The sequence below is a fragment of the Ruminococcus sp. genome, from assembly GCF_016283395.1.
The window spans coordinates 1-115,343 of record NZ_JAEEMU010000036.1 but is presented as its reverse complement, the minus strand read 5'-3'; the positions used below and the strand labels follow the sequence as shown (position 1 = coordinate 115,343).

The following is a 115,343-nucleotide window of genomic DNA, read 5'->3' as shown; positions in this document are numbered from 1 at the left end:
GACGCAACTCCCGAGACCTTTAATTACCTCAGCAACGACAAGATAATGCAGCTCGTTTCCGATTATTACGAAGCAATGACCTGCAAGCGAAATAAATACATAGATATGGAGATCACAGACGGCAGATATGTTATACTTCATTACGTTGACAAGCCGTACTATCTCGATCAGATGTCTGTAATACCTTTCTATCGCATTGACCGCCTGACAGGCGAATGTACTGACGAAAACGGTGATATAATTGATCTGTATAACCCTGTTATGATAGAGTCGGAACACTTCGCAAAAGGTCTCTGGAGATGTGACGACCTGAGCGGTACGGGTTCTGACGGTTATTTCTGGTTCAGCGGAAACAATGATACAGCTGTATACTATGACGCAAAGTTCGGAACAGACTTAGAGTTCAGCTACCGTTTTGCCGACGGCTATGGTATTGCATATATCAATGGCGGAAAGGTATTCTTCACTGCCGAAGAAGCAGAAGGCGGCATAATGCTTTCATGGGCAGATGATGACGGCTGCGGTCATACATTAAAGCTGACTTATATCAAAAATACTGAAAAGAACAGTGTAAAGTTCTATTCATACGATCAGCTCGAAGAAATGGTTTTGAATGATTTCATCAAGAAAAACGGTGAGGGCAATTACAGAGCATTTGCAGGATCAGATTTTAACGGAAATGTCTGCGTCTCTATCCGCGATGAAGATGCAGGAGAATTCGTTGAAACATACACTGTCGACCCTATGGACGGAACAGGTCACACCGAGAACGGTGAATACGTTGACTTTGTACAGACAAAAACCACTTCCGTATGCGATATGATACTGAATTACTTTATCAACAGTCTCATATACTGGCTCGATATCATCAACAGCCTTTTCTAAGGCGATAGAATAGGTGGGTTCACAAAAAAGGACGGCAATTGCCGTCCTTTTTTTATTAAAAGTAAGTTGCTTTTTTCGTGCGGTAAGATGCATTTTCAAAGGTGTAAGTTGCATTGACACACAGTCAAAAAACGTGATATCATAAATATGAAAAGCAGCCTGTATCTCTACAGACTGCTTTAAGGTATTTATCTGACTATATTATACTGCTTTATCAGCCGCGGTCAAGCCTGTTAAGGAGAGTAGATGCACTCATGGAATAATACTGACTGCCTGCAGATGTAGGTGTAGCGTCTGAATAGAAGCAGACTGTAGTTGCATTTGAGAGTAATGTTCTCAATGAGCTGCAATGTCCTATGATATCTCTGCCGCCGCAGCGGAAGAATGCTTCAAACTTTTTGCTGCCTGAGCCTCTTAACCAGTCAGGATCGCCGATGCCTGCATTCTTGCCTGTGTAGATATAAATTGTATTACCTACACGCTTATAGGCGTTGAACCTGTTATCAAGGAATCTTTCACGGACAACTCCCTTAAGCTGTGTTTCAAAGCCTGGACAGCTGATAAGCCCCTGATATATATTACAGTATCCAAGATAATCTTTGTATGGAACAGATATAGTTTTCTTTGAAATTCCGCCAACCTTGATGTACTCCTTTACACCTGTGGACTGATCTCCGTTACAGGTGAGCTTTAAGTCCTTAAGGAACTCAAAAGTACCTGACCCCGATGTAGAACCCGATCTTCCCAGATAGATAGTCGGAGTAGGAACGGGATTGCTTATATGGAATGTTATCCTTGTACGGAATCCTTTTCCGTTGGGATTCTCTTCAAGAACAGGCTCATCAAATGTTGTATAGATGTCTGAGCTTGAAAGTCTCATGCCTGCAACATAATAATCATTAAGGTAAATATTGCCTGTATAGCCGCCATTGTACTTTATATTGCTATAGGTTATATTCTCTGGATGATCTATATAGAAGTTATTCAGGATATTCTGTAAATAAGTACCTTCAAGCATTCTAAGTCCGTAATCACAAGCCTTTTCGTTAACTTTAATGCTTGGACGCCTGCGGTGGCTATCGGTCTTTGAAACATCTGAATACTCCATTACCAATGCGTAGTAATTTCCTGCTTTGGTCTTTACAGAAAGATTATCCACATAGGGACGGGCATTATTGATCTTTGAAGTTGTCGCAACTTCAAGTGGGAGAAGTGCAAACATATCGCAGTTGCCGTATTCATTACATCTTGTGTCAGTAGTTGCATAGTAAGTGTACTTGCCTTTAGCTTCCAGAATGGTCTTTGTCAGCACAGGAATGTCTTTCTGAATCGACTCATATTGCCATTGCTGACCTCTTCCTGCTGAGAAGTCATAGTTTATCAGCGGATTGCTGAAAGACTTTCCTGTGTCCACAAGATAAGCAGATGCTGTCATATTTGCAGGGATAGCGAGAATTGTTGCAGCAGATATAGCTGCGATAGCTTTTGCCAGTTTTTTCATAGTGTTTTTCCTCCATTTGTATTGATATATTTTTTCACGTTCCAGGAAACTTTGTGTTCCCTGTCTGTGATCATAGTTTATCATACCCCACGGAATAACTCAATATTTTCGGGATAAGACGTTGATTTCCGCGACAAAAAGCATAATTCGGCGACGAAATGTACAAAATCAAAACTAAGCTGCCAACCATTTGACAAGCTGACAATATATGCAGTTCGTCACTCAAAATGTACACTTCGTCATTAAATACTGCTTCTTATACATTATATACTTATCTTTCTACTACAAAAACACAAAGGAGGGCGTTTTTATGCCAGCAGACAAATCAATAGCTGTAATATTTTCAGACTTCAAAAACGATCACAATGACGGTTTTATCATCGGTATCCAAAATCAGGCTAACGCCTGCGGATACCGCACATTTACGTTCTCTATGCCTCAAACCAGTGAACTGTATACCCACAATGAGGAATGGATATACAGCCTTATCGACTATGACAGATACGACGGCGTTATTTTTGTGGAGCACACTTTTTCAACTCATAAGAACCTTATACCGCCTATTGAAAGATCACTGCGTGAAAACTGCCGGTGTCCTGTAGTTGTTATAGGTCAGTCAAATCTGCTGCCAAATGTCATCGGTATGGAGAATAAAAAAAACTTTGAAAAAGTAGTTGAGCATCTCATTACAGAACACGATTGCAAGTCTGTATACTGTCTCGGCGGCGAAAAGAGTATCGCCGATGAACGTATCGACGGATTTGTTGAAGTTATGAACAGGTACGGACTGCCCTGCGGCGAGGAAAATCTCCTTTACGGCGGATACTGGATATCAGGTGCGGAAGCTCTTGCAAAGGATATCGCATACGGCACTGTAGAAAAGCCTGATGCTATCGTCTGTCTCAACGATGAGATAGCTTACGCCCTCATAAAACAGCTCTTCTTCGTTGGACTCCGCGTTCCCGAGGATATACTCGTTACGGGATTTGACGATTCTCCGTATGCTTCAAACTCTGCCGTATCTATAACTACTCTTACAGCCGATACTCATTTCTGCGGTCAGAGAGCTGTGGCACTGCTCCATTCCCTTATAACAGGTGAGGAAACGGAACAACTCAAACCCAAGAAGCACTGCATCATTACGGGTGAGAGCTGCGGCTGCGGCAGAAAAAGCAAGCTGAATGTCCGCGCAAAGTTTGATGAACTGCATAAACAGGAGATAGCTGATATGGAGTTCAGAAACAGCTGCTTCGAGGAAAAGCTTTACAAAGTCCGCTCGCAGGAAGAGCTTTCACACTTTATCAAAAACCACAAGTACCTTATCCGCAATCAGATAAGCGTCAGCGTTAATCTTATGGAAAACGGCGATGAAAATGCAAAATGTATCTATCTGAAGGACTATCTTATAAACGGTGAGACCGCAGAGTTCCGCGCTGAGAACATATATCCCGATATGTTCTCATTCGGAGCTATACAGAATGTCCACGTCATGCCGCTGACTTTTGATAAACGTGTATACGGCTTCATGACCATAGGCTACGCCGAGCCTAACGTTTATACGCTTCATGCAAAGCAGTTTGCAAACAGGATAGCCATAGGAGCTGAAATGCTCCGTGTACGTCAGCAGTGTACGGACTACGCTCAGAATACACAGACCGACACAAAAACGGATATTATCCGCAATGATTTAGAGGCAAAAAAGCTGGCTGCTGCGGTAATGGTAGTGAATAAAGGCTCGATAACTAAAGTGCCGCTGGAAAATATACTGTACTTTGAAACAGGCGAAAAGAAGGTGTTTGCAGCTCTGAAAAGCGGCAAATACGAAATAAAGCAGCGTTTGTTCGAGCTGGAGGAGATGCTTTCGGAAAAGGATTTCTTCCGCATTTCCCGTTCCACACTTATAAATATGAAACGTACAGTCGGGTACAAAAACGGCTTCAACCGCACACTTCTTGCTGTTCTTTCTACCAAAGAGGAGCTCCATGTATCAAGAATGTACGGCGAGAGCTTCAAAAAAAGGCTTGCGGAATCATGACTTTTATCCGTTATTCTCCATATGTAAGTTGCGTTTTTTCGGGGGTAAGTTGCATTGACAGCTGCTTTTGATATGTGTTATCATATATATGGTTTGAAATAAGCTGTGTGAATGATTGAATTTTGTCATCTTTTATGATAAAATCATATCAACGATACAGCAAAGGAGCTTGCTTATGAATGAAAAAATCAATATCACATGGTACGGTACAGCTTCCGTAAGAATTACTGCGGGCAGCTCACAGCTCCTGATAGATCCTTTTTTTCCGTTTCCCGACAGCAGGATAAAGGTAGCTGCAAATGCCTATGATGATTGCAGCCATATCCTTATTTCTCATGGACATTTTGACCATATCAGCAGTATCAGTGATATCGTAAAAAAAGATACCGTTGTTTACTGCACGAAAGCACCGTACCATACCCTTTGCAAAAAGGGCGTAAAAAAAGAAAATCTTAAACTTATAACAGCAGGCTCTTCCTTTAGAGTGGGTGATTTTCATATTACTGCCTACAAAGGCAAACATATCAGGTTAAATGCGTGGGATGTTCTGAAAGCTGTATGCAGCAGCCGTGTCATACGTAACCTGAAAGGCATTACGGGAAAGCTTAAAAAGATAACCTCATGCCTTGAAAAAAAGGAGACACTGTGCTATGTTGTTGAAGTATACGGCAAGCGTATCCTTATACTCGGCAGCCTTGCTCTTGCAGATGATATAGATTACCCGAAAGGTGTCGATCTCGCATTTTTCCCGTATCAGGGCGCAAAGAATATATGTGAGCTTGCATCGGATATCTGCGGCAAGCTTGCTCCGAAAGCCGTTCTGCTCACACATTTCGATGACACTTTCCCACCGTTCAGTTCTGAAATTGATACATCAGATTTTGAGGAGCACATGAAAAAACGTGCGAAAGTCTATAAACTCCCGCACGGATGCTCACTTGAGATCTGACGGATATTTTACAATACTGTCCCAGCACTATAAATACTAATAAAGCGGAGGCCGATCATGAAAATTATAATCGAATCCCCTCAGCCGGACGAAGAGGACGTTGTTATAGTAAGGTGCGCGTCACCCGATCAGCGTCTTATTTCCATGCTGCTTTCTTTCAAGACTGTCAATACAGAACTCACAGGATATCTGAATGACAAGATAGCACGTCTGAACTATCAGGACGTTTACTATTTTGAATCCAATGAGAACCGAGTTTTTGCATATTGCCGTTCAGATGTCTACGAGGTAAAATATAAGCTTTATGAGCTTGAGGAGCTTTTCAAGCCGCTGGATTTCGTACGCTGTTCAAAGTCCATGATAGTAAATATGGAAAAGATAGAGTTTCTTTCTCCCCTTTTCAGCGGAAAGCTTGAAGCACATCTGAAAAACGGTGAGAAGATCCTTATCTCAAGGCAATATGTACATAGTCTGAAGGCAAAGCTCGGAATTGAGGAGGTTGAATGATGATAAAGGAATTTTTTATCTCATTATTACATTATTTTGTGGACATAACTACAGCTGTAATAATAGCTGCGGCTGTATATCTGACATTCTCGGGACAGCAAATGGAAAACGTCATACTATGGCAGATACTTTTCAGCGGTTTTATCACAGCTCTGCCAACAGCCATACTACTTTGCTTTGATCCTAAAAGTGTCAAGGTCTCGGTGGTACTGTGGGGCATTCATTTCCTGCTGATATTCTTCATTACAGTGATGCTGCTGAAAATGTTCGGTTGGTGCAGGATAACTCCGCTTTCTGTATTCCTGACTTTTATCGCAGTTGTATTTATATACTTCTTTACCTGCAGTGTTCATTATCTTGTTGCAAGAAAGCATACAGCATGGATGAATCAGCAGCTTAAAAACCGTTATTCTAAGGAAGAACAGGACAAAAAAGAAAACGCATGATAAATATCATGCGCCGATCAGCTCGATATATTTTATGCTGAGGTGACTGAAATGAAATTTAAGATCAGACACGAAACAAGAGCTTTCCTGTACGGTATCATTATCCCATGGGGAGTTGCCGCTGTTACATTATTACTGTTTGTGTTTTTCGGATTTACGGTATTTGACGAGCTGCCTGCAAAGATATTCTTAGGAATACTTATCCTTTGCGGCGCGGTAGAGATAATATCAATATTGTTGTATATAGCCGAGAAAATATTCGGTGCAAAAATAATCATCGAAAGCGACCATATCAAAGTACGAATGTTTCTAAGGCGCAGGAATATCCGCTTTGATGATATTGCTGATGCCAAGTACAGGCATTATTATGACAGAACGGAAGAAAAGAACAACCCTTATTCGATATTGACTCAACGTGCTGATGCGAACTATCCGACTGCTCCGATAATCCGTTCACAGATCATTTTTTATCTGCTCTCAGGCAAGGTGTTCAGACTCAACGATGTTGCCACAAACTATAAATGGAAACGCAACCTCTGGATAACTAATCCCGAAATTGATCCTGACGGAGACGTTAAACTGTATCAGGCATATCTGTGCTACCGATCTGCATGGCATAAATATTATAACACAGGCGAAAACGCACTGAAATATGACATAAATTAAATAACGAATCATAAGTTATATGCTTATATAAAAGTTTGGGGTGATTGTAAGGGACGCCTTCTCTTACAAGGCGACCCTAATCGGGTCCGGCCCCCTCTGTCCTACGGACATCTCCCTGCACAGCAGGGAGTCACCCTCTTCAAAAACAGTCCACCGGACTGTTTTTTTATCCCCCCCTTGCGATGCGCCTTCGTATTATTTCGCTGTTCTCTGAAAACTTGGAACAGCGACCAAAGGCTCTGCCTCTGGACTCTGCCAAAGGAACACAGTCCCTTTGGAATCCCATTCCTGATTTCATCACATATAATGCGTTAAAAGACAATTCACCTTAGCGAACATTATCCTCACAAGCATAAAAAAGCCCCTTTTGAAAAGGGGCTTTTTTCTTACTGATATTTAGCCTTATCCATTTCACGGATAGCAGCACGGCGGATCTTTCCGCTGCCCACTGTCTTAGGCAATTCTTCAACGAATTCGATAACACGAGGGTACTTGTAAGGTGCGGTACGGCTCTTGACGTACTCCTTTATCTCCTTGACAAGCTCCTCAGAACCTGTAGTGCCCTTGGTCAGCACGATAGTTGCCTTTACTACCTGTCCGCGGACTTCATCGGGAACACCTGTAACAGCACATTCAAGCACATACGGGAGCTCCATGAGAACGCTCTCGATCTCGAATGGTCCGATACGGTAGCCCGAGGACTTGATAACATCATCAACACGTCCGACATACCAGAAGTATCCGTCCTCGTCTACCCATGCAGTATCGCCTGTATGATAGTAGCCCTCACGCCATGTCTCGGCTGTGTTTTCCTCGTCACCGTAGTAGCACAGTGCAAGACCGGGAACGCCGTAACCTTTAGCATTTGCGTCCTTGAGTTTTACACAGATCTCGCCTGTTTCACCAACACCTGCAGGAGTGCCGTCAGGGAGAAGCACCTGTACATCGTACTGCGGATTAGGCTTACCCATGCTTCCGGGCTTAGGCTCCATACCGACAACGTTTGCGATAGTAAGTGTTGTTTCAGTCTGACCGAAACCTTCCATGAGCTTGATACCTGTTGCCTTGTAGAACTGGTGGAATACCTCAGGGTTGAGAGCTTCACCTGCGATACAAGCATATTTAAGTGATGAAAGATCGTATTTTGAAAGGTCTTCCTTGATGAAGAAACGGTACATTGTAGGAGGTGCGCAGAATGAAGTTACGTTGTACTTCTTGAACATAGGAAGTATATCATCTGCGTGGAAACGATCGAAGTCATATACGAATACAGCAGCCTCGCACATCCACTGACCGTAGAGTTTGCCCCAGAGTGCCTTGCCCCAGCCTGTATCAGAGATAGTGAAGTGCAGACCGTTAGGATCGGCATTCTGCCAGTAACGGGCAGTAACATAGTGACCAAGGGGGTACTGATAGCTGTGGAGAACCAGCTTAGGATTGCCCGATGTACCCGAGCTGAAGAAGATGAGCATAGGATCAGTTCCGCATGGAGTCTCGGCAGTACGCTCAAAGTGAGTGCTGTATGCAGAAAGCTCTGCGTTGAAATCGTGCCAGCCCTCACGCTGACCGTTAACGATGATCTTGGTTTTGAGTGTTGGAGAAACAGCACAGGCTTTATCGACTTCGCTTGTGATATCGCCGTCAGCCGAGCAGACGATAGCAGATACCTCTGCTGAATTGAAACGGTATTCAAAATCGTGCTCCTTGAGCATATTCGATGCAGGGATAACAAGAGCACCGATGCGGTGAAGTGCGATTATTGAGAACCAGAACTGGTAATGACGCTTTAATACCAGCATTACGCGGTCGCCCTTCTTGATGCCCAGTGATTTGAAATAGTTGGCTGTCTGACATGAGTATTTCTTGATATCCTTGAATGTAAATCTGCGCTCGTTGTGGTTAACATCAACATATATCAATGCTGTCTTATCGGGACATTTTTCAGCCATTGCATCAACGATATCATATGCAAAGTTGAACTTATCCTGATTTTCAAAATTAACAGCGCTGAGTGTGCCGTCCTCATTGGTCTCGCACTTAACAAACTTCTCGGCAACAGGGTGAAGCAGACCTGCTTTGTCCACATTTGTAAGGTGATGCTCAGCAACGTGCTCGCGGTACTCAGTCATGCCTGTTGTGCCGTGAGGAGCCATTACAAATGCATAGATCTCGCAGTCCTCGCCGCCGAGAGCAACTTCATCATGTGGCATAGAGCTGTCATAGTATATGCAGTCTCCCTCGTGGAGTATCTCGGTATGTGAGCCAACAGTCATACGAAGTGTGCCCTTGAGAACTATATCCATTTCCTGACCTGCATGGCTTGCCATGTGGAGAGGCTCGGAAAGTGCTTCTTCCGAATAAGGGATAACAACATGGAAAGGTTCAACAGTCTTGTTCTTGAACTTTGATGCAAGGCGGTTGTAAGCAAAGCCCTTTCTGCGGACGATCGGAACTCCCTCACCCTTTCTTGTAACGGTGTAGCCGCTCAGCTCAGGGCTGCTGCCCTCCATGAGATCTGTGATCTCTACATTGAATTTATTTGCGCATTTATATATGAAAGTAAAGCTGAAGTCCTGTTCGCCGGACTCAAGCTTTTTATATTCTTCTACGGAGTAATCAGTTATTTCTGCCATTTCCTCAACGGAAATACCGAGGTCTTCACGCAGGTGTGAAATACGTTCAGCGACCTCCTTGATCCTTATTTCTGCATTCTGCAAGTTTGTCGTTTCGCTCATAATAATCGCTCCTTTTTTAATAAAATAAAAACTCGTCTCAAAGATTTTTCTTTGAGACGAGTATCAATACTTGATTACCCGCGGTACCACTCAAATTGTGCCGCTATTGCGTAACACCACTTCAGACTCTAACAAGCCCTATTCATTGACGCAGACTCACGGGAACGCTTACTGAAAAATTTCAGCATTCCGGCTCAGAAGGGATACACAGCACTGCTTATCACCGACTCGCACCACCCGTCGGCTCTCTGTAGACATTGGCAATACTTTGCTTGTCTTCCTCATAGCTTATGTTTGGATTATATCACATAAAAAATCATTTGTCAATACCTATCCTGAAATTTTTTTGAATATTACCTGAAAAGCTTGTTTTTCGGGCTTAATTATGGTATATTTTATAAAGAGAAAAAAATATATCTCTGCTGCTTAAAAGTCCTGCGGAGAAACCGGTAAGGAGATAATTATGGGAAATGAAAAAGTAATTTCGGAAAAAACAAAAGGGAGAAAACGTTTTCGCATCGTCTTTTTCCTGATCGTTATCGCAGCCTTGCTTGCTGCTGTTTATTTCCGTGTAAATCCTAAATGGAAGGCTGCAAAGCTTACCATAGAGCCTGCAAACAGGATCTCAGATATACAGTGCATCGAACCCTCGGGTACAACGCTTGAAACAAGGATACTTCCGCCCGAAGGCTATGAACGTGTTCCTGCAAAGGAAGGAAGCTTCACCGAGTATCTGCGTAAATATCCGCTTCTTCCCGACAATACGAAACTCCCAGTATATGACGGAACGACAATGGATTACTCATACGTTGCCGCGATATTTGATATAAGTCTCGGCGATGAAGGATATCAGCAGTGCGCTGACAGTATAATAAGACTTTACAGCGATTATTTTTATGAGAACAAGCAGTATGACAAGATATCATTTCAGTTTTCAAACGGTGATGTCTGCGATTATAACCGCTGGCGCAAAGGAAAGAGAATGTTTGTATTAGGCGATTTCTCCTGTGAGATACCTGCCGCACTTCCCGATAACAGCGAACAGCAGTACAGGAACTACCTCAAGGAGGTAATGAATTATGCAGGTACGCTCTCTCTGCAAAAAGAATCGGAAGTGATATCACCCGATGATATCCGTGTCGGAGATATCATATGCGATGATACTCATGTCGTCCTGATAGTCGATGAAGCGGTAAATGAGAAAGGTGAAAAATGCTATCTCATAGGAGAGAGTTTTATCCCTGCCGTATGCTTCCATATACTGACAAGGACAGAGGGCAGAGAGGAGACTCCATGGTTTACGCAGGAATATCTGAAAAAGGATCTATTTGTAACAGGGGCATTTCCGTTCAGCAAAGACGAGATACGCCGCTGGAAAGACGGATTTTAATAATATTAGCATTTACTGAAAGAAGCCCCTTTAAAAGGGGCTTCTTTCATATTTTTTTAAGAAGATCGAGGTTATCTGAACTCGATATAATCTGAAGAATACTCGCCGCTGTTAGTGTATATCTTCATGGCGTTTATTGCATTTTCGATTATCTCGCTATTGCCAGGTTCGTCCTTGATATAAAGTGCAACATCGTTGTAGCCGATCTCTGCCAGTACCTTTTCACCTGTAATTACAGGAACTGCTATATCAAAGAGTGCTTCGATGGCTTTTTTATCCTCTATCTCAATATGCTTATCGTTATACCCCATACTGCCTGATCGCCTTCTGGTGTTAAGACTGAGTATGGAGTCAAGCTTATAATACTTTCCTAAATAGTTTTTTACGTAATTGGCATCATTGTCCGTGTACAGATCATAATAATTCTCATAGTTCGCACCTTTTATCAGCACTATAGGGAAAACATACTCGATATTTCTTGTTATCATGAGATAATTGGAATAAGTATCTATTTCTTCTGCCAGTTCCTCAGAAGTCTTTTTGTATTTGACATTATGATCTTCAAAGAACTTAACAGTATTTACGCAGGCAGAATTGATAGTCTGTCCTTCAAGCTCGCAATAAAACTCTGAGTTTTTAAGCTCCTCAACACTCATCGAAGCCATGTCCTTACGCAGAGCCTCAGCAAGTTCTTTTCCCTCTTCCAATGAAAACTGTTTGGACTGTGAAGCTCCAAGCTTGTCTCTGAAATAGAATAAGCAATATTCTGCATCTTCGGGATTTTCCATATAATCAAAATTATTTGAATAAGATCTCAGACTATTGCGGAATATCTCTCCCGATACCTGCTTGGCGTACTCTTCACTTGTATACATATCACAGTATAATTCCGTGAGCATCTCTGTCGGGATAGTATACTGTCTGATGATCGCAGAACCGCTTCTTGTATAATATGTCATTCTTATTGTGACCTCGTCAAAACGGTACATGGGATCCTTTGAATTGCCGATAGTGGACGCTGCTGCTACATCTTCCCAATAGTTTGATACGTTAAGCCCTGACATTTCATACTCATACTTATCGGGTTCAAAATGACGGTCAACAAGCTCCTTATTGAGCTTCATCACATCTTTTATCAGCTTTTCGTCATGGAATGTTCTGTTCTCTCTTAATGCATCGCTGTCTCCCCATATATCTATCTCTACATCAATGACAGATGACTTCGAAGGTATCACCTTTGCTCTGCCCAGTCCGTCGGTCAGGTCGATCACCTTGATAATACACATAACTGCCGCACTTGCTGCCGCAAAGCTTACAACAGCAGTCCAGAAGCGTTTGAAGCCTCTTCTGCTGATGACTTCCATAACGAACCAGATTATGCCGCTTATGACAATGGCTGCAATAAATCCGCCTGAAATGTTCATCATATTTATCATTGAGAAAACGCAGTAAACTGCAACGGACATTATAATGTAATAAAATGCCTTGTAAACATAGGGCTTTGAAACGTCCTCTGCCTTGCGGTGCTTATATAAAAGAAATGTCACTAAAACAAGCACAGCCATGAACAAAAGTGCCCTTACCATAAAATTCAGATACATGGAATTTACCAGTGTATCGGTAAACGAAGAACTGTCACCTCGTCCGGCAAAAATGCCCTTGTCATCGGCATATATTATATACCCAAAAACGCCTATGGGACTTGTTGTAAAGAAAGTATAGTTCCTTGTGATAGAATTGCCGTTGAGTCCGAAATGTGCGGCATTTACAATGTTCATCCATGTAAAGTAAATAAATGTGGGTATCATTATATTTACGGCTGCGATACTGAAAATAGCTTCAAACGTACTGCCTGCAAAGGTTATTGCGAATACCGACAGGGTATAAAGCATTATCATTCCTGCGACCACAATCGATCCCAGCTGTGTTGCCGTGCAGATCAAATCAGACAGTTCCTTTATTTCAACGAAACATGAGCCTATGAGCAGTTCTGCTCCTGCTATGATAACTCCGATACAAACAGGGATTATATATGTTGCAAGTCCTGCAAAGAAATCCGCAAAGAAACGCTGACGGTTGCTGAGTGGCAGTGAATAGTTCATGTCAACAAGGGATTTGTTGTAAAGATATCGGAAATTCATCATAGGTATCACAATTCCCATTGCGACACTCAGGCACAACGCGATGGCGGCTATCATTATAAACAGTGCTAATACCGAATCATCACCGTCAATTTTATTGTTTTCAAAATACAGCTCTCTCAGAAAGACTCCCACAACAACAGGGAGACATAGAAGCTGAAATACAAGGTTTGTGATAAACAGCTTCATATCCTCAGAGAACTTGCTTTTGAAGCGCAGAGCGAACATTCCTTTCTTTTTATTCGCCGTCGTTGTTGTCGCTGCTGTCATAGCCGAGCACCTCCAGTTCATAGATAAATATTTCTTCAAGTGTGAGCGGTATGACCTCTGTGAGCATCGGGTGCTTTGAAAGCAGAGATGCCTTTATAGCATCAATGTCACCCTTTGCGATTATGAAGCATATACTCTGGCTCTGCTCATAGTGAAGTATCTCGATACCCTCCTGAACAAAATCCTCCTCTGTATAATTGACCACAGAGCCGTCTTCATTCTTGTTGAATACCACCTGTATCTTATGTATGCTGCCCTTTATATCATCTATATCACGGGAGAATACTATCTTTCCATTGTGAAGAAGTGCAGCTGTGTCGCATACCTCGTTTATCTCTTTGAGGTTATGAGAAGAGATTATTGTTGTCAGCTGACGGTCAAGCATTGCATCGACAAGCATTTTCTTGACAATAATACGCATAGTGGGATCAAGTCCGTCAAACGCTTCATCAAGCAGAAGATAATCGGTACGGCAGGCAAGCCCTATTATTACTATTGCCTGACGCTTCATGCCCTTTGAAAAGGTGTTTATCTTCTTGTCGAGTGGGAGTCCTGTCTTTTTGCGCAGCGATTCAAAGATCTCCTCCGAAAAAGACGGGTAGAAATCCTTATAATAGTTTTTCAGCTTTTTAAGTGTAAAGCTTCCGAACTGAACGGTCTCGTCATTTATGAAAAATATCTTCTGCTTTGCATCTACATTATCATAAACGCTTTCTCCGTCAACGAGCACCTCTCCCGAATCCGCTGAATAAATACCCGAAACAAGACGTAGTATAGTGGATTTTCCTGCACCGTTGGAGCCGAGCAGACCAAAGGCAGTTCCTTTTTCGATGCGCAGGTCAACTTCATCAAGAGCTGTAAAGCCGTCGAATTTTTTTACTGTATTTTTTAGTTCTATCATTATTCTTGCTCCTTTCCGTAAGAAATATACAGTGTTTCTATCCTTACTTTCAGATCCTCAGGAGATATTCCCTTATTGAAAGCTTCATTTACTGCATTATCAAAATCCGTCAACGCTTTTTTACGAAATTCATCAAAATTCTGTGCGGATATGAAGCTTCCTCTACCCGGGACAGAGTATATAACTCTGTTCCGTTCAAGCTCCTGATAAGCTTTGGCAACTGTATTAGGATTAACACCTGTGGACTTTGCAAGACTTCTTACACTGGGGAGCTGTTCATTCTCGGTAAGCACACCGCTGAGAATAAGCCCGACTATCTTCTGATATATCTGCTCGTATATCGGAGTCCTGCTTGTCAGGTCAACAGAAAACATAGGCATCTCCTTTCTGTATCACGTGTACTATGTCGAATAGTACAGTTATTACACCTATATATTACCACCTTATTTTTCATTTGTCAATAGCTTTTTCAAAAAATTTTTTTAAAGCTCAAAAAATCCCCCTATAAACCAAACACCTGCCTAAAGCAGATAACTGCTAAAGACAGGTGTTTGGCTTACTATATTTTATTCAGAAGCAAGCTTATATAATATTGCCTTGCGGCTTTTATTAAGGACGTATCACTTGCAGTCGCCCTTGATGAAGTTTCTGAGCAGTTCAAGATCAGCTTCGTTGATAACATCATCACCGTTCATGTCTGCTGCACTGAAATTCTTCACATCACCGTTTACAATTGCTTTTTTCATGCTGCAAAGGTCATAGATATCAACTGTTCCGTCTCCGTTAAGGTCGCCGAGAGCGTAATTCTCATCACGCTTGTCTGTTCTCCACCAGTTGATATTGTAGAGATAACCGTCTCCGCCAACAAACTTGAAGTAGATATCGTGCTTGCCGTTGGTCTCCTGTATCGAGCAAGCCTGAGTGTTCCAGTTCTGCCAGCCGCCTGAGCTCTTGATATCCATTCTGCCTATGACATTGCCGTTAGGATCATCAACGCGTATCTCAAGCTGTGCTCTTGCACCGTTTGAACCGATACGGAAGTCAATGTTCTTAACGCCCGTAAGGTCAACACTCTTGAATCCGATATAGTCATTATTCTCGGTATATGCTACGTCAAGACCGCCCTCAGAGCAGTTTTCTGTGTCGATACCTGACTTTATATCGAATGCCTCAGCCTGTATTACCTTGCTGAGTGAAATAATTCCGGACTTGAATGAGAAATTTGAAGTAGTTGTGTTTGTTTTTCCGTTATTTGTCTGTGAAGGCACGGAAACTGAATCCCATTCGCAGACAAATCCCATGTTATCAATATTATTTGCCCAGCCTGTAAGCTCATTATCATCCCATTTTCCATTATCCTTCATTAGGATCATATAATGCTCACGGCCTCCGTAATTATCGGGTTTTCCTTTTTCCCAGCTGGTATAGCTAAGCTTTTCTCCTGTTACCCAACTGAAGTTACCGTCATCACCGCGGCTTGCGCCTAACCAGTAAAACGGCTTTGATGAAGACTGGGCGTTGATAGCCTTTAATACTTCAGCCTGCTCACTCTCGGATGTAATTACAGCGAGGTGACCGCCTAAACTCTCACAGTATGACTTTGCGTCCTCCCATGTGAGTCCTTCATTGAACACCTGATACTTCACTTCACTCTTGGAAGGTGTCACTACAGGCTTTGTTGTCGTAGTAGTTGAAGTAGTAGTTTTGATCGTTGTCTGAGTAGTAGTTGTTTTAGTTTCAATCACAGGTGCAGGCTCATTGCTGTTTCTATAGACAGCTTCTACTGTTGCGTTGCCGTCAAGCTTTATCTTGATAGACTGGGTAGTAGTATCTCCGTTTGTGATATGGGCATTGTTTATCTTCCAATATGAGAAAGAACGTCCTTCAACAGGAAGAGCCTTGATGTATATATCGTAATCTGAATGATATTTTCCGCTCCAGCTGCTTACATTTCCGAGATCAAGAGAATTCAGCAATATACTTCCGCTGTCAGCAGAATTGACTATGGTAAGCTTGCGTGTGTCGGAAGAAATTCTCATAGCAGATTTTGTAGTACGCTCTGCAACCGCCGGTCTCTGAGTGTAGAACTCGGTAACAGTGTTCATATCACCCTCAAAGCGTCTTTCACCATTTGAACCTGACAGGCTTCCCGAATGGAAACGTGCAAATGTATCAGCAACCTGCTGCTTGTATTTGTATCTGTAACTATTGATAACTTCTTTGACTCTGTTAGGTTCAAAGTCGGTATTAATAAGATCCATCATAGTTCTTGCGAACTTATGTCTGAAGCGTTCATAATTAAGAAGTCCGTTGAATACTCTTGCAAGCTGGCTGTTGCTTTCGCGGATACGTCTGAAGCAGTCTGCGGAATAGGATTTGTCCTCAGTACCGTAGAGTCCCTGTCCTGATTCTGTATCAAAGAGCATCATTCTCCATTTGCCGTCTGAATACGGATTTGTCTCATCAACAACTCTTGAGCGCCATGCACTGAAGTTGTTCTGAGGCCAGTCTGCGTTTGCCCAGTATATCTGAGCTGCAAAATAGTCTATGAAGCTCTGTATATCGACTTTATCGCAGAATTCTTCATAAGACATATTACCGTTTGCAGCTGCGTTGCATAAATTGCGCCAATCGCTAAGATCCTTATCGGTGCCTTCCTCAAGACCGCCGTTCTTTACAACAGCAATATCACTTTTCTTTACTCCGTAATGATCGCTGAGATAGCTTGTGCTGTTCTTTTCGAGTATCTGATAAATACCCCAGAATTCGCCGTCGAGCAATACGATACATTCTGACGTTGCCTGATAAGCGAATGACCTGTCTGTAACAAGATTCTGGTTGATGCTGTCACGGAAGAAAGCTCCAGAATTATCGTTTCCGCCGTTACGGAGTACGATACCATCAAATTTCTTGATTGACTTGCCGTTTTTGGCTTTTACAGCCTTACCGGAGAAGAAATCGTAGTCAAATTCAGCTGCACCGTATTCCTGGCGTGTATAAACGTTGAAACTCTTCTGAGCGAGTGATCTTGAAAAAGCGCCTTTGATACGTATACCAACATTCTGCTCGATCACCTTTTCGCCGTTTTCAAACATAGTGAAGCTTGCAGGACGTTCCCATTCCTTGCCCTTCATGCTGTAATTTGCACGGAATTCCCAAGGATTCCTTGCACCATTGTTCTTATTCTCGTCAAAAACTCTGCCAAGACAATATATACCCTTGTCGCGGTCAAAGAGATTGGCAGGGTCTGTAACGAGAGATACGACCTTCATATTCTTGTAGTAGCCTGAATTTGTCTTGCCTATCAGATAGGTCTTTGTGATATACTCACTTGCACGTCCCTGACTGTCAACGGCAACAGCTCTTATAACAGCTGCTTTATCAACATTTCCGCGTGGTGCATCTGTACCGTTTGGAACTATATCCGTACGTGAGCTAAGACGGTTCTTTGTATCTGTCATATCATTGATAGTAAGCGGCTCGGTATACTTTTCAGAGCCGTATACAGGATCACTGCCGTCTGTTGTATAGTAAATGTCACAGCCCTCATCGGCTGTAAGTGTAAGTTTAAAACTGCTGTCATAAAAACCGCTGTCATGTGAGAAAGAAGGTGCATGTACAGCATTTGATCCCTCGGGTTCTTTATTTTTCTGGTCAGGAGTACAGCTTAATGTGTAGAACTGCCCGCTTCCCTCAGGATATTGACCGAATGATGTGTTCTCTGCAAGAGAACCGAATGTAATTGTGCTGACCGAATTTCCGCTTGGATCTGACAGTAAAAGAGTTTCGCCCGATGCTGAAAGGCCAAATGGAGCGATACTGCTGTTGTTTACTGCCGCATCACTGTCACAGAAAACAATCAATCTTCCCTCTGCTGGGATTTTTGTGCCGTCGGGAAATACATACTTGTACAGATCTTTTTCTTTGTCTGTAAGCCCCCATCCCGAAATATCAGCTTCTGTCTTGCCGCTGTTGTACAACTCGACCCAATCATAACATCCCCCGTCTGCTGCACGATATGTTGTGTTTTTTGAGCAGACCTCGTTGAACGTTACCTGTGCGTTTGCATCAGCGCTTGCAGGAAGGTATGAAGCTGATTGCAGCATCATACCAAGACATAGTATTCCCGCAATACTACGACTTTTCATTCTGGTTTTCATTTACTTCTCCACCTCATCTAAAAAATTATCCTCGTTGTTGCTATCAAATCAATTCAGTGTTTAAAAAAATTTATATGATATTTTGTGTCATTTGTCAAATATATTTCTAAAAAATAGCAACGTAAATATTATAGCATATGCATAAGGCTATTTCAAGCCTTGTACAGCAATTTCTTATCTGATTTAAGTAAAAAAATCAGGGCAAAAAAGTCCCTTTTATTGTCACTGTGTATTATTTGCATAAAAAAGCTAATAATTAAATGAATTTTTATATTAATATTGCGAAATGTAATATTCTGCTCATTTTATACAGCTTATCGAGCTGCGTAAAATAAAACAATTTACGATCGTTCAAAAATATTATGTCATATCATGCAGTGCTAAGACGTTATAAAAATGTCATATTTCTGCTTTTTCCTGTTTTTTGACTTTATGTTATATAATTAAAGCAGTGTCAGTCACAATCAACAGCATATAGTATAAAAATGAGCAGATAATCAGCACAATAAAGTGCAAAACCAACAATTTTCTCTTTTCGCAGAGTATTTTTTTAAAATAAATATTCCTTTTGTAAATTAAACGACCGCAATAATATACTGATTTTTGGTTAGTAAAAACGAAAAATATCACTTTTGTGCTAAATATCTGCCTACTGATAGTATAGAAAATAAAAAAATTACAACCTTAAATTGCGAAATCAACTAAAGAAGTAGTAAAAAAGCAATTAAAAATGAGCATCAAGGGCTTGGTTTCGGCGAATATGGCAGAATGAGCAAATTTTGACTTGAACCGTTCATAAAAATGTAATAAAATGATTATAAAGAAACGCCGCAAAAGTCACACAAAGCTTTTGCGATTTTCTTTAATTGTAAAGGATATCATTTATTACGAAACGAAAGTGAGGTTTGATCGACATGAAAAAGAGCAACTTCAAAAGATTTGTCAGCGCAGGCATTACTGCTCTGATGGTTGCTTCGAGTATTCCTGTAGCCCCTACTGCTATAATAGCAGAAGCTGCTGATGCACAGCAGAGAGGCAATATCGGCGGATACGATTATGAAATGTGGAATCAGAACGGACAGGGGCAGGCATCAATGAATCCCGGCGCAGGTTCTTTCACCTGCTCTTGGAGCAACATTGAGAACTTTCTTGCACGTATGGGCAAGAACTATGACAGCAAAAAGCAGAACTACAAGAGTATAGGCAAGGACATCACGCTTACATACGATGTTGAATATACTCCAAGAGGAAATTCTTATATGTGCGTTTACGGCTGGACAAGAAATCCTCTTATGGAATACTACATCGTTGAAGGATGGGGAAGCTGGCGTCCGGGCGCAGACGGTGAAAGAAAAGGCACTGTAACTCTTGACGGACATACATACGACATTGCTAAGACAATGCGTTATAATCAGCCTTCTCTTGACGGTACAGCTACATTCCCACAGTACTGGAGCGTTCGTCAGCAGAGCGGTTCAAGAGATAATACAACAAACTACATGAAGGATACTATCCACGTAGGCAGACACTTTGACGCATGGTCAAAGGCAGGTCTGGATATGTCGGGTACACTTTATGAAGTTTCACTTAATATCGAAGGCTACAGATCAAACGGTCAGGCTAACGTAAAGAGCGTAAGAGTTTACGAGAACGGTATCGACGATACGACCGATCCGGGCACAACAACTCCTGCAACACCTACAGTAGAGCCTGATGCAAACGGCGACTACTTCACAAGCACATTCGAGAGCGGCAAGGGCGACTGGTCAGGCAGAGGAGATGCTTCCGTTTCAACTGCTTCAGACAGCTACTATGACGGCAGCAAGTCACTCTACGTATCAGACAGATCAGCAGAATGGCACGGCTGTGCTATCCCGCTTGATTCAGGCGCATTCGTACCCGGTCAGACATACAGCTTCAGCGCAGCAGTTATGCAGAAGTCAGGCAGTACAGTTACAATGCAGATGTCACTCCAGCAGGGCGAAGGTAACGGCGCATCTTACACCAAGATTGCAACAGCTGACGCTAAGAGCGGCGAGTGGACAAAGATCGAGAATACAAAATTCACTATCCCTGATAATTCAGGCGATTTGGTACTCTATATTGAGACACCCGAGAGCTCAGGCGACCTTTGTGACTTCTATATAGATGCAGTTCAGGCATCAAAATCAGGCAAGAGCTCATCTGTAACAACAGGCGGCGGTAAGGTTTCAGCCACAACTCCTACACCTCCTGTTTCCTCAGATCCCGTAACCGACGGCAGCGGCGTTTCAGCACATCAGAACATGGATTACACCTACAAGAAGGGCGGAGACGGCTTCAAGGATCACGCAGGTCCGTTGTTCAGACTCGGTACTTCTGTAAGTGCAAACGAGATCAATACATCACAGGGACAGAACTTCATCAAACAGCACTACAACTCAGTAACCTGTGAGAACGAAATGAAGCCTGATTCTATCGTAGCAGGCGTAAACGGCGATAACGTAAATATCAGCCTCAGAAGTGCTGATCCTATCCTCAAGTTCGCTGAGCAGAACGGCATCGGCGTTCGTGGTCATACCTTCGTATGGTACAGCCAGACACCGGGTTCACTCTTCCAGGAAAACGGCAGAGACGTATCACCTGACAGAATGAACAAGCGTCTCGAGAGCATGATCAAGAATACATTTGCTGCTATCAAGCAGAATTATCCTAACCTCAAGCTCCATTCCTACGACGTATGTAACGAGCTCTTCGTTAACGACGGCGGCGGAATGAGACCTTCCTATAATTCAAACTGGGTAAGAGTATACGGTAACGACAGCTTCGTTATCAATGCATTCAAATATGCAAGACAGTATGCTCCTAAAACAACAAAGCTTTACCTTAACGACTATAACGAGTACATGACAGCAAAGACCAATGACCTGTACAACATGGCTAAGAAGGTAATGGCAGAGGGCGACTACATCGACGGTATCGGTATGCAGTCACACCTTGACTCAAAGTATCCTTCAGCAAGTGAGTACGAAACAGCTATCAAGAAGTTTGAGAGCCTTGGTCTTGACGTTCAGATAACAGAGCTCGATATCACAAACAGCACAGGTACAAACAGCAAGCTCTATCCTGAGATATTTGAAGTAATATGCAAACACGCTAAGAACATCTCATGCGTAACTCTCTGGGGTACAACTGATGAAAGAAGCTGGAGATACCGTGAGAACGGCGGTTCACCGCTTCCATTCAGCAACTATCAGCCTAAGTCATTCTACAACGATATCATCAAGATAATGGATAAGTACGCTACCATTACTACAACTACTACGACCACCACAACTACTACAACCACCACCACGACCACAACAGCTGTAGTGACTACTGTAGACCAGAAGGCTGCTCTTGAAGCTAAGGTATCAAAGTGGGGCGATGCAAACGTTGACGGTGATGTTGATCTTTCAGATGCAGTTACGGTAATGCAGTCACTTGCAAATCCTAACAAGTACGCACTTTCTGAAAAGGCTGCTGCAAATGCTGACGTATATCAGGCAGGCAGCGGTATCACAAACAACGATGCTGCAACTATCCAGAAATATCTCTTAGGACTTGTAAAGTCACTCCCTGAGAGCTGGGCAACAAGCGGCGAAAACTGGGGCGGCTTCGGCGGCGGCGGAGGTCAATTCAACTTCGGCGAAGGCGGTTCATCACAGAATACTCAGGCACCTTCAGCAACTCAGGCTGCAACTACAACAACTACAAAAGCTGCCGCAGTAAACAAGACATACCTCGATAATTCATTCGATTCAGGCGTTCAGAGCTGGTCTGGCAGAGGCGATGCTTCTGTAGAAGTAAACGCAGACAGCAGCTACAGCGGCAAGTCTCTCCTCGTTTCAGGCAGATCAGCTGAGTGGAACGGCGCAGCTGTAACTCTCGGTTCTGACTTCGTAGTTGGACAGTCATACAGCTTCAGTGCTGCTGTTCTCCAGCAGTCAGGCAGTGACGCAACTATCCAGATGTCACTCCAGCAGGGCGAAGGCGACTCAGCTGTATACACAAGCATTGCAAAGGTAAGTGCTAAGAGCGGTCAGTGGACAAAGCTCGAAAACACATCATTTACAATTCCTGACAATTCAGGCGATATGGTGCTCTACATCGAGACACTCCCTGATTCAGGCGATACAATGGACTTCTACGTTGACAACGTTGTCGTTGCATCAGAGGGAACAGCTTCTTCTGTTGTAACAGGCGGCGGTACAGTCGGCGAAGTTCCTGAGCGTACATCTAACTTCAACTACAACGCAAACGTTCAGTTCAAGGAAGCTCCGGGCAACTACTTCAACCAGTGCAGCCAGCAGGGTAAGGTAGTAAAGGAAAGCTACAACGGTATCAACGGTTACAACAACCTTAACGTATACCTCCCTTACGGCTACGACAAGAACAAGAAGTACAACATCTTCTACCTCATGCACGGCGGCGGAGAGAATGAGAATACTCTCTTCGGTCAGGACGATACAATGATGCAGAATCTCTTCGACAACATGATAAAGAACGGCGACATGGAGCCACTTATCGTTGTAACTCCTACTTTCAACAAGACAGAAGCAGGTAAATTCTACAGCGAGTTCCGTCAGAGCGTAGTTCCTTTCGTTGAAGGCAAATATTCAACATATGCAGGCGGAGATACTTCACAGGCATCACTCCAGAAGTCAAGAATGCACAGAGCATACGGCGGCTTCTCAATGGGTTCAGTTTCAACATGGGCTGTTCTCGAGAACTGCCTTGACATCGTTGGCTACTTCATGCCACTCAGCGGCGACCACTGGGGCGGAAATTCAGCATACGACAAGGCTAAGTCAATTGCTAACGCTATCGACAAGTCAGGTCTCAAGAAGAATGAGTACTTCATCTTCGCTGCAACAGGTTCAGATGATATAGCTTATCCTAACGTTAACCCACAGGTTAACGAAATGAAGAAGATGAGCCAGTTCGTATATACATCTGACTTCTCAAAGGGCAACTTCTACTTCATGGTTGCTCAGGGCAAAACTCACTGGTGGGGCTATGTAAGACATTACGTTTACGATGCACTCCCCTACTTCTTCCACGAAGGTCAGTGATCTATCTACGAAAACTTCATTCATACACATTTGTTTTTACAAAATATAGTAATTTCTGATTTTCTCCCTCGGTATCGTACCGAGGGATTTTTTTATAAAAATAAGGGGCGAATGAATGATCATTCGTCCCTTATACTTTAATATTATTTTTCAATTCTGCTTCTCATCAGGCAAAGATCATATGTATCCCATAAACCGTCGCCGTTGAGGTCATAGTTAGTATCTTTTTCAATTTCTACCTTTTTTCCGAGAATGAAGTCCTTGAGCTTCTGAACATCATCAGCTGTATAGAGCTTTTCTTCATCGGGTATTACCGTGATCTCAGCGGTATTTATGACTGCCTCGCCTGCATTATGGAAGGTATGCATCTGAAAACCTGCTAACTGTGTCGTATGAAGTTTCAGATCAAAGGCTTTGAGCTTTTCAACGATATCGGTAATACATATCTTATTTTCATAACGTGTATACTTTTCGGGAATATCCTCAGCCTCTGACGGCTTCAATGACTCAGCGCGTGTCAGTATGATATAAGGACATATTCTGATTGCCTCTTCGGGATAGTATTCCTTTACATTATATACTACGCCCTCTGACTCTATAGTTCCGAGTTCAATAACGTCACGGGCAAGGAAGTTAATTATCTCTGTTCCTATTTCCTTGTCCCATTTATCGGCGATAAGAATATTATAGTTCTGACACTCTCCGTTATCCGAGAACCAGCCGTTCCAGGACGCTTCAGAACGATAATCGTTATTATGGCACTGAACATATCCGCCTATGATAACGTTTGAATCTTCGCCCTCATCGCTGAGTTCTCCCAAATCCACGCTGTAATCCACATATACCTTTTCATCATCTTTAAAGCCGCCTATCAGATCAGCTGTGCCTGCATCTGTCTCTTGTGAGTCATCGGAAGCAGGATCTGTGAAAGAAACCACACCTCCAATATCATTCCAGTCAAAACTATCTATTCGATCCTTGATTATACTGAAAGAATGATGCTCTTTGTCTATACCTGATGATGACCACGGATCAGATTCCGCCTGCCATTTACAGTTCAGCTTATCGATTGCATAGCCCTCCATGGAAGCATTCTCGCCTTCAACATCATAGAATACATCATCTAATGTCCGGAAGCGATGTTCTGAGTCGACATAAACCTTACTGAGCTCTCTTGCATAGTAACCGTCATCGGGAGTGAATTCTGGGATAGTTACCTCGTTCTTTACAAGCTCCACACTTCCCTTTGCTGTACCGCCGTTCACAAAAGCGGTCAGCATTGCAGGTTCGCCCAAGGTCGTTCCCTTATCCTTTATGAACTCAGTAAACGGTGCAAGCTCATGTTTAGCGGAGACCTTACCATTTTTGCCGTTTTCCTCCGCATCTTTGCTGATAAAATAATATGTATGTCTGCGGACAGGCTTGAAGCTTCCGTCAAGTGCTGCTAATGAGTAATACACATCATAATCCTGTCCGTCGGCTGTAAGCTCTCCGACTTTTTCAACATAATTCGGGCTCCAGTCCTGATAAGCATCAACGATATATATATCCACAGCGTAGTTGAATTCGTATGTCTGAGGTCCTACAAGATCAGCATAGACAGCTGTGAAGTATTTTCCCTCAACGTCCATATTCATAGAATAATCTATAGAAGAATTTGCAAGTGCCTTATAGGACTGTCCTTCCTTATACTGCTTTCCGCGCTGGAAAACAGGATCGCTGTTATAAGTATTCTCCGTTGAATCCCATTCCGTTTTGAAAAGTGAAGGGGCAAGGACCTGCATTCTTGCCGAGAAGCTGCTGCTTAAATTATAATAGTAATCTGTGCGGACACCGTCATCATAATAACCTCTCAGGATCAGCGGTGCTTCTTCATCTTCGCACTCATACTGTACAAGCTCGGGCATATTCTCGATCTCAATATCAGCCGCATATACTCTGGCATCGCCCTTTGACTGTGCAGCCTCAACGAATAAAGTGATATCGGTGATATCCCCTATATCGCAGCCTGCCTCTGCCATTGCATCAAGCTTATCGCTGACGCATACCCATCTTCTGACATCATCGTACGAATTGGCTTGCAGATCTTCATCTCTGCGGCATAACATAGGAGCCTCTTCGTCCGAAGAAGAATAAAGGGTATAATCTACAGGCTGGCTTCCTTCATCGTCAACTCCGCCAAATATGTTTTTAGCCCTGAATTCGTCCTGACATTTCAAGCTGACGATTTTTTCGTATCCGTCGTTCTTTTCGATGATACTGCGTTTGTCGGAAGCTTCGTCCAGTTCAAGTATAGTAAAGATCTTACCGTCGGAATTGCGGACACGTATGCCAAATCTTGCATAGCCGTCTTTTGAGAAATATCCGTCAACGTTTACGTATTCCTCATAGTTAACAGATATCTTGCCAAGGTCCGAGTACTTTACAGGTGAAGCAAACTTCCAGCCTCTTGCTGTTGAAAATGTCTCTTCATTGCCCCAGCTGCACTCATAATATCCGCCGGGTTCCATATTTATGCAGGCAGTACCGACCTTGTCGTTATTTGTGAATTCATAGTAGTAGCCCTTATCGACACCGCTGCTGTTATGGTCTATGATGATACCTGAATATGCAGGGAAAACGGTCATGTTCACAGCACACACTGCCGCCGCGGTCATGGCTGAGAACATCTTCTTCATACACTTGTTCATTTTTGCCCTCCTTTAAATGTTTGATATTAAACGTTATATTCTGCACATATTATATACTATACTTTTCCAAAAATCAAGCAAAATTTTGCTATTTTACATACATTTAATATGTATGTTGCATTGACAAAAACAAAAAAATTTTTGTTTTCCTGAAACACTTTACATTTCTAACCTGAGTAAGTATAATGAAAACGATAGAACACAGCAAAAATAATTGAAAAGGAGGAATATTATGACTGATAATGAATATCGCGCTTTATTTGAAAAGTCGCCTGCAACTGCTCAGAACGCGCTCTTTGAGGAATATATCAACTATGTATATTCGATCGTTTTTAACAAGCTCAGGAGCTGCGGAAGTGCCGAGGACATAGAAGAATGTGTCAGTGACGTTTTTTCTGCTGTTTTTCTCTGCTATGACAGCAAGCAGAACATAAACGGCGACCTTAAAGGCTACATAGGCAGGATAGCCTCAAACAAAGCTATAAATATGTTCCATTCACTGTCTGCCAAGACTGACAGAACTACCTATATCGAGGAGATGACAGCTCAGCTCCCCTCCGAGGATACGGTGGCTAAAAATGCCGAGCAGTCAGAGCTACAGGACATAATGATAAAATGTATAAAGTCTCTCGGCGAACCCGACTCATCTATTATGATACACAAGTATTATTACAACATGAAATCCAACGAGATAGGGGAAAAATTATCACTGCCTGCTGCAACAGTCCGTGTAAAATGCAGCCGCGCCTTGAAAAAACTGAAAGAACTTCTTACTGCAGAAGGATATGATCTGAAGGAGGGAGAAATATGAACGAGAACAGAAAGATAGGATTTGAAGTGCTTGAAAATGCAGATGAAAACAAAATAAAGGAAATGGGAGCAGATACTCCTATACTGACACCAAACGCTAAAGACAGAATGTTAAAGATGAGCAAGGAAAAATTCAGCAAGGCAAAGGGATTTACCGCAGCAGAAAATACAGACACAGAGAATGACGAGTACACAGTATCAGGCGAAGCCGAAATTTACAAGCGTTCAAAGATAAAGCGTATAATTACTGCTGCTGCAAGCTGTGCAGCTGCGGCTGTACTTATCGGAACCACGGTACTTATGCTCCACAGGAAGCCTGCCGATACTAAGCTCCCCGATCAGACTATAACCACAAATGCCGACCCGAATGTGACCAACACAGGTACGACTGTAACAAAAACAGGAACAGCAACGACTACATCAACGGAAACAATATCTGAACTGACCACTGTTACAACATACATAGCAAAGGATTTCAATATAACTTCTCCTGTGCCTGATGAAGAAATTGCAAGAGCGCGTCAGAAAGCAATTGATGATTTTATCCATACAGCATATGCAATTGATGTACAGTACAAATATATCGACATGAATTCTGACGGTACTTCCGAGCTTATGGTATTTTTCCAGAACGCTTATTATCAGACTCTGATCTATCGCTATAACGGCTCTGAATATGTATGCGACATAAATGAATATGGCAGACCTGCTTCGATAATGAGCACAACAATGCCTAAAATAAGTGATGATGAAAGCTGCATCTATCTTTTTGATAAGGAAAGCGGCGGTGTACATCTATACATAACTATGAATGAGGATTACTCACTTGATATTGATGACTACTATCACGGCAGTGACTGGGAAGATTACGATGCCCACAGAAATGAGGCTGATTATCGCCCTAAGGACATATGGTATAATCGCGGTGATAAAGTCTCAGAGGAAGAATATAACAGCAGGCTCGCAAAGTACTCTTCTTATAATTTCAACGATATAAATGACTTTGTCTATGTGATAGATGAAGCAGACGGAGTTAAAGAATTCCGCAGAGAAATTGAAGAGGAGGAGCGTCAGAGAGAGGAGAAAAGAAAAGCTGACCCTCACTGTGAAGACTTTGCGTGTGTATATATCGACAAGTCATTTTTCCTTAACAAGGGCATACTTGAAAGCGGTACTCAGTATATTGTAGAGCATACAGATACATACTGCGATGGGACCGCACTGATCAAAACCGATAACAATGATATTTATTCAGAAGATCCTGACAATAATCAATTAGGGTTCTGTGTCGATTACGGCAAGAACGATGATGCACCATGCCATATCAAGGTACGCTGCTGTCCTAAGGATAAACAGGAATATTTCGACTTGTGCGATCTCGATATCGACTTCAAAAACAAATCATATTACTGCGGCGACGTGATCGCTTCCAATTATATAAACGTAGAATTCGTCTATTTCAGTGAATGTTATGATAACGAATAAATATTTATCGCCCTCTTATGAGGGCGATATTTCTTTTACACTAACGTATTCGGAAAAATTCAGGTAAAGAATTTTGAAAAATTTGTCACGTTTTTCCTTTCTGTGTCGAATGTACTATATAGAACAGCTTTTTTCACAGAAAGGAACTTCAAAATGAAAAACAGATTTATAAGAGCAGCAGCTTTTGCGGCGGCAGCCTGTCTTTCAATGAGTTCATGCTCGGAAAAATCAAATAAAAAAGATACAAATAATATAAAAGCTGAAACTATTTCAGCAAACAGTGACAACATGAACGCAGCAGAGCTTCTTGCAGGCTCATACAAGCTCAAAAACTATAAGGAAATACCCGAAATATCAAATCTCAGAGACCTTGTACCGCTGAAAAACGGCGGATTTATAGCTGTGAGCTGGATATACGGCACAAGACAGAGCTGCATTTATACTTTAAATGACGATCTTTCGGAAGTTAATGCGGTAAATATCACCATTCCCGATGATGCAGCCAAGGCAGACGGTTACGATTCGGTATTCTCGATAACTCATACAGGAAATATAACCGCACTGTACACCATGTATGATAACGGAGGCATTACTCCTCCAGACGACGATGAGAATTTCGATTACAGAGAATTCTACGAAAATCAAAAAAACTCATACGGTCTGTGCTTCTATAACTCAGACGGTACTATCAAAAGCTATGCGAATTTAGGTGATCTTGGAGATATCAAAAGTTCTGATGGTGAAAGATTATACAGCTGTTCATTTGTACAGGCAGGCGAATCATCTGCACTCGTCAGTTTCTCAAACGGCATCATTCTTCTCTGCGGAATCGACGGCAAGACAGAAAAGCTCCCTCTCTATAATGAGACTGAATCGTTCTATACCGCAGATTTTACACTTGACACCAATGATAATATCTACATGACTTATTCTTATTACGAGGGCGATGATATATACAAGGATACCCGCTGTATAGTGCCTGTAGATACCGAGAAAAAAGCATACGGCGATGCATTGATGACTATCGGCTATACCGATCCCGACATATATGATTACTATATCATGAGCGGATACGGAGATTACTGTCTGCTCATTTCCGACAGCACTGACCTTTACGGAATAAAGTCTGACGGTACAAAGGAAAAGATACTTAACTGGGCAGATTCCGACACGGGACCTATGGGCATCGTAAGCATAGGAAACGATGAATACTACTGCTGGGGAAAAAATATGTACGACAGCCAGATCTACAAGCTTGTTCCCCGTCAGGAAGGCGATGGCGAAAACACTCAGGTACTGACCTTAGGTCTTATGTACGGCGGCAATCAGCCAATGGTAAACAGCTTCAACAGAAGTCAGGATAAGTACAGGATAAAGGTTATAGATTATTCTGAAATGTACCGTCAGCAAAACGCAAGTACATACAATGAACCTCAGACTAATGAAGAGTATGATGAAGTAGAAAGCGGTATAAGAAATCTCATGCAAATGGACGTTATATCAGGAAATGCACCTGATATCCTTCTCTGCTACGATCATAATGATATACAGGCTCTCAGCAGCAAGGGATTATTCACCGATCTCTATACTATCATGGAGAACGATCCCGACATAAACCGTGAGACAATGCTCCCGAATCTGCTGAAAGCTATGGAGAGCGGAGACGGTCATCTCTACAGTATAACTCCTTCATTCTCACTGTGTACTCTGGCAGTCAAGTCAAAGTTTTCGGATCGTGAAAACTGGACATTACAGGATATGATAGACCTGTATGACAAGTCAAACGCAGAACACCGCTATGATAACAATACAAAAACACGTATGCTGGAATGCTTCTCGAAGGTCAGAGCGATTTCATTGACTTAGAGCATGGAAAATGCAACTTTGACAGTCCCGAGTTCGTTGAGCTGCTCAAATTCTGCAACCGCTTCGTTGAAAAAATAGAACCTCCCTGTGCAGAAGATGATTATGATGCAATGGATGCGTTCTTTATGGATCAATACACATGGTTCGCTAAGGATAAAGATCTTGTCCGCCAGTGCGCAGGCTATGACACATTCCTGAAATATGACACTTTCGGCGGCGATGATTACACCCTGGTCGGCTACCCTTCATCAAACGGCAAGGGCGGAAAATTATCACCGACAAGCGAATTCGCTATATGTAAGACAAGCTCCAAGCAGGAAGGCGCATGGGAATTCATCAAATCATTCTTTGATTTTGACAATGAATACAATTATTGCTCTTACGACTATCCTGCACTGAAAACCGAGTTTGAAAAAGCACTTGACGAGAAAACAAAGATGTACGCCTGGGACGAAAACGGCAATCAAATTGAAGTAACTACTATGGATCCAGATGTTCCAAGATCAGAATATCCGCTCACAAAGGACGATCGCGACGCTCTTGAACGTTATCTCCTAAGCTGTGATACGCTCTTTGACTCTATAAGCTCAGATGTAAAAAGCATCTGTCTGGAAGAAGCCAATGCTTACTTCCACGGTGAAAGATCAGCTGAGGAAGCAGCTAAACTTATGCAGAATCGTATTTCTATATTTGTCAGTGAAAAGAACTGACATTGAAATACTTTTCATAATCCCCCCAATGTCGCACCTCCGTGTGGGGGTGCGCCTTTTTTTGATACATTCATGACACGTTCATTGAAGTATATAATTTTAAACATAAGGAGTGATAAAAATGAAACTAACCAAAATCAAAAAGTCGATCTGCACAGCTATCACAGTTCTTATGGCTGCCGCAAGCATACCGACCATGGCTAATGCCGCTGATGATTACCAGGATACAGGCAGTATCGGCGGTTTCGACTGGGAAGTATGGAATCAGGAGAGTAAGGGCAATTTCTCATGGGAGCCCTCAGCAGGCTCATTCACCTGCTCGTGGAGCGGTATCGAAAATTTCCTTGCGCGTATGGGTAAGAATTACGACAAACAGAAAAAGAACTATAAGGCTTTCGGAGATATAGTTCTGTCCTATGATGTTGAGTATACACCAAAGGGTAATTCTTATATGTGCATTTACGGCTGGACGAGAAGTCCTCTTATGGAGTACTACATCGTAGAAGGCTGGGGCGACTGGAGGCCGCCAGGAAATGAAGGCGAAAGCAAGGGAAGCGTGACAATTGACGGCAATACCTATGATATTCTCAAGTCAAGACGTTATAACAAACCTTCCATTGAGGGTACGCAGACATTCGACCAGTACTGGAGCGTTCGCAGAACAAGCGGCTCTGCAAACAACAAGACCAACAACATGAAGGGCACTGTATCTGTTACAAAGCACTTCGAAGCATGGGAAAAAGCAGGTCTTGATATGTCAGGTACTCTCTATGAAGTATCTCTCAATATCGAGGGTTATAAATCAAACGGTTCTGCCAAGGTAAAGTCTATTTCCTTCGACAAGGCGGATATCGTACCAGAGCCTGTAATTGAGCCTATAAAGCCTGATGCAAACGGATACTATTTAAAAGAAAAGTTTGAGGACGGCACAGGTGATTGGGCAGGCCGCGGCGATGCGGCAGTCAAATCAAGTTCAGAGGGCTACGACGGCTCAAAGGGATTATTTGTTTCGGGACGTACCGAGGAATGGAACGGTGCTTCTATAGCACTTGACAGCAATACATTCAAGGCAGGCGAGACCTACAGCTTCGGTGTTAATGTAAAGCAGCTTTCGGGTTCTGCAACGCCAATGAAGCTCACCCTTCAGTACACTGATTCGGACGGGAAAGAAACCTATGATACAGTAGCAGAAAAATCCGCTTCAGATGAATGGATAGACCTTTCCAATTCTTCTTATACTATCCCCGAAGGTGCTTCAAATCTTATTCTTTACGTTGAAGCTCCGAAAAGTCTTACGGATTTCTATATCGACAACGCTTATGCAGGTGTCAAGAGCACTAAGCCTCTTGTAGCTCCGAGCAGTACCGTAAAGCCCTCAGATGATATGCGAGGCGATACGAATGAGGACGGTGTAGTCGATGTTTATGACCTTATCCGTTTAAGAAAGGGCATTATCGACATGACGTCGGGCACGGGCACAGTTCCGCCAAATTCCGATGTAAACGGTGACGGGGATACCAGTGTGGCTGACCTTGTATGCTTGCAGAAGCATATCCTCGGATCATCACCTATCCCTGCACCAATTAAATAATAAGTATCACTCTCTTAATTGTGCTGCTTATATAGAAGTTTAATCAATTATAGGGAACGCCTTCTCTTGCAAGGCGTTCCCTCTTCAAAAACAGTCCACTGGACTGTTTTTGAATTCACCCTTTGCGATGCGCCTTCGTATTATTTCGCTGTTCTCTGAAAACTTGGAACAGCGACCAAAGGCTTTGCCTCTGGACTCCACCAAAGGAACATAGTCCCTTTGGAATCCCGTTCATACGTTCAGCAAGTTATTTGGCGAATCGTAATAAAAAAACTCAGCCCCCAGCAGTTTAAATGCGTTGGGGCTATACTTCTATATCAATATCGCACTTATGAGGGCGATATTTTTTTGCTTTGAGTGTTGCTGTTTACAGAAATATATGCTATAATGAATAATATGTCTAAAATTGGAGGATATTATGAGCATACTCAATGTTGAACACGTAACCCACGGATTTGGTGCAAGGCAGATACTCAATGACGCTTCTTTCCGCCTTCTCAAAGGCGAGCACGTCGGACTTGTGGGAGCTAACGGCGAAGGAAAATCCACATTTCTGAATATAATCATGGGCAAGCTTCAGCCCGATGAGGGAAAAATAGAATGGTGCAGACACATTACAACAGGTTATCTCGACCAGTACAGCACACTTGCAAAAGGCAAAACTATCCGCGATGTACTTCGTGAAGCCTTCGACCACCTCTCCGAGCTTGAAGCCGAAATGCTCACCCTTTATGAGAAAATGTCGGACTGCTCAGATGAGGAAATGAATTCACTTATGGAGGAAGTCGGCGAGATACAGAGTATACTCGATTACAGCGGCTATTATACCATAGATGCAAAAATATCCGAGTACGCAAACGGTCTCGGACTTAACGAGATAGGTCTTGACAGAGACGTTGCGGAACTTTCGGGCGGTCAGCGTGCAAAGGTGCTCCTCGCAAAGGTACTCCTTGAAAATCCCATGATACTTATACTCGATGAGCCTACAAACTTCCTCGACGAAAACCACATCAGATGGCTGACCAATTTCCTGCAAAACTACGAAAACGCATTCATACTTGTATCCCATGACGTACCGTTCATGAACAGTGTCATAAACGTTGTGTACCACGTCGAGAACGCAGTTATGACACGCTATACAGGTGATTATGACAATTTCGTGAGAATGTACGAACTGAAAAAGAAACAGATCGAACAGGCTTACGAAAAACAGCAGAAAGAGATCGCAGACCTTGAGGACTTCATTGCCCGTAACAAGGCTCGCGTTGCAACTACGAACATGGCTAAGTCACGACAGAAAAAGCTTGACAAAATGGACAAGATAACTCTTATGCGTGAAAAGCCAAAGCCAACATTCTCATTCCGCAAGGCGCGTACTCCCGGACGTGTAGTCATCGACTGCAAGAACGTAGTCCTCGGCTACGATGAACCGCTTACAAAGCCTATATCCGTAAAGGTCGAGAACGGTCAGAAAATAGCAATACGCGGCGTGAACGGCATAGGCAAGTCCACACTGCTGAAAACCCTGTTGAAGATAATACCGCCTATATCAGGCTATGTAGAGCATGACCAGTTCGTGGAATACGGCTACTTCGAGCAGGAAGAGGAAAGCACCTCAAAAACTGCACTCGATGTTATATGGGAGGAATACCCCTCAATGACAAATGCGGAAGTACGTGCGGCACTTGCACAGTGCGGACTCACTACCGAGCATATCACATCACAAATGAGGGTGCTCTCAGGCGGTGAAAATGCAAAGGTAAGGATATGCAGGATAATGCTCAAGGAGGTCAATCTCCTCGTACTCGACGAGCCAACAAACCACCTTGACGTTGACGCAAAGGAGTCGCTGAAAAAGGCTATCAAGGACTACAAGGGAACTGTCCTCATCGTAAGCCACGAACCCGAGTTCTACATGGATATCGCCGATAACATCTGGAATATCGAGGAATGGTCAACCAAGATCATCTAAGGCAGCGCACACTATTTATCATAGCATAAAAATAAGGAGTATGGCTTTTGCAAGTCATACTCCTTTTACATTATTTCTTTGCCTCGTTCTTCATGAATTCTTCCATTGAGATAACGCTCTGCTTTGCAGTTGAAGCATAAGCGTAGTACGAAAGTATCTTTGAAGCATCAACTGAATCAACTATGCCGTCTTTATTAACATCGGCAGCAGCTTCCTGCTGTTCGTTGAAACTGCTCTTCTGATTTGTAGATGTCTGAGCATAATTTCTCAGCACGATAGACGCATCAACAGAATCTACTCTTTTGCTGTTATCAACATCGCCGAGAGAATAATCCTCCTGTATCGCAGGCTCAACAGGAGTTACGGGAGTCTCGGGATTTTCTGGGATAGTGAACTCTATTGACTTCCTGTTGACTTCAAGCATCTGATTGAGCATTTCCGTAAATTCGGTACGTGTAGCCTTTCCGTGAGGATCTATCCTGCGTTCCTCCTTAGGAGCACTAAGGTCACCCTTACCGTCTATTATATGCCATGTACAAGCCCAGCATATAGCCTCCCAGTGGTCGAAGTCCACCTCGTAATAGTCCATGAAGTCGTCACTTCTTCCGAAGTCGATAGAACGCTCATAGCCCATATATTCTGAGAAACGCATCATCATAAGTGCCACATCTTCTCTTGTTACCCATTTGCCAACGCCGAAGGTATCGGATACAACATAAGGATAACCCAGACAGAGAGCATTTTTCTCGCCCCAGAGCAGTGCGTCCTCATACCATGCACCGTGCTCTACATCTGTAAATCTTGACTTCAGTCCGCTTACACTTGGCTTTCCTGCCATTTCATACAGTGTCTGTACAGCAGCCTCTCGTGTGATAAGCTCCTTTGTGTCTGTTATATCATCATCGTTAGCCTCATACACAGGGAAAGAAGCCTTTGATTCCGCATTGAGCTTTACTGTATTGTTAATGGCGAGGAAGAATATATTATCCTTGCCTGTGGACGTATCTCCGCCGTAGTCGATAGTCCATGCGGTGAATTTGCCGTAGTTCCATACATCTTGCTTAGCACCCTCGTTATAGGTCTTTATAAGGTATGGATTGCGGCTTATGTCCAGTTCTGTAAAGTCGTTTATAAACGCCTGCAAGAAGCGCAGATTTGCATGATATGAAAGATCAAGCCCTTTGAGGTGATTTTGCATACAATCCAGATAAGCAAGCTTTGGATTGTGCGAAAGATCAAGCTCGGTAAGCTCGTTGTAAGCGCAGCTGAGCTTGTTCAGCTCGGGATTATGGCTAACGTCAACACTGGTAGCACCGTTATTTGAACAGTTGTAATACTGCAATCCGGGACACTTGCTGACATCTATGCTTCCAAGTTCGTGGTTGTCCCACACATTAAGTCTCTTCATTCTCGGACAGCAGGTAACGTCAAGCGTCTTGAATTTATTTCTGAAAGCGTCAAGGTGCTGCATATTTGGGTTGTGGCTCAGGTCGAGCTCGGTAAGCTCACAGTCACCGCACATAAGATGCTCCAGCACGGGGTTTTTGGAAACGTCAAGTTTCTTCAAAGGATTTGAATTACATTCGATATATGACATCTTTGGGTTTTTAGTAACGTTCAGCGATGTCAGCTTGCAGTTGTAGCAATATACCCATTCAAGAGTCGGAAGATTTGAAAAATCCAGTGATGTAAACAGATTGTCCGAACACCATATACCTGTTATCTGCTGGTTCTTGCTGAGGTCCATTGTCTCTATCTGATTATCCATGCAGTAGAGTCCGCGCAGTTCCACAAGATACTCAATACCCTTGAGAGATTTTATTTTCTTTCCGTTACACCATACGTTTCTTGCATAAAGTATTTCTTCGGGATCAAGAGTACCGTTTCTGTCTTTGTCAAAAGCACCTGAAACATATTCCCTGAAATTCGCATCTGGGAATGTTGCAGAGGTTATCTTTACGGACTGGATACCGTCAGTAAACGCTGCATCCGCCTTGGTGTCAGGCTTTATTATACCGCTGCCCAGCGTCAGCATCATTGCCGTACAGCCTGCAATGAACTTTGTTATTTTGTAATCCCTTTTTTTCATCATTCACTACTTCCCTTCTTTTCGCCGTTTAAAGGCATGATTTTTAGAAAAACTTATACATAAAAAATGTACATAAAATCAAATCATAAAAATCTCAAAAAATTCATTTTACCGATCTTATCAAGTTATAATACATTGAAAGGAATCTGTTTTTATCATATCACAAATCAGCGTATGTGTCAATATTCTGGCGAAAACTCCGCAAAAAATGCAACTTTTCATCGTTTTGTCCCTTATCGTATTTTTATCCATGCAGCACCGATAAACAGCAATATAAGCCTTGACTTTTTCACTAAAATACTGTACAATTTATGTAATATTATAGATGTTTTGTGCTCGTGAAAATGATTATTTTTAAGGAGGATCAAGTTATGAAATTCAAAAAGGCATTATCCATACTTGGTGCATTGGTACTTAGCTTTTCATACGCATCATCGGCTGCTGTATGTACTTCCGCTTCACTTATCTCCGATATTATCGACAAGGTGAACAATGACGTTTTCAACTATTTCAGCATCATTGAAGAAATAGACGGATACAGCAGTGCTGTTATAGCTATGGAAGATCCTGCAAGCACACTTGAATTCAAAAACATTGATGAGAGCCAGCTCAAAGCTCAGCCGCCTATGTATTATGCAGGTACTATTGAAGTGGGCGGCGAGACATATCACGTATGCAGACGCAAAGGGTTCACTTATTCCGAACAGATCAATGATCTCGAATCCGAATATAACGACTATATTTTCTATCATGTATGCCGTGACGGCAGCTCCTCTGAGGACTTCACCTCTTTCCCACTCTATGAGCTTATCGAGGGTGCAAAGCATTTCGGACTTAAAACAGGCAAAATGAGCAGTGTCAAGCTGGACGAAAACACATATGAATGTAACTGCGATACTACCGCGCTGAAAAAAGAGGGCGTTGAAACTACAGGTAAACTGTATTCGGATCTTTCAATGATGAGATGCAACTATATAATCATTGATAACTACGATTTTTATTCGCCTGAATATTATCTTTTACGAGGCAGCAATATGTACGCTTATGCAGGGGGCTGCTTCACCGTAAACGCCAAAGAGTACCAATTACTCTATACCGAAAAGTCTGTAGACTCAACTGTGGACATCAACCTTAACAGGACATCAGTGTATGAGCTAAACTCTGAAAACGACATATGCATTGACTGTCAGATGGACGACAGCCTTGACGGCAAATACGGAATGGTCTACACGTTCTATACACCATATGATACAAATTCACGCACCACTTTCAGAATAGCCGAAAAGATTTCAGGAATGGATATGGAAGAATTCTTCAACAGCTATTCAAAAAAGCAGGGTATCGGCACTGAATATTCGTACCATTCATCAGAGCTTATGACCACCTATACTGAAAACGATAACGAATATGACCTCTATAAAGTCAACTATCGTTTCATCGGCGAATTTCAGAAATATGATGAAGTATGCTATTTTGCAGTCCGTAAGGACACCGATAATGCCGCTTCTTACAAAGATACTCTGAGTGTATACGATCATATGAGCCATATCCCCGAGCTTGCATCAGGCTGCGAAATATTTGATATCGAGCTTGCTTTCCACAACTGTGGTGCAACAGGTGATATAAGCGTTATCAAAAACGACATAAGCTTTGAAAAGAGAGAAGTCCCCGAAATAATAGCAGGAGACTTCAATAACGATAATATTATAGATGCGTTTGATATCGTATCAGCAAGAAACGCTATCATTTCAAAACTTGATGACGAAAATGCAAAATCAGACGAACACATGGATCTGAACAAAAACGGAAGCTTTGATATAGCAGATTTAGTTCTCCTTCAATCCTTCGTCCTCGGAAAAATAAAAACCTTACCATAAAAACACCGCTGATAACAATGGTAATAATATATAAGTTTATATTGATTTGTCGGGGGAACCCTTTCTGAGGAAAGGTTTTCCCCCGAACCCCTTTCCAAAGACTTTTATCTGATTTTTTTCAGGATAGGGCGCGTAAAAATAATAAAAAAGACCTGTAATATACAGGTCGCGCCCTATTCTGAAAAAAATAAAAACAGAAGTTTTCGGGAGAGAGTTTGAGAGAAGCCCCTTTTTCAAAAGGGGTTCTCTCAATAATCAGCATAAAAGCTTATGTATCAGTATCACCATTGCTGTCAGCGGTGTGTTTTACGAAAGCGGTATCATAAGTGTAACGCAGAAGCCGTCATTTGGGCTTGAACATATAAGCTCTCCGTTCATCTTATCCATAAGCTCGCTTGCGATATAAAGTCCGAGACCGCTTCCTTCCTTACCCACTGAGTTTTTCTTGCCGCGGTAGAATTTACTCGTTATCAGATCAAGCTCATCGGCAGGGACTCCTGCTCCGTGATCCCGTATGTACATCTCAAGGTAACTGTCCTTAACGCTGTAGCCTATATCTATGACTGTGCCTGCGTACTTGTATGAGTTGCTTATGATATTGCCAATGACCTGTGAAAGTCTTGGTCTGTCCACACGTATGAGACATTGCGGTATCGCTGCCTCATTCGCAAGACAGCGGCTGTCGTGCTCTGCAACAAGCTCGTGCAGTATCTCCGACCTCTCGTCACAGCAGCTCACATTCATTTCGCCGAGATCTTCAAGTGCGGAAGAAAGCAGGTCACTTACAAGAATGTTTATCTGTTCAGCCTTCTGATGAATGTTGCCGACTTTTTCACTCACATACTCATCTTTTACCTTTACCATAAGCAGCTCACAAAGGAGCTTTATGCCTGTTATGGGAGTTTTCAGATCATGGCTGAGAGAAGCTATCATTTCTTTTTCTTTCATCTTCAATTCATTTTCGACCTGCCTTGAGCGTTTAAGCTCCTCACGCATTATATCAAAGCTTTCCGTGAACGCTCCGAAGAGATTGTTCTTTTCCAGCATTATGGGCTCGTCCAGACTTCCCGAAGCTACATTCACGGCGAACTGCTCCATTTCCTTAAACGGGATTATGATATTCTTTCTTACATAGATACCATACATCGTACCTGCAAGAATAAACATCATCGCCATTAACAGCGCAGCCAAAATGAGCTTTCGTTTCGCTATATTGAACTTTGACTTATCAGGATCGGGTATTATTATCGTGCCCAGCATTCGGCTGCCGTCAGCCACCGACAGACACAGACAGCCCTTATTTACAGCTTCCTCGACCGAGTTCACATCTTTCAGCTCGCTGCTTACATCGGAATACACAACGAACTCGTCACTGTTGAAAATTATCATCTCATCACTGAATGCATCACTGTCAAAAGCACCTATATCGTCCCATTGCTCTTTCACAGTCTGTGTGATGTCGTTCAATAAGACCGCATCGGTCTTGCTGCTCCTGTACGAGCTTGTTATGCCGATAAATAAAGATATGCCGCACATTATTATAGCTGCTATGGTAAGCAGGAGCCTGATATAAAACTTCATGCTTCCTGTCCTGCCTCTCCGTCCTCGATTATGTATCCGACTCCCCATACAGTCTTGATGATATCGGGAGAGTTGGGATCATTTTCTATCTTTTCGCGCAGATGACGTATATGCACCGCAAGTGTTCCCTCGCCTATGAATTCATCTCCCCAGACATTTTTCAAAAACTCGTCCTTGGTCACGACAAATCCGCGCTTTTCAAGAAGATATACGAGCATTTTATATTCCATAGCTTTAAGGCTGACCTCAACGCCGTTTTTAATGAGCTTGCGCCTGCCCGTGTCAAGAACAAGTCCGTCCTTTATGGACACTTCCCTGCGCTTCATGGTATCACCCGATGAAACGGCTTTGGCGGAGACAGCAACTGCTGCCTCCGCTGATCTTTCATATCGTTTGAGTATAGCCTTTACCTTGGCAAGAAGAATGTTCAGGGTATAAGGCTTCTTTATGTAATCATCGCCGCCTATGTTCAGTGCAGTGAGAACATCGTCATCGCTGGTCCTCGCACTTATGAACAGTATAGGCATATCATACTGTGCCCTGACCTGTTTGCACAGCTCGAATCCTGATCTTTCACCAAGATTGATATCCAGCAGCAGAAGCGATACCTGATTTTCTTCAAGGAACTTTACCGCGTCCTCAAAGCTGGTAACATACGCTGTGCTGATATCAAAAATATTGAAATACTCCGCAGTAGTTTCTGCGATAGTTACATCATCGTCGATCATAAGGCACTGATATTTCATTACATTACTCCTTTTACTGTGTGATCTTTATAATGCCGCCGTCTTCACCGATAAAGACGATCTTTCCGTTTGCAGGCAGAGGTACTGAATTGCCGTATTCGGTCATATAGCTCGAATAGGTCACTCTGTCGTACTGGTCGTAGACATAAACTGCTGCATTGTCAGGTATATCAAGTATCAGAGTCTTGTTCTCCGCCGCTCCGATACTGAACCATTTTGCCTTTTTAGTGCTGAGTTTTACTTCGGTGATATTGCTGTCAAGCTCAGGGATAGCATCTTCGGAAATAAACTCCATAGCGCAGTTGGTTACATCCAATATCTCATAACCGTTTTCACTTCTGACAGTCATATCCTTTAGGTCTCTTCCGCCGGGCATAACAATTGCAGCTTTTAAGTTATTGCCGTCGATCATCTTGCAGGAAGAAACATATCCCTTTGCTTCGGGTAAAGTTTTTATCTTTACACATGGATAATCCGTGTAGCAGGTATTGGAGTACTTTCCGTTGCAAAAATAATACTTCTTTCCGTTTCTTGCGTCCCATGCCGACTGTACAGCATCACTGACAGGATTTGCTTCTGCTCTCTGCATCACATATGATGACATGGAAAGCTTATTTTTTCTGCCGATCTCATAATAATTATCGCCGCAGATATAATCTGCACCATTGCGTTTTTTGAATGTAACGACCTCCTGCTGCTTTGCCTGTACAGCCTTTCCCGTGGAGATATCCCCCTCCATGCGGACGAAATCATCATCGGAAGTGTACATATACTGCTGTTTCTCGCGCTTATCACTGCTTATGTTGGTGATCTCCATATATTTTCTGTCAGGGAATTCAACTGTGTATATAGAGTCTCCCGCTATATAGATATCCTCATAAGCAAGATACTTCTCGGGAACAGTATCAACAGTCTGCTTCATTTCGGGTGTATTATGCTGTATATTTATGCCTTTTTCCGAAAGTGCTATATCCATGAGAGCCATTGCCATAAGTTCATTATACATACTGCTGCCGCCCGATGAAAGAACAGCTACGCTTATCTTCTCGTCAGGAGCTACAACGAGCCCTGTGTGTTGATTTACGGTATCTCCGCCCTTGCTTATGACCTTTACCCCTGCCGCACTGTAGTCCGCATAATCAACTCTATCCCAGCCCAGACCAAATCCGTCCTCGTATTTGTCCTCGACCGATGTTGTGCTCATTTCCTTCTTTGCCTTGTCAGAGAGCATACGCTCATCGCCTGTGAAAAACGCACTTCCGAAGGTACACAGCTCAGACGCTGTGGAATGTACTCCTCCCGAACCCAGATACATACAATAATCTGTAGCCAGAAGCACATTTCCGTTCCAGAAGGTCTTTACCTGTTCATCGGTACGGAAAACGTTCCATGCTGTGCCTGTCTGCTGCATACCGAGAGGCTTACAGATATTCTCTTCTATATAATCCGTAAACGACTGTCCGCTGACCTGCTCCACTATAAGCTCAAGAAGCTCAAATCCGTCATTGCAGTAAGCCCCGAAGTCCCCTGGATCAGCTTTAAGTCTCTGTGTACTCAGCTCCTGCAGCATGGTATCATGCGGAGCTGTATCTCTGTCATTGAAGAGCATAAAATCTCCTTCGGTAGTTCCCATTATGCCCGAAGTATGATTCATGAGCATACGCACCGTTATGTCCTTATATCTCGGATCAGCCATTGTGAAATCAGGAAGATACTCTGTAATTGGTTTATCTATGTCCACCTTGCCCTTATCGGCAAGCTGCATGACAGCCATTGCCGCAAAAGTTTTGCTGACAGAACCGACACATGAAAGAGTGTCGTGGCTGTCATAGGATTTATTTTCAACTATATCATGTTCTGCATTTACAGGTATCGCAGCCGAGACTGCGGTGATAGCCACCGCAGCTGCAAGTGCCGCTATTCTGTTCTTTTTCATATCTATCCTCCTTATTCCGTCATAAGCTCGTATACTGATATTTTCTTTATCTTTCTTGCGCCGATATATGAACAGCCAAAGCAGAAAAGAAGCAGTACTATATCCATAGCTATGACTGCAGGAATGTTAATAGCTATATAACCTATATACCCCGTAAGGAAATTGATAGCTGCTATACCGATCAGAGTTCCGATAACTACCGAGAACAGTGCCGCAGGCATTATCCTGAATGCAAGCTGCAGCATAAGCTCTCTTGAGGTATACCCCATACCCTTCATTATTCCGAACTCCTTGCGCTGTCTCCTTACACTTGACTCCATAAGGATAAACAGTATTATCATTACAACAAGCGCAGATATAAACATAAACAAAGTTGTTGTAACAGATATAGCCTGTGCGATTCCCGTAAGCTGTGTTTTCATAATATCACAGATGTTCATAAAAGCCTTTATCACAAATCCGCTGCTGTTTCCCGAAATGACCGTATCTCCTGCCTGTATAGCATATTCGATATGAGATACGCCGTAGCTTGCCATAAGATCGGCTATCTGTCTGTCTGCCTCAGCCTTTATCCTCTCCTCATACGAGCCGCCTGCATTTTCTTCATCAGAGATATCCGAGATGCTCCTGCCGTATTTCTGAGTAAGAACATATCTGAACTCATCAGAGTCAACACCGTCTTTAAGATGAAGCTCTACCGTATCAGGTCTGTATGAAGGCATCAGTCTTTTCATACCTTCCTCTGTCATGTAAATGTTTATACCACCGTTAGTGAGAGATGTTACAAGACCTGTTACGATGTATTTTCTCTTGACATTGAGATAATCAAGTGTAACGCTGTCGCCCACATTTATCTTTTCAAACTTAGAGCACATCTTTGTTATCATTATCTCGTTGTCATGCTCGGGGAAACGTCCGTCTGTCAGGAATATATTTTCTGTCTCATCAAAATCCCTGAACACCATGGGGAACATAAGCTGATTATGGTCTGTAAGATTTATCATCACCGAAAGACCTGATGTGGTCGTAGCCTTTCTTACCTCAGGCATCTGTTCAAGCTCAGCTGCAAATTCATATGCGTCTGCTGACTGCATGAGCTCGATACGCAGGTCGCTCATTTCCATGCCCGCACTCTTTACGATAGCGTCCATGCCGTCATTGAAGAAGCTGAACATTATGAAGCTGAATATAATAGTGATAGCAGAAATAGTGATACATACAGCAAGTCCTATATTCTGCTTGAAGTTATTCAGAAAGCCCTTCATGGCAAGACGAAGATGTACACTTTTCTTTGTATCTCTCAGCGGCAAACGCTCCTTGCCGAAGCGGTTATCTCCCAAGCCCTTGCGGAATGCACGGACAGGGGGATATTTCTTTACCATATTTGCTCTTACAAAGGCTATCAGTGAAACAAAAAGGATTATGCCGCCTGCTGTAAGAAGTATGGGTGATAAAGTGATATTGCTGTATATACGGTGTCCCGACATTATCTCGCTGATTCGGAAAAGCACAGGTGAGAGCATCAGGCAGCCGCCTATACCCAGAAGTATTCCCACAACCGAGATAATAAGATACTCGATAACATATGAAAATGTTATATTCTTTGATGTATAGCCGATAGCTTCAAGAACGCCTATCGAAACGATCTGATCCTTGATGTCCCCTGCTATCCTGTAGCGTATCATTATGATAATGGATACTATAATAACAGCTGCCATAGCTATCATAATTTTGAGCATAAGCTCTGTAAAGAATACTACTCCGTCTTCGATATTCTTGTAGTTGAGCATCATATAGCCGCTTTTTACATCAAGGTTTGAATAATCCTCGAAAGCCTCTATCAGTTCATTCGCAAGATCTATTCCGCCCTTGCCCTGATTATCATTATACACAAGTACGTTATACTTTGTGAGCACAGTTTCAAGCACATGATAATCCTCATCGGAAACTATCATTTTAAGTCCGCCGCTTGATGTGTCGAACAGGACTGTATCATAAAAACCTGTAACAGTAAACGAGAACTTTTTCGTTCCGAATATCATATCAAATTTATCCCCGACTTTATAACCCATGCCGTCCTTTACAGAATAAGGCATATATATAGGGTGCTTGATATCAGCTATCTCGGCATCGCTCATTGTAGTCTCTATATCGGCACGTTCAAGCTTGTTTTCGTTATCCTGTGTGATAAAAGCCATATACAAAGCCTGTTCCTTGCCCTTATCGTCCAGATAATTCGTACTCATGCTGAACAAAAGCTCTGAAGCCGCACTTTTTTCAACGCGCTCATCAGCACGGAGAATGTTTTCGTATTCCCTGTTATAGGCATTGTCGGGAATAAGGATAAAGTTCTCATAGCTTTCGGTATTTTTCATCATATTCGGAAATATCGACTTTATACTGCTTATGCCTTCAAGGGAAGAGCTTATGAGAAGCATACAAAGCATGACGAGTATAACAAGCGCAATAGTTTCGAGCTTGTGCTTTTTGATATTCGCCCATGACAGTCTGACGATCTTTCTCATTGCCGTCACCACCCCATTCTGTCAAGGAAATCCTGCAAGCCTTCACGGCGTTTCTTAATATCATCAGTACCGAATTTCGGCATCTCATACTCGCCGCTGATAGTACCGTCAGACAGGAAGATGACTCTGTTTCCGCGGAGAGCAGTCTTTACATCATGTGTTACCATGACTATGCTCTGCCCTTTATTGTGAAGCTCGGTAAAAATATCCAGCACATCATGGCTCGATGCTGAGTTAAGGCTTCCCGTCGGCTCGTCCGCAAAGAGTATCTTAGGCTCGTTTATTACTGCACGAACTATGCCCACACGCTGACATTCACCGCCCGAAAGCTGGTTGGGATACTTCTTCCAGCACTCTTTCTTTATGCCTACTTTTTCAAGAAGCTGTTCGGCTTTTTTAACAAGGTCGGCAGAGTTTTTTTGTGCAACAAGTGCTCCCGTCATAACATTGTCGAACACTGTCATATTTTCAAGAAGGTATATGCTCTGGAATACAAATCCGCAGTTCTTACGGCGGAACACCGCAAGCTCATCGTTAGAATAACCCGATATATCCTCATTGCCGAAGAAAACCTTTCCCAGCGAGGGCTTATCCATACCCGAAAGCGCGTACAGAAGCGTTGATTTGCCCGAGCCCGAAGAACCCATGATCACAGTAAAATCCTTTTCGCGTATCTCAATATCAAGATTTTTGATAACGTGCTGCTGAAATCCTCCGCTTGAGAAGGTCTTGCACAACTTTTCTGTATGTAATACAGCAGTACTCATAAAAAATACTCCTTTTCCGCAGCTGCGCCCGAAAGCGTTCTGCATTTATTCTGTGATCTTAGTATACCTCATTTTTCCAAAAACATCTTTATCATACTACTATAAAATTCTTATCAAATTCTTATTTGTTTATTATTAATTACTGTAACATATCAATTATACCATAGCAGCGTTGCTTTTTCAATATTCCCACTCTTAATACATGATGCACTCATGTCATCGTCTTACCATTCGTATTATACACTATGTATTATACAATGCGTTATATTTCGCCCCCGTTTTTTATGTACCTGCCCTGTCCGCACTATACTCCCTTACATTTTTTCGACCGAAAAAACAGGATTTTTCGTTATTATGACAACGGGTAAAATGATTGACAGAGCTAACTCGATGTGGTATACTAAAATTAAAAATATTATATGAGGAGATATGAATTATGAAAGAAGCTTTACTTATCATAGATGTACAAAACGACTACTTTGAAGGAGGAGCTTGTGAGCTTCATAACGCCCGTCAGGCAGAGGATCACATAATCGACCTTATCAAAGAGAGCCGCGAACTCGGCCGCCACATTATATATATAAAGCATATCAACCAGCTGGATGACGACTTTTTTGTCGAGGGGACATACGGCTGCGAGATCTCAGACAGGATAAAGCCTCTGCCCACTGATACTGTTATAGTAAAATACTGCCCTAACAGCTTCCTCGGTACAGAGCTAAACGACTGCCTGCGCAGTCTCGGCGTTGAAAAGCTCATCGTATGCGGTATGATGACACATATGTGCGTTGATACAACAGTCCGCGCTGCTATGGATCACGGCTATGATGTAACTCTTGTGGCAAATGCCTGCGCAACTATGGATCTGACTATAAACGGCGAGACTATCCCTGCCGATACAGTTCAGAAAACATATATCGCTTCACTTGCAGGTATATTTGCAAAGATAGTGTAATAATAGAATAGACGGCTCAGCCGCTATATGATATTGGAAGGTGAAATTACATGAAGGTCGCTTTTTTCGATACCAAGCCCTATGACACTCCCTCATTCGAGAAATACGGCAAGGAAAACAAGATCACGTTCAAGTTTTACGAGACAAAGCTCAACGAGGATACTGCCGCACTTGCAAAGGGCTGTGAAGCAGTCTGCGTATTCGTAAATGATACTGTCAATGCCGCTGTAATAGACAAGCTTTCCGAGCTTGGAGTAAAGATACTTGCTCTCAGATGTGCAGGCTATAACAACGTTGATATCAAGTACGCAAAGGGAAAGCTGCGAGTAGTAAGTGTTCCTGCTTATTCACCTTATGCTGTTGCAGAACACGCAATGGCTCTCCTGCTCACTTCTATCCGCCGCGTTCACAAGGCTTTTATCCGCACAAGAGATCACAACTTCTCACTGAACGGACTTACAGGCTTTGACCTTCACGGCAAGACCGTAGGTGTTGTGGGTACAGGTAAGATCGGACGTATCTTCATCAACATCTGCCGCGGCTTCGGAATGAACGTTATCGCTTATGACAAATTCCCTGCAAAGGACAGCGATATCGAGTACGTTGAGCTTGACGAGCTTTTCAGCCGCAGCGATATAATCTCCTTCCACTGCCCTCTCACCGATGAGACTTACCACATGATAGATGAAAAGTCCATAGAAAAGCTGAAAAAGGGCGTAGTCATCGTCAATACATCAAGAGGTGCTCTCATTGACGCAGAAGCCCTCCTCGAAGGCATAAAGGCACGTAAGATAGGTGCAGCCTGCCTCGATGTATACGAAGAAGAAGCAAACGTGTTCTTCCAGGACTTCTCGGGACATATCATCGCCGATGATACTCTTGCAAGACTTATCTCCATGCCGAATGTCATCGTAACTTCACATCAGGCTTTCCTCACCGAGGAAGCTCTCAGCAATATCGCAGAAACTACCGTCAGCAACCTTATCGCCTGCCACAAGGGTGAAGAGTGCGCTAACGAACTCCATATATAAGGAAGCGTTTACCATGCTTACAGGAAAAACAGTTTTACTCGGAGTTACAGGCTCTATAGCCGTATACAAGATATGCAACCTTGCACGTATGCTCACAAAGCTTGGTGCAGATGTCCATGTTGCCATGACTCCGAATTCTCTTAATTTTGTTCATCCGCTTACTTTTGAGACTCTTACTCAGCACAAGTGCCTGATAGATACATTCGACCGTAACTTTGAATACAGTGTCGAGCACGTTTCTATCGCAAAAAAGGCTGACGTAGTAATGATAGCTCCTGCTTCCGCAAATGTTATCGGCAAGATAGCAAACGGTATCGCAGACGATATGCTCACAACTACTGTTATGGCTTGTACCTGCAAGAAGATAATCGCTCCTGCAATGAACCATAATATGTTCCATAACCCTATCGTTCAGGACAATATCGAGAAGTTGAAAAAGTTCGGCTATGAGATAGTAGAGCCCGTAAGAGGTATGCTTGCCAACCGCGATATTGGCGACGGAAAGCTCCCCGATGAGGAAACTCTTCTGGAATACATCGTCCGCGAGGCTGCTTTCGAGAAAGACCTTGCAGGCAAGAAGGTACTGGTTACCGCAGGTGCTACCCGTGAGAGCATAGACCCTGTAAGATTTATCACAAATCATTCAAGTGGCAAAATGGGCTTTGCTCTTGCAAGAGCTGCTATGCTCAGAGGTGCAGATGTTACCGTAGTTGCTGCTCATACAGACGTTGAGCCGCCTATGTTCGTGAATGTTGTTCCCGTAAAATCTGCCGAGGATATGTTCAACGCAGTAAAGGAACGCCTTGACGAGACTGATATAGTTATAAAGGCTGCTGCGGTAGCTGACTATACTCCCGTAACAACTGCCGACAGCAAGATAAAGAAGTCTGATGACGATATGAGCATACCGTTGAAGCGCACTACCGATATCCTCAAATATATCGGTGAGAACCGCCGTGAAGGACAGGTGATTTGCGGCTTCTCAATGGAGACCGACAATGTTATCGAAAACTCACGCAAGAAGCTCACAAAGAAGAACTGCGACATGATATGCGCTAATTCTTTGAGAAAAGCAGGTTCGGGCTTCGGAACTGATACCAATATCATTACCATGATAACTCAGAACGGCGATGAAGAGCTTGAGCTTATGAGCAAGTTCGATGCCGCAAATGTCATACTTTCCAAACTCTTAAAATTAGAGAGTAGTAAGTAGTGAGTAGTATCAATACATAATTCGTAGTTAAACGTGCTGTAAGCGATGTACGATTAAAGATTTTGTTAAGGGTGAGCGAGCTTGTAAGCGGCAACGTGGAAGCGGTTGAGCTGGCTCAGCTCGTAGGGGCGGATATTATCCGCCCTTTTTGTTATACGGACATCTCCCTACAAATCACGGCATACATAACGGTTACGGGTACACGGGCGAGCAGAACTCGCCCCTACAGTACGCTCATGATATTTATTGCGTAAAGCACGGACGACCAATGGTCGTCCCTACAAATCTAATCACTATGCACTAACCACTCGGGCTGATGTGGGCATCAGCCCCTACAGGCTAACGACTAAACAAAAAGACCTCCGATAAACGGAGGTCTTTCTTTATGCTTTGTTATGAAGCTTTCTTGTTATATTCTTCGTAGTATTTTTCCATTTCGTCAAGCATCTCTTCAAATTCTTCCTTTGTATAGAAGTCCTTGAAGTCTTCATACTTGTAGTTATCACGGTTGAATTCATACTGGAAGCCTGAGTTGTCTGAACCGCCGATGATATCATCATCGTCATCATCGTCCCAGTCATAGTCATCCCAGTCGTCATCGTCATAATCCCAGTCGTCATCATCGTCAAAGAGTGAGCCGCCTTCTGCGCGCTCATCATAACCTTCCTTGACGCTTTCAGCTGCTACTTCGGACAGCTCCTTGCTAAAGCCGATCTGGAGAAGCTTATCCTCTACGAACTTGCTTATCTCATCGCTTGTTATATAGCTGTCGATGTCGAAATCTTCCATCTGGTCTTTGTCGATCATACAAGCACTGCTCTTGTCAGGGAGATCAACGTCCACACCATACTTAATGCCGTATGTTACGCCTATCTTGCCGTAATCTGTTCCGTTAAGACGGATAGTATAGTTGATATCCTGCTTCTTGCCGTCAGTACTTAAAGAAATGTCGATAGGATCAAGGTCAGGGATATTTAAGGAAACATCACAGTTTACATAGCCCTTGTCCTCGTCAACGACCTCAAAATCGTCAAACTTCAGTACCGCTTCCTTAGTGTTGCTTTCATCATCATAATATGAGTAAGACTCATATGCGAAAGTGATATCTCCGCTGTACTTCTTGCCGTTTTCCTCAGCATTGAGCTTTACAGAGAAAGGAACATCGCCGTCTTCGTCAGTAGCTCTTAACTCGCCTCTGATGTTGTCGCCGTCCTTGCCGAGAGCCATAAATACTGAATTGCCGTCGGAATCAAAATTAAATCCGCGGATAGTACCTGTAGCGTCGATATAAGTATCTATTGTAACAATAGTATCCTTATCGTAATCATCATCTTCGAGGTCTTCCTTTACAGAATCGATCTCGTCCTGTATCTCATCTTCAAACTCGTCCTCGTCCATGAGGTCAAGCTTATCTGTGATGATCTTCTTGATGACCTTGTCGTTTTTCAGTTCCTTGAGGAATTCAAGTTCGAGCTTATCCATGTCCTTGTCGTTGAGTTCAACAGTAGCAACAGTGTAATTTACAGTAATGTCGCAGATGTCGATCTCTTCGCTCTTTTCAAGCTTAACTTCGTCAACATAGCTTGACCATACGCCTGCATATCTGTTGACCTCAGTCTCAAGATCCTCAGGTGAAAGGAATGAACCGGGATCCTTGAGTATCTCCTTGTATGCCTCAACTATCTCAGACATTCCAGCCTCTTCACCGAGGTCTGAAGCGTCAACGCCGAGCCACTGCTCCTTTAATTCGGGAACACGGAAGAAATAGCTCATTTCATCTGTATTTCCTGCAACGTCAAAGCTTACGATGCGGTCATCATTAACATCTAAGCCCACATTTGTGTTCATATTGCCCTTCTTTGCAGAAAGACTTCCCGACAATGAAACCTTGTCGATATTCTGGATAACGTCGATGATCTGATCGGCATCATCATCGTTTCCTCTTCCACCGAAGAGCTCGTCAATGATAAGGTCCTTTACGTTGTCGTTTGCCTCATAATAAACAGAAAGGTCGACCTGCTGTCCCTTTTTCATATTGTCGAGGCGTTTCTTATAGCTTTCACTGAGCATTTCTCCGAGAGTCGAAGAATTCTTCTCAGTAACCCATGCATAATACTTTTCAGGCTTGCTAAGACGAAGCTTTACCTGATTTTTTACTGTGTCAGAGAAAGCGTAAGCTGCTGCACCGCCGCCTACTACTACAGCTGCAGATATACCCCCTATCATAGCTGCCTTTTTTCCCTTACTCTTTTTTGTAACATTCTCAACGCCCGAAGCACTCATTGAAGCATCGAACTGAGAATTATCGAAGCCATTGTTCTGATCATAATTTGACATATAGATCCCCTCCGTAAAAATATCATTAAGAGAGAGTATTCCCCCTCAACGATTATATTATCATAAACCGATACAAAAGTCAATATTTCTCCCAATTTGTTTTCATGCTGTAATAAATCCATAACGAATAATTCATAATTATTGTGGCAGAATATACATAGTCCGCAAGGACAATTCAATGATCGGAGATGTTTATCATGGAAGAAATGAAGAAAAACAAGAGTATCAAATGTGACGTTTCACAGTGCCGCCACAACCTCGTATCCGAAAACTACTGTTCTCTCGACTGCATATCAGTGGGCACACATGAGTCTGATCCTACTGTACCCGAGTGTACCGACTGTAATTCATTCGTAAAACGCTCAGGCTGCTGCGAATAATAAACAGTAAAAAAATAAGCAGTTCCGTTATAAGGAACTGCTTACGCTTTTTTGATTACTCAGCGTTAGGAGCACCAACAGGACATACGCCTGCACAAGCACCGCACTCAACACAAGCATCAGCGTCGATAACGTACTTGCCGTCGCCCTCAGAAATTGCGCCTACTGGGCACTCACCTGCGCAAGCACCGCACATTACACAATCATCAGAAATAATATATGCCATTATACATACACCTCCGTATTAATCGGGAGCTTACTTGCTCCTCGTTATTTACATTGTATCATATATTTACAAAAAATCAAGAGTTTTTTGTTAGTCGATACTTACGTTCTTAGCACTTAGCCTTTAGCCTTTAGCTGTTAGCCAATGTGTCGCCTTCGGCGAATAATTTAAATAATGTGAGCGTAAGCGAACTCTTTCGGCTAATGGCTCATGGCTATATTATTTTTTCTTTGCAAGCTTTTTCTGAGCTTTCATTTCCTTATCGGTAACGACACCCGCACAGGCAGCTCCTGCTGCTATCCAGAATACAGGTGTAACGGCTATACTGCCGCAGCTTACGAAGAATATCAGCATACCCGATATAGTTACTGCAAGCACCGCAAATGCCTCTGCGGTCTTTCTCCTGCGGAAGGACTTGATACCCAGCACCAATGCACCGCAAAGTGCGATAAGCATTGCAACAAGCGAAGGTATGCCTCTTGTAACAGCTGTATAAAGGTACTCGTTGTATACCCTGTCAAAGGAACCTATGTTGTTCGGGTGGATAACATACTGTTCAAGAGTGAGGTTCTCGGGGATCTCTACATTATAATTAAGAGTAACAAGACCGAGCTGATCGGGACCTGTTCCGTAAGCTGGATTTTTCTTTATTATCTGTATAGTCTTATCATTAAGGTAAGAGTAAACATCAAATGTATCATCGATATCGACCTTTTCAGGGTCATAGCTTGCACAGGCAGAAGCTCTTCTGTATGAGTCTGTCCACCAGAGGATAATTCCGTCATAGAGTCTGTATGAGCTTATATTGCCTATAACTCCGCTGAAAACGATAGCTATGGCTGCAGCTGCCGAAACAATGCTTACAGGCAGGCATACAAGACGCTTCTTAGGAGCTTTAAGCACGAATACAGCTATCACAGCCATGATGACCGCAATACCAAGTCCGCAGAAGCCGACGAGCGAATAAGTGAACATCATAACGAATGAGAAAAGAATTGCTGAGATGATGAAAACTGTCCTGCGCTTCTTGCTCTCAGATGTGATAAAGCCTATAAATGCAGCTGTAAGCGAAAGCGTGAGCAGCAGTGCAAGGAACAGCGGCGACATCGAAAGTCCCGATGCAGCGTTTATAGTATCGTTCAATGCAAGACGATAATGGCTGAGCTCGCCTGTGAATATCTGTATAAGTGCCACCACGCTGTTGAGTAAGCCGACTCCGACAATACCGTCAACAACAGTCTTTATAGCTGTTTCGCGTTTCAGCGATGCAGCGGAAGTAAAGAAGCAGAAATAGAACAGTATAGCAAGCAGTCCCTCTCCTCTTTCGGGGAAACCGTAAAACGATATGGAAAGGTCACAGCCCTTTACAAGTGACATTATGCCCCACAGTACCATTGCTGCCATACCGCATACAGGGATAATGTTCCATTTGCTGATATACTTTTTCATCAGACCTATTATGGTGAGTATCATTGCGATAACTCCGCCTGCAACAAGTCCGCCTGCTGTAAATGCATAGCTTGCTTTGTCTGTGATCTCGGGTGCGAATGTGAACAGCGGAGCCAGAAGCATTGCTGCAAAAAGACCTCTTGAAGCCAGTTTCGAGAACTGCTCCTCTGTCATATTCAGAATAAAGTTTGATTTTTCGGTTGAATTAAAAATAGTTTTTGCCATGTTGGGTTTCTTTCCTTCCTGCATCTTACACAGTATTAATTATTAGGTGTTACAGTAACGGTGTAGCTGTTTCCGTTCTTTTTGCCCACTGTAATAGTGAGTCCCGGGTCAACTGTCTGACCGCCGCTTGAGTCATACCACCTGAAGCCGCTGGTATTTCCGTTCACCTTTGAGCCTTCTCTCAGCAGATTATCCTTATCGCCGTCATCGACAAGCCTTATAAAACGTTTGCCCTTATTAGTGTTGGTATACTCGTCATTTCCGCTCTCATAGAGGAAGTACTTGCGCCAGCCGTCATCAGCTTCCGTAGCCTCTATATGCAGCACTCTAACGCCGCTGCCCGTAGGTCTCCACCAGAAATGTCCCTTGACCTGACTGTTGTTTGCATCGAGAGTGGTATACTCAAGGATAAAGTATTCGGATTTATATTCACTGTCAAGCGAATTATTAGGTATTATCAGGCAGTTTCCTTCATCTGACTGACCGTTTGTAAGTGTAAATGTCTGAGCTCCCTTTGATCTGTCATAGACCTGTATCTGGTCCTCTCTGTACCAGCCCAGCATAAGCTTTGATATCGCGCTGAAGTCGGAAAAAGCTTCGTCCATAAGGTCATAGCCTGCCGAACCGTGCATACCCTCAAAGTCATCAACGCCGTAGAGGTAATAGTCGGGAAGTCCCATACAATGTCCCATTTCATGGAGATATGTGGAAGTGAAGTCTACATAGTCGCTATCGCTCTTTATAGCAGCATTGCCTGTTATAACATGACCTATGGACATACCGTCCACCCTCATCCAGTAATTTCCGCCGAAGCCGCCTGCACAAGGCCACCAGTCATCTTGGTCAGATGAGCTTGGTACGCAGAAGAGTATAGCATCTATCTCTCCGTTATGATCGGCATCGAATTTGGAATAATCCACGATGCTGTCCATATTCTTTATTACTTCCGTAGTAAAGTCGGCTTTATAAACATCTCCCTGATAGGTGCTTATATTGTTCTTGCAGGTATATCTGTAAGCCTTGCCCTGAAGGTTCATAGTACCCTTTGAAGCTCTGGAATAGAAAGCCGAAAAGCTCTCAAAGGGGTACATTTTCGAGTTTTTATTCTCGCCGCCGAATGCTATTTCCTCTATCTTGTCCGTAGACGGCTCGTAATCGAACTTGCAGTCAGGGAAATCAACATAGAATATTATCAGGTCAGCATCGCCCTGTGACGGAAGAGTTCCGTACATATCATACACAGGAGCAGGGATAAAATCCTTCTTAGGAGCGGTCGTCGTAGTCGTCGTGGTAGTTGTAGTCGTAGTAGTTGTCGTTGTAGTGGTTGTGGTAGTAGTAGTCTCAGCCACCCACTGAACCACATTGCCCCTGTAATTTGAGTTCAGCACGCTTTTTCTCAGCTCCACAAGGTCATGGATATCAACAGAGCTGTCGAAATTAAGATCTGCTTTCTGGATCGTTCCGTTATTTATCAGAGCGTCCTTGCGCGAGCCGTTGCTATACTCTACAGAATACTGCTGTGAGTTTGATACGCGGTATACACTGTTATCGCCAAGCTCAGCAGTACCATGCAGGTTTTTTGAAAGCACAACGATATCTGCCACATTTACCTGACTGTCAAGATTAAGGTCGCCAAGTGTACAGACCTTTTTCCATGAAGCCCCTGCACTTGCAGGGACCATAGCAGCAGCTATCACAGCTGTTGCAGCCAATGATGTCATTGCCTTAAAAAATGAAGCGGTTTTCATTTATGATCCCCCTTTACTATTAAGAGATGTATTTTATTCTGAAAGCACAGGGAGCAAAGCTCCTGATGTTTCCACAATAAAATAAGAAGGCTGTCGAGCATAATGCCCGACAGCCGAACTTTCTGCGTTCACTATTTACCGCATAAACACATTATTTAGCGTAGTCAGAAACTCTGCTCTCACGAATGAGATTGACCTTGATCTGACCCGGATAATCCATTTCAGATTCGATCTGCTGAGCGATCTGTCTTGCAACGAGGACCATCTTTTCATCATTGATGACCTCAGGCATAACCATGATCCTGACTTCACGTCCTGCCTGTACTGCGAAGCACTTCTCAACGCCGTCGTAGGAGTTGCATATCTCCTCAAGCTTCTGAAGACGTTTGATATAGCTTTCGTAGTTTTCGCTTCTTGCGGCAGGTCTTGCAGCGGAGATAGCGTCGGCTGCCTGAACTATGCAGGCAATAACTGTCTTTGGCTCGACATCGTTATGATGTGCCTCAACAGCATGGATAATAACAGGATTTTCGTTGTATTTTTTACAAACATCAACGCCTATCTGAACGTGTGAACCTTCGATCTCGGCAGTAAGAGCCTTACCGATATCGTGAAGAAGTCCTGCACGTCTTGCAATATTTGCGTCAACTCCCAGCTCTGAAGCAAGAACTCCACAGAGCTTGGCGACCTCGATGGAATGATCGAGGACATTCTGTCTGTAGCTTGTACGGAATTTAAGGCGGCCGATAAGCTTTATAAGCTCATGATTAAGACCGTGAACGTTGGTCTCAATTACAGCACGTTCACCTTCCTGCTTGATGCGGTACTCAACTTCGCGCTTAGCCTTTTCGACCATTTCCTCAATACGTGTTGGGTGGATTCTTCCGTCAGCGATAAGCTTTTCGAGAGCGATCCTTGCGACCTCACGTCTGATCTGGTCAAAGCAGGAAATAGTGATAGCCTCAGGGGTATCATCAATAATAAGATCAACACCTGTCAGAGTTTCGAGAGTCCTTATGTTACGGCCCTCACGACCGATTATACGGCCCTTCATCTCATCATTAGGAAGCGGAACAACGGAAACTGCTGCCTCTGATACCTGATCGGCAGCCACCTTAGCGATAGCCAGTGAGATATAGCTTCTTGCCTTCTCCTGACATTCGTCCTTGATGACCTGCTCATAAGCTGCAACCTTAACAGCCTTTTCGTGTACCAGATCGTCCTCAAGCTTTGAGATGATATACTCCTTAGCCTGATCCTTGGTGAATTCGGAAATACGCTCAAGAATATCCATCTGGCTCTTCTTGATAGAGTCAGCCTCTTTCAGCTTTTCGTCAGCTGATTTGATCTTCTGATTGAGAGTTTCCTCTTTCTTTTCAAGGTTATCAGTTTTCTTGTCTAAGTTTTCTTCCTTCTGCTGCATACGTCTTTCCTGACGTGACAGCTCTGCTCTGCGATCCTTGATCTCCTTATCTGCTTCGGTGCGGAGCTTATGTATTTCGTCTTTTGCTTCGATGAGTGCGCTTTTTTTCTTATTATCGGCATCCTTCTCAGCGTCTTCGATGATACGCTCAGCCTGCTGTTCAGCAGAGCCTACGATAGCTTCTGCGTCGTGCTTGCGCTTTTCGACACCAGCCTCAACGCCCTTTTTGTAGAACAGAGCATATCCCACGCCAACGCCTGCTGCCAGAGCAGCAATGATAAGGACAATAGCGATGATTGGATCCATACAGTGCATTACCTCCTTTTTGTAAAAATAATCAAAAGTTTGTATCATAATTTTTTATTATTACTGAAAGGCGGTAAATGCCGCTTATTTTATTCATTTGTAAATATATAGATCAAGAGCCGATCCCCCAAAGGACCCGACTCGCAAAAATAGACGGACGTAATAATCCCCGTCCAAAATTTGTTTTCATTATCATATTTATACCGCAGGAACTGTATATATATCGCCCTTTGCGGATAATGATTTAAAACAAAGCTGCATATACTGCCAAAGTAATATTATGCAAATAAATACAACATAATTATTATATAATATTTCAGACGTTATGTCAATAGATTTCTGTGAATAAAAAACGTTAAAAAGTTATCAGTTGTTAGTGCTCAGTGCATAGTGTGGAACGCCGATGGCGGCATTCCAAGCCATTAGCCGTTTGCCCTTAGCTTGTAGGGGCGGCGGATTTAATTCATAATTCATAATTCATAATTCATAATTGTAGGGGCGAATTCCGTTCGCCCGTGTATGCCTTACAATGCAAACAACATAAACGCACTGTAGGGACGACCATTGGTCGTCCGTAAATTATGCATAAACTATAAATGTCACACTGTAGGGGCTGCCTTCGGCAGCCCCTGATATTCAATTACGTAACATGATAATATTTGTAGGGGCGAATTCCGTTCGCCCGTGTGTAAATGTGCTGTAAGCGATGTACGAGTAAGGACATTGATAATAGTGAGCGAGCTTGCAAGCGACAACGTGGTTAGCCAGTGCGGGCTACGCGCTGCAAAAAAGGGCGGATTGCTCCGCCCTTACAGAATCATTTCATATCATTAACGAGCTTTTCAAAACGCTCCATAGCTTCGATAGTACGCTGTCTGTCGCCGAACGAGGTCAGTCTGAACCAGCCCTCGCCGTTCTTACCGAAGCCTGCACCGGGAGTTCCAACAACTGCTATCTTTTCAAGCATAAGGTCGAAGAAATCCCAGCTCTTCATATCATTAGGACATTTGAACCAGATATACGGCGAATTTACGCCGCCTGTGAACTTAACGCCCAGCTTTGTCATAGTATCGGATATGATACGTGCATTTTCCTGATAATAAGCGATATTCTCGTGTACCTGCTTCAAGCCCTCGGGAGTGAATACAGCAGCTGCTGCACACTGTACGGGGTAGGATACGCCGTTGAACTTGCTTCCCTGTCGTCTGCCCCATATCTGAGATACAGATACCTCAGTACCGTCGCTTGCAGTTACCTTTAATGCATCGGGGATAACGGTATATCCGCATCTCATACCTGTAAAGCCTGCGGTCTTGGACAGTGAGCACATCTCGATACAGCACTCCTTGGCACCCTCGATGCAGAATATGCTTCTCGGAACATCAGAGTCGGTGATAAATGCTTCATAAGCCGAATCATAGATGATTACAGCGTCATTCTTCTTTGCGTAAGCTATCCACTGCTTCAGCTGCTCACGGGTATACACAGAGCCTGTAGGGTTGTTCGGTGAGCAGAGATAGATGATATCAGCGTGTACCGATTCATCGGGCATTGCAGCAAAGCCGTTCTCCTCGTTTGAGTCGGCATAGATTATCTTTCTGCCGCTCATAAGGTTAGAGTCCACATAAACAGGGTATGCAGGGTCTGTGACAAGGATAGTATTGTCGTCGCCGAAAATATCCACGATATTTCCGCAATCAGACTTCGCACCGTCATTTATCCTTATCTCGTTTGGAGCAACATCAGCTCCGAAGCTCTTATAATAGCCCGAAACAGCATCACGCAGGAAGTCATAGCCTGCACCGCTGTCCTCGTAGCCCTTGAAGGTCTCCTTTACGCCCATTTCATCGCAGCCCTTCTTCATTGCCTCTATGACAACAGGTGCGATAGGAAGCGTAACATCGCCGATACCCATTCTTATGATATCAGCCTCGGGGTGAGCCTCCTTGAAAGCTGCTATTTTCTTTGCAATATTTATAAAAAGGTAGTTTTTCTCAAGTCTGAGAAAGTTTTCATTCAGCTGCGGCATACAACATTCTCCTTTGCTTTATTGATGAATTCATCGGAAACAGTTCCCTCGAAAACGTACTCGGCAGGACCTGTCATAAGTACAGTTCCGTCCGACTTATAAGTGATACGCAGATCTCCTCCGCGAAGATGCACAAGTACTTCCTCGTCCTGCTTGCAGATGCCGTTGAGAACTGCTGCCACAACTGTAGCGCAGGTACCCGTACCGCAGGCGAAAGTCTCGCCGCTTCCGCGCTCCCAGACGCGCATATTGAGGGTATGGTCGTCGATGACTTCGGCGAACTCCGTATTCACGCGATTGGGGAAGAGATCATGGTTCTCGAAGTGAGGGCCTATCTTTTCAAGGTCAAGCTCTGCTATACCCTCTGTGAAGATAACAGCGTGAGGATTGCCCATAGAAACGCAGGTGATGTCCCACGTTTTGCCGCAAACCTCAACAGGCTGGCTCACAAAGCGGTCAAGATCGCTGTTTACGGGGATATCCTTTGGTACAAGTATAGCCTTGCCCATATCCACAGTAACCAGCTCCACCTTGTCATTTTTCAGATAAAGCTTCAGATATTTTATGCCTGAATTTGTCTCCAGTGTAATGTCAGTCTTATCGGTAAGTCCCATATCATAGACGTATTTGCCGATACAGCGTGTGGCATTGCCGCACATCATAGCCTCAGAGCCGTCTGCATTGAATATCCTCATGCGGAAATCCGCAATATCCGAGGGCATGATGAGTACAAGACCGTCGCCGCCAACGCCCTTGTGCCTGTCGCTGAGGACTACAGAGACCTTTTCGGGCTCGCTGACAGTTTCCTCAAAGCAGTTCACATAGATATAGTCATTGCCGATGCCATGCATTTTTGAAAATTTCATAGTTTTGCTCCCATCGGTGGTGACTCACGGGAGAGAGCAGTAAACAGCGGTGCTAAACAGCTCCTGCGCTGCTAACACACAGAAGCTCCGCCACATTTATTATATACTAACAGCATAGGTATTGTCAATAGCCAATTAGTGATTAGTTGTTAGTGGTTAGTAGGAGAGCCTGTACTCCGGCTCCCGAGCCTTTAGCCATTAGGCGTTAGCTATTAGCCAATGTGTCGCCTTCGGCGAATAATTTAAATAATGTGAGCGTATGCGAACTCTTTCGGCTAATGCCTAACGGCTAAGGGCTAACGGCTTTTAATAAAAAGGGGTGCGATAAACGAATTACCACACCCTTACACTTTTATTTACTTTTTATCAGGCTCAGGCTCGATAACAGGAGCATCTACAGCGTTCTTTCTTACGCTTGCGATACCCTTCTTGCAGCTGTCCTTCTTTACATAGCCTTCGCTGGCGGCTATGATCTCGCCGTTTCTTGCTTTAAGGCGGAATCTGAATTCGCCTGATTTGTCCTTGTAAATCTCGAACTTCGGATTTGTCTCAGTCTGAAATCCTTCTACGGTCTGATCTTCAAGATTAGCCTCGGGAGCATTCTTCATAACGCTTGTGATACCGTTTTTAACGCTTGCGAGTGTATTGTATACCTCTCCGCCTGTAGCGATCACCTCTCCGTTACCAGCCTTAAGGCTGAATGTAAAGCCAGTCTTGGTAGTCTTGATGATAAATTTTCCCATAATTATTTTTCAACACCTTTCAGCAAAATTATTATAAATCGAACTTGCCGCCGATTTTCACCATAATTATAACTGAATTATATCATCTTGTCAATAGATTTTGTTAAATTTCATCAAAATAACGAACAAAAAGTAAATCTGTTCAATTTTTGATAAAAAAGAGCGTACCAATGTACGCTCCTCATCATAATTATTCTGTAATAATAAAGCTTTCGGGCACTGTTTTGCATACTGCCGAAAAATAACCTGCTTTTTCAAGCTTTTCCGCACATATCTCAGCCTGCTCCTCGCTCTCAAAAAGACCGAATACAGCCGAACCGCTGCCCGTCATTACTGCACTGAACGCGTCATTACCGAGCATTACAGACTTTATATCGTCCACTTCTTCAAGCTGTACAGCCTGCTCAAAGAGATTTCCGAACCACTCATAAGCCTTTTCGGGAGCTTTTTCAATAGTCTCCGCAAGCATTTTTGCATTGGGGTAAACAGGCACTGTCAGGGCGTCTATATTCCCGTAAGCCTCAGCTGTGGAAACGCCCTCTTTTCCCTTGGCGATAACGAGTATGTGTCCAGAATAATCGGCGATAGGAGTTATCTTCTCGCCTATTCCCTCAACGAAAGCAGTTCCGCCTGTTAAGAAGAAAGGAACATCTGCGCCAAGCTTTTCGGGAGCTTTCACGCTTTTTCCCGTAAGCTTGCCGAGACAGTACAGAACAGCTGCTGCATCGGTACTGCCGCCGCCCATGCCTGCCTGCGAAGGGATACCCTTTTTAATATGTATACGGCAGCCTAAGTTCATACCATTCTCCTCGAAGAACAGCTTTGCAGCTTTATAGGCGATATTTCGCTCATCACAGGGTATAGGGTCGGAGCTTGCGAACCTTTCGGGCACATCGCAGCTCAGCTCTATGCCTTTCTCAGTAAGCTCCACTGTCACCTCGTCATAAATGCCCACGGTCTGGAATACGCTTTCTATGGCGTGATAGCCATTGGGCAGCTTTCCTGTGACATCAAGAGCAAGATTGACCTTTGCCGCTGTCTTTACCCTCATTTCTTCTCAGCCTCCAGCTTTTTCAGGAACTTCTCGATACGTCTGATAGCTTCCATAAGATGCTTCAGCGAATAAGCGTAGGAAATACGCATATAACCCTCGCCGCTCTCACCGAACGCACTTCCCGGAACTGCCGCAACTCTGTCCTCAAAGAGCAGTCTTTCGCAGAATTCCTCACTGGTCATGCCTGTACTCTTTATGCACGGGAACACGTAGAATGCGCCCTCGGGGTTGAAGCAGGTAAGTCCGAGACGGTTGAATTCGCCCACAAGATAGCGGCGGCGGATATTGTACTCGTCCACCATTTTCTCTACCTCTTTATCACAGGCAGTAAGTGCCTCAACTGCCGCATTCTGGCTTATGAAAGGGCTGCACATGATACCGTACTGATGTATCTTTGATATCTGGGATATTATAGGCTCGGGAGCTGTTACATAGCCAAGTCTCCAGCCTGTCATGGCATAAGCTTTTGAGAAGCCGTTAACGTAGATAGTACGCTCTCTCATGCCCTCAAGCTCGATTATGGAGAAATGCTTTCTGCCATAGGTGAGCTCGGAGTATATCTCGTCACTGAGCACCATTATATTGGTATCACGGAGAAAATCCGCAATAGGCTCCAGATCCTCTTTTGTCATTACCGCACCCGTAGGATTATTCGGAAAAGGCAGTATCAAAAGCTTTGTGCGTTCTGTGACCTTATCCTTGAAGTCATCGAGAGTGAGCTTGAAGTTGTTCTCGATACGTGTGGGAACAGACACAGGAACGCCGCCTGCAAGCTCTACCAGCGGCGCATAACAGACGAAGCAGGGCTCTACAACAAGCACCTCGTCACCGGGGTCAAGGAGACCTCTGATAGCAAGGTCTATAGCCTCAGAACCGCCGACCGTAACGATCACTTCCTTGTCGGGATCATATTTTACGCCATGCTTTTTCTCAATGTGTGCTGAAATAGTATTTCTCAGAGAAGCAAGTCCCTTGTTAGGTCCGTAGATGATATGCTTTCTTTCAAGCACCTGTATAGCGGCTTTTCTGATAGCCCAGGGTGTATTGAAGTCAGGCTCGCCCACTCCGAGAGATATAACGTCGTCCATAGTGCCTGCAATATCGAAGAATTTACGTATCCCAGACGGTTTGATGTCCTTTATCTTGTTTGAAAGGACTTTATCGTAATCTATCACGATCAGCCGAGTCCCCTTTCATCAGGCTCTTCACCGTCAATGAAGATGCCTTTTTCCTTGTATTTTTTCAGAATAAAGTGTGTGGAAGTCGAAAGTATGCCGTCAATAGTAGCAAGTCTCTCAGATACGAAGAATGCAACGTCCTTGAGGTCGTTGCCCTTTACCTCAACAGCAAGGTCATAAGCACCCGATGACATAAGGCTTACGCTCTCCACCTCGTCGTACATCATGATAGTCTTTGCAATGTCGTCAAATCCGCAGTCGCGCTGTGGTGTAACTTTAAGCTCGATAGTTGCATAAACAGTTGACTTGTCGTAGAGGTCGTCGTCAACGATAACGCTGTAACCCTTGATGACTCCGCTCTTTTCAAGTTTTTCTATCTCTGCTGCGGCTGCTTCTGCGGATATGCCCAGCATCTCACCCAATGCCGCATTGGAAATACGTGCATTCTGCTGTAATATTTTTACAATGTCTTTCATAATATCAGTTCCTTTCATTTAATAAAAACCGTCAGCCGTTAGCCATGAGTCCTTAGCCGAAAGTGTTCGCTTAGGCTCACATTATTTAAATTATTCGCCGAAGGCGACACATTGGCTAACAGCTAAGGGCTAAAGGCTAATGGCTCGGAACGCCGAGGGCGGCGTTCCCTACGGGCTAACGGCTATATCAATACTCCACGTATTCGCCCTGCTTATAGCCGTAGTAATCAAGTACATCGTCCCATGTCTTGCCGACATAGTTCGTATAGCCGTATCCGAAATCGGTATCGCCGACATATTTTTTGTCGCGTTCTGTATCCCAGCAATAGATCTTTGATACGCTGAAACCGTTGTATTCCATAACATACTCTATGTCGCCGTGTTTGGGCGTCTCCCAGTCTTCTCCCTCTGTGATAGCCGTAAAAGGCGTATCCTTGCTCCATTTGCCGTAGAGATATACGGGAATATCATTTTCACCGCGATTATACTCCCATGCGATTGCCGCAGCAAGGTCGCAGGATTCCACTGCATCAATATCATCAAAGTCTATTCCCTGCGGTTCTTCGCGTGTTGTGTTGTAATTGCCGTTTCCGTAGCTGTAATTGCTGTTATTATCCTTTTCAAGCTTGATATTGGTATATTCACCGTACTCAAAGCCGAACTTTTCAAGGACTTTCTTCCACTTCATATCTCTGATATCGTCAGCGTCCTCGATATCGCCGTAAACACCGACTTTGTCCTTTCGGGAAGTGCCTTCGCAGCATATGATTGCTTTTGGCTGACCATTATCATCGGGAATGACTATATACTCAAGACCGTTTGCCTCTGTATAATAATCTTTGACCTTCTCGCCGAACTCTCCCTCGCCTACCTTTGTGTAGACGATATCATTAGCTATCTTCTGTTCAACGTCAGTAAGAACACACATAACAGATTGATACAGCGTCTTTGCCTTGATATTTGCGGAAACCTGCTTGCTCTTCTCAACGTAGCCGCTCATTCCCAGCGTCAGCTCGTCAAGTACGTCTCCGCCTTTTTTATCTTTTTTAGTAGTTTCCTCTTCCTCAGCTTCTGTTGCTTCTGTAGTTTTCTCAGCCTTTGACGACTTTTCATCTGACTTGCTGCCCTCTTTGCCGCAGCCGAATGAAGATGCCGCAGTAAGAATTGCCAGACTCAGCAATAATACTCTTTTTGCTTTCATAATATATCCCCCGTTATGTTATGTCAATGAAATATGGCTTTCTCTTTTTGAAGTAAGCAAGCTTTGTGAAGCCTGCCGCTCGCGCTATCTCTATCCCGTCAGCGCAGTTGGCGGCTATATCCTCGACTGTATGGGAGTCCGAGCCTATAGTGACTATCTCGCCGCCCATATCGCGGAAAAGCTTTACATATTTAAGATTTGGGAAGCAGTCCCCGAAGCCCTGTCTTATACCTGATGTGTTTATCTCTATGCCCTTGCCGTTTTGGGCAAGATCACGGAAGATATCCGCGATAATATCGTCATATCGGCTTATATCGGCATTTATGCCGTTTCTCTGCTTCATGTAGCGCAGACAGTAGGTAATATGGCCGAAAACGTCAAAGAGATCAGTCCTGCTGACTTCATAGGCTTCCTTGAAATAACGCTCCAGCAGGTCGTATATCTCATCCATGGTCATTTTTTCGTAGTCTATGAAGTAGAAATCCTGCTCGCCCCTGACCTGATGCACCGAACCTATGATGAAATCGACTCTTTTGTCGGCATTGACTATCTTTGCCGCTTCTGTATCAAGTATTATCTGTCCCAGTTCCACGCCGCAGATAAGGTTGAGCTTTCCTGCCCACTTCTCTTTCAGCGCAGTCACCGCAGATACGGAGTTCTCAAAGTCGGCAGCATAATCGAAGCTTTCGCGCAGATACCATTCGTTCTCGGAATAGTGCTCCTTTTTATACCAGCCGTTGCACTCACAGTGGTCGGTAATAGCATAGGCAGCAAGTCCAAGCTCCGCCGCTCGCTTGATACATTTATTTATATCAGCCTCGGAGTCAACCGAAAACTGCGTATGTGTGTGGCAGTCCATAAGCTTCATGGTATCACCTCTTTTTTGATATTCTAATATTATAACATATAATTTTTGAAATAGCAACAGACGCGGAGAAATATTTGCCTTGCAATGAATTATAGTGCTTCCTTAGAACTAAGAACTAAAAGCTAAGAATTGTAGGGGCGGATATTATCCGCCCGAGCATTACAGTCCAAATAACATGAACGCATTGCGCGTCCGCAAGCATACAACATCAATCACGTAGCGAACGGCAGAGCGTTGCTTATGCGTAATTGACGGACGACCAATGGTCGTCCCTACACATAGTTACAACATACATAAGAGTTATGGAGCACACGGGCGAACGGAACTCGCCCCTGCAATTATGAATTATGCATTATGAATTATGAATTAAATCCGCCGCCCTACAGGCTAAAGGCTAACGGCTCGGGAGCCCGAGGGCGGGCTCCCCTACACTAATCACTATGCACTAACAACTAATCACTGAAAATATTTTCCCGTGGCTGTTGCTTTTTCGGAATATGTGTGTTATAATTATATCAATCATTCGGGATACACCGAATAACAATAAAACGGAGGTTTTGATCATGAGAGCAGTTGTAACTGTTATAGGTAAGGATACTGTGGGAATTCTCCACAAGGTAAGCGGTATCTGCGCTGAGTACAATGTTAACGTAATAGAGGTAACACAGAGCGTTCTTCAGGATATGTTCGCTATGATAATGCTGGTTGATATATCAGCTATCAAGGGCGATTTCTCTGAGCTTGTAGAAAGAATGAACACCCTCGGTACTGAGCTTGGTCTCTCTATCCACACAATGCACGAGGACATATTCAACTCAATGCACAGTATCTGATGAAAGGAAGTAAGCTCAATGCTTAATGTATATAATATACTTGAAACTATCCGCATGATACAGGATGAGTGCCTTGATATCCGTACTATCACTATGGGTATCTCTCTCCTTGACTGTATCGACACGGATATTGATAAAGCCTGCGAAAAGGTCTACAATAAAATAGTATCAAAGGCAGGAAATCTCGTTGCTGTCGGTCAGCAGATAGAGACTGAGTACGGTATACCGATCGTAAACAAGCGTATCTCGGTAACTCCTATCGCTATGCTTGCAGCTGCCTGTCCCAACAGTGATACTGTAAAGTTCGCAAAAACGCTCCAGAGAGCAGCTGATACCTGCGGCGTAAACTTCATAGGCGGATATTCCGCACTTGTACACAAGGGCTTCAGCGCAGGAGATATGGCACTTATCAAGTCTATCCCCGAGGCTCTCGACGTTACACAGAACATCTGCTCATCTGTAAATATAGGCTCTACAAAGTCGGGTATAAATATGGACGCTGTAAAGCTCATGGGTCAGATAGTCAAGGAAACTGCAATAAAGACCGCAGACCGCGACTGTATAGGCCCTGCAAAGCTCGTTGTATTCTGCAATGCTGTCGAGGATAACCCATTCATGGCAGGTGCTTTCCACGGTGTGGGCGAGCCTGACTGCGAGATACACGTCGGCGTATCAGGTCCGGGAGTTGTCCGCGCAGCTCTTACAAAGTACCCTGACGCTTCAATAAACGAAATTGCAGATATAATCAAAAAGACTGCATTCAAGATAACACGTATGGGTCAGCTTGTCGGCGCAAGAGCTTCCGAGCTTCTCGGCGTACCTTTCGGTATCGTTGACCTGTCACTTGCTCCTACACCTGCTATCGGCGACAGTGTTGCTCATATCCTCGAGGAAATGGGACTGGAAATGTGCGGTACTCACGGTACTACAGCCTGCCTCGCAATGCTCAACGATGCAGTAAAGAAAGGCGGCGTAATGGCTTCTTCTACAGTCGGCGGACTCTCAGGTGCATTTATCCCTGTATCAGAGGACGCAGGCATGATAGATGCTGCTGTTGCAGGAGTACTCAGTCTTGAAAAGCTCGAAGCTATGACAGCTGTTTGCTCTGTAGGACTTGATATGATAGTAGTTCCCGGCGAGATAACTCCCGAGACTATCTCTGCTATCATTGCGGACGAAGCTGCTATCGGTATGGTAAACTCAAAGACAACTGCTGTACGTCTTATCCCTGCTATCGGCAAGAAAGAGGGAGATACCCTCGAATTCGGCGGACTCCTCGGAAGCGGTCCTGTTATGCCTATACGCGAGAAGTCGCCTGCTAAGTTCATCAACCGCGGCGGACGTATCCCTGCACCTATGCAGAGCCTGAAGAATTAGTAAGCAGAAATAAGTAATTAGTGAGTAGGGAACGCCGCCCTCGGCGTTCCGCAACTGTAGGGGCGGATATTATCCGCCCTTTTCAATTATCGAGCTGAACCAGCGTGTCCCAATAATGTGAGTCCATACAATTCGTTCATTTTATTTACATCGTGAGGCACACACAGACGCGCAATGCGCGTCCCTACAATTCCTAATTCCGCATTCCGAATTAAATCCGCCGCCCATACAATTATGAATTATGCATTATGAATTAAACAGGAGGTGCTACTATGGATATCCGCAATATACCTACACTTTTCGGACTCCCCGAAGCTGACGAACTGACCGAGCTCAATGCAGGTCACATAAACCGAACCTTTCTTGCTGTCTGCGGCGGTGAGAAATACGTGCTGCAATCCCTGAACAGGACTGTTTTTCGTGCTCCCGAAGCCGTTATGGACAACATAAGCCGCATCGAAAATGCTTTTGCGAAAGTCAGCGGCTGTGATATTGCCGTCCCGCATTTTATCGCCTATGGCGATAAAAACTACGCGGTCGCTGACGGCGAAGTATGGCGCATCTACAGGTATATCACAGCGACCGCAGAAGCCGCGGCTGAACCCGCGGCTGCGGGACGGGCATTCGGCACTTTCATCAGGATTATGGACGGCAGCAAACTCAACAGCACTCCTGCTATCGAAAGATTTCACGATTTTGACGGATATTTCGCTGTTCTTGCTTCAAAAACCGGTATAGACAGAAGCGTTATGGTGACTCTTGACAAACTCCGCCATACGCTGGAACAGGTGTTCGGCAGTTCACTGCAAAAGCGCATCATACACGGCGATGCAAAGGCGGATAATATCATAATCTCTGAGAAAATGACCATAATAGACCTTGACACAGTCATGTACGGCTATGCAGCCATTGATTACGGCGACCTTGTGCGCTCTGTCTGCAAAAACGGTATCACTGACCTGTCTGCTGTCCGCCATATAACCGCAGGCTTCGCTCAGGGACTTGGCGGCATACTCTCAGATGATGAGGTGAACTCGCTGTATTACGGCATTTTATGGCTCACAGGTGAGCTTGCTGTACGCTATCTCATCGACTGCAAAAGCGAAAACAAGTACTTCCGCGGCAAGACCTCTGCGGACTGTCTCGACCGTGCAGAGCAGCTTCTCAGCCAGCTGAAACAGTTCACGGAACACGGTGCAGAGCTGACGGAGATAATACATTCAGCCTTTGCCTGAACTGTAACTGTTGATTTACTTTGAAAAATATGATATAATCATAGTGACATAAATGCTCGGACAAGCAGATATCACAGCCGTAAAGGGGGCGCGGTCATGGAGATAATTCTTGTTATATTGGTAGTATCGGTGCTTGCTGTTATCTTAGGCGTAAAGTTAGTGTGGCTGCTATTCGGCTTTGCTGCCCTTATCGGACTTGCATTTGCAGTCTCTATGATACTCCTTACTGTATTCTTCGTGAGACTGCTCTTCACTAAAAAGCACACAGCTTCTTTTTCAAGGATAGACAAAAGTCCGCGAAGCAAATTCAATGTGGCATACTACATCGTTGACGGCACGGAATACCCCAATATCTTCCCCGAGGAAGGCTTTCTGCAAAACAAACTCTACCCAAGTGACAAGAAACACACTGTTTTTCTCACAAGAAACAAGAAATACGTTTATGATAAATTCGCCTGCACTACCTGTACTATAGGCTTTTTACTGAGTATAGCTTCTATAATAGCAGGCATTCTCATATTCCCAAATGTCTAAGGAGGAAATAATGGACGAACACATCTGCGGCACTCACGGAGTGCATAACGAAATCGTTGACAAGGTCTCAAAGGTCATGCCCGATGAAGCTGTACTTTATGAAGCTGCGGAGCTTCTGAAAGTATTCGGCGATGCTACAAGGATAAGGATAATATTCGTACTCTGCCAGAGTGAAATGTGCGTCTGTGATATCGCAAGGCTGCTCAATATGACACAGTCCGCTATATCCCACCAGCTGAGAGTGCTGAAACAGGCTCGCCTTGTCAGCTCAAGACGTGAGGGCAAGACTATCTACTACTCCCTCTGCGACGATCATGTAAAGACTATCTTCTATCACGCAATGGAACACGTTATGGAGTGAGCTGCTGCATGAGATATTTTGATTTTCACACCCACGCATTCACAGATACCCTCGCAGAACGCGCTATGTCGGGACTTTCCAAGACAAGCGGCATAACTCCCGCAACTGACGGCACTTTGGACGGACTGCGCAGAAAAATGGCTGAGAACGGCATAGACCGCGCTATGCTCCTTCCTGTAGCCACAAAGCCCTCACAGCAGACTGCTATCAACAACTGGGCGGCTGAGATAATGGGCGGCGGTATCTACTGCTGCGGAACTGTCCACCCTGACGCTGAGGATGCTGTTGCAGAGGTGGAGCGTATAAAGTCTCTGGGACTCTACGGCGTTAAGTTCCATTCGGAATATCAGCAATTCTGTCCACATGAGGAGAGAATGTTCCCCATATACGAGAAAATAGCCGAGTTTGGACTTATAGCCGTTTTCCACGGTGGCTGGGATCCGTACTCAGAGGATATAATAAGAGCAACTCCCCAGAGCTTTGCGGCTTTAGCTGAGACTTTCCCGAAGCTTACCATAGTTGCTGCACATCTTGGCGGCATGAAGCTCTGGGACGACATTGAAAAATACACAGCTGGCAAATTCGACAATCTTTGGTTCGATGTGGGAGTTATCTCACGATATATCGAGGACGAACAGCTCCTGCGCATAATACGTATGCAGGGCGCAGACAAAGTCCTCTTCGGAAGCGACTGCCCGTGGGACGAGCCTGCAAACGAGATATCCATGATAAACAGACTCCCCCTCACTGACGAGGAAAAGGAGCTTATCTTCTACCGCAATGCCGAAAAACTCCTCGGGATATAGTGTAGTGGCTGGCATCCCCGACAGCACGAGTTTTTAGTTGTTAGTGCATAGTAAGTTTAGCGTGTAGGGACGTCCATTGGTCGTCCGCCAATAACCGTAAAACCATAAACGACACATTGTAGGGGCGAGTTCCGCTCGCCCGTGTATAAATGTGCTGTAAGCGATGTACGAGTAAGTACGTTCATAATAGTGAGCGAGTTTACGAGCGACAACGTGGTTAGCCAGCGCGGGCTCCGCGCCGAGTTTACGAGCGACAACGTGGTTAACCAGCGCGGACTCCGCGCCGAGCTTGCAAGTGACAACGTGGAAGCGGTCGAGCTGGCTCAACTCGCAAAAGAAAAAGCTTATGTACCCCTACATAAGCTTTAGTTATTCATGAACTAATATACGAAATAATGTTTACCCCAACTTGCGGAAGTCTCCCCAGACTTGCCGCATTTTTTATGTACGTGAAGCTCTCTGTTTTACCCCGAGCTTCTATCCCTATCTTGGTAGATGATGAATGGATCTCCTCCCCCGTCCCCTTTTGCGGGAGCCGGAGATCATTGCCGCTCCGAGAGCAGCTTTATTATTCCCCCCGAAAGTTTATCCATTTCAGTTCTGCGGTGTTGAAGCCGCAGCATTATTTGCAGACTCATCTATGTTAACATCTATGAGGAGTCCGCCGTCCTTGCCTGTTACCTTAGGCATTACGCCGTCCCATTTCTGGATCTGCTCATAAGCAATTACCTTGCTTGAAAGTGACTCTTCAAGGAGCTTGTTTGCGTCAGCCTGAGCCTGTGCCTGAGCGAGTATTGCCTCTGCCTCGGCATTTGCTGCAATGACCTTCTTTTCTGCCTCAGTCTTTGCAACGACCTTAGCCTGCTCCTGTTCGGTCTTTGTCTTGAGCAGGTTCTGTTCAGCCACCTGCTTTGCTTCGATAGCATTGTTGAATTCTTCTGTGAAGTCAAAGTTTACGATATTGAATTTCTCGATATAGATACCATAAATATTGAGCTTTTCGTCAAGAGCGGTCTTTACCTCGGTACTTACTGCCTCACGCTCTGTAATGAGCTGCTCTGCATTGTACTTTGCGGTAGCTGACTTCATGCACTCCTGAACTACGGGAGATACAAGGATAGTGCTGTATTCAAGACCTACATTCTTGTACATATCAGGTGATTTGTCGGAAACAAGTCTGTAGTTAACAGCGATCTCACTGTTTACAGTCTGAAGGTCACGGGATACAGCTGTTGCTGTAGCGTTGAACACCTGTATCTTGTTTGACAGATTCTCTACCTGCTGTACGAATGGTGCTTTGAGGTGAAATCCCTCAGAAAGCGGAGTCGATGAGACCTCTCCAAGTGTAAGAACTACACCTGTATTACCTGCGGGCACTATAGTAAACGAATTTGCAGCTAAAAGAATTGCTGCAAGACCTATAACAGCCCACTTTACGCCCTTGAAGCTTGGCTTCTTAGGAACATTTCTATTGATCTCTCTTACATCTATTGGCATAATAATTCTCCTTTAAACAACATTTACTGGTGTGTTATATAATATTTTCCTTCATCTGTTACTGATATGACATTCCGTCTTACCAGTCTGAGAGTAATGAACGGGAAACTGTAAGGATTTAGCAATCCTATCTCGTCAAGTCTCTTCGCAGTATCAGGTGAATATGCATTTACTTTCATAAGTGATCTCATTATCCGTTTTTTCCTTATTAAGAATACAGGTGGTACGAATACTGCCATAATAATTCCCCCTTACAGCAGTTTTTATGCTTTAATTCTTGTTAAGATAATACTTTCCGTCCTCTGTAGCTGAGATAACGTTGTCGTACAGAAGCTCAAAGGCAGCGTCTGGATTGTAGATGCCCAGCTCATCAAAGGACTTTGCAGTGTCTGCCGAATAAGCCTTTGATACTTCAAATAACTTTATGATCTTCTTTTTGCTCATTAGTAATGCTGTTACAACATTCATTATTAAAACCTCCCTTTGATCCTTATATCATGTAAGATGTGTCCGTTCTTTACTTTTCTTCAAAAATGACCTCAAGCCCCTTTTCCATTTCAGTCCTCAGACAACCGCTCCTGTACCCCATAACCATGACATACATGGCTTTTCGGAGCTTGTCAATGTCCTTGACTTCCTTGGAATAATCCGCTAACTCACGGGATACCAGAGTCTTTATATGCTCGGTATCGAACGCCCCCTCGTCCTCTGCTGTGAAGATTATTCTGCAAAGGATATTATAAAGCAAGATATCCTCTATAATATCATCTGAAGTATCTTCAACATCACCGTTTATATAACTCATAAGGTTTGCAATGTCCTCCAGCTTCATAGCCTTTCTAAGCATATTGATAAGGATTATTCTTATTATCTGCTTTTCGGAATACTTTTTACCCTTTGTAGCAGATACCCAGCCGCGCTTAATCCAGTTCTGGATAGTAGTGCCTTCAAGCCCTGTGAGCTTGGACAGCTGAGAAAGTGTAAGTCCTCCCGTAGCTTCAAGGACAGGTGATATCATGGTAAAAGCAGATTCACGAGCCTGCTCTGAATATTTCATTGTTGTTCCTGGAATGTATCTGTTGTTCATAGTCTTCATCTCCTCTCTGACGATGATATGATTATATCACAAGTTCACGTGAACCGCAAATCTTATCCTGCGATGTTTTGGGCTGTTTTTCAGAATTTTTTGTTATTTATCATTGTTTTTCATGCGTTTTCAGCTTTTTTCAAGCTTTTTCACAGCAATTCATCCTCTCAGCATATATCGTTTTTTCTCTTCATTATTATATATGTACAAACCAAGCCCGTTCTTTTCTACGTCACATACAGTAAAAAACGATAAATCTTTTTCCCTGAACGTTGATTTGTTTAAAAAAATATGGTATAATAACAGTAAGCCGTTAGCCATTGGCTATTAGCCTTCAGGAAACGGCTGAGCCGTTATATTATGCAGCACTCATTACTGCCGCACAAAATATCAAAAGCTAAAGGCTGACGGCTGAATTCAAGGAGGTCAATATGAAATATACTCAAGGTCAGTATATAATTGCTGACAAAACCGCAATCGCCCGTGAGATATACAGCTTCACTATCTCATGTCCCGAAGTGGCGGCTGTTGCCTGTCCGGGACAGTTCGTTCACATAAGAGCAAAGGGCTATACTCTCCGCAGACCTATTTCAATATGCGGTATCGACAAGGAAAAAGGCACTCTGCGCATTGTATTTGAAATAAGAGGAGAAGGAACTGCTGAGATTGCAAAGCTCAACAAAGGCGACCTCATAGATATGCTCGCCCCTCTCGGACACGGATTCACTGTTGAACCTTCTTATAATAAAGTAGTACTTATCGGCGGCGGCATCGGAACTCCTCCTATGCTTCCCCTTGCAAAAGCTTACGGCGATAAAGCCGTTGCAATAAGCGGTTTCAGAAATGCTTCCGCAGTTATATTACAGGATGACTTCCGCAAAACGGGCGCAGAAACTATCCTCTGCACCGATGACGGCTCGGCAGGTATCCACGGCTTCGTAACACAGCCCCTGAAGGAGCTTGCTGAAAAAGGCGGCATCGACGCAGTATATGCCTGCGGACCTATGCCAATGCTCAAGGGCGTAGCTGCTATATGCAAGGAAAACGGTATATTCTGCCAGATATCTCTTGAAGAGCGTATGGCTTGCGGTATCGGTGCGTGTCTTGGCTGTGCCTGCCGCACTGTAAGGAATGACGAGGAATACTTCGCTCATGTCTGCAAGGACGGTCCTGTATTCAATGCTGAGGAGGTGCTCTGGTAATGGCTGATCTTTCCGTAAAAGTCTGCGGCGTAGACTTCAAAAATCCAATAATACCTGCCTCGGGCGTATTCGGCTACGGCAGAGAATACGAGGAGCTCTTCCCGCTCAATAAGCTTGGCGGTATCGCCACAAAGGGCACTACTCTCCACCTGCGTACAGGCAATATCGCTCCGAGAATTGCGGAAACCCCCTCGGGTATGCTCAATTCCGTAGGTCTCCAGAACCCTGGTATCGACCACTTCATCGAGACCGAGCTCCCCTACCTGCTCACAAAGGATCTTGTAGTTCTTGCGAATATCGCAGGCTCTACTCCCGATGAGTGCGCAGAGGTAGCCGCAAAGCTGGAAGATACCGATGTGCACATGATAGAGCTGAATATCTCCTGCCCTAACGTAAAGCAGGGCGGTGCAGCATTCGGCACAAGCTGCGAAATGGCAGCCGAGGTAACAAAGAGAGTCCGCGCAGTTACAAAAAAGCCTCTCGTGGTAAAGCTCTCACCGAATGTTACCAGCATAGCGGATATCGCTAAATCTGTGGAAGCCGCAGGTGCTGACGCAGTTTCACTTATAAATACTCTCCTCGGCATGAGGATAGATATAAACACAGGCAGACCCATACTTCATAATAATGTAGGCGGTATGAGCGGTCCTGCTGTATTCCCTATAGCTGTACGCATGGTATGGCAGGTAGCAAACGCCGTAAATATACCTGTTATCGGTATGGGCGGCGTATCCTCGGGACGTGACGCTATCGAGCTCATGATGGCAGGAGCTTCCGCAGTACAGGTTGGCGCAGCTATATTCACAGACCCATATGCTCCCGTAAAGATAGTGGAAGAGATGAACGAATGGCTTGACAGCAAGGGCATATCTTCCGTCAAGGACATAATCGGCACAGTTAAGCCGTGGTAAGCAGCGTGACGCTGCACCCTTGCCACGTTGACGCTCGTAAACTCGCTCACTATTAACAATGCCGATAATCGTATATCGCTTACAGCACTGTAATTCTGCTGAGCCAATGAGCGGATATGAGCCATTAGCCGTTAGCTGTTAGCCCATTGTAGGGGACGGCGTCCTCGACGTCCCGTGTAATTCTCCGCCATTTCGCGGAATACGTTTCATACAGGTAAAAGGAACATAAGATGATTATAATGTCAGTTGACTTCGGCGATGCAAGAACAGGCATTGCAGTCTGCGGAAAAAGCGAAATGATAGCTTCTCCCGTAACTGTCATCGCCGAAAAGGACTTCACAAAATGTATTGAAAAAACCGCCGCTCTTGCAAAAGAGCAGCGCGCTGAACAGATAGTCGTGGGCTATCCTATGAATATGAACGGAACAGTCGGCGAAAGAGCTGAAAAATGCAAGCTTTTCGCCGAAGAGCTTGAAAAGCTCACAGGCTGTCCCGTAAAGCTCTGGGACGAACGCTGCACTACTGTCTCAGCTCACAACGCGCTTAACGTTACGAATACACGCGGCAAAAAGCGCAAGGCTGTTGTTGACGCAGTCGCAGCAGTCCTTATCCTCGAAAGCTACCTTGGATTCAGGCGAAATTCAGGTGAAGCTACATAATAACGGATTTTATATCCTCAAGCAGATTCCCTGCGGCTTTAAGTGTTTTTCCAGCATCACGCTTTATGCTCATTTTCTTCATAGGGCGCGCATTTGAAAAAGCATAACAGGCAAATCCAACTATTGCTCCCGCAGCAGCACCTTTGGCAAGTGACATAATGTTCATTTCATTAAACTCCGTATTTTATTATCCGCATTGCGGACAATAGTATTATCTGAAAAAACGAGTAAACTATTCTGTTTATAAAAAGGAGGCTCACATGAAAAAATTACTTATCACTTTGGTCATGATAACAGGTCTATTATCAATGTACAGCTGTTCAGGCAAACAAAACAGCCAGTCAGATAACACTGCATCAACAACACGACCGGCAGAAGAGACCACGACTGATGCCGAATCAGCCGAGCCCACAACCAAGACCCAGAGCAAGAAAGATCCTGATTTTTTCACCTATAACTATGTTCACGGTGAAGAAGGATATTTCAACCTTTTAAGCGAAACACCCGAATTCAAAACAAAATCATACGAAAAAGCTGCTTGCTGGGCTTATGCAGCCGCTTCTGCTTTTGAGACAAGCTATGCCGTCAGAACAGGCAGCAGCATATCAGTTGATCCCAATAGTATAATCAATACTGTATGGGACACAAACAAGTCAGAAGGATTTATCAAAAAGGTCGATGCTCTCAACGCAGAAATGGGCGGAAACGCCTGGATAGTAACAGAAACTCTGTCACGCGGCTTCGGAGATATCACTCTTGAAAGTGCTGTTATCCTTACGGATAAGGGCAGAGATGCCTTAAAGGAGGCTCTCCGTTCAAGAGGCGGTGTTTATGCAAATATCCCCGAAAGCAATGACAAGAAGGAATGGTACGGCGATTATATCACCATGAACGATCCAAGAGGCGGTACTCCCAGTCACCCTATCACTATCATCGGCTGGGACGACAACTTCCCGAAGAACTACTTCGACGAAAAAGCTTCTCAGGATGGTGCATGGATAGCATATAACAGCACCGAAGGTCTGCTTGGCTCATATTTTTATGTTTCCTATGATACTCCGCTGAATGATATCGTAAGCTTCAGAGTTGCCGATAAGTATTCCTCTGTTCTCAGCCATGACGTTGGAAACGAGAATGACAGATACATAAAGCGCGGCGATGAGACTACTGTTGCAAACGTTTTCCACGGCGCAGGAAGGCTTTCCGCTGTAGGAACATATAATGACTTTGATGAGGCACAGGACATAAAGATCGAGATATACGACAGCAGCTTCAAGACGCTGATGTATTCTCAGGACGCAACTCTCAACTACCACGGCTATCAGACTATTGACCTTGATAACCCTGTAAATGTTGCGGACTACGCAATAGTCATCACCTACACAAAGGGCGCACCTGTTGAGGGCGAAACTATAAACAATGATACATACGACTATGTTACTTCCTGCGGCAGCGGTCAGTCCTATGTATTCTTAGGCGACTGGAAAAACAAGGCTTCTATCTTCCACGCTGTAGAAGTACCCGAAGGCGAAGAGGAAGCTCCTGCTGTAGATCATACCTACGATTATATCAAAGACATTAAGGATATGAGCGACGGCAACATCAAAGAAGCCCTCGGCATAGACTTTACGCCTAATAACTGCTGTATAAAGGCACTTTACACATATTAATATATTCAGAGGAGACCTATGCAAAACCTTAATATAGTCCTCGTAGAACCTCAGATACCGCAGAATACGGGAAATATCTCCCGAACCTGCGCCGTTACGGGAGCAAGACTACATCTTGTACGTCCCCTCGGATTCGAGGTAAGCGACAAGCACCTGAAACGTGCAGGGCTTGACTACTGGGACAAGCTTGACATCACATATTACGACAGCTTAGCGGATTTTTTCGAAAAGAACAAGGACGGTCACTTCTTCTACTTCACTACAAAGGGACTTAATGTCCATAGTGATGCGGAATATCCCGACAATGCCTATCTTGTTTTCGGACGTGAGGACAAGGGACTTCCCGAAGAGCTTCTTCACGAAAATCCCGACAGCTGTGTAAGGATACCTATGCGCAATGAGCTGCGCAGTCTCAATCTTTCAAATTCAGTGGCAATAGCCGTGTATGAGGTACTGAGGCAATGGGATTATCCCGACTTATCCCGTGAGGGAAAACTGACAAAATACCAATGGTAAAAGGAGAAACAAAAAATGTCAAAGATCGCATTACTTACAGATTCATGCTGCGACCTTCCAAAGGAGATAATTGATGAGCTGGGAATAAAAGTTATTCCCTTCACCCTTACTTTAGGCGGCGAAAGCTTCAGAGAGATATACGACAAGTCTACAAAAGAAGTATACGAGCTTATGGAGAATACCGACGAGATACCCAAGCACTCACAGATATCTCCCGTTACATTTGAAGAGACATACAAGGAGCTTTACGATCAGGGTTATACTGATATTATCAGCGTTTCCATAAACTCTCAGGGCTCGGGTACTTACAATAACTCTATCATCGGCAAAAATGACTTTTTCGAGAATAATCCCGATGCACAAGGCAAGCTCAACATCTTCAACATCGACTCAAAGTGCTATACTCTTTACTACGGCTATCCTGTAATGGAAGCCGCTAAGAAGATACACCGCGGTGCAGAGGTGGAAGAGATAATCGCTTATCTTGAGGACTGGTTCAACGTTAGCGGGGTATATGCAGTACCTTACACCCTCAAGTACGCTAAAAAATCGGGACGTATCTCCGCTGCAAAGGCTTTTGCAGGCGAGCTTCTCGGACTCAAGCCCGTTATACTCTTTGCTGACGGTACCACAACTACCGTTGACAAGATAAGAGGCGAAAAGAATATCGTTCCCAAGCTGGCAGAGATAGTCGAGAAGAATATGACTCCGCAGACACCATACATCATGGTACACGGCAAGGATGATACCCTCGCAAAGGAAGTCGAGAAAGAGATAGCTAAAAAGACAGGCAAGAAGGCTGAGATGTTCGGCAACATCGGTGCAGTCGTATCTGCAAATATCGGTCCCGAGCTTGTCGCAGTTGTCGTAAGAAGAAAGAATAAGTAATAACACAGAGCTTATTATTATACTGATACAGAAGATTATATGATGATTATTGAGAGAACCCCTTTTGAAAAAGGGGCTTCTCTCAAACTCTCTCCCGAAAACTTCTGTTTTTATTTTTTCCGTATAGGACGCGACCTGTATATTACAGGTTTTTTTATTGCTTGTTCGCGCCCTATACGAAAAAATCAGATAAAAGTCTTTGGAAAGGGGTTCGGGGGAAACCCTTTCCTCAGAAAGGGTTCCCCCGAGTAATAACTATAAACCTCTATATGAGTATCATAACAAGCCCTGCCTTTTTGGCTGTATTTCGTAATGTCAAAGGGCTTTTACATCGTTTTCGCCCGTTTGTAAACGTCTTTTTTCATATTTTTCAGCACTTGTAAAAACAGATTGGTAGCAAATTTTTCCGCGGACTGATATACTGGTGTCAGTCAAGAGAAAAAAACGAAGGAGAAAAAAATGGAGATCGGAAATCAAATCAAAAAGAACAGAAACAAATTAAAATGGTCACAGGAACTGCTGGCAGAAAAAGCTTATGTCAGCCGCCAGACTATTTCAAACTGGGAAAACGGTAAAAGCTATCCCGATATCCACAGTCTTCTCATTCTCGGAAACCTTTTCAATATATCTCTTGACGAATTAGTAAAAGGAGATGTTGAAACTATGAAAAACGAAATCAACAAAAGTGAAGTAAAAAAATTCAATTCAATGGCATGGCTTCTTACTGCAATGTACATTATAATGGTAGTAACGCCGATTCCGCTGGTAAAGTATCTGGGCTGGATAGGCGGAGCAATATGGGGAGTGATCGTTGCAATTGCCATAATTACAGCGATCAAGGTCGAGAAAATGAAGAAAGCCAACAATATCCAGACATACAAGGAAATTGCCGCTTTTATGGAAGGTAAGCCCCTTGATGAGATATCAGCCGACCGAATAAAAACTGCCAACAAAACTGCCATAAAGTTCATGTATGGCGTTATTTCCGCATTGGTAGCACTTACAGTATGCGTTGCCATCGGGTATTTCATATTTAATTAAAAATAACGGCTCCTGTAATTTTACTCAGGAGCCGAAACTTTTATCATTATTTCCGATCAGAAATTCTTAGAAGCATAGTCAACCCATCTGCTGTCCTTTGAAAGAGCACCGCCCTTGAGGAAAACAGCCTTTGCACTGCTGTCGTTCTTAAGGAAAGCGTCGAACCACTTTACAGCATATTCAGCGAAAATTTCAGGTGCATGATTATCGCCAGGGTCTAAGTGCTTTCCGCCCTTTACACTTGCATATACAGCAGGAGCATTGCAGGCATCGTAAGAATCCTTTACCCATGAAGATGGCACGATATTATCCTGTGTAGCGGTCACAAAGAAAGTCGGCACTGTCAGCTTTGCTGCTTCATACGAAAACTGACAGCCCTGTATATCAAATACACAGTCTATCTTTGAATTTAGTCTTGAAGAGTTTACTGCACTCATTCCACCCTGAGAATGTCCTGCTGATCCGATATGCTCAGCGTCTATCTTGTTATAGAAAACGCTGCCTGACTTTTTACCCTCACTGATGATATACTCAACAGATACAGACTCTGATATTCCTGCTCCGCAGAAACGGTCATTAGTTGCTACAACGATATAGCCCTTTGATGCGATCTGACTGAGGATCTCCTCATAAACGGAAGATGTAACAAATGTACCGTTTCCCCATACAACTACAGGATACTTCTTGTTAGATGTAGTCATTTCCTTTGGGAAAAATACAGTTCTCTTATAAAGCAAGTCATTAAGCTTAACAGAGTAAACTGTGCCGTCTAAATACGTCTGATAATTTGTTGCTGCAACAGTATTAGCTATGTTCTGAGTTGATGCTAAAGCTGGTGTTAAGATAAGTGCTGCTGCCATGATTGATACGATTTTTCTTTTCATTTTACGACCTCCGGTTCGTTTAGTATTTTGTTTTTGGTCAATATGTAATATTAACACACATTTATTATATCATATATGCACATATTTTGTCAATAGATTTTCGTATATTTTTAGCTTAAAACACAATTATAGTTGTATATATAAACAATAACCGCCTGGCGGCGGTTATTGAGTACACATTTATTTCAGGCAGCGTTTAATGCCTTACTGCATCTTATAAGAATCGATCATCTTCTTGCTGATATGTCCAGAACGCCGAACACAGCGTCCATCGTTTCTGATATAGGATATCTCCGCAGCTATATTGGTTTTCAGCTTAACTTCAAGCTTCATTGATTCCCTGTTAATAGGTACAACATCTATCCTGTCAATAATAGCCTTTGTCATTTCATCAACTTCATCATGTGACATCTGATGTCCAGGTGTGTACATAGTACGGAAGTAATTCTCTATCTTTTCCATTTCATTTGCGTAATCATCTTTTGCCTGCGCCTTGAGTTCCAATACATGAATATCCTCCTCAAGCTGAGAGATAAGAACATTGACACTGTCATTACGCTCACGAAACTCATCACGAGAAATAATATTATCAGTATACAGGTCAAGCAGCTTTTCGCGCTTAGCTTTTTCTTTTGTAAGACGAGACGTCAGATCATTTATCTGGCGCTGTAAACCTGTATCGCGTCCGCTTTCACGGTATATACGCATAAAATCTGTGACATACTCATCAATATTACCGGCAATGGTCTGAAAGTGTTCTGACAACATTTTATAGAGGTCTTCCTCCATAATAGAAAATGAAGCACAGCTCTTAGCACCAAAGCGCTTCTTTTCGCTGCAAATCCACTGATATATAGGCTTGCCTTGCGATACACTGTTGGAATAGCTGGTGCGCCAATACGGCTTATCATGAGCTTTGCACCATAATACCCCAGTAAATACGCTCCTGTCTTTGAATGAGCGTCCTCTTGACTTTATTGCAGTACTGCGCTCACGAAATATTGCATTGCTCTTCTCCCAAATTTCCTCACTGACGATTGCAGGAACTATCTCCCCTGTCTCATCCTTATACATCACCCATTCTTCTTCAGGCAAAAATCTCTGCTCACGGGTACGGTAGTCCACTATTTTTACCTTGTTGCCGCAGTAGTAACCCTTATATTTAGGATTCTGAATAATTCCGTTGATCGTATTATGATGGATACTTGCACCATTCCGGTTACGGTAACCTTTTTCCCATAGTATTTTTTCGATTTTACGCGAACTATAGTCACCTGTTGAATACAAATCGAAAATCAGCCTTACCATTTCAGCTTCCGCTTCATTTATAACCAGTCGGCAATCCTGTTTATCGTATCCGAAGATACGGCTGTTTCCCATAACATTGCCGCTTTCGATAGCACGTTTATGTCCCCAGCGCACACGCTCGGAGAGCTTTCTAACTTCATCGGCAGCGATGCTCGACATGATAGTGAGTCGAAGCTCGCTGTCCGTATCTATTGTGCAGATGTTATCATTCTGGAAGAAAACGCCAACACCTGATCTGAGCAGATCACGGGTATATGTCAGACTGTCTATAGTATTTCTGGCGAACCTGCTGACTTCCTTCGTAAGGATAAGATCGAACCTCCCCGCCTTGCCATCTTCGACCATACGCATGAAATTAGTACGGTTCTCCGCTGCTTCACCGCGTATTCGGTCGACATAGCCTTCAACGTACTCCCAGTTCGGATTATTCTTAATCATATCCGTAAAAAACGCGATCTGATTCTCCACGGAGTTTTCCTGCTCCTCCTTTGTAGTAGAGACACGTGCATAGAATGTAACTCTCATTTTTATATCAAACATTGTCTTATGTTCTGCCTTCATCTGGTTAGCAATGTTATAGATATCCATAAATACTCTCCTTTTCGGTACGGTATCATTATATTAATTATATCATACCAAAATTAATTGTCAAGTGAAAAAAATGCCTGCCGCTACAGCGGCAGACAAACAAGCTTTACTGCACATATTTGCTTTGGTCAAGCTGCTCAATAAGTTCAACCATTTTCCCCAGTCGGGTATGGTCGATCCATCCATTCTTATATAAGATATGTGCCCATGCCGTCAGGGTTTGTTTTTTAAGTGCCAACTCTGGGGAGTCTAATCTCTTCATAGCTATCCCTCCTTAAAAACTATTATTTACTTATTCAAGCGAAAATATGCCATTGAAAAATCTTGACTTATCAGTTATTCCACCTTATAATTATTTACATGGTAGCACCACAAAGGGCGCAACCGATATTAACTTTTAACTTATACCGTATTCCTTCTTGAACTTCTCAAAAAACGGTGTTTCGATGAACTTGATGGTCTTGCAGTGAAGCACGACCGGTTCGTTTATGTCGTCAACTTTGTTGTAGCAGTCACAGCTGAGTACGAAGTCTCCTATCCCCATTGATCCGAATCCAGCATCAACGGTATTCTTATATCCTAACTCATTAGCTATCCTCTCAAGGGACTTAGCCGGCCTAAAGAATATCTTTATTCCCGCTTCCTTCATCACATCGATAGCGTGACTGCCGTTTGAGATATACTGCTGTGTCATACTTATGAGTCTTGTGTTGAACTTACGTCCTTGGGTGAGTATAGTATGCAGAGGACTTCCTTCCGAGAAGTTTTGCATTTTTATTTCGTCAATTACTACAGACAATGGTACGGTGTTATAATCACGCTGCCAAGTGAACGCCGAAGATACTAATACGTCAAGTACGGTATGAACTTTACTATCGATCTCGTCTCCGAGTAAGATAACAGGAATCCTCTTCGATTTTTCAAAGAATTCTCCCCATCCCTGATACTCGAAACCGATAAGCTCAATATCATCAAGGGTTGAACTTATAAGGCTATACACCTTATTGCCAACCTTGCCGCCTCTTTTAAGAATTTCAGCAAGCATACAACCGCTTATTGTAGTTATGTCATTTTTTTCTTAAGCGTATTGGCTATTATACCTTCGACGATTTTTGTCTCGTCCTTATCGAGCTTACAAACAGCTTTGATGAAGCTCATGATCCTGCGCTTCTTCGCAGGGAGATTTAAGCAATCTCCAATGTACAGCGGATTTACAGGAAGTTTTCTTTGTCCTCTGCCAATGTCAATAAACTCGAAAAGAGCGTTGACTACCTCTTTTGGAAGTGCTCTTAGTATCTCGTCATGAGTAAAGGATTCACTAACATCGAAGACGAGCATCCGGCTGCCAAGCATAGCTAAGGAAGGCAGAAGATTTGTGGCATAGAAACTCTTACCCTGACCGCTTTGTCCTGTGATAAAGATTGAATCATTTGATTTGTTCTTGTAGGAGATGTCTTTGCCGATATATCGCCCGTCAACAGTAACTCCTAATGGAAGAATACCGCTCTCTTCAAGTTCTGAATATTCAAGAATGAACTTCTGATAGTCAGAAAGTTCAAGCTTCTTACGGTTTTCTGTATTTATGAGTTTCTTGCTGATTCCATAGGTGTACAACATATATGGCTCACCAGCTGAATTCTGCACATGGAAACGATAACACTTGCTGTTCCAATCATTGATAGTTAAACAGTCATATGCTTTCAAAACATCGGTACATATGTTAACGTTATTAAAGTTAAGCTTATCATGGATCAGCTCCTTAATCTGCTTAGTTTCAAAATAAATATAGTCGTCATCTACAATTGCAGAAAAGGTCCCTTTATCAAATATAATGAATTTGTTGCGCTTTATAAAATGATAACCTCTGTAACTAATCTCTTGATTTAATGAAATTCCAAAATCAGAAATAAAATTCTCCAAAATACTTAACCTTTCATTATTATTGGCTTCAAGCATTTTTATTACTCTCTGTTCTGTTTCATCACCATATAATTTACCAAAGTATTTATCAAATGTTCTTAAAGTAGCTATTAGAATATCGTCCAAAGTCAAGGATACATATAGGGAATACAGCTAATTGAGCATTTCTTTTTCACGTATTTACTTTGTAGAGTCGATATGGTATAATAGGTTACAAGAAACAAAAAAGGAGCTATATATGGAACAGAAAGAGATTATCGACAGGGACACTTACCGAAAAATCAAGAAAATGAACCGAGAGGAGCTTACAAAGTTCATTCTCAAGTACGGGGATGAACTCCTCGGAGAACAGGGCAAAACGATTGATCATTCTGCTCTTGAAGCAGAGCTGAGCAAGATCAAAGGTATCGGCGGTAAGCGCCTTGAGGAAATAATGACCGTTATAGAGAAATTCTTGGATATTGAATAGGGGGTATATCATGCAATGTAAAAGAATAATAGCAACTCTGCTATGTGCTGTGATTCCATTTGGAATAGCCATTAGTCCGGTTGGTGCGCCTGCTGTCTTATCAGCAGAGGCAGCATCAGTAGTTGACAGCGGAACTTGTGGAAAGAATTTAACATGGAAGCTTGAAAGCAGCGGTACTCTGACCGTAAGTGGTACAGGAGATATGAATGAAGATTTAGATTCAAATCCGTGCCCATGGAAGGAATACGGTGACGAGATAAAGAATGTTATTATCGGCAATGGAGTTACAAGTATAGGTATGGGTATGTTTGATAACTGCAATAACCTTACCTCATTATCGCTTCCGGATACGCTGAAGACTATTAGCGCATATTCGTTTTCGAGCTGCAAATCTCTTGAATCAGTAGTCATTCCGAACGGAGTAACCAATATTGGTACGAGTGCTTTTTCGAGCTGTAAAAAGCTTAGCAATGTTACTATACCCGCATCCGTGACGAATATAAGTGCGCTAGCGTTTTCTGGGACGCCATGGTTTGAAGCTCAGAGAAGCATTGATACTCCGTTCGTAATAATAAACGGTTTGCTCATTAATGTGTTCTATAAGCTTTCGGGAGACGTTGTTATCCCATCGACCGTGAATAAAATATGCGATCAGGCAGCATGGGGCTGTTCAGAGATAACCTCGCTGACCATTCCCGAGACCGTGACCGAGATAGGTCATAATGCATTCAATGGGTGTGAGCAATTGAAATCTGTAACTATACCAAGCTCCGTGGAGAATATCGGTATGCAGGCGTTTATCAAGTGTAATGCACTTTCCGATGTGGTTATCCTAAATCCTGACGCTAAAATATATGACAGAGCCAATACCTTTACCAATGAAAACGATAAGTTCAGTGGAGTAATTAAGGGATATAAAGGTTCTACTGCTGAGAAATATGCTCAGGAGTATAACTATACATTCAAAACATTAGCTCAGCTTGGAGACGTTAACTCTGATGAGTATATTAATGCTGTTGATGCTTCATCAGTACTTGCATATTATGCAATGACCTCCACAAATCAGGACGGCGGATATAATGAAGATCAGAAGCTGGCAGCAGATGTAAATCACGACGGATTCATCAATGCTGTAGACGCTTCGAATATACTTGCGTATTATGCATATGCCTCAACGACTAAAGCGGATATCATGTCAATGGTTGAATATATGAAAAAGAAATAAGCAATTTTCTAATATGATTACCGCCCTTCACGGGCGGTTTTCTTTTTATCTTGACTAAATGCATTCTTTGTGATATACTAATATCAGAACGTATATTCTGTTTGTAGCATGGGGAGGCAGTTTTCATGTGTATGTCCTTAAGAATAGAGCCAAAAGAAATGGCTGAGGTGCTTATAAAGATAAGAAAAATGTCCTTAGCTCAGGAGATGTCGCTTAAACTCGGAAAGAGTCTGATCATGACTGGCGACTTATATCCAGCAGATATTGCGCCTGTTCTCGCACCGAATAAATACGGGAATATGGCTGTATTTCCTATGGCATGGGGATTTACGTATAAGGCTGCGCCTAAGCCTCTTGCCAACTGCCGCGTAGAGACTGCTGATACAAAGGCGCTTTGGAGAGACTCTTGGTACAGACGAAGGTGCATCATCCCTGCTTCGTGGTACTATGAATGGGGATGTCCTGTATATGAATACGATAACCGTAGCATGATTGAGCACCGCAATACCAAGAAGGTCAAATTCGCCATACAGACCGAAGGCTCAGACATCACATATATCGCAGGACTATACCGATATGAGGAATATGGAGGTATGCAGATACCTATATTCTCAATACTGACGCGAGAAGCAACAGGCACTGTAAAAGATATCCATGATCGTATGCCGCTTATACTGGATAAGGAGAATATACTTGACTGGATACGACCTAACGGAGATCCCAGTGCTATAGTTGAAAAAGCACTGTCAAATATGATATTTGAAAAGGCTGTGGAGTACCATAGATCCCCAAATGAATTCATTATAATGTAAAAAAGTATCTTTGAAGGCGGCTTTATGCCGCCTCATTTCATATACTTGTGAAGGATGAAAACGCAGAGTATAAATCAAGTCACTGTTAACATATGATATATTTTGTTTACAAAATATACATTCAATCGCGAAAAGATTATGGTATAATATCACATATAAAGAATTTAATTATCTTCATATTATATAAATTCTTTATAAAAATTAGGGGGAAAGGAATGTCAGTTATGCTTAGACGTGTTATAATGAGACAGCTTAGTATAGGTTATAACTGCACCCTTTCAAAATAAAATATGGTAATACAAGCGTATCACAGGGATAACGTTCTATTGTGATGCGCTGTTTGTGTTATCTAAAATAAGGAGGTATGAATTTTATGAGAAACACATGGAAGAAAGCGGCGGATTTCGCAATGGCACTGGCTCTTGTAGCGGGCGCAGCTCCTGCAATGAACTACAATGGAGGACTTCTTGGCAGAAGCGGCATTGTCGCTTCTGCGGCGGAAGAGAGCGAAACAATCAATACAGATGCCGGAAGCGGTGACAATAATGTTACCTATACAGGGACACATTTCAAGATCGATGCGACCTATGATCATGACTCTGATGGATTTTATGCATCTAACAGTGAGTATGCGATCGTTTCTGCATTAGATGGCAAGCAGATCACAAAACTGGAACTTATCAAAGGTTATGGCAACTTTGACCCTACTGTTGATTCTGAAACGGCTGAGATGTCTGTCAGCGGAAACACCTATACATTTACAAACATCAATGCCACATCTGTTAAGATCGCCAGCGACGGTTATTGTCAGATCAAGCAGGTTACGATATATTATGAAGGGGCTGAAGCCACCGACATCTCTACCGCCACCGTCAACCTTGCGTCTGACAACAGCGTTTCATCTATCACTGTCGGCGATGATACAATTACCGACCTGTCGGGCTTCGATATCACATACGGCACAGACGATTCGCACACCGCAACGTCTGTTCCCACCGATGCAGGAACATACTATGCTTATGTGACCGCAAAGGACACAAACACATCTTACACAGGCACGGCTAAGAGCGCTTCATTCGAGGTGACATCGTTCGACGCGTTCAATGCCTCAACAGAAACAAACCCGACCTTGACTTTTACCGAAGATTTTACAGGCAATGTGAATATTACCCGCGATGACGGCGTTATCGACCTGAACGGTCATACAATCAACGGTAACCTGATGATCCAGAACAATGCCCCCGATAAGACTGTTACGATCAAGAACGGTACTGTTACAGGAGAGCTCGACAGTCTGGCTGCCTGGAATGATTTCTTCAAGGGCAAGGTCGTTCTTGAAAACCTCACTGTCAGCGGTATTATCTGGACGGACGGACATGATTATACTATAAAGAGCGGCACTTATAACGGTGTGATCTATGCTCTGAAAAATGACGAAACTACAGGTATTACTACTATCACAGGCGGAACATTTAATAATCGTCTCATTACTGGATTTGGTAATCCCGTCGTGGGAGGAGGAACATTCAACGTTTCGGGCGGAACATTTACATACCGACCGCTTGCCGAGTCTATGGCAGAAGGATATAATACACGCTGGAACAATGGAAGTTATGTTGTTACAACTGACGAGCTGAATGAGGTGACTTCTAAGATCACTAACCCAAGTTTTGAGAACGGCACTACCGGCTGGGATATCACGGCAAGTGAAGACACAGGTTCAAGAGATACAAACAATAATATCTATTGGATGACGGGCAGCAGCGGAAACAATCTGTTCAACACATATCCTGCCGGCAAAATTTCCCAGACAGTTACAGGGCTTGAAAACGGAAAATACAAGCTTGAAGTCGTTGCGGCGTCAACAGAGAATTTCAAGGTCGCTGTAAGTGCTAACAACGTTACTTCTGAAATAACTGCAGCGGGCGATCATAACGGTATTTTCAATACTATAGAGTTCAACGTGACCGACGGCACAGCCAATATCAGTGCAGAGGGCTTGAATAATGTATGGTTCAAGGTCGATGATTTCAGGCTTTTCTATGTTGCGCCCAAATTCACCAGCGCCAGCGTCACCCTCAGTGATGACCTCGCACTGAATTTCTACTTTGACGGCATCGCAGATGATACGGCTGCGGCTGAATACACTGTGAACTTCACAGGTGCTTGCGTAGATGAATCCTCGGCACTCACATACAATGCAGCTGTGGGCAAATACTACGCAACAACGCACGTTTACGCAAAGGACATCGACAAGGATATTACTGCGACACTTTGCAAGGGCAGTGATACGATTGATACCCTTGAAGATTATTCTATTACACAATATCTGTCGTCACCTGCGTTCAGCGAAGCAGATGAAAAAACAACTGCCTTGCTCACTGCGACACAGAATTTCGGAAATGCGTCCGCTGAGTATTTCTACGACGATAATTACGGCGTGACAGCGACATTTGAGGACTATGATCCCGATGTTTCCGCTTATGCAACGACCTTTGGCAGCGATGATGCTCTGCTCACGCTCGTGCTGGATTCCAAGACAGCGGCTCGTCTGTATGTCAAGGGTGATACCACAGGCACAGATAGCACGATAAACGCTACAAAGGCAGAATATCCGACCTATCATGAAATTACAGAACTTCTCCCGCAGAACCTCGCTGACGAGCAGACGATCACAGTCGGCGGTACGGATTACAAGTTCTCCGCACTCTCATGGTGCAACCGTGTACTGACGAACGGCAGTGCAAGCCAGAAGAATATCAACATGGCTAAGGCGATCATGGCGTATTATCAGGCAGCGAAGAATTATACTGCGGCTGAAAATCCTGTTCCCGCAGCAACCCCCGTCACCGCCATCACGCTCAACAAGACCGCTACCACCATCTCGGCCGGCCAGACCGAGACGCTCAGCGTCAGCAGCGTGACACCCGATGACGCTACCGACAAGACCGTCACCTGGAGCAGCGACAACGAGGCCGTCGCCACCGTCAACGCCACGACGGGCGAGGTGACCGCCGTAGCCGCAGGCACAGCCAACATCACTGCCACGGCCAACGACGGCAGCGGCGTGACAGCCACCTGCGCCGTAACCGTGACCCCCGCCACCATCACCGTAACGTGGAACAACGATGATATAACCGGAACCAGCGCATATGGAACTTCTTTTACCAAGGACGGTGTCACTATAACTGCCGACGAAATATACTTCCCGTATAAGAATTTCATGAATGGCGGAACATTTACCACAACCCTCGGCAACTTCACCAAGATTGAAGTAACTACAGGGATTTGGGATGCATCAGGCGCAGGCTGGATTGGCAGCACCTGGACCGGCAATGCCTCCAGCGTATCGTTCAGCGACAGTATTGTGGGCAATGGCATGGGCAATACTAAGTTTGTGTTCACCATTGCGCCGACGAACTGAACGCTCCCCGCTCGGGCGAGTCAGCGATTCAGCCCAAGCGAATATAAGACACGTCAGCAGAAAGGTCGTGAGCCTATAAACAGAAACCCCGGCTTCATGGGATTTCTGACCTGTTAAAACATTCACTTAATGATTATCCTTCCGGGCTGCGGTGTGCGGCTCGGCGGGACGATACCCTAAAATGGAGGTGTTATAAATGGAAAAGGAAAAGTACATCTCTCCCGAAATGGAGATCGTGGAGTTTGATAACGAGGACGTAATTACTACAAGCAATGAACTTGAACAGCAGTAATCGAAACACAGCAGGCAGTCCATGCGACTGCCTGTTGCTATACAAGGAGCATTTATGAAAAGACTATTACCCATTCTTCTTTTGTCGGCGCTTCTGCTGACAGGCTGCCGCAATGGTGGCAGCTCATCAGCGGAGGACACTGCCACGGAAAGTACAACAACTGCTACGGTGAGCGATTCCTCCTCGAAGCAGACCGTAAAGAGTGCCGATGATAACGAATCCCCTACGGGACAAAACACTTCAACTGCGAAGAATACTGAAACATCGGCGGATTCATCTGCCACTACAACAAAAGCTGTGAACGAGCAAGGCAATGATACCGTCACAACCAAAGCAAGCAGCTCTGCCGAGCCTGCAACAACTACAAAGGCACAGCAGGACGGCTCAAAGCCTGCGGCAACTACGACAAAGCCTGTTCAGCAAGCAACCACACAGGCGGTGCAGGATACGCCGTCCGATACAACCGACAGCGATAAACCAATAGAGCTGCCGTTAGTACCCCTGAGATAGTGACATAAGGAGAACCCCGAATGAAAGAAGAATATATTACGCCCAGAATAGAGGTTGTGGAGTTTGATACCGAGGACGTTATCACAACGAGCAATACTCGCTCCAATAGCAGCGATGAACCTATTGAACTCCCTCTCGTTCCGCTAAGATAGGAGAAATAAATGAAACTGTGACTTCACAGATATGACAATGGCTCAGAGCCGAAAAATGCTCTGAGCCATTTCTGTTAATCGTCCTCGTCCGAACACACATATCACGTAAATCTGAAGTTCCGCGAAGTGTATATTTTGCCTGTTGATAACATCTTTCTATAAGAAGATCAAGAAGATGAACCGTGAGGAGCTTACAAAGTTCATTCTCAAATACGGGGATGAACTCCTCGGAGAGCAGGGCAAAACAATAGATCATTCTGCTCTTGAAGCAGAGCTGAGCAAGATCAAAGGTATCGGCGGTATGCGCCTTGAGGAAATAATGACCGTTATAGAGAAATTCTTACAAGAATAAATATTTCAAAAACTTATGGGACGGCTTCACGCCGTCCCTTTATAATCATTAACCTTGTTATATTCCCACCTGCATTGAATATGTAAGCACTCTCTTATGCCCCATTGATTTTACGTCATTTCGCCAAAATTCCCATTGTTGTTCCGGACACATCATATTACTAATATGCCACTCTTTTAAATTATATAGCTCTCACAAATTAATTTGTGAGAGCTAATATTTTCCTACAGTTTTAAGATTTTTTCTGCAAAGGCAATATCCGTAAATTCAGCTTTTGTCCTCGAAAAATAGGTACAAAACAGGATCCTACTCCTGTTTCATTCACTTTAGTTTCTTAGCTTAATGACATTAGCAGCAAGGCCTCTTTCCTTTATTTATTGACAAAAGGAATGATAGTTTACATGAGAATATATATTTCAGACAGTATATGTTCCGCCAACCGGAAAGCTTTTGTCTTTGCCAAGGAGATAATTCTGCAACAGAACAAGGTCTGCGATACCGATCTCCTTGTCACCGTTCACATCAGCTGCTGCAAGCATATTTTTACCGCTGATGGTGTTTTTGTCAATAATTGCCTTTTTCATGAGTACGAAATCAAACACATCTACGCTGCCGTCACTGTTGAGATCACCGACATAACCGGAAGTTGTCACATCCTGTATGTCTTCCTTTTCGGTGTAGTAATAATCAGCCTCGGGGACGTCCTTGTTATATACACGGAAATAGTCCATAGAGCCGTTCATACCTGCGCCAATGAGATAAACATCATTCGTGCCGATAACATCAATCGGCTCAGCAGAAAATTCTGCGGTTTCGGTTTTCAACTCATTGCCGTTATCGATCTTAAGAGTCGCCTTTCCGTCCGAAATAAGAACGCTGACAGTTATCCACTCTCCGAGTTTATATGCTTCATTGACCTTCACGCACTGATCTACGCCATAAAGTGCAACAGAGCCGTTTTCAGCTACAAGTGTTATTCCCTTATCCTCTGAGCCGAAACGGAAAAGTTCGCTCCTACTTTTGCTCCGAAGAAGGACAGCTGTCTGATATTCTGCAGTGTGAAGTGCAGTATAGGAACTGTCTGCAAGCAGATACTGCTCATCCGAACCCTCAAAGGTAAGCACTCCCTTGCCGGAGGTCATAGCCTTGCTCCATACCGGACTACCAATAGAAATACCGAATGTTGAGGTATACTCATCTGCTGCAATGTCAGTGCTGTCGGCAGCAAATTCCAGAGCCGCCATCTGGCCGTCAGTATAGGGGCGGTTCTGTGCATATTCATCGTAGCTCGTCCAGCCATACATGGAACCCTTTTGTATCGTTCTGCCGGAGTCATCATAGTAATCGCCGTCAGGCATTGCCTGCCCTGTTGCAGAGCCATTGCTCAGACAATATGCAACTCCCTTGACAGTCGCATTCCCGCTGACCGTGTACGTGTTAAAAACAAGACCACTTTCCAGAACTCTTGCATTGTCGGAGATGACTGCCGCTCCCATTACACCGGCATTATCAGCTATTATAGCATTATCCTTAACAACTGCATTTTCTGCTACAACAGCGTGTCCTTTCACGACAGCATTGCCTGAGATCTTTGCATTTCCGCTGACTACAGCATAGCCGTCAATTATTGCATTGCCACTGACGGTTGAATATCCAAGCACCTTTGCATCAGCACCAACGTAAACAGATGGCTCGACCTTAGCTGTTGAAGCAACGAATCCTCCTCCGTTCGGATGACGCGAACCGTGTACAGCTGCAGCATCGTTCTGAGTCTGCTTTATGCCTGCACCCGTGATAATTGCTCCCCATGGATATCGTGTCTTGCTGAGAAACGGTGCATGAGCTTCATCAAATTCACCTGTTCCATACGCCCACGGAACACCTGTCTGCTGCCAGACTGAAATGTCAGGTGTAGCTGTGACGGTTAGATACGCCGCAGAGTCATTGCTGCCGAAATCCATATTCATAGTCTCTCCAGCTTTGAAAAGCTCAGAATAGCGTGTGGTACCGTCCTTCTGTTCAACTGCGATACAAGCCCGCCAGTCTGCGCCATTGGTCTTTGTCAGTCCTTCAAGAGTGACGGAAATACTGCTGCCCGTAACCTCGAGCGGTACGATGTTCACGCCGAACTGCTGAGGTGCACGTTCGGTCGGAACGGTATAATAGTCCTCCATGCCTGTGGTATTTTCAAGGATAGTAAATATCTCGCCCCAGTTCCACTCGCCTCGTGCAAGAAGCTCGTTCTGACGTGACTGATAGTCCTTCTTGTGAGCAAGGTCAAGTGTTGCAAGTCTCTTTGCATAATGACCGAGGGTGTCTTTCATATCTGCACCTGATATACGCTCTATCTCTATGTATGGATATTCATCACGCTTACCCTGCTGCATAAGGTCTCTGACGAAGCTGCTGCCATAGCCGGGAAGATCATCCGGGTTTTCGGTGATGTACTGCAAAAATGCCCATGAAGCGTAATTATCACGGCCAAGTATCGGCGTGAAGCAAAGATTCTTCATATAGGTCTCAAAGTAATCGGTTATGCCGTTCACATTCCCCCACTGACTACTGTAGTAATCGGAATAGAGAAACTGCTCACGATACCAGTTGGCAATTGCCTCCCACCACGAAGATACGTATTTATTTTCGTTCCAGCCGAGTTGATGAGCTGTTACGACATGGCCGAACTCATGTGGGAGCACCCATGAAGGATTAGGAGAGTTCTGCATAGCACCCACGCAGCAGAACATGAAAGCATAACCCTGATTGTCATATCCCATATAAGCCCAGTCATCCGGGAATGGCTTAAGGCCGGTACCGGATATGTAGAAATTGACCTTGTATCTGTTTCCGTCACGGAGAGCCAGATTTACCGACTGTGTAGGAGCTTCCATGGAAAGGTCGTTCATATAGACGTCCCAGCAGGCTTCAAGGTTTTTAGCATTTTCCTTGAGAAACTGTGTGGTTATCTTCGCTGAATCAGCTCCGTTTTTGCCCCAGATGAACTGGAAATGTTCTGATTCCCAGCGATTGACATCTTCGTTTGCACACCATATATCCCGCGTCATCAGAGCATCAGCTGCTCCGGCAGTTTCAATGCAAGCTGATAATGGTACTGCGCTTAATGAAAGCGCCGCCGCCAATACGGTCGCTGCTGTTTTTCTTGCTGATCTGAACATCAATGATCCCTCCGTTAGTATTACGGTATGCTTATTACCGTTTTTCCTCATGTCGGCAAGGGAGAAGGTGCCTGAAGATCCGATACTCCGCTCCCTGCACACTGCATATGCTTTTCCTGTCACTTATATGATAGCATGACATTTTTATCTTTTCAATAACATTTTAAACACTCCGACTGACATAATACAGAATCCTTGTTGACAGAAAGCAGCATCGTAATGTATAATAAATGAAAAGGAGGCGGTATCATGAAACGTATAGGTGTAGTAATACCTTCGATAACAGACGATCTGCAGACACAGCTTCTTGATGGCATTTTCAAAACTGCCTCTGCCGCGGATTGTGATGTAATAGTGCTGACAACTATGACAAACGGACTGGAATTTCACGTTCAGAGTGAGATAATGGATGGAGAAGAAAGCATTTACTGTCTTCTTGAACGAGCTGCACTGGACGGAGTGCTGATCGCTTCGCAGTATTTCGTCAAAGAGAGCGTCCGCCGCATGATATCGGAAAAGATAAGGCGGACCGGAATTCCGTGCATTGACCTTGGCGGCAGTTCCCTTGGCTTTGAAACTGTCTCTGTACCGCAGGATGATGCTGTATATGAGCTGACGTGTCACCTGATAGAAAAGCACGGGTGCAGAGAACTGATGTTTCTTGCCGGACATGAAGGCAATCCTGATTCAGAGCAGCGTATGTCCGGTTTCCTCCGCGCAGTAAATGAACACAACTGTACACATGAGATATTCTATGGAGACTTCTGGAAGATGCGTGCAGAGGAGCTTGGTAATGAGTTAATACATCACAAAAGGAAGTGTCCTGATGCTGTTGTATGTGCAAATGACATAATGGCAGTAACACTATGTGATGTTCTGCAGAAAGGCGGCATCAATGTCCCCGGCGATATCATTGTAACCGGCTTCGACAGACATATCAGTGCGATATCAAATTTTCCTTCTATTACTACGATAGGCGGTATTATGTCAGAAACGGGCAGAGCCGGAACAGAAAAACTGCTAAGAATTAGCGGAGGGATGCCGGTTCCGGACTCTGGAAACGATTTACACATAATCTATGGTGCAAGCTGCGGATGTGTAGAGAAAATGGCTGATTATCAGACAGCAGCACTACAGGTACGTGAGCAGATTCGGCGTGACACTGAGGTAAGCGATATGCTCGAAATGCGAATCAATGCTGATGTTATAACAAGAGCTTCAGCCGTTGAGTCTCTCTCTGAGCTGACTGATATCGTTGACCAGACAGCACACATAATCAAAAGCTACCGCTCACTGCATCTTTGCATTCTTCCCGATTGGGACAGCGAACCTGAACAGCCGGATATATGCCGTACAAAGCCATATCCCGGACAAATGCTCTGTGCTGTTACAAAGGAGGCATGGAAGGACGGCAAAAGCGGCTCATTGTTTCCTACGTCACAAATAGTGCCAATGCTTGCAAAGCCTCATGAACCTGTTCTGTTGATACTTCTGCCGCTGCACGCCGCATCACAGGTTTTCGGATACTGCGGATTTATCTATGAAAAAGCAGCAGACTTCAAGGCATCGGTCATGCTTTTCAACCTTCTGAGTTCCGTGGCAAACGGTCTGCGTATCCTGCGGCACAGACTATATGCGGAGTATCTGCAAAAAACGGTAGAAGAAGCTTCAATGTACGATAAGATGACTGATATGCTCAGCAAAAAAGGGCTGCTGCTTTATCTCGAGAACCAGGAGCAGACAAGCAGAAATAACGGCATAATGCTCGTTACTATCGCTATGCTTACGGCTTCACCGAACAACATGAGCAGCAGTATAATGACCGATAACGTACTTCAGTCAGAGCTTTTGCTTGCAAATGCGATACGTCTGATATCAGGACGGAAGTATCAGACTGCACGTCTCGACAAAAGAACTTTTGCAATAGTTTTTTCTCTTGAGGAAGAAACACCTGAATACTATGCAGAAGAACTGATGATACAGCTTGAAGTACTCATACGCAAAATGCAGGAGGGTTCGGCGGCTGCATTTCTTCCTGAGCCGTACTATGTCTGCGGAGAGGTGTCATATCCGGCTGAGAAATGTCTCTCTGAGCTGTGGGAGTCGCTTAGCAGCAGTATGCCTGCGGAAAAGGGATTTACAGGTATCAGTCAGCTCAAAAAGCTCAGGCGTGAGATACACAAGGCGCCTGAGCTTGACTGGAGTCTCTCTGTACTCGCCAAACGGCTGAACATCAGCAAAAGCTATGTTCAGAAACTGTACAAGGAGCATTTCGGGGTCAGTTATATTGATGACCTGCTTGAAGCACGTATAGGTATGGCAAAGAAGCTTCTGTTAACGACCGATCTGCGTGTCAGCGAGGTTGCCTCTTCCTGCGGATATCAGAACGCTACTCACTTCATGCGTCAGTTCAGAGCGAAGACAGGAATGTCTCCATCTGAATACAGAGAAAGGCAATAATGGGATGTTGTGCCATTGATTGTTAGCGCCAAACATCCCATGCTTATTAATATAAATTATAAAAAGCTCCGCAGTAATGGCTAATGTCATTAAGCTAGTCGAATATCCATTCATTAAAGCCGCAAGGCTAGCAAAATACGGAGTCTATGATATGCAGGATATCACCATGCTACCGGAGGCTCTGTTATACAAGGAATTTGGTGTTAACGCTGAATTCATTATAGATCATGCCTGGGGACGGGAGTCCTGCACTAGCACAAAAAGCTGATAACGTCGAGCTTTACAAACAACTCATTGATTTAAGTTCACAGGCCTTGGATATGCAGACTGAAATAGCAAAACTACGCGAAGAGAATTCAGAACTACAAAAATCCAAAGAAACGGAGCAAAGGTTTGTTAGGCATGAACAGCCGTATTTAACACTGCAAGGTGATAATCAAAAGGTGTGCTACTGCGCTGTATGTTGGGGAAAAGATGAGAAAATGATTCAGATGGACAGAATCAACTGGGATAAAGGTCAAATAAAGCTATATTGCAAAGTTTGTGAGAATCACTGCATTGAATGCGAGCAGTAAGTTATGACTGTCTTTCACTAATACTACATAGCATACAAAAATGCTTTTACCACTTATACCACCTTTTTCACTCAAAAGTTTTTTCTGGAACAAAAAAGACCTCATAGCTTCAGCTATGAGAGCTCATTGTTTTTAATCAGATAAACACGTTAACGTGAATATCACGCCAGCTTAGTATTCTACGCTTTGTGGACTTCGCATAATGATATTCTTTAGCATCGTCCAGATTTAGCGTAAAATAGCCGATCTGAGTATATTTTGGAATTACTTTCCTTCGTTGATTGCAGCCTGTACTGCGGATAGGGTGGCAATCACAATTTAATCGATAAACGGCTATATTTAGCCGTAAATATGATGCTGTAAAAGTCCTCCATTGTCAGCTGTTATAATTGCATAGAACAAAATCAGGAACGTAAAAGAGAGGCAGCCATTACGGCTGCCTTAAATATTGTCATTTGCCTATTATCTTTAATATCTCCGCAGATTTAAGAGTTTTACCGGATGAAACGAGCTTCTCATTGACAATGAGCGCCTACTCTAAGAGCTTGTTACTTTGTCATTTCAAGCTCCTCGGCAAATGCTGCCAGCACCGACTGAGAGCAGTAATACCGCTTTGAGAAAAGCTCACTTGCAATTTCTGTGTGTGTCATAATTCATCTCCGATAAATATATTCGAATTTATCTATATATACTATAAATAAAATGTACGTGTTCCCACGGACATTTCATTTACAGCATAATTCTGAATATCTGTACTCTGTTTTCATCACACAGGGCTTTGAATACTACTGTGATCTGCTCGTTTGAAAGCTCCACTTTCTCACTTCACATTGAAGATTTTCTATATTATATCGCACATATAGAATTTTGTCAATACGTTTTGAGAAACCAACGTCAGTGTCTCTATCGACTTCTTATCTTCCGATATCTTTAACAGCTATCAGGAAGTTTTTAAGTCTCATGTGTATTCGCTATTTAATATTTCTAATATTCAACGGCTTTTTATTTCACATCCGCCCCATTCCAAAACTGCAAATCCGTTTCTTTCAAAGGTGTCAAGCTGCTGCGGTTCAATTTCAACAGCATTTTCAAGCGGAACATATGCCATGAATGTCCTGCATAAGCTGTCAGGCTGCGGAGTTATGTTCAGTTTCGCAGACTCGGTATATACATCGCCCTGGAACGAAATGAGATTATATCTGTTATGCTCCATTCTCGGCAGCCAGTATACAATGAATTCATTCATTTCTTCTTCGGTCATTCCCATATACGATAGCTTTTCCTTGAAGAAAGCTTCGGTATCACTTCCTGCAACACAGAATCCCTGAGAAAGATCAAATCTTGTACGGCAGTTTTTGCTGTCCCAGAAAAGGTATTTGTGATGTGTGCCGTCAGCCTTGTTCAGAAGTGAACCGTCAGGATAAGCTGTAACATCCCAGCCGTTATTATACTTCGGATAAGTTGTCGAAAGTTCGGATTCTGTAAGTTCAAGTTCAACATGAACATCCGTCTCCTTTTCGGGATATAGATAAATAACAGGCTTATCAGCCATTTCTAAAAATCTGACGTTCCATTCACCGTTTTCGCTGATAGTCCTTACCCAGCCTGACTTTCCTTTATATTCGGTAAACAGCCAGTTATCGTTATCTGTATTATAGCCGATTTCGTAAAGTTCAGTATTTTTCGGTAATGCTGCGACACAAGGATAATTTTCATCGGGGCCAAGATACATTTTCAGATCATCTTTTTCGACGATAAGCGGATAACCGTATAAGTTCTTTTTTTCAGGTTCTATATATTCGGTGATATTTTTCTTTGTAAGTTGCTTTTTCATAAGGATAAGATCGAATACATCAATTGTATTGTCACGGCAGAAATCAAGAGCTTTCCCATCGTTCAGCTTTGTTTCATTATCTGATAACAGCCATTTTTGCAGCAGAACAGCATCGGCAATGCTGAATTCTCCGTCATTGTTTGCATCTCCGTCCGGTATCCATTTCAGTTTGCAGGTTATGTCCATACAATCTGAATTTTCGGATGTTACTTCAAACTCGGGCAGATCATAACGTCCTGACGCTGTTTTCATATTGAAAGTATAGTTATCATTCTTATTGTATGTGTGCAATGTTTTTATAGCACACGGATTTGATGTGATACTGAATATCTGACCTGACAGCGGTTCACGGAAATAATTGCCTATGAAAAAGAATTTTTCGCCGGACTTTGGTTCAGGAATAAGTTCACCTGTGTCTTTGTCGATAAATGTAAAGACTGTATGTCCTTTATAGTTTATTATCTCCGAGCAGTTGTTTTTTATCCCGCAGTCAAATTCCGCCTGATCGAAAGGTTCCTCTCCCTCTTTGCCGACTATAAATCTTATGTTGAGCCTGCCGTCCGCAACGGGTTTATACACTCTTACATATTCGGGTTCGTCGCCGTCTGACGGCACAAGTGAAAAACTTGAACATTCAGATTCATACTCTTTTTCAACCGCACCTTCTCCCTTTTGTTCAACTTTAAGAACAGTACCGGGATAATTTTTTTCTGTTGAGTGGTATGCAATGTAGTTTCCATAAATTGCAGGACTTGCAAAGAAATGACATTCAGATTTACAATCGGGCAGCCATTTGTTTATATCAGTCTCGACAGTATCACCGTCGGTATTCTCAAAAGTGTATGTATTCATGACCCTGATCTCATCGCCGTCTTTTTCATAGCTTTCGATCGTCAGGTCATAGCCTTCAAGTACCCTAAACATTCTAAATTCAAATACATAGGGGTCTTCTTTTTTTGCATATTCTTCAAAGAAACTGTAATCACGGGAATATATTCCAAGACGGTCGCAGTAATCTTCATATTCCTGTACTGCCTTTTCATCGGAAGGAGCGGGCTTTTCAGGTATCTCGACCTCATATATCTTTCTTACTGTACCTGCCGGAGTATTGACATCTGTCATACTTCCGGATATACGAATACCATACTTATCTATCTCTGATTTGAGAATAGGTTTGACAAGGCATATGAAGTTGTCCTCCAAATAGCATTTACCGTGTTCATTATAAAAATGCATTGCGTCGGCAAAATCCAGAGGTGTCCAGTCGGGCAGAGTGCCTATTACAGACTCATAATCCTCTTTGGCGGCAGGCCTTTTGTTCTTGTTTATCAGTCTGAATTCAACATCAGCAGATCCGTTGTCATATTTTGTAACGGTGACGAAATTGTCAGGAACGCTCTTTCCGTTGAAATAGCCTGCACGGTCAACAGATTCATCGGGAATCGAATAACCTTCCGGCAGTCCACCCCAGTTCAAGCCGAATTCAAAGCTGTCCGCTTTGAAATAATCAGCCATATTCTCCCATATCATGGAATTTTCGTACATATAGGAGATCGGTCCGGAAGATACTTTGCCATTCGGTGTTAAATAAGTGATATCCGACCAGAGTGACGGCTCGGCATAACCGTCAAATTTGATTGGATTGCCTGTGTAATAGTCAACGAGCGTTATTCTCATATCGCCTTTTTTCAGCACCTCATAAGTCTCTGAACTGTAAGCCGACGGTACAGGCATAGCTGCCGCTGCGGTCGTTAACATTACTCCTGATATAAGGAGTGCAGTCAGCCTTGTTTTCATTTTGATACCTCCATTACGTATTGATGCGTTTCTTGATACAGATTAATGTTTTCTTAGTTGCGGATCGATGTTTTCCCAGTAGTGAAATAATCATAAGTACAAATCTATATAGTTTCTCCTCAAGCCCTCTCCTTACAACTGTTTACTGTGGAATGATATATGTGAAAAAGGGAACTTTGTACCGACACCTGTAAGCATCCTCTTACAGGTATCGGCATTATCTGATTTGTCCCCTTGCGGGATAGCATTAACTATTTTCTTCTTTTTCGAGAAGTGCCTTTTTCATAAGGCAAAGATCCATAACGTCCAGCTTGTTGTCCCTGCAGAAGTCAGCCGCATCCCAGCAGTCAAGCTCTGTGCCGGGAACTCCCAGCAGCCATTTCTGTACCAGTACAACATCCGATAAATCGAATGTTCCGTCGGTATTGACATCACCTGCGAAATCGGGGTTCTTAGGCAGGAAACCGGCTGTATCCTGCATATACGATACGATCCATGCAAAGCCTGCATTTATGCTGGCTGAAACAGTATTCACGGACCATGCCGAAGCTGAATCCGCATAGCACCTTTGCGGCACGGTATCCTCACCAAAACCAAGGCCTCGCATATACTTATCCTCAATTGCCGCATCGGGACCGCTTACGAGCAATCCGTCAGGAGCGAGCGGCAGATCTTCTTCGGTATCATTCGACCAGTATCTGCTTGACGGGTTCTTGACGTGATAAGAGCCGTAACCTGTTACAAACGAGTATGACATGGGATTGTTGCCGAAAAGATAGTCCATTCCGTCAGCAATACCATTGAGACGGTGTATATCAAAACTCTGATCAACGGAATACGCAAGCAGCATAAGATCGTTTATGATATCAGCGTTTGAACCGTAGCCGTAGTCTGACAGTTCTGGTAAGTTGTAGCCGGTCTCACACTGGAATGTGAAAATATTTCCTGTAAGCTCTCCGAGCGAACCCTCCAGCTTTCCGGCCTGATCTTCGGGGAGCAGTTCCTTATTCAGGATCAGTGACATAGAACCGGCTGTATCGCTTTCGCCTGAATTAAAACTGAATGCGTTTTTATGCTGCATCATATTCATCAGATAGAACTCAGCATCTTCTCCACCCATTTGCTTTTCGGTGATGTAAAGCTCACTGGCTGCCCAATAGACTTCATCACTGACATCATAGTCAGCGGCGACCGCTCTTGTCTCGCTCTTGTATTCAGGCTGATAAAACGATTCCGGATTCTGAGCCTCATCCTCCGAAGCATCATAGCGGAACCTGTAGTATGCCTTGAAAGCATCCTTTGCAGCAGTCAGCAGTTCATTTGCATATTCAGCATCATAATCCGCCCAAAGTCTTGCGCCCTGTGCTGCACAGGCAGCAAAATTCAGAGTTGCTGCAAATGTGGGCGGGTCAACGATATAGCAGGAATGATATTCATGCTCATAGTCTTTCGGTCTGGCACTGAACCCTACTCCATGAGCATCGTTATAATACAGACCTGCAAAATCTCCCCATTCCTTCGCATCGGACTGTACTTTCATCTTTGACATGAAGTCAAGTTCATATCTGCATTCATCGAGTATGTCGGGAATGTCATTGCCGCTTTCCGGTACTGAAACGATTCCCGAACCGTCAGCAAACTTATCTCCGCAGTTTTTTGTCTTCAGAGAACGCTCATACATATTCTGGAGGATCCAGACAGCTCTGCCGCCCTCTGTCATATACTTGTCGAAGTCACTGCCTGTAAACCAGCCGCCGCCGGTATCTATCCTCGTTGCAGTGAAGTTTTCGGCTTTCTCCGTAGTTGTGGGATACTCACTGCTCCACTTATCCCTGACAAATCCGACAGCTTCATCCCTATTGAATCTGTGTGCCAGTTCTCTGCTGTCGCCCGAGGTGATATACTTGCTTTCAATATCCAGACCTGAACGGCTCTGGTAAAAATAATTCAGCGCATTTGTAAGCATATCGTTTTCGGTATCACTATAAATATCATACCCTATCCTGAACGGGAACGAACGCCATTCAGTGTCCTTGATACGGATGTAATACTCTCCGGTATGGTTGAAATCGGTAAAATCTATCTTACATACGGTATCACCGGAATCGGGATCGGCCGCAGCCTCGCCTGTTGTTCCCGTGAACTCGACATTATTTCCTTTTACATTGACTATCTCGAACTCGTAGCTTCCGCTGAGAGTTATCGGCTTTGCATCCTTGCTGAAAGCTCCCTTGTCATCGCTGAGAACAGCCTTCTTGGAAAGTCCTGTATAGTATCCCAGCTGGTTGACTGAGATGTAGTTATTCTCCAAACCACTGCTGCTTCGTCCTATTATGCCAAGGTCATGATCAGGAGGTATTTCGGATGTTTCCGACATATCCTCAATGGTCATATCATCGAACCACAGTTCATCGCCTTCTTCTGCATTTCCACCGAAGCCCGAAGCGTCGTCAGCATAGCTGAATATCCAGTAAACCTCTTCTTCAATATCCTCAGGAGCTTTGAATATACCTGAGAATTCCTGATACTCGTTCGTAAGCGAAACAGGTTTTCCCCAGCTGCCGCCGTAAGAATAGCCAATATGCATATCATTTGTTTTTCCGTCAAGCTCAAATATTCTTCTGTTGCCGTCGATACTGCCGATATAGGAACACAAAGCCATCCCCTCACGCTTTGCTTTTACTCTGAAGCTGATTTTGTATTCATGTCCCTTACTGAAGGTCAGCCCGCCGTGACGGAACTGAAGCTCCCACTGTCCGTGTTCTTCGCCGTAAGGCTTTATCACAGTGATATGAGCTGCTCCTTCATTTATATCGGCTTCCTGCTTTGCATTTCCTGATTCTGCGGTCGCCCATGGCAAAATCTTGCTTTCAAATTCTGTCTCCCCAAGAAGTTCATATGCTGATGCAGTTATCGGTCCTGCCATCACGCTGTTCATCGGTACAATCATTGCAGCTGCAAGCAGTCCTGCGGTGATCCTCTTAAAATGCTTTTTCATGTCATTCCCCTCCACTATCATGAATAAAGTTTCGTGTACTATATGCTACATTATACGGAAATTTCCGCTTTAAGTCAACAATTTATAGGTAAGCTGTATTATTCTTGCAGTAAGTTGCATTTTTCAATGGGTAAGTTGCATCCATATATTCCTGCAACAGCCCGATATCAAAGCCGCAAACCAAAAGACTGTCCGCAGACAGGACCTGCTGTGTCGTTCATGCTTCTGGAAGAACTGGTGGGAACAGATAAAATGCAGGAAACAAAGATTGCTATGGGGTTCTGACAGATGTATGCTTTGATAGCAAGAATACCCTATGCGGCAACAGTTGCGTTCTTGTTGTTGTTGATAAAGGGAATAATGCTTTTCATAGTTCCGAAAAGCAATCACTGAACACATAGGAGAGAAAAATGAAGTTAGAGAACTTACCGCCTGTATATAAAGCATATAGCGAAGAATACCCTGACCTTACTGTCTGCCGTGTAGTCTTGCAGGAAAAGGATCTTTACCATGTCATACATAAAAACGGAATGATGCAGTGCGGGTCGCTATCGAAAACGGTGAACTTTCAGAGGAACGGCTATCATCTTACGAAAAGCTGAAAATTGAAAACGCTTATTCTGAAGACGCCGAAGGATACTTGGCTACAAAAGAGGAGAAATTCAAAAAGATAGCCAAGTACAATAAAACAAATCATAAAAATTAAGACGAACATAAAATCAGAAAAAAGCCGCAGGAATAAACTGCGGTCATTTTTATAACAAAAAAAGCTCTCACAGCCGAAACTGTGAGAGCCTTATTGTTTTATTCAGATAAACACATTAACGTGAATATCACGCCAGCTTAGTATTCTGCGCTTTGTGGACTTCGCGTAAAGGTATTCTTTAGCATCGTCCAGATTCAACGTAAAATAGCCAATTTGTGTGTATTTCCGAATTACTTCTTTTCGCTTATTGCAGCCTGTGTCGCAACCAGTGAAAAATGAAGTATCAACAGTAATTGTCTGCTATATTTTCCTACACTTTTCCTACAGTTTTAAGATTTTTTCTGCAAAGGCAATAAGCGTCAAATCAGCTTTAGCCCTCGAAAAATAGGTACAAAACAGAATCCTATTAAAACACAAGAAACTGCCGAAAATCCGTCAGCGTCGGCTTGTGGTCCCGAAGACCGTGGGTTCGAATCCCATCTCCCACCCTCATGAAATAGGCACTTCTGAGAAATCGGAAGTGCTTTTTTCGTTTTTTTCTAAGATTTTTTCTAATATAAGAGCTTTCTAATATAAATGTCCCCGCTATTGCGGGGGCTATCTGTATCATTTTTTCATAAGTTTTGATCTGTCATGGTACTAAGCTGAATCAGAATTTAATCACCACTTAATCTTTCACAGGACAAATCATCTGAAGGTCAAATGGTTCCTCTTCAGCAATTTCTTTTATAGGATTACTTGCCAGGCCACTTCCCATTGCTCTGTAAAATGCAATCGTCTCCTCAGAAGAACAAGCAGATATGTACAAAGCCTCTGCACCAGCTTTTCTTGCTTCAGCTTTTCCTACTTCAAATAATTGTCTACCAACACCTTGACCTCTACATTCAGAAGATACCTGCATCATATCAAGAATCATGTATGGACCATTTAGTTTCCTTAATAGCCCTATAAAGCCAACAACTTTTTCATTATCTAATGCAACGTATGTAATATAATCATCACTGCTTATTTGCTTTGCCACAGAACGCTTTTTGTTTAGATCCCAATCTTCGGTATATTTGCATTCTACTAATGTATATTCTCCGTCTATTCTTCGATATACTTTATTTACATTCTGTTTTCTGTTATATAAATCCAATGATTCTAAACAGAAATTTCTTTCTGATAATAATTCAATTTTAATCAAATGATAATCCTCCTATATTATCTATTTCACTCTTTTGATTCGTTTTTATTATTATCGTTTTCATACGCAACACCCCTTTCACAGTTAAATTCCGATTTATCGCAGTAAAACTGCTTACTATCCATATTATACACCGCACTGTCGCCCAAAGTCAAGAATAGTTATAAACATGATCCATAGTTTACTCGCTTTCGTTCTTATAATATTCATCCACCCAAAACAGTATAAACCTTAGCGCTGATAATGTCAACTCTACGGAACGTGGATTGACGCTGCTTCTCCTCAGGTTTATAATAAAAACAGATATTTTTGAAACCTACAAGGAGATGGTTATTATGAAAATACTTGTTCTAAACGGTAGTCCAAAGCGTGAAAAAAGTGACACTATGCACATAACCCGAGCATTCCTTGACGGCATGAAAGATGAAGCACCTCAGGAAGTTCACATAGTCAATATCATCGACAAGCACATCGAATTCTGCACAGGTTGTTTCATCTGTAAACGTAACGGCGGAGAGTGCATACACAACGATGATATGAGTGCGCTTCTCATTGAGGTTCTGGAGAGTGATCTCCTGCTGATGAGTTATCCTCTCTACGCTTACGGAATGCCTGCTCCGCTGAAAGTATTTATCGACCGCACGATGCCGCTTTCCAGTATGGCAATGAAAAAGCAGGGAGACCGATATGTTCATGTCGGACAGGCTGACTTTTCTCACCTGAGATACATGATGATATGCGGCTGCGGATTTCCCAACAGCAAACATAATTTCGAGCCTGTCGTAACCCAGTTCAAGCTTATGTTTCCAAGCAATCATACCATCATAACCGTTCCCGAAAGTCCGATGTTCAACGCTCCTGAAGCCGCAGAAGTGACGGTACCGAGACTTGCACTCGTCAGACAAGCTGGAAAGCAGTACGCCGGAACCGGTGCGATAGATAATGATTTACTCGCAGAAATATGCTCTCCGATGATATCGGAAGATATGTATGCTGCAATATGTAATGGTGAGATAAAATGATAAAAAAAGCGGGTCAGTTTTGTGCCTTTTTGTATTTTTTCAAATGTTCTGTTTCAATCATTGCAGTCTCATAATATCAGAATGTTTCTTTCAATTTATTCGTGCATCTGATTTATCTGCTTTTTCGACCAATAGAAGATAAGCTCTGACAGCCTATCAAAATCAGATACGCCGCTGTTTTTTATCTGTATATAAGCAGAGATAATATCTTTTTCGTTGCCTACAACTTTGCAGACAAGCTCCTGAGAATGTGCGATATATTCTCCTGATCGCAGATACAAAAGTGCCTGTATCACAAATGATGCGGCTTTATACAATCCTTTCAGTATTGCGGGATTTTTTTCATATATCAGATTATGAACGCAGGAGTGATAAATATTGCAGACTCCTATCCTGACTGACCGCCTGATATCATCAACAGTTATTTGCGGAATAATATCATCAAGAGTTCCGATTATCGGCTTCGTATCATTATAGAACTGAAACAGATCAGATACCTCCCAGTTCCTGAGGTCATCAGCATCAGAAAGAAATCCACAGAATAATTCTCTGTGCGGAAGGGCGTCAAGCATAGTTCGGTAACGTCTGACATCATCACCTGAAAGATGATCGAGAATAACGACGAAATCAATATCGCTGCTTTCTGTTGCTTCTCCGCGTGCATAGCTTCCCTGTAAGCCAACGAAACATACCTTGTCGGGAAATGTATTTTGCAAGGCTGAGATAAATTTATCTGTCAAAGACGCTGTATCGATCATATCTGGTCTCCTGAACAATATGTGTTTTATTATTTACCTGATTGGATAAAAAGTCCCAACAGCCGAAACTGTCAGGACTTTTTTTCGCAGGAAGCTGTCAATGACCTTTATGCTTTTCCCTGCGTTTTTGCTGTTTAAGCTCAAACTGACGCTGCTTTTCGGCTTCACGCTGCTCCTTTGTTAGCTGTCTGCGTTCGGTCTTCATCTGCTCCTGCATAAGCTTCAGCGCTTGCTGCGACTTAGTGCCGATACCTGTGGTACTGAGCTGCTTTCGTGCATTACGCTGCCGCCGTTTTGGGTTGTCAGCAGTCTGCTTTGTTTTCACCTTAACAGCAGGACTGAACTTCAACTTGTAGTAATGCCTAAGTACGAATTCAAAGACTTCACGGTCCTTTGGTTCTGCTCCGAATATGACCTTAGCCGCTGAGAGTTTACCCTTTTCAGAGCGTTCAAATACTCCCACCCAGAAAGGCTCCTCGAAAAATACCGTCAGCATACCGTTCGTTTTGTCCATATCTTTCCCTCCTGAAAATTGCTATGGACAAAGAACGGACAACCCGGAGGGGCAGGTTACTTACCCTGTAATCACAGGACGGCCGGGCTACCTACCGGCTCTGGCATACCCGAAGGTACACGTTGCGTTTTTATCTTTGTCATCTGATCGCACAGTAGTGCTGTTTATATCATAACATATCTGCACCGTCCGGTCAAGACTATGGGTTGACGGAATTTCACCTTTCGGTTATAATAATATCAAACCTAAGTCATCAAAAATTCTGTAGGCAGATACGCAGCAAACGGCGTAATATCGCAGATGACACGATTTGTGTCACCGGTGCGACGATGCGGTTCTTTACTTTTTTCAGTCTTCGTGTTACCATGAAATCAGCTGGAAGGCAATCATCTGAAAGGAACACGGAATTATGAAAAAGAACGGAATAAACACACTTATCACAGGCGTATTAATGCTGATACTCTTTGCAGTCTGGACTGTACTGATACAGACAGTTGATGTTCAGGCAGTGGGGCAGAACGGAACAGACATCGGTTTCGCAAGTCTGAACACATGGTTTCATAAAATGACAGGCGTTCATATGTGGGTGTATACCGTCACCGACTGGCTGGGACTTGTGCCGATCTTTATCTGTATTATATTCGGAGCTGTAGGTCTGGTTCAGCTCATAAAGCGGAGAAGCCTTCTCAAAGTGGATAAGGATATTATCCTGCTTGGTATTTACTATATCCTTGTGATATTTGGTTATCTCATATTTGAGATGATACCTATAAACTACCGACCGATACTTATAGAAGGTCGTATGGAGGCTTCTTATCCGTCTTCGACAACGCTTCTTGTTATGAGCGTAATGCCAACACTTGCCTTTCAGATGCAGCGAAGAGTGCGAAATACTAAAGTCAGGTACGGACTTTATGCGTTTACAGTCTTATTCACGGCGTTTATGGTCGTAGGACGAAGTGTTGCGGGAGTACACTGGCTGACAGATATAGCAGGCTCTGTACTGCTTAGCTCTGGACTGTACTTAATATATCATGGTGCTGTCCGCCTCACTGACAAAAATAACTAACGGAGAAAAGAAAATGGAATTTCACGAGAAATTGCAGGAATTAAGGAAGAAAAAAGGCTTAACTCAGGAGGAACTTGCAAAGGAACTCTACGTTTCCCGTACAGCTATCTCTAAGTGGGAGTCGGGAAAGGGATATCCGAATATTGATTCGCTGAAAGAGATATCGAAGTTCTTTTCTGTGACCATAGATGAGCTTCTGTCGTCGGAGGAACTCATTACTGCGGCAAAAGACGAGAACCGTTCAAATATTGGTAAAATGATCGACCTGCTGATAGGTGTAGTCGATATAATGAGCATTATGCTTATTCTTCTGCCGCTTTATCCTAAAAAGGCAGGAGAAACAGTCTCGGCAGTTGCACTGTTTGATTACACGCATATATCGTTTGGGATAAGTTGTGTATGCTGGGGACTGTTTTCAATACTTATAATCATCGGTGCAGTGAAGTTGTTTATGAATTACAGGAACATAGAAAAGGGCAGAAGCACAGTTACTGGCACATCGCTTGTACTTAGCATTATCGCGGTATTGTTCCTGACTATGGCAAGAATACCCTATGCGGCAACAGTAGCGTTCCTGCTGCTGATAATAAAGGGGATAATGCTTTTCAAACTCCCAAAAAGTGAACACTGAACAGATAGGAGAGACAAATGAAATTAGAGAACTTACCGCCTGTATATGAGGACGATAGCCGCAGCATGATCGAGCATCGCAATGCCAAGAAGGTTAAATACGCAATACAGACCGAAGGCTCAAACATCACATATATCGCAGGGCTTTATCGTTATGAAGAGCATTGTGATATGCAGGTGCCTGTGTTTTCTGTGCTCACAAGAGAATCTGCAGGTATTGTAAAGGATATCCATAATCGTATGCCTGTCATACTTGATAAGAATAGTTTACAGGACTGGATACGTCCTGACGGAGAACCCCGCGCTATAGTAGAAAAAGCTCTGTCCAACATGGTATTCGAAACAGCCGTTGAGTATCACAGATCTCCGACGGAGTTTATAACAGCATAATGCCAATAAAACAAGATTACATGAAAACGTCCCCGCACACTTGCGGGGACTCTCCATGTCATTTTTCATAAGTAAGACTCTACCATGGTACTAAGCTAATCAGAATTTGCGGCTTTTCGTATAGCAAATATGACACACGCCCCAATCATAACACCGCTCGTATTTAGTATTATGTCATCAATATCTGTATGCCTTTCAGGACATAGCAATTGGGACAGCTCAATAAAGATAATAAAACAAATGCCTGCGAACACAGTTTTTTTGATATTATCAAGCTTGCGAAAACAGATAGGCCATACTATTCCTACAGGTATAAACATTGCTATGTTCCCGATAATATTGATAAGCCATCCATCATATCTGTCAAAGAGAAAAAAGAACGGGATTAAACTTACCATGTCAGACGGTATCTTTGAAAATCCAATCGTTAGTGTACCTATTTTTCCATCAACAAAATGTAACGGGAAGTATACAAATCTTGCAATAACTACAAGGCATATGTATACAAAAAGCATCTGTAGTTCTCGTTTTACCGAAAACTTCTTGAATCTGATCGCAATTATGAATCGCACAATTATCCAAATGAGAGTTATAAAAATAAACATCTGTAGATAGGAAATCTCAATCATAGTCACTGCCCCATCCTTTCTTTAGCAGATACTCCTGTATTTCTTCACTTATTTGTCTAGCTTAATGACATTACCGGCCTAGCCGGGGGTTTTCAGATTACAAAAAGAACAGTCATAAAGAATAATTTTTCTTTATGACTGTTCTTGTGTAATTATTCTTTGTCAATGAATAACTCATTCTTTGATACCTTGAATGACTGGCTGTACTGCTTACTTCCACCGACGAACAAACCAACACTGCTAAGTGTTTTGCTGTTGAGCCTTAAGCCGCATATCTTCTCCCAGTTGTTTATATGCTTGAGAATATTTATCTGCCCTCTCAACTCATAAAAGCCAGGTTCTGATATGCTTAAATCGTCCAGTACACTCCAGTACTCACTGTATCTTATCTTTCCTTCCGGAGTTTCCTTTGTCTTGTTTAGGATATATAATCTGTAGTTATACCCTTCTATGTTTACAGTTTTTGCAGCGGTAATACCTGCAAAACGGCTGTCATGTCCGCTTTCCTCGATTATGTAGAACTCGTCGGAAGAATCAGCAAATTTTCCGTGTATACCAAAAAGATATCCGTCATCCGAAACAATTTCGCCGTCGTAAACATGATAAAGCGACTTGACTTCATCAAGTCTGATGCCGTTCTCGGGAGCAGTATCACATTCAAACCAGGCTTGATCAGCATCGGAAATTTTACATTCGAAGCAACCATTTTCACTGACATCGTATTTGATTTCTCCTATGCCGTTCTTAATAAAGCTTTCGTAGTAATGACCGTTAACTACGCCGTTTTCGCGTTTGTCGTTATTGATCTTTTCCTTGCTATCCAGCTCCTTGTCAATACCCAAAAGGAACCTTTTCAGAAGAACGATATCGTTAATGAGGACATCTCCGTCACCGTCTATATCTGCACGGCGCGGAAGTATCCTTTTGATCTCTCCTGTAAAGAAAGCCTTGCGATATTGTACAAGGTCGAAAGAATCAATAACACCGTCACCGTTTATATCACCCCTGATATTTAAAACACCCTCAGGCTCTTTTACAGCGATATTGTCAACATAGTATTCTATCTCACCATTTGTATACAGAAGTAGATTGCCTGTCAATGCTCTCGGCATAGCATATGCGGAATTTGATAAAGTTATCCACTCATGAGGCTTTACAGCCTTTTTACAGACGACATTACTTTCATACTTACGTATTTTGTCATCTTGTTCATCGGATATTCCGAAACCACGCGCAGGACAACTTATTTCCAGCGAAAATTCAGTTTCCTCATCGCTGTTATTATATACATCAACGCTTATATCGTATGTGATGTCCGACTCCAAATAGTCCTCGTCAGCAGGATAAAGAGGTCCAAAACTGAATCCCTGCTGCGTATTGTTCCAATCACCCCAAAAACTTTTTTTAAACGGATAGCCGACGTTGCCGATGTAAGCTAAATATCTTTTTGAGGGGTCACCCAAAAAATAATCTTTACTGCATTCTACCTTGATCGAATAATTATCGTCCCTGCCGAAATTATCGGCACAAGTGATTTCTGTACCGTTTCCAAGGTTGTTACCGCTTTCGTTGAATCCTGTACCGTCATAAAAGTAATAATATCCGTCCTCATCTGGATAAAGTATACAAGGAATATCCTCGCCGCTTCCTTCATAAGTGCCCCATACATTCGTTTTCCACGGATACATTCCCGGTAATCCCACAGATATTCCACTGTTGACAAGAATATACTTTACATCTATATCACCATCTCCGCCATAGGTATCAATATAGAAATAACACCCGAGAATAGGAGATAATTTATATGTCATACCAAATATGTTTGCAATATCACTTACCATTACAGACGATTTCAACTCGGGCTCAGATGATAATTCATTAATATCTCTTATATATATCAAATAGTAATCAGTGTGGGTTAGTTCTGTTTCACCGCCGGTATTCTCAACACGCACTTTTTTATAGACCTGATATACCTTCCCGTAATACTCCAGTGGTTCGAGTTCTTCCATATCGTCATCGAGTTCAAACTCACCAAAATGATCTATGATATACATATAATCATCCCTGCTGCCGATAGGACATCTTGCACCGATATCAAGCTTATCTCCTGAAAAGCCGTCAAGAACTGCCTTATAATCTACAGACAGTTTTTTGAAAAAAGATATATTAATTGGCTTTTTGAAGCTATTTCCCTTTTCGATGCAGAGAGCTTCAAGATCTGACCAGCTGGCCTTGAAACCATCCTGTGTACCATTGGCAAAGGTAAAATTACCGTTATCACCACTCTTTTTGTCGATGTTATAAACCATGCTTCCGCATTGTCCGCTTATATGGTCTTCTTTCAATTTTTTGGCTTCCGGATCGGGAGTTTCCGTAACGTACAGACTTACCTCGTCATCTATTATATCACCCTGATCTCCCCACTGCAATGTACTGCCATTTGAAGAAGCGCCCCACGATACCCATTCGGAATTGGAATTGAAGCCGTCAGCTGTATTCCCCCAACTGAATCCCCCATCATCCGCAGCGCTAATTACCACTGCATCCGAAAAATAACCGAACAAACATACAGCAGCTGCCACAGCGGCAATATTTTTTTTCAATGATAATTTCATTTTATGTCCCTCCTCATCAAAAAAAGCAACACCGTAATAGAAAAGCACTTTCGGGCAGTCTGAAACTTACGTGCGCTTTCGTACTGCAAACGCCGTTCTTTTCAATAATCCGCCCAAAAATTACTTGCCCCCATTTATCTTTACGGTATTGCTTGTAATCTTACATACATTATAAAAAGTCTTCATAATAAAATCAAGTCAAATATTGCTCAATTTTACTCTTGATATCACACATCTCCTGCATTCTGCTATTAATAGAAAGAGGAGTATATCAACGAAAATTTAAATCGACACAATAATCGTTAATATATATAACCAAAGAATAACAGCCCCCTTGTGGGTAATGTCATTAAGCTAAGGAAAAGTAAAATAATCACAGGAATCAAAAAGATCCTGTGA

The 115,343-nt window shown here is 43.4% G+C and carries 90 protein-coding genes and 1 other annotated feature (1 of these 91 running past the window's edge); of the genes, 46 read left to right on the top strand and 44 right to left on the bottom strand.

The features are described from left to right. A protein-coding gene (locus QZZ41_RS05480; protein ID WP_295069269.1) for a lectin like domain-containing protein crosses the window boundary here: on the top strand, window positions 1–885 show its end. The gene continues 2,823 nt to the left of window position 1, outside the view; the window shows 885 of its 3,708 coding nt (coding positions 2,824–3,708); its start codon lies off the left edge, out of view; its stop codon occupies window positions 883–885. Window positions 886–1,099: 214 nt separating this feature from the next. Here the strand turns inward: QZZ41_RS05480 and QZZ41_RS05475 are convergent, their stop codons facing one another. Further along, window positions 1,100–2,386, bottom strand: coding sequence for a hypothetical protein (locus tag QZZ41_RS05475; RefSeq protein ID WP_295069266.1), 1,287 nt, complete (start codon window positions 2,384–2,386; stop codon window positions 1,100–1,102). A 310-nt stretch (window positions 2,387–2,696) separates the two neighbouring features. On the opposite strand from QZZ41_RS05475, the gene QZZ41_RS05470 reads away from it, so the two are divergent. The 5 genes from QZZ41_RS05470 to QZZ41_RS05450 all read left to right on the top strand — a co-directional run bounded on the left by QZZ41_RS05470 (window position 2,697) and on the right by QZZ41_RS05450 (window position 6,989). After that, window positions 2,697–4,421 (top strand): substrate-binding domain-containing protein, encoded by a 1,725-nt coding sequence (locus tag QZZ41_RS05470; protein WP_295069264.1) that lies wholly within the window; start codon window positions 2,697–2,699, stop codon window positions 4,419–4,421. A 175-nt stretch (window positions 4,422–4,596) separates the two neighbouring features. Then, window positions 4,597–5,370, top strand: coding sequence for an MBL fold metallo-hydrolase (locus QZZ41_RS05465; RefSeq protein ID WP_295069261.1), 774 nt, complete (start codon window positions 4,597–4,599; stop codon window positions 5,368–5,370). 57 nt (window positions 5,371–5,427) lie between these two features. Further along, on the top strand, window positions 5,428–5,877 hold the full coding sequence (locus QZZ41_RS05460; RefSeq protein ID WP_295069258.1) for a LytTR family DNA-binding domain-containing protein: 450 nt from the start codon (window positions 5,428–5,430) through the stop codon (window positions 5,875–5,877). Beyond that, window positions 5,877–6,323 carry a DUF3021 family protein gene (locus tag QZZ41_RS05455; RefSeq protein WP_295069256.1) on the top strand — a complete coding sequence of 149 codons (447 nt, stop codon included), beginning with the start codon at window positions 5,877–5,879 and terminating at the stop codon, window positions 6,321–6,323. Before QZZ41_RS05460 ends, QZZ41_RS05455 begins: the two co-directional genes overlap by 1 nt. 51 nt (window positions 6,324–6,374) lie before the next feature. Next, window positions 6,375–6,989, top strand: a complete 615-nt coding sequence (locus tag QZZ41_RS05450) for a hypothetical protein (protein ID WP_295069253.1) — start codon at window positions 6,375–6,377, stop codon at window positions 6,987–6,989. 386 nt (window positions 6,990–7,375) lie between these two features. Here the strand turns inward: QZZ41_RS05450 and QZZ41_RS05445 are convergent, their stop codons facing one another. Further along, window positions 7,376–9,724, bottom strand: a complete 2,349-nt coding sequence (locus tag QZZ41_RS05445; protein WP_295069250.1) for an AMP-binding protein — start codon at window positions 9,722–9,724, stop codon at window positions 7,376–7,378. 49 nt (window positions 9,725–9,773) lie between these two features. Further along, window positions 9,774–10,018: a binding site (T-box leader), on the bottom strand. A 169-nt stretch (window positions 10,019–10,187) separates the two neighbouring features. On the opposite strand from QZZ41_RS05445, the gene QZZ41_RS05440 reads away from it, so the two are divergent. Continuing rightward, entirely contained in the window at window positions 10,188–11,114 is a 927-nt protein-coding gene (locus tag QZZ41_RS05440; protein WP_295069247.1) for a DUF4846 domain-containing protein, read from the top strand. Window positions 11,115–11,185: 71 nt separating this feature from the next. On the opposite strand, the gene QZZ41_RS05435 is transcribed toward QZZ41_RS05440, so the two are convergent. From QZZ41_RS05435 to QZZ41_RS05420, 4 genes are all read right to left on the bottom strand, one after another. After that, window positions 11,186–13,525 (bottom strand): hypothetical protein, encoded by a 2,340-nt coding sequence (locus tag QZZ41_RS05435; RefSeq protein WP_295069244.1) that lies wholly within the window; start codon window positions 13,523–13,525, stop codon window positions 11,186–11,188. Continuing rightward, entirely contained in the window at window positions 13,494–14,426 is a 933-nt protein-coding gene (locus QZZ41_RS05430; protein ID WP_295069241.1) for an ABC transporter ATP-binding protein, read from the bottom strand. Before QZZ41_RS05430 ends, QZZ41_RS05435 begins: the two co-directional genes overlap by 32 nt. Further along, on the bottom strand, window positions 14,426–14,800 hold the full coding sequence (locus QZZ41_RS05425) for a GntR family transcriptional regulator (protein WP_295069238.1): 375 nt from the start codon (window positions 14,798–14,800) through the stop codon (window positions 14,426–14,428). The genes QZZ41_RS05430 and QZZ41_RS05425 overlap by 1 nt, the downstream gene beginning before the upstream one ends. A gap of 246 nt (window positions 14,801–15,046) precedes the next feature. Then, window positions 15,047–18,586, bottom strand: a complete 3,540-nt coding sequence (locus tag QZZ41_RS05420) for a CotH kinase family protein (protein WP_295069235.1) — start codon at window positions 18,584–18,586, stop codon at window positions 15,047–15,049. 914 nt (window positions 18,587–19,500) lie between these two features. Here QZZ41_RS05420 and QZZ41_RS05415 point away from each other — a divergent pair. Beyond that, on the top strand, window positions 19,501–23,679 hold the full coding sequence (locus QZZ41_RS05415; RefSeq protein WP_295069232.1) for an endo-1,4-beta-xylanase: 4,179 nt from the start codon (window positions 19,501–19,503) through the stop codon (window positions 23,677–23,679). Window positions 23,680–23,822: 143 nt separating this feature from the next. Here the strand turns inward: QZZ41_RS05415 and QZZ41_RS05410 are convergent, their stop codons facing one another. Then, entirely contained in the window at window positions 23,823–26,369 is a 2,547-nt protein-coding gene (locus QZZ41_RS05410) for a glycoside hydrolase family 11 protein (protein ID WP_295069229.1), read from the bottom strand. Between the two features lie 232 nt (window positions 26,370–26,601). Between QZZ41_RS05410 and QZZ41_RS05405 the strand changes: the two genes are divergently transcribed. The 6 genes from QZZ41_RS05405 (at window position 26,602) to QZZ41_RS05380 (ending at window position 34,803) form a co-directional block, all read left to right on the top strand. Next, window positions 26,602–27,180: a sigma-70 family RNA polymerase sigma factor gene (locus QZZ41_RS05405; protein ID WP_295069226.1), complete on the top strand. Its 579-nt coding sequence runs from the start codon at window positions 26,602–26,604 to the stop codon at window positions 27,178–27,180. After that, window positions 27,177–28,664 carry a hypothetical protein gene (locus tag QZZ41_RS05400; protein ID WP_295069223.1) on the top strand — a complete coding sequence of 496 codons (1,488 nt, stop codon included), beginning with the start codon at window positions 27,177–27,179 and terminating at the stop codon, window positions 28,662–28,664. Before QZZ41_RS05405 ends, QZZ41_RS05400 begins: the two co-directional genes overlap by 4 nt. 153 nt (window positions 28,665–28,817) lie before the next feature. Next, window positions 28,818–30,530 (top strand): hypothetical protein, encoded by a 1,713-nt coding sequence (locus tag QZZ41_RS05395; RefSeq protein ID WP_295069221.1) that lies wholly within the window; start codon window positions 28,818–28,820, stop codon window positions 30,528–30,530. After that, window positions 30,494–31,240 carry a hypothetical protein gene (locus QZZ41_RS05390; protein WP_295069218.1) on the top strand — a complete coding sequence of 249 codons (747 nt, stop codon included), beginning with the start codon at window positions 30,494–30,496 and terminating at the stop codon, window positions 31,238–31,240. The genes QZZ41_RS05395 and QZZ41_RS05390 overlap by 37 nt, the downstream gene beginning before the upstream one ends. Before the next feature lie 121 nt (window positions 31,241–31,361). Then, window positions 31,362–32,831: a glycoside hydrolase family 11 protein gene (locus QZZ41_RS05385; protein ID WP_295069215.1), complete on the top strand. Its 1,470-nt coding sequence runs from the start codon at window positions 31,362–31,364 to the stop codon at window positions 32,829–32,831. Between the two features lie 418 nt (window positions 32,832–33,249). After that, window positions 33,250–34,803 carry an ABC-F family ATP-binding cassette domain-containing protein gene (locus tag QZZ41_RS05380; RefSeq protein WP_072950485.1) on the top strand — a complete coding sequence of 518 codons (1,554 nt, stop codon included), beginning with the start codon at window positions 33,250–33,252 and terminating at the stop codon, window positions 34,801–34,803. Between the two features lie 70 nt (window positions 34,804–34,873). Here QZZ41_RS05380 and QZZ41_RS05375 read toward each other — a convergent pair whose 3' ends face one another. Further along, on the bottom strand, window positions 34,874–36,895 hold the full coding sequence (locus QZZ41_RS05375) for a dockerin type I domain-containing protein (protein WP_295069211.1): 2,022 nt from the start codon (window positions 36,893–36,895) through the stop codon (window positions 34,874–34,876). A 368-nt stretch (window positions 36,896–37,263) separates the two neighbouring features. On the opposite strand from QZZ41_RS05375, the gene QZZ41_RS05370 reads away from it, so the two are divergent. Then, entirely contained in the window at window positions 37,264–38,769 is a 1,506-nt protein-coding gene (locus QZZ41_RS05370) for a dockerin type I repeat-containing protein (protein ID WP_295069207.1), read from the top strand. Window positions 38,770–39,075: 306 nt separating this feature from the next. Here the strand turns inward: QZZ41_RS05370 and QZZ41_RS05365 are convergent, their stop codons facing one another. Genes QZZ41_RS05365 through QZZ41_RS05345 form a run of 5 tightly spaced genes read right to left on the bottom strand, consistent with a single transcriptional unit; the run spans window position 39,076 to window position 46,324 of the window. Then, the gene (locus QZZ41_RS05365; RefSeq protein ID WP_295069205.1) at window positions 39,076–40,350 is read right to left on the bottom strand and encodes a sensor histidine kinase KdpD; all 1,275 of its coding nucleotides are present in this window, start codon (window positions 40,348–40,350) and stop codon (window positions 39,076–39,078) included. Beyond that, window positions 40,347–41,096, bottom strand: a complete 750-nt coding sequence (locus tag QZZ41_RS05360) for a response regulator transcription factor (protein ID WP_295069202.1) — start codon at window positions 41,094–41,096, stop codon at window positions 40,347–40,349. The genes QZZ41_RS05365 and QZZ41_RS05360 overlap by 4 nt, the downstream gene beginning before the upstream one ends. 13 nt (window positions 41,097–41,109) lie before the next feature. Further along, window positions 41,110–43,032, bottom strand: coding sequence for a serine hydrolase (locus tag QZZ41_RS05355; RefSeq protein ID WP_295069199.1), 1,923 nt, complete (start codon window positions 43,030–43,032; stop codon window positions 41,110–41,112). 11 nt (window positions 43,033–43,043) lie between these two features. Beyond that, on the bottom strand, window positions 43,044–45,557 hold the full coding sequence (locus QZZ41_RS05350) for an ABC transporter permease (protein ID WP_295069196.1): 2,514 nt from the start codon (window positions 45,555–45,557) through the stop codon (window positions 43,044–43,046). Between the two features lie 5 nt (window positions 45,558–45,562). Beyond that, window positions 45,563–46,324, bottom strand: a complete 762-nt coding sequence (locus QZZ41_RS05345; protein WP_295069193.1) for an ABC transporter ATP-binding protein — start codon at window positions 46,322–46,324, stop codon at window positions 45,563–45,565. Window positions 46,325–46,760: 436 nt separating this feature from the next. Here QZZ41_RS05345 and QZZ41_RS05340 point away from each other — a divergent pair, with 436 nt between their 5' ends. From QZZ41_RS05340 to coaBC, 3 genes are read left to right on the top strand one after another with little or no spacing between them, the layout of a single operon-like run. Then, on the top strand, window positions 46,761–47,279 hold the full coding sequence (locus tag QZZ41_RS05340; RefSeq protein WP_074717234.1) for a cysteine hydrolase family protein: 519 nt from the start codon (window positions 46,761–46,763) through the stop codon (window positions 47,277–47,279). A gap of 50 nt (window positions 47,280–47,329) precedes the next feature. Continuing rightward, window positions 47,330–48,310: a 2-hydroxyacid dehydrogenase gene (locus QZZ41_RS05335; protein WP_295069189.1), complete on the top strand. Its 981-nt coding sequence runs from the start codon at window positions 47,330–47,332 to the stop codon at window positions 48,308–48,310. A gap of 13 nt (window positions 48,311–48,323) precedes the next feature. Further along, window positions 48,324–49,523 (top strand): bifunctional phosphopantothenoylcysteine decarboxylase/phosphopantothenate--cysteine ligase CoaBC, encoded by a 1,200-nt coding sequence (coaBC, locus tag QZZ41_RS05330; protein ID WP_295069187.1) that lies wholly within the window; start codon window positions 48,324–48,326, stop codon window positions 49,521–49,523. 393 nt (window positions 49,524–49,916) lie between these two features. On the opposite strand, the gene QZZ41_RS05325 is transcribed toward coaBC, so the two are convergent. Then, window positions 49,917–51,860: a DUF6583 family protein gene (locus tag QZZ41_RS05325; protein ID WP_295069184.1), complete on the bottom strand. Its 1,944-nt coding sequence runs from the start codon at window positions 51,858–51,860 to the stop codon at window positions 49,917–49,919. Window positions 51,861–52,057: 197 nt separating this feature from the next. Here QZZ41_RS05325 and QZZ41_RS05320 point away from each other — a divergent pair, with 197 nt between their 5' ends. Then, window positions 52,058–52,240: a DUF1540 domain-containing protein gene (locus QZZ41_RS05320; protein ID WP_028516859.1), complete on the top strand. Its 183-nt coding sequence runs from the start codon at window positions 52,058–52,060 to the stop codon at window positions 52,238–52,240. Between the two features lie 55 nt (window positions 52,241–52,295). Here the strand turns inward: QZZ41_RS05320 and QZZ41_RS05315 are convergent, their stop codons facing one another. The 12 genes from QZZ41_RS05315 to QZZ41_RS05260 form a co-directional block, all read right to left on the bottom strand. Beyond that, entirely contained in the window at window positions 52,296–52,466 is a 171-nt protein-coding gene (locus tag QZZ41_RS05315; protein ID WP_028516860.1) for a DUF362 domain-containing protein, read from the bottom strand. 219 nt (window positions 52,467–52,685) lie between these two features. Next, window positions 52,686–54,140: an O-antigen ligase gene (locus QZZ41_RS05310; RefSeq protein ID WP_295069179.1), complete on the bottom strand. Its 1,455-nt coding sequence runs from the start codon at window positions 54,138–54,140 to the stop codon at window positions 52,686–52,688. A 35-nt stretch (window positions 54,141–54,175) separates the two neighbouring features. Beyond that, window positions 54,176–55,888 (bottom strand): hypothetical protein, encoded by a 1,713-nt coding sequence (locus QZZ41_RS05305; RefSeq protein WP_295069176.1) that lies wholly within the window; start codon window positions 55,886–55,888, stop codon window positions 54,176–54,178. 151 nt (window positions 55,889–56,039) lie between these two features. Further along, complete coding sequence (gene rny / locus QZZ41_RS05300; RefSeq protein ID WP_295069174.1) at window positions 56,040–57,617, bottom strand: ribonuclease Y; 1,578 nt, start codon at window positions 57,615–57,617, stop codon at window positions 56,040–56,042. 817 nt (window positions 57,618–58,434) lie between these two features. After that, the gene (locus QZZ41_RS05295) at window positions 58,435–59,646 is read right to left on the bottom strand and encodes an LL-diaminopimelate aminotransferase (RefSeq protein ID WP_295069171.1); all 1,212 of its coding nucleotides are present in this window, start codon (window positions 59,644–59,646) and stop codon (window positions 58,435–58,437) included. Continuing rightward, window positions 59,634–60,512: a diaminopimelate epimerase gene (dapF, locus tag QZZ41_RS05290; RefSeq protein ID WP_295069168.1), complete on the bottom strand. Its 879-nt coding sequence runs from the start codon at window positions 60,510–60,512 to the stop codon at window positions 59,634–59,636. The genes QZZ41_RS05295 and dapF overlap by 13 nt, the downstream gene beginning before the upstream one ends. A gap of 356 nt (window positions 60,513–60,868) precedes the next feature. Further along, window positions 60,869–61,255 carry a YegP family protein gene (locus QZZ41_RS05285; protein WP_074717217.1) on the bottom strand — a complete coding sequence of 129 codons (387 nt, stop codon included), beginning with the start codon at window positions 61,253–61,255 and terminating at the stop codon, window positions 60,869–60,871. A gap of 190 nt (window positions 61,256–61,445) precedes the next feature. Then, entirely contained in the window at window positions 61,446–62,306 is an 861-nt protein-coding gene (gene ispE / locus QZZ41_RS05280; protein ID WP_295069164.1) for a 4-(cytidine 5'-diphospho)-2-C-methyl-D-erythritol kinase, read from the bottom strand. Beyond that, on the bottom strand, window positions 62,303–63,481 hold the full coding sequence (locus tag QZZ41_RS05275) for an aminotransferase class I/II-fold pyridoxal phosphate-dependent enzyme (protein WP_295069409.1): 1,179 nt from the start codon (window positions 63,479–63,481) through the stop codon (window positions 62,303–62,305). The genes ispE and QZZ41_RS05275 overlap by 4 nt, the downstream gene beginning before the upstream one ends. A 5-nt stretch (window positions 63,482–63,486) precedes the next feature. Continuing rightward, window positions 63,487–63,963 (bottom strand): Lrp/AsnC family transcriptional regulator, encoded by a 477-nt coding sequence (locus tag QZZ41_RS05270; RefSeq protein ID WP_074717210.1) that lies wholly within the window; start codon window positions 63,961–63,963, stop codon window positions 63,487–63,489. 187 nt (window positions 63,964–64,150) lie between these two features. Beyond that, window positions 64,151–65,164, bottom strand: coding sequence for a hypothetical protein (locus QZZ41_RS05265; RefSeq protein ID WP_295069159.1), 1,014 nt, complete (start codon window positions 65,162–65,164; stop codon window positions 64,151–64,153). A gap of 13 nt (window positions 65,165–65,177) precedes the next feature. Further along, a complete protein-coding gene (locus QZZ41_RS05260) occupies window positions 65,178–66,032 on the bottom strand; it encodes a histidinol-phosphatase HisJ family protein (RefSeq protein WP_295069157.1) in 855 nt (284 codons plus the stop codon). A 563-nt stretch (window positions 66,033–66,595) separates the two neighbouring features. Between QZZ41_RS05260 and QZZ41_RS05255 the strand changes: the two genes are divergently transcribed. From QZZ41_RS05255 to QZZ41_RS05230, 6 genes are all read left to right on the top strand, one after another. After that, window positions 66,596–66,865 (top strand): ACT domain-containing protein, encoded by a 270-nt coding sequence (locus QZZ41_RS05255; RefSeq protein ID WP_074717204.1) that lies wholly within the window; start codon window positions 66,596–66,598, stop codon window positions 66,863–66,865. An 18-nt stretch (window positions 66,866–66,883) separates the two neighbouring features. After that, window positions 66,884–68,242, top strand: a complete 1,359-nt coding sequence (locus QZZ41_RS05250) for a PFL family protein (RefSeq protein ID WP_074717202.1) — start codon at window positions 66,884–66,886, stop codon at window positions 68,240–68,242. A gap of 272 nt (window positions 68,243–68,514) precedes the next feature. Beyond that, on the top strand, window positions 68,515–69,477 hold the full coding sequence (locus QZZ41_RS05245; RefSeq protein ID WP_295069152.1) for a phosphotransferase enzyme family protein: 963 nt from the start codon (window positions 68,515–68,517) through the stop codon (window positions 69,475–69,477). 96 nt (window positions 69,478–69,573) lie between these two features. Next, window positions 69,574–70,011, top strand: coding sequence for a hypothetical protein (locus tag QZZ41_RS05240; RefSeq protein ID WP_295069149.1), 438 nt, complete (start codon window positions 69,574–69,576; stop codon window positions 70,009–70,011). 10 nt (window positions 70,012–70,021) lie between these two features. Then, window positions 70,022–70,372: a metalloregulator ArsR/SmtB family transcription factor gene (locus QZZ41_RS05235; protein ID WP_295069146.1), complete on the top strand. Its 351-nt coding sequence runs from the start codon at window positions 70,022–70,024 to the stop codon at window positions 70,370–70,372. A gap of 8 nt (window positions 70,373–70,380) precedes the next feature. Continuing rightward, window positions 70,381–71,178: an amidohydrolase family protein gene (locus QZZ41_RS05230; protein WP_295069143.1), complete on the top strand. Its 798-nt coding sequence runs from the start codon at window positions 70,381–70,383 to the stop codon at window positions 71,176–71,178. 594 nt (window positions 71,179–71,772) lie between these two features. On the opposite strand, the gene QZZ41_RS05225 is transcribed toward QZZ41_RS05230, so the two are convergent. Genes QZZ41_RS05225 through QZZ41_RS05210 form a run of 4 tightly spaced genes read right to left on the bottom strand, consistent with a single transcriptional unit; the run spans window position 71,773 to window position 73,762 of the window. After that, the gene (locus QZZ41_RS05225; RefSeq protein ID WP_295069140.1) at window positions 71,773–72,675 is read right to left on the bottom strand and encodes a prohibitin family protein; all 903 of its coding nucleotides are present in this window, start codon (window positions 72,673–72,675) and stop codon (window positions 71,773–71,775) included. Window positions 72,676–72,698: 23 nt separating this feature from the next. Then, on the bottom strand, window positions 72,699–72,914 hold the full coding sequence (locus QZZ41_RS05220; RefSeq protein ID WP_295069138.1) for a hypothetical protein: 216 nt from the start codon (window positions 72,912–72,914) through the stop codon (window positions 72,699–72,701). A 31-nt stretch (window positions 72,915–72,945) separates the two neighbouring features. Then, window positions 72,946–73,143: a hypothetical protein gene (locus QZZ41_RS05215; RefSeq protein ID WP_295069135.1), complete on the bottom strand. Its 198-nt coding sequence runs from the start codon at window positions 73,141–73,143 to the stop codon at window positions 72,946–72,948. Between the two features lie 49 nt (window positions 73,144–73,192). Beyond that, window positions 73,193–73,762 carry a DUF1836 domain-containing protein gene (locus QZZ41_RS05210; protein ID WP_295069132.1) on the bottom strand — a complete coding sequence of 190 codons (570 nt, stop codon included), beginning with the start codon at window positions 73,760–73,762 and terminating at the stop codon, window positions 73,193–73,195. Window positions 73,763–74,193: 431 nt separating this feature from the next. Between QZZ41_RS05210 and QZZ41_RS05205 the strand changes: the two genes are divergently transcribed. From QZZ41_RS05205 to ruvX, 3 genes are all read left to right on the top strand, one after another. Next, on the top strand, window positions 74,194–74,964 hold the full coding sequence (locus QZZ41_RS05205; protein ID WP_295069129.1) for a dihydroorotate dehydrogenase electron transfer subunit: 771 nt from the start codon (window positions 74,194–74,196) through the stop codon (window positions 74,962–74,964). After that, on the top strand, window positions 74,964–75,875 hold the full coding sequence (locus tag QZZ41_RS05200; protein ID WP_295069127.1) for a dihydroorotate dehydrogenase: 912 nt from the start codon (window positions 74,964–74,966) through the stop codon (window positions 75,873–75,875). Before QZZ41_RS05205 ends, QZZ41_RS05200 begins: the two co-directional genes overlap by 1 nt. Window positions 75,876–76,105: 230 nt before the next feature. Then, window positions 76,106–76,534 carry a Holliday junction resolvase RuvX gene (gene ruvX / locus QZZ41_RS05195; protein WP_028516886.1) on the top strand — a complete coding sequence of 143 codons (429 nt, stop codon included), beginning with the start codon at window positions 76,106–76,108 and terminating at the stop codon, window positions 76,532–76,534. Here the strand turns inward: ruvX and QZZ41_RS05190 are convergent. Further along, on the bottom strand, window positions 76,527–76,700 hold the full coding sequence (locus tag QZZ41_RS05190) for a hypothetical protein (protein ID WP_175460928.1): 174 nt from the start codon (window positions 76,698–76,700) through the stop codon (window positions 76,527–76,529). The two genes, ruvX and QZZ41_RS05190, sit on opposite strands and share 8 nt — an antisense overlap. A 94-nt stretch (window positions 76,701–76,794) precedes the next feature. On the opposite strand from QZZ41_RS05190, the gene QZZ41_RS05185 reads away from it, so the two are divergent. From QZZ41_RS05185 to QZZ41_RS05170, 4 genes are all read left to right on the top strand, one after another. Further along, window positions 76,795–78,204, top strand: a complete 1,410-nt coding sequence (locus QZZ41_RS05185) for a lectin like domain-containing protein (protein WP_295069118.1) — start codon at window positions 76,795–76,797, stop codon at window positions 78,202–78,204. Between the two features lie 18 nt (window positions 78,205–78,222). Beyond that, window positions 78,223–78,720: a tRNA (uridine(34)/cytosine(34)/5-carboxymethylaminomethyluridine(34)-2'-O)-methyltransferase TrmL gene (trmL, locus tag QZZ41_RS05180; protein ID WP_295069115.1), complete on the top strand. Its 498-nt coding sequence runs from the start codon at window positions 78,223–78,225 to the stop codon at window positions 78,718–78,720. 15 nt (window positions 78,721–78,735) lie between these two features. Continuing rightward, on the top strand, window positions 78,736–79,608 hold the full coding sequence (locus QZZ41_RS05175; protein WP_295069112.1) for a DegV family protein: 873 nt from the start codon (window positions 78,736–78,738) through the stop codon (window positions 79,606–79,608). Between the two features lie 459 nt (window positions 79,609–80,067). Then, entirely contained in the window at window positions 80,068–80,649 is a 582-nt protein-coding gene (locus tag QZZ41_RS05170) for a helix-turn-helix transcriptional regulator (protein WP_295069109.1), read from the top strand. A gap of 56 nt (window positions 80,650–80,705) precedes the next feature. On the opposite strand, the gene QZZ41_RS05165 is transcribed toward QZZ41_RS05170, so the two are convergent. The 5 genes from QZZ41_RS05165 to QZZ41_RS05145 form a co-directional block, all read right to left on the bottom strand. Continuing rightward, the gene (locus QZZ41_RS05165; RefSeq protein WP_295069106.1) at window positions 80,706–81,533 is read right to left on the bottom strand and encodes an alpha/beta hydrolase; all 828 of its coding nucleotides are present in this window, start codon (window positions 81,531–81,533) and stop codon (window positions 80,706–80,708) included. 204 nt (window positions 81,534–81,737) lie between these two features. Next, the gene (locus tag QZZ41_RS05160; RefSeq protein ID WP_295069103.1) at window positions 81,738–83,429 is read right to left on the bottom strand and encodes a recombinase family protein; all 1,692 of its coding nucleotides are present in this window, start codon (window positions 83,427–83,429) and stop codon (window positions 81,738–81,740) included. A gap of 106 nt (window positions 83,430–83,535) precedes the next feature. After that, window positions 83,536–83,691 (bottom strand): hypothetical protein, encoded by a 156-nt coding sequence (locus QZZ41_RS05155; RefSeq protein WP_295069100.1) that lies wholly within the window; start codon window positions 83,689–83,691, stop codon window positions 83,536–83,538. Between the two features lie 135 nt (window positions 83,692–83,826). Then, entirely contained in the window at window positions 83,827–84,474 is a 648-nt protein-coding gene (locus QZZ41_RS05150; protein WP_295069097.1) for a hypothetical protein, read from the bottom strand. A 17-nt stretch (window positions 84,475–84,491) separates the two neighbouring features. Further along, on the bottom strand, window positions 84,492–85,475 hold the full coding sequence (locus tag QZZ41_RS05145; protein WP_295069095.1) for an ATP-binding protein: 984 nt from the start codon (window positions 85,473–85,475) through the stop codon (window positions 84,492–84,494). 112 nt (window positions 85,476–85,587) lie between these two features. Here QZZ41_RS05145 and QZZ41_RS05140 point away from each other — a divergent pair, with 112 nt between their 5' ends. The 7 genes from QZZ41_RS05140 to QZZ41_RS05110 all read left to right on the top strand — a co-directional run bounded on the left by QZZ41_RS05140 (window position 85,588) and on the right by QZZ41_RS05110 (window position 92,585). Further along, the gene (locus QZZ41_RS05140) at window positions 85,588–85,818 is read left to right on the top strand and encodes a hypothetical protein (RefSeq protein ID WP_295069092.1); all 231 of its coding nucleotides are present in this window, start codon (window positions 85,588–85,590) and stop codon (window positions 85,816–85,818) included. 10 nt (window positions 85,819–85,828) lie between these two features. Next, window positions 85,829–87,043 (top strand): leucine-rich repeat protein, encoded by a 1,215-nt coding sequence (locus QZZ41_RS05135; RefSeq protein ID WP_295069090.1) that lies wholly within the window; start codon window positions 85,829–85,831, stop codon window positions 87,041–87,043. Window positions 87,044–87,174: 131 nt separating this feature from the next. Further along, window positions 87,175–87,855 (top strand): SOS response-associated peptidase, encoded by a 681-nt coding sequence (locus QZZ41_RS05130; RefSeq protein ID WP_295069087.1) that lies wholly within the window; start codon window positions 87,175–87,177, stop codon window positions 87,853–87,855. 373 nt (window positions 87,856–88,228) lie between these two features. Then, entirely contained in the window at window positions 88,229–91,279 is a 3,051-nt protein-coding gene (locus QZZ41_RS05125) for an Ig-like domain-containing protein (protein ID WP_295069084.1), read from the top strand. A gap of 346 nt (window positions 91,280–91,625) precedes the next feature. Next, window positions 91,626–92,081, top strand: coding sequence for a hypothetical protein (locus tag QZZ41_RS05120; protein WP_295069081.1), 456 nt, complete (start codon window positions 91,626–91,628; stop codon window positions 92,079–92,081). 20 nt (window positions 92,082–92,101) lie between these two features. Continuing rightward, window positions 92,102–92,233: a hypothetical protein gene (locus tag QZZ41_RS05115; RefSeq protein WP_278244735.1), complete on the top strand. Its 132-nt coding sequence runs from the start codon at window positions 92,102–92,104 to the stop codon at window positions 92,231–92,233. Window positions 92,234–92,375: 142 nt separating this feature from the next. Further along, window positions 92,376–92,585 (top strand): hypothetical protein, encoded by a 210-nt coding sequence (locus QZZ41_RS05110; protein ID WP_139283415.1) that lies wholly within the window; start codon window positions 92,376–92,378, stop codon window positions 92,583–92,585. Window positions 92,586–93,001: 416 nt separating this feature from the next. Here QZZ41_RS05110 and QZZ41_RS05105 read toward each other — a convergent pair whose 3' ends face one another. Then, window positions 93,002–95,758 (bottom strand): DUF6055 domain-containing protein, encoded by a 2,757-nt coding sequence (locus tag QZZ41_RS05105; RefSeq protein WP_295069076.1) that lies wholly within the window; start codon window positions 95,756–95,758, stop codon window positions 93,002–93,004. 249 nt (window positions 95,759–96,007) lie between these two features. On the opposite strand from QZZ41_RS05105, the gene QZZ41_RS05100 reads away from it, so the two are divergent. After that, on the top strand, window positions 96,008–98,218 hold the full coding sequence (locus QZZ41_RS05100; protein WP_295069073.1) for a helix-turn-helix domain-containing protein: 2,211 nt from the start codon (window positions 96,008–96,010) through the stop codon (window positions 98,216–98,218). A gap of 1,566 nt (window positions 98,219–99,784) precedes the next feature. On the opposite strand, the gene QZZ41_RS05095 is transcribed toward QZZ41_RS05100, so the two are convergent. After that, window positions 99,785–102,424: a dockerin type I repeat-containing protein gene (locus QZZ41_RS05095; protein WP_295069070.1), complete on the bottom strand. Its 2,640-nt coding sequence runs from the start codon at window positions 102,422–102,424 to the stop codon at window positions 99,785–99,787. 247 nt (window positions 102,425–102,671) lie between these two features. After that, window positions 102,672–105,422 carry a glycoside hydrolase family 9 protein gene (locus QZZ41_RS05090; protein ID WP_295069068.1) on the bottom strand — a complete coding sequence of 917 codons (2,751 nt, stop codon included), beginning with the start codon at window positions 105,420–105,422 and terminating at the stop codon, window positions 102,672–102,674. Between the two features lie 126 nt (window positions 105,423–105,548). Between QZZ41_RS05090 and QZZ41_RS05085 the strand changes: the two genes are divergently transcribed. Together QZZ41_RS05085 and QZZ41_RS05080 are read left to right on the top strand one after the other, a co-directional pair. Further along, entirely contained in the window at window positions 105,549–105,707 is a 159-nt protein-coding gene (locus QZZ41_RS05085) for a hypothetical protein (protein WP_207647100.1), read from the top strand. Window positions 105,708–105,832: 125 nt separating this feature from the next. Continuing rightward, window positions 105,833–106,024, top strand: coding sequence for a hypothetical protein (locus tag QZZ41_RS05080; protein WP_019680071.1), 192 nt, complete (start codon window positions 105,833–105,835; stop codon window positions 106,022–106,024). Window positions 106,025–106,795: 771 nt separating this feature from the next. On the opposite strand, the gene QZZ41_RS05075 is transcribed toward QZZ41_RS05080, so the two are convergent. Next, window positions 106,796–107,314: a GNAT family N-acetyltransferase gene (locus QZZ41_RS05075; RefSeq protein ID WP_028516916.1), complete on the bottom strand. Its 519-nt coding sequence runs from the start codon at window positions 107,312–107,314 to the stop codon at window positions 106,796–106,798. Between the two features lie 335 nt (window positions 107,315–107,649). Here QZZ41_RS05075 and QZZ41_RS05070 point away from each other — a divergent pair, with 335 nt between their 5' ends. Further along, window positions 107,650–108,336 (top strand): flavodoxin family protein, encoded by a 687-nt coding sequence (locus tag QZZ41_RS05070; protein ID WP_295069061.1) that lies wholly within the window; start codon window positions 107,650–107,652, stop codon window positions 108,334–108,336. 95 nt (window positions 108,337–108,431) lie between these two features. Here the strand turns inward: QZZ41_RS05070 and QZZ41_RS05065 are convergent, their stop codons facing one another. Then, window positions 108,432–109,094 carry a nucleotidyltransferase domain-containing protein gene (locus QZZ41_RS05065; RefSeq protein ID WP_295069058.1) on the bottom strand — a complete coding sequence of 221 codons (663 nt, stop codon included), beginning with the start codon at window positions 109,092–109,094 and terminating at the stop codon, window positions 108,432–108,434. Between the two features lie 97 nt (window positions 109,095–109,191). Then, window positions 109,192–109,608: a YjdF family protein gene (locus tag QZZ41_RS05060; RefSeq protein ID WP_295069056.1), complete on the bottom strand. Its 417-nt coding sequence runs from the start codon at window positions 109,606–109,608 to the stop codon at window positions 109,192–109,194. A gap of 409 nt (window positions 109,609–110,017) precedes the next feature. On the opposite strand from QZZ41_RS05060, the gene QZZ41_RS05055 reads away from it, so the two are divergent. Genes QZZ41_RS05055 through QZZ41_RS05045 form a run of 3 tightly spaced genes read left to right on the top strand, consistent with a single transcriptional unit; the run spans window position 110,018 to window position 111,697 of the window. Further along, on the top strand, window positions 110,018–110,677 hold the full coding sequence (locus QZZ41_RS05055) for a phosphatase PAP2 family protein (protein ID WP_295069054.1): 660 nt from the start codon (window positions 110,018–110,020) through the stop codon (window positions 110,675–110,677). A gap of 13 nt (window positions 110,678–110,690) precedes the next feature. Further along, complete coding sequence (locus tag QZZ41_RS05050; protein WP_295069052.1) at window positions 110,691–111,308, top strand: helix-turn-helix transcriptional regulator; 618 nt, start codon at window positions 110,691–110,693, stop codon at window positions 111,306–111,308. A 17-nt stretch (window positions 111,309–111,325) separates the two neighbouring features. Continuing rightward, window positions 111,326–111,697 (top strand): SOS response-associated peptidase family protein, encoded by a 372-nt coding sequence (locus QZZ41_RS05045; RefSeq protein ID WP_295069049.1) that lies wholly within the window; start codon window positions 111,326–111,328, stop codon window positions 111,695–111,697. A 95-nt stretch (window positions 111,698–111,792) separates the two neighbouring features. On the opposite strand, the gene QZZ41_RS05040 is transcribed toward QZZ41_RS05045, so the two are convergent. Then, window positions 111,793–112,212: a VanZ family protein gene (locus QZZ41_RS05040; RefSeq protein ID WP_295069046.1), complete on the bottom strand. Its 420-nt coding sequence runs from the start codon at window positions 112,210–112,212 to the stop codon at window positions 111,793–111,795. Between the two features lie 266 nt (window positions 112,213–112,478). Then, window positions 112,479–114,944 (bottom strand): glycoside hydrolase family 11 protein, encoded by a 2,466-nt coding sequence (locus tag QZZ41_RS05035; protein WP_295069044.1) that lies wholly within the window; start codon window positions 114,942–114,944, stop codon window positions 112,479–112,481. Window positions 114,945–115,343 lie beyond the last annotated feature (399 nt).

Bases quoted from the DNA above. Each gene is read 5' to 3' on its own strand.
- QZZ41_RS05475 (WP_295069266.1), bottom strand. From the start codon at position 2,386: ATGAAAAAACTGGCAAAAGCTATCGCAGCTATATCTGCTGCAACAATT.
- QZZ41_RS05470 (WP_295069264.1), top strand. From the start codon at position 2,697: ATGCCAGCAGACAAATCAATAGCTGTAATATTTTCAGACTTCAAAAAC.
- QZZ41_RS05465 (WP_295069261.1), top strand. From the start codon at position 4,597: ATGAATGAAAAAATCAATATCACATGGTACGGTACAGCTTCCGTAAGA.
- QZZ41_RS05460 (WP_295069258.1), top strand. From the start codon at position 5,428: ATGAAAATTATAATCGAATCCCCTCAGCCGGACGAAGAGGACGTTGTT.
- QZZ41_RS05455 (WP_295069256.1), top strand. From the start codon at position 5,877: ATGATAAAGGAATTTTTTATCTCATTATTACATTATTTTGTGGACATA.
- QZZ41_RS05450 (WP_295069253.1), top strand. From the start codon at position 6,375: ATGAAATTTAAGATCAGACACGAAACAAGAGCTTTCCTGTACGGTATC.
- QZZ41_RS05445 (WP_295069250.1), bottom strand. From the start codon at position 9,724: ATGAGCGAAACGACAAACTTGCAGAATGCAGAAATAAGGATCAAGGAG.
- QZZ41_RS05440 (WP_295069247.1), top strand. From the start codon at position 10,188: ATGGGAAATGAAAAAGTAATTTCGGAAAAAACAAAAGGGAGAAAACGT.
- QZZ41_RS05435 (WP_295069244.1), bottom strand. From the start codon at position 13,525: ATGACAGCAGCGACAACAACGACGGCGAATAAAAAGAAAGGAATGTTC.
- QZZ41_RS05430 (WP_295069241.1), bottom strand. From the start codon at position 14,426: ATGATAGAACTAAAAAATACAGTAAAAAAATTCGACGGCTTTACAGCT.
- QZZ41_RS05425 (WP_295069238.1), bottom strand. From the start codon at position 14,800: ATGTTTTCTGTTGACCTGACAAGCAGGACTCCGATATACGAGCAGATA.
- QZZ41_RS05420 (WP_295069235.1), bottom strand. From the start codon at position 18,586: ATGAAAACCAGAATGAAAAGTCGTAGTATTGCGGGAATACTATGTCTT.
- QZZ41_RS05415 (WP_295069232.1), top strand. From the start codon at position 19,501: ATGAAAAAGAGCAACTTCAAAAGATTTGTCAGCGCAGGCATTACTGCT.
- QZZ41_RS05410 (WP_295069229.1), bottom strand. From the start codon at position 26,369: ATGAACAAGTGTATGAAGAAGATGTTCTCAGCCATGACCGCGGCGGCA.
- QZZ41_RS05405 (WP_295069226.1), top strand. From the start codon at position 26,602: ATGACTGATAATGAATATCGCGCTTTATTTGAAAAGTCGCCTGCAACT.
- QZZ41_RS05400 (WP_295069223.1), top strand. From the start codon at position 27,177: ATGAACGAGAACAGAAAGATAGGATTTGAAGTGCTTGAAAATGCAGAT.
- QZZ41_RS05395 (WP_295069221.1), top strand. From the start codon at position 28,818: ATGAAAAACAGATTTATAAGAGCAGCAGCTTTTGCGGCGGCAGCCTGT.
- QZZ41_RS05390 (WP_295069218.1), top strand. From the start codon at position 30,494: ATGCTTCTCGAAGGTCAGAGCGATTTCATTGACTTAGAGCATGGAAAA.
- QZZ41_RS05385 (WP_295069215.1), top strand. From the start codon at position 31,362: ATGAAACTAACCAAAATCAAAAAGTCGATCTGCACAGCTATCACAGTT.
- QZZ41_RS05380 (WP_072950485.1), top strand. From the start codon at position 33,250: ATGAGCATACTCAATGTTGAACACGTAACCCACGGATTTGGTGCAAGG.
- QZZ41_RS05375 (WP_295069211.1), bottom strand. From the start codon at position 36,895: ATGATGAAAAAAAGGGATTACAAAATAACAAAGTTCATTGCAGGCTGT.
- QZZ41_RS05370 (WP_295069207.1), top strand. From the start codon at position 37,264: ATGAAATTCAAAAAGGCATTATCCATACTTGGTGCATTGGTACTTAGC.
- QZZ41_RS05365 (WP_295069205.1), bottom strand. From the start codon at position 40,350: ATGAAGTTTTATATCAGGCTCCTGCTTACCATAGCAGCTATAATAATG.
- QZZ41_RS05360 (WP_295069202.1), bottom strand. From the start codon at position 41,096: ATGAAATATCAGTGCCTTATGATCGACGATGATGTAACTATCGCAGAA.
- QZZ41_RS05355 (WP_295069199.1), bottom strand. From the start codon at position 43,032: ATGAAAAAGAACAGAATAGCGGCACTTGCAGCTGCGGTGGCTATCACC.
- QZZ41_RS05350 (WP_295069196.1), bottom strand. From the start codon at position 45,557: ATGAGAAAGATCGTCAGACTGTCATGGGCGAATATCAAAAAGCACAAG.
- QZZ41_RS05345 (WP_295069193.1), bottom strand. From the start codon at position 46,324: ATGAGTACTGCTGTATTACATACAGAAAAGTTGTGCAAGACCTTCTCA.
- QZZ41_RS05340 (WP_074717234.1), top strand. From the start codon at position 46,761: ATGAAAGAAGCTTTACTTATCATAGATGTACAAAACGACTACTTTGAA.
- QZZ41_RS05335 (WP_295069189.1), top strand. From the start codon at position 47,330: ATGAAGGTCGCTTTTTTCGATACCAAGCCCTATGACACTCCCTCATTC.
- coaBC (WP_295069187.1), top strand. From the start codon at position 48,324: ATGCTTACAGGAAAAACAGTTTTACTCGGAGTTACAGGCTCTATAGCC.
- QZZ41_RS05325 (WP_295069184.1), bottom strand. From the start codon at position 51,860: ATGTCAAATTATGATCAGAACAATGGCTTCGATAATTCTCAGTTCGAT.
- QZZ41_RS05320 (WP_028516859.1), top strand. From the start codon at position 52,058: ATGGAAGAAATGAAGAAAAACAAGAGTATCAAATGTGACGTTTCACAG.
- QZZ41_RS05315 (WP_028516860.1), bottom strand. From the start codon at position 52,466: ATGGCATATATTATTTCTGATGATTGTGTAATGTGCGGTGCTTGCGCA.
- QZZ41_RS05310 (WP_295069179.1), bottom strand. From the start codon at position 54,140: ATGGCAAAAACTATTTTTAATTCAACCGAAAAATCAAACTTTATTCTG.
- QZZ41_RS05305 (WP_295069176.1), bottom strand. From the start codon at position 55,888: ATGAAAACCGCTTCATTTTTTAAGGCAATGACATCATTGGCTGCAACA.
- rny (WP_295069174.1), bottom strand. From the start codon at position 57,617: ATGGATCCAATCATCGCTATTGTCCTTATCATTGCTGCTCTGGCAGCA.
- QZZ41_RS05295 (WP_295069171.1), bottom strand. From the start codon at position 59,646: ATGCCGCAGCTGAATGAAAACTTTCTCAGACTTGAGAAAAACTACCTT.
- dapF (WP_295069168.1), bottom strand. From the start codon at position 60,512: ATGAAATTTTCAAAAATGCATGGCATCGGCAATGACTATATCTATGTG.
- QZZ41_RS05285 (WP_074717217.1), bottom strand. From the start codon at position 61,255: ATGGGAAAATTTATCATCAAGACTACCAAGACTGGCTTTACATTCAGC.
- ispE (WP_295069164.1), bottom strand. From the start codon at position 62,306: ATGAGGGTAAAGACAGCGGCAAAGGTCAATCTTGCTCTTGATGTCACA.
- QZZ41_RS05270 (WP_074717210.1), bottom strand. From the start codon at position 63,963: ATGAAAGACATTGTAAAAATATTACAGCAGAATGCACGTATTTCCAAT.
- QZZ41_RS05265 (WP_295069159.1), bottom strand. From the start codon at position 65,164: ATGAAAGCAAAAAGAGTATTATTGCTGAGTCTGGCAATTCTTACTGCG.
- QZZ41_RS05260 (WP_295069157.1), bottom strand. From the start codon at position 66,032: ATGAAGCTTATGGACTGCCACACACATACGCAGTTTTCGGTTGACTCC.
- QZZ41_RS05255 (WP_074717204.1), top strand. From the start codon at position 66,596: ATGAGAGCAGTTGTAACTGTTATAGGTAAGGATACTGTGGGAATTCTC.
- QZZ41_RS05250 (WP_074717202.1), top strand. From the start codon at position 66,884: ATGCTTAATGTATATAATATACTTGAAACTATCCGCATGATACAGGAT.
- QZZ41_RS05245 (WP_295069152.1), top strand. From the start codon at position 68,515: ATGGATATCCGCAATATACCTACACTTTTCGGACTCCCCGAAGCTGAC.
- QZZ41_RS05240 (WP_295069149.1), top strand. From the start codon at position 69,574: ATGGAGATAATTCTTGTTATATTGGTAGTATCGGTGCTTGCTGTTATC.
- QZZ41_RS05235 (WP_295069146.1), top strand. From the start codon at position 70,022: ATGGACGAACACATCTGCGGCACTCACGGAGTGCATAACGAAATCGTT.
- QZZ41_RS05230 (WP_295069143.1), top strand. From the start codon at position 70,381: ATGAGATATTTTGATTTTCACACCCACGCATTCACAGATACCCTCGCA.
- QZZ41_RS05225 (WP_295069140.1), bottom strand. From the start codon at position 72,675: ATGCCAATAGATGTAAGAGAGATCAATAGAAATGTTCCTAAGAAGCCA.
- QZZ41_RS05220 (WP_295069138.1), bottom strand. From the start codon at position 72,914: ATGGCAGTATTCGTACCACCTGTATTCTTAATAAGGAAAAAACGGATA.
- QZZ41_RS05215 (WP_295069135.1), bottom strand. From the start codon at position 73,143: ATGAATGTTGTAACAGCATTACTAATGAGCAAAAAGAAGATCATAAAG.
- QZZ41_RS05210 (WP_295069132.1), bottom strand. From the start codon at position 73,762: ATGAACAACAGATACATTCCAGGAACAACAATGAAATATTCAGAGCAG.
- QZZ41_RS05205 (WP_295069129.1), top strand. From the start codon at position 74,194: ATGAAATATACTCAAGGTCAGTATATAATTGCTGACAAAACCGCAATC.
- QZZ41_RS05200 (WP_295069127.1), top strand. From the start codon at position 74,964: ATGGCTGATCTTTCCGTAAAAGTCTGCGGCGTAGACTTCAAAAATCCA.
- ruvX (WP_028516886.1), top strand. From the start codon at position 76,106: ATGATTATAATGTCAGTTGACTTCGGCGATGCAAGAACAGGCATTGCA.
- QZZ41_RS05190 (WP_175460928.1), bottom strand. From the start codon at position 76,700: ATGAACATTATGTCACTTGCCAAAGGTGCTGCTGCGGGAGCAATAGTT.
- QZZ41_RS05185 (WP_295069118.1), top strand. From the start codon at position 76,795: ATGAAAAAATTACTTATCACTTTGGTCATGATAACAGGTCTATTATCA.
- trmL (WP_295069115.1), top strand. From the start codon at position 78,223: ATGCAAAACCTTAATATAGTCCTCGTAGAACCTCAGATACCGCAGAAT.
- QZZ41_RS05175 (WP_295069112.1), top strand. From the start codon at position 78,736: ATGTCAAAGATCGCATTACTTACAGATTCATGCTGCGACCTTCCAAAG.
- QZZ41_RS05170 (WP_295069109.1), top strand. From the start codon at position 80,068: ATGGAGATCGGAAATCAAATCAAAAAGAACAGAAACAAATTAAAATGG.
- QZZ41_RS05165 (WP_295069106.1), bottom strand. From the start codon at position 81,533: ATGAAAAGAAAAATCGTATCAATCATGGCAGCAGCACTTATCTTAACA.
- QZZ41_RS05160 (WP_295069103.1), bottom strand. From the start codon at position 83,429: ATGGATATCTATAACATTGCTAACCAGATGAAGGCAGAACATAAGACA.
- QZZ41_RS05155 (WP_295069100.1), bottom strand. From the start codon at position 83,691: ATGAAGAGATTAGACTCCCCAGAGTTGGCACTTAAAAAACAAACCCTG.
- QZZ41_RS05150 (WP_295069097.1), bottom strand. From the start codon at position 84,474: ATGCTTGCTGAAATTCTTAAAAGAGGCGGCAAGGTTGGCAATAAGGTG.
- QZZ41_RS05140 (WP_295069092.1), top strand. From the start codon at position 85,588: ATGGAACAGAAAGAGATTATCGACAGGGACACTTACCGAAAAATCAAG.
- QZZ41_RS05135 (WP_295069090.1), top strand. From the start codon at position 85,829: ATGCAATGTAAAAGAATAATAGCAACTCTGCTATGTGCTGTGATTCCA.
- QZZ41_RS05130 (WP_295069087.1), top strand. From the start codon at position 87,175: ATGTCCTTAAGAATAGAGCCAAAAGAAATGGCTGAGGTGCTTATAAAG.
- QZZ41_RS05125 (WP_295069084.1), top strand. From the start codon at position 88,229: ATGAGAAACACATGGAAGAAAGCGGCGGATTTCGCAATGGCACTGGCT.
- QZZ41_RS05120 (WP_295069081.1), top strand. From the start codon at position 91,626: ATGAAAAGACTATTACCCATTCTTCTTTTGTCGGCGCTTCTGCTGACA.
- QZZ41_RS05115 (WP_278244735.1), top strand. From the start codon at position 92,102: ATGAAAGAAGAATATATTACGCCCAGAATAGAGGTTGTGGAGTTTGAT.
- QZZ41_RS05105 (WP_295069076.1), bottom strand. From the start codon at position 95,758: ATGTTCAGATCAGCAAGAAAAACAGCAGCGACCGTATTGGCGGCGGCG.
- QZZ41_RS05100 (WP_295069073.1), top strand. From the start codon at position 96,008: ATGAAACGTATAGGTGTAGTAATACCTTCGATAACAGACGATCTGCAG.
- QZZ41_RS05095 (WP_295069070.1), bottom strand. From the start codon at position 102,424: ATGAAAACAAGGCTGACTGCACTCCTTATATCAGGAGTAATGTTAACG.
- QZZ41_RS05090 (WP_295069068.1), bottom strand. From the start codon at position 105,422: ATGAAAAAGCATTTTAAGAGGATCACCGCAGGACTGCTTGCAGCTGCA.
- QZZ41_RS05085 (WP_207647100.1), top strand. From the start codon at position 105,549: ATGGGTAAGTTGCATCCATATATTCCTGCAACAGCCCGATATCAAAGC.
- QZZ41_RS05080 (WP_019680071.1), top strand. From the start codon at position 105,833: ATGAAGTTAGAGAACTTACCGCCTGTATATAAAGCATATAGCGAAGAA.
- QZZ41_RS05070 (WP_295069061.1), top strand. From the start codon at position 107,650: ATGAAAATACTTGTTCTAAACGGTAGTCCAAAGCGTGAAAAAAGTGAC.
- QZZ41_RS05065 (WP_295069058.1), bottom strand. From the start codon at position 109,094: ATGATCGATACAGCGTCTTTGACAGATAAATTTATCTCAGCCTTGCAA.
- QZZ41_RS05060 (WP_295069056.1), bottom strand. From the start codon at position 109,608: ATGGACAAAACGAACGGTATGCTGACGGTATTTTTCGAGGAGCCTTTC.
- QZZ41_RS05055 (WP_295069054.1), top strand. From the start codon at position 110,018: ATGAAAAAGAACGGAATAAACACACTTATCACAGGCGTATTAATGCTG.
- QZZ41_RS05050 (WP_295069052.1), top strand. From the start codon at position 110,691: ATGGAATTTCACGAGAAATTGCAGGAATTAAGGAAGAAAAAAGGCTTA.
- QZZ41_RS05045 (WP_295069049.1), top strand. From the start codon at position 111,326: ATGAAATTAGAGAACTTACCGCCTGTATATGAGGACGATAGCCGCAGC.
- QZZ41_RS05040 (WP_295069046.1), bottom strand. From the start codon at position 112,212: ATGCTTTTTGTATACATATGCCTTGTAGTTATTGCAAGATTTGTATAC.
- QZZ41_RS05035 (WP_295069044.1), bottom strand. From the start codon at position 114,944: ATGAAATTATCATTGAAAAAAAATATTGCCGCTGTGGCAGCTGCTGTA.